We start from the raw sequence: 115343 nt of genomic DNA, 5'->3' as shown, positions 1-115343 counted from the left end.
TGCCAAAACAATAGATCCTAGATCTAATACAACGATAAGTTTGGGTGAAGGACAAACGACATACGAAACCATGGTAGGACAAGCCGGTATATATTATGTAAACTCTTTTGGAAAACATAATGTGGATTTGATGGCTTTGGGAGAAATGAGAGACTATAAATCAAACTCTTTTTCAGCTTATGTAAAAGGGTTGTCTATCGCAGAACTTCCAGAGATAAATTTTGGTAGCACACAGGATTCTCCATCTAGAGGAAAGAGCTCTGCATCGCGAAATGTAGGTTATGTTTTCCGTGCAAGATATGATTATGCCAGCAAATATTTAGCTGAAGTTACAGGACGGTATGATGGTTCATATTTATTTGCAGGTAGTGGTAAACGTTGGGGACTTTTCCCTTCGGGGTCAGTTGCATGGAGAATATCACAAGAAGATTTTATGAAAGATTTTTCTTTCATCGATGATCTTAAGATTCGTGCATCTGTTGGGTTATTAGGTTCTGCTACAATTAATGAATATGCTTTTTTAAATCTCTATAATTTGACTAACACAGGGGTGTTACTCAATGGTAGTCTAAATAATATTGTAGAACCGGGTGTAATAGCTAATCCTGATTTAACATGGGAAAAAACATTATCATATAATACAGGGTTTGACCTTTCTATGTGGGGAGGAAAATTCGGAGTTGAATTTGATCTGTTTTATAAATATAATTACGATATCTTAACATATATGGGTGGTAATTATTCCCCGTCTATGGGTGGATATTATCAGACATATGCCAATTATAACAAAATGGATACCAAAGGTTTTGAGATCTTGTTGTATCATCAAAATTCGATAACCCTTGCCGATAAGAAGTTTAGCTACAGAATATCCCCTAATGTTACTTTTGCAAGAAGTAGATGGTTGCGGGTAGCAGAGCAAGCAAATTCTCCCGAACATCAAAAGCTTACAGGACGTAAATACGGATCTATTTCAGGATGGGTCGCAGAAGGTTTGTATCGCTCAGAAGAAGAGATAGACAACTCTGCTTGGTATAGCTCACGTCCGAATGTAGGTGATATCAAATATAAAGATTTGAATGGTGATGGTAAAATTGATAGTCAGGATCGCGGATTTATTGGTCGTACCAATCGCCCTGAACTAACCTTTGGTGTTAACATAGGTGGAGACTGGAATGGATTCGATTTCAATGCTCAATTTACAGGAGGGGCGATGTTTGATGTTTCAATGACAGGTACATACTATAATGGTTACGACGATAATACAATATGGACTCAAACATTTAAGGAAGGTTCAAACTCTCCTTTATACCTTGTCGAGAATGCTTATAATATTGATAATCCGAATGGAACATTCCCTCGACTTACATTAGGTTCTCCGGGACATGGCGGTGATAATGGATTAGCTTCTACATTCTGGCTTCGTGATGGAAAATATATCCGTCTAAAATCGGCTCAGCTTGGCTATACTATTCCTAATAAAATAGTAAAGAAAGCAGGGTTAAGTAAGGTTCGTATATTTGCCGAAGGCTCAAATATATTTACTCTCAGCGGGCTGCCAAAAGGAATAGATCCGGAATCTCCAGGAGTTAATAATGGTTATTACCCACAACAGAAAACCTTTATGGGTGGGATTACTGTTTCGTTTTAAATACCTTAAATACCAGAATTATGAAATCAAAAATATTAAAAATTGCACTCTTTTGCGGAATATTGACATTCTGTGCGTGTGACGATTATTTGGATATGACTCCTACCGATTCGGTTTCGGATAAAACGATATGGAGTAGCGTACCAAATGCAGAAATGGCGATAAATAATTACTATAATTACATAAGTTATCTGAGCAACTTTGACTCCGGACAATCTACTGCCGGTATTACAGAAGGATTTACCGATATGTTGAAATATGGAGCAATGACATACAATGCTCACATGTATGTACCAAACGAATTGGCTTATGGAGGGACAGTATTGACTCCAACTTACGTTTCGGCTTATCTGGGAAATTGGGGCAAGATGTATGAATATGTACGTATTGTCAATCAAGGGCTATCCGATTTGAGAAAATGGGGTACAGGTATTGAAGATAGCGAGTTTAAGAGGTTGGAGGGAGAAATCAGATTTTTCCGTGCATGGTTGTATACAGACTTGTTAAAGCGCTACAAACAAGTTATCCTGTATAATGAAGATTTGACTCAGATAAAGAAAGATAAACCGTTAAGCCCTGAGAGCGAAGGGTGGGATATGGTGGAAGCTGATCTTCGATTTGCAGCTGCGAATCTACCGTTAGCAAATAAAAACACATCTAATAATACACGGTTAACAAGTGGTGCTGCTTATGGGCTTCTTTCAAGATCGATGTTATATGCTAAAAGGTGGGATGTTGTTGTGGAGGCTTATGAAGCTCTAGAAAAACAAAATATTTATGGACTAGTTGATGATTTTGCTGATGCTTTCGATCACGAAAAAGCCCTGAATGGAAAAGAAACTCTTTTGGTATATGCTTATGACAAAAATGGCGTATCACATTCTTTTGATAATTATTTTGCTCCCGGTGGAGACGAAAACAATAGCGTATCCGGAGGTATGGGAACGCCTACGCAGGAAATGGTAGAATCATTTGAATTGGCAACAGGAGGATTCCCGGATTGGTCTGCTTGGCATACTACATCAGGAACGGATCAAACACCGCCTTATGCTGATCTTGAACCTCGATTTCAAGCAACTGTATTATACAATGGCGCTTCGTGGAAAGGCAGAAAAATAGAGCCTTATGTAGGGGGAAAAGATGGATGGGCTGCATGGAAGGTTGATGCTGTTCCAGCGGGACGTACAACAACCGGATATTATTTGAGAAAACTGGTTGATGAGACACACGATTTCTCGGAACAATCTCAATCTACTCTTCCATGGGTGGCTATTCGTTACGCCGAGGTTATCCTTAATTATGCAGAAGCTTCTTATAATCTCAACAAAACAGCTGAGGCTAATAATGCGGTACGTCGTATACGTACTCGCGTTGGATTGCCATACTCAGATAAGGCCGGTAGTTCATTGTTTGATGCTATCCGTCAGGAAAGAAAAGTAGAGCTTGCTTATGAAGGTCAATATTACTGGGATATGAAACGTTGGAAGTTGGCTCATACTGCATTTACAGGAACGCGAGTTCATGGACTGAAAATAGAGAAAGATGATGCAGGTACTTTTGTGTATACGTATGTTGATTGCGATTTGCAGGATCGTCACTTCCCTCAGAAAATGTATCAAATACCTTTACCTGTAGACGAACTGAACTCAAACTCGGAGGTAGAACAATATGCTGAATGGAAATAACCTAATAACTAAAAAAACACAGATTATGAGAGTATATCTATATATATTTATAGCATTATTATCGCTATACTTTGCTGGCTGTCAAGATCCGGATACACTGACACCTACTGTAGAACGTAATGCTTTGACAAGTCTAAATGCAACCTTCACCGAAGGTAAATACATGGAAGGAAATGACAATGCAGGTACTTTTACCTTAAATATCACAGACCCTTCAGTTTCGGAATATGTGATAGAAGTGCCTTGGTATTATCCCGAAAATACAGATGAATTAACAGACATTACCCGCATGAGGCTACGTGCCGAATTAGGAAATAATTGTACTCTCTCTCCTGGTCTAGGGATTGTAGACCTAACGAAGGATAATTATTATACATTGACTTATCCCGACGGAAGTAAGCGTCAAATAAATATTAAAGGATCTATATATAAACTCAGAAAATGTGAAATCACTTATTTTGCAGTATCTGATGTAGCAAACGATATAGAAGTAACAGGCTCTATAAATAATGAGACAGGAGTTATTACATTGATATCTCCGGACGATTTGTCAAACGTGACTGTAGATATGAGTGTATCACCACATGCCACATTTAGTCCTTCTATAGAAGGCAAGACCTTCGATTTCAATTCTGCTAAAGAATTTACGGTTACTGCTCACGATGGGGTAACTAAGAAAACCTATACAGTGAAGAAGGAAGTACCGGATAAGATTAGTTATGGATTTGTAGAAGGTAGTCAAACAGATCTTTGGGCAATAAATCCTGTATCTGTTGGCTTAACATGGGGATCCGGCAATACAACTCTTGCAGCTATCAAAAATCACCTAATAGTTTCTGCAGGAGATGGTACGGCTCCGGTTTATCTGAATAGAATGACAGGTGTATTGCTTGGTAAAATAAATATGGGATCGGCAAAAGCTACAGGGTGTGTTACTAATGATGATAATAATAACCTGCTAATTGTAAACGAAGCAGCAGCAGGACAAGCTTTGAATATATACCGTACAAACTCAGTAACAGCAACCCCTACACTATTCCTTTCATGGACTAATACATCAGGGTTGCCTATATCGAGAGTTGTAGTCAGAGGAAATATAGACGGGAATGCAGTCGTACTTGCCACATGCGATGGAGTAAGTGGAGTGTCCTCATCTAGTCAGGTTGTTCGTTGGGATATTGCGGGCGGAGTAATAGGTGCTCCTCAAACTATAACATTCTCTAATGTTGGAGGATGGGGTGGAGGAACCAGCAACACGCGTGTAGTTCCTCTTTCGACCACTAAATCAGACGGATATTTCTTGTCTTACTATAGTGCAAACACTCTTTATCACGTTGATGGTAGCACTAATGCAGGAAGTTCTAAAATAGTTTATGGCGATGGTTCTAGCTGGGGATATAATCTCAACCGTTTAGATGTTAGGGTATTTAATAATGCTCGCTATCTGACTATGGGACTAATGTCTCACTTCCCTCAATGGGGTATGAATGCCGCTGTTTATTTGTATGATGTCACTAGTCTTAGCATACTTACCGGCGATGTGACCAATTCACCGGCATTGGTTTACAAGAAAAGTTTAGATTCCAATTCTGGATCAGATGGTATTTCGGCTAATGGTGATGTAATTCTGGTTCCTTCTACAAATGGCTTTTATATGCACTTGTACTATTGGGATAACAACACCAAAATGCTGGGTGCTACTAGTTTCAATTGTATAGATCAAAATTGATATTGAATATTTATCACCGATACTCTAATTTAAGTTGGAGTATCGGTATTTATAAAAAGAATATGAAAAAAGTATATTTTTATTTTTTCTGGTTTATTTTTTCTCTTACTGTATTCGTTTCATGTAGCAATGATGATCCTAAAATCCCCGATTGGGATTGGGGTGGAGGAGAAACAGACGGAGATGCTAAGCCTCGCTATATTTGGATCGATGCTGCTGCAAATTTTTCAGACTATGCAAATAGTAAAGAAAATATAGAACGCGACCTGACTCTGGCTAAGAATACAGGATTTACAGATATTGTAGTTGATGTCAGACCTACAATGGGTGATGTCTTATTTAAAAGTTCTGCAGTGCAAGAGGTAAAGAAGCTCGACTATTGGCCCGAAAGTGGTGGCTATGCTTTTTATGAAAGAACTGCAACATGGGACTATCTGCAAGCTTTTATAGACACAGGTCACAAGCTGGGGCTGAAAGTTCATGCTGCTATCAATACTTTTGTTGCAGGTAATAGCTATCTATATGGATTGGGAGAACAAGGTTTATTGTTTAGAGATGAGACAAAAAGAGATTGGGCTACAACTGTTAACATAGGTTCAGGGGTGAAAAATGTTATGGATGTTTCAGAAGATAAATACTCTACTAAGTTTTTGAATCCTGTAAATGAAGATGTGCAGGAATATATTTTGTCTATTCTTGGAGACCTTGCCAAATATGATGTAGATGGTATTTTTCTAGATCGTTGCCGTTTCGATGGAATGACAAGTGATTTCTCGGAGTATACCCATAAAAAATTTGAAGAATATATTGGTGAAAAAGTTACAAACTTTCCGGCGGATGTAATGGAGCCCGATATGTCGGAATATAATGCATTGCCATCTGCCTTACCTCCATATTTTAAAAGATGGCTCGAATTCAGGGTAAAAGTTATTCATGATTTTATAGTAAAGGCTCGTCAAAAAGTTAAAGGCGTAAATAATAATATTCAGTTTGGAGTGTATGTTGGGGCGTGGTATTCAAATTATTACGGAGTAGGGGTAAACTGGGCTAGTCCTAAATATAATACCTCAGCTTATTATCCTAAATGGGCTACAGCCAAATATATGGAATATGGTTATGCAGATCATCTTGACTTCTTATTACTTGGAGCATACGCTAGTGCAGATAAGATTACCGGAAGTACTGAATGGACGATCGAAGGTTTCTGCAAACTGGCTGGTGAAAAGTTAATGGGTGATGTGAAGTATGCCGGAGGTCCTGATGTCGGTAACTGGACTGTACCTGCCGGTACGGATGTGAAAGCTGCAGTGAAACAAACAGTGGGTGCTTCTATAAACAATGGCAATGGATATTTCTTATTTGATATTATACACATGAAAAAGTATAATTACTGGTCGGATGTAAAAGCCGGTATCGACTTATATCTTGCTAGCTTGGAGAATTCGAAGAAATGATACGATACATCAACAGATACATAATGATATTGGGCTTGGTACTGTGTGTAGGCACAGTACAGGCTCAATGTCGTTTGTTGCATGGAAAAGTATCTTGCAAGGGAAAAGGGCTTGCTAATGTAATTGTTACTGATGGCTCAATATGTATAAATACCAATGAACGTGGCGAATACTCTTTCCAGAGTGTAAATAAAGATGGTTTTGTTTACATTTCTATTCCTGCAGGATATGTTACAGATATTGAGAAGGGAACTATTCCTTTATTTTATAAAAAAATAGAGCAGGATCAAGATGTTTATAATTTTGAATTGATCAAAAATCCAAAAGAAGATAGTCGGCATACATTCTTTGTTCATGCCGATGTGCAAGTAACAGCTTTGTCTGATTTAGAAAAGTATAAGAGTATTGTAAACGATTGTAAACAATTGATGCGCGACTATAGCAGCCATGATACTTTTGGCGTCGATTGCGGTGATATAGTGGGTGACTCCCCTTTTCTTTTTCCGGAGTATATTAATACAATAAAAGAAATTGGATATCCTGTTTTCAGAGCTATAGGCAATCATGATATGGATTATTACGGACGTAGCCACGAAACGTCAGATCATACATTTAGCAACTATTTCGGACCTACACATTATTCTTTCAATAAAGGGAACGCTCATTATATAATAGTGAATAATAACTTCTATATAGGGCGTGATTACTTTTATATGGGATATATCGATGAAAAAACTTTTACATGGCTTGAGCAAGATCTGGCGAATGTACCTAAAGGTTCATTGGTCTTTCTTATAATGCATATTCCGGGACGCTTGAAGGATAAGCAAACACAATTTCAGTATAATTATGATCTTATTGCTGATCAGACCATTAATTTCGGGGCTTTATCTGAAATGATGAAACCGTATCAGGCTCATATAATATCAGGTCATATGCACTATAATCTGAATATAGAGCATTCCCCAAATCTTATAGAACATAATACAGCTGCAATTTGCGGTACATGGTGGCGAGGCGAAATATGCCTTGATGGTACCCCTCAAGGATATGCTGTTTATGAAGTAGATGGCAACGATGTGAAGTGGTATTATAAAGGCTCAGGGTATAAAAAAGAATATCAGTTCAGAGGGTATCCTGTAGGAACCTCCGCCGAATATCCTTTTGATATAATAGTAAATGTTTGGAATTATGATCCTACATGGAAGGTGGAATGGCTTGAGAATGGAAAAGTGATGGGTAGTTTGCAGAAGTATACAGGCTTTGATCCTGATGCAGAAATTCTATGTGCAGATAAGAAAAAAGTTGTTTATGACTGGATTTTACCAATCAAGAATGAGCATATGTTTAGGGCTAAACCTCAAAACCCGAAAGCAAAAATAGAAGTACGTGTTACAGACCGTTTCGGGCAAGTATATACAGATGTAATAAAATAATGTGAAATGGATAGGCGTAGATTTGTAAAGCTAGGGAGTATAGGTGCAGCTTTGTTTGCTATGAATAATTCTGTATTCGCACAAAGAAACAACTCTCAGCCTTCAATATATGGGCGTAATGTCAATATAAAACCAATAATGGGATCATGGTTCGAGTTTAAGCACCATCTCGACTCTGAAGGTATTTATTGGAATAATACCTTGGCCAAATTTACAGACGAGCAATGGAAAGCATTGGTCAGGGATATCAGCGAAACAGGTATGCAATATATGGTGCTGATGTCGGTGGCTGATAATGGAAAAACATTTTATCCGTCTAAACTGCAACCACAATATGATTATACTTCGGCTGATCCGCTCGAAGCTGTTTTGTCTGCCGCAGATGAATATGGCCTTAAATTCTTTATAAGCAACGATTATTGGTCAGACTTTAGAGATGTCAACAATATGATGACCAATAAAGAAATAGCTGTCCTGAGGGAAAAAGGAATGGAGGAAATAGCTGCTAAATATTCTCATCACAAAAGTTTTTATGGATGGTATTATCCGAATGAAACAGGAATCTTTAATACGATAGACGAAACTACGGTAAACTATGTGAATCGTTGTTCTGAAATAGCACATCGTCTGACACCTCAAGCCCGAACATTGATAGCTCCGTATGGAACAAAATCTATCAGGTATAATGACTTATATGTAAGACAACTCGAGAGACTCGATGTAGATATTATAGCCTATCAGGATGAGGTAGGAGTAAAAAAGACAAAAGCGGGAACAGCAGGAAAATACTTTGAAGAACTCTATTATATGCATAATAAAGCCGGACGCTCACGTTTATGGGCCGATTTGGAAGTCTTTGAATTCGAAAAAGATGTTTATGATAGTGCCCTTATTTCGTCTTCATTCGATCGTGTTATAACACAGTTGGAAGATATTTCACCATTTGTGGAAAATATATTAATCTATCAGTATGTTGGGCTCATGAGTAAGCCGGATTCTATAGCCGGAGCCGGACATAAAAGAGCTGAAAAGCTTTACGTGGATTATATGCGATGGTTTAACAAGCAGAGAGGACTGGTATGAAAAGAATATTTACATATATATGCTTTATTTCGATTTGTGTATGTAGTCATGCGCAGTGGACGATAGAGCAAGTAGAGAAAGGCAGTTCGTCTAAGAATGATATCAGGGCTATTTGTTTCGATCGGGTGGGTAATCTTTGGTTAGGTACTTCTTACGGAGTTTACAAACAAGAATCAGATTCATTCTCTTTACAGTCGCCTGAAGGTGTGTATGTAGAATCTTTACTTGTAGATCGTGACGGAACTAAGTTTGCAGGAGTTTGGGGTGGTGGAGTTTATCAGTCTTCACCGGAGAACAACGATTGGGTAAAAAACGATGAAGCTTCTATATCTATGTCCGCAAACAGTATTTTCGTTGACAGCAAAGGTCGAGTATGGATTGGTACATGGAATAAAGGGTTAGTATTGCTAGATGGCAGTGCATACAAAAACTACACAACTCATAATACGACAATAGGAGATAATACCATAACATGCTTTGCTGAAGATAAACAAAGTAGAATCTGGATTGGCTCATTGCAAGGCGTTTCTTTATTTGATAAAAATAAGGAGACTCTTTATAATATCAGCAACAGTGCATTGCCTTCAAATGATATATATGCATTGGCTACAGATACCGATAAAAGTATTTGGATCGCTACAGCCTGTGGGTTGGCAAACTATAATAATGGTAAATGGAAGATATATGGCACTGATAATTCTCCCCTTCTATCTAACACAATATTATCATTGGCTGTTGACTCGAAGGGTATTCTATGGGTTGGTACTAATAAAGGTATTACCGCTATTAAAGGAAATTGTTTCCGTTCATTTACCACTCAAAATAGTAATTTGATAGACAATCGTATTCAGACAATTGGAGTACATGCAGATAAACTATATGTAGGGACACAATTGGGGCTTGCGATATTAGATTTGAAATCTTTTTCTCTTTGATTAAATAACTAAATGATAATGAATTTTATTACAATAAAAACTATTCTTTTATTTTCCTTTTTTTCTCTTTTTTCTGTAATCGTTCGAACTCAGAGTAATGAATATCCTATTATTCCGGTTCCCGCTGAATTAGTACCTCAAAAAGGGAGCTTCACTCTGAATGACAAGACTCAGTTATATTTTCAAAATACGATGGATAGTTCCTTCGAAGAGGCTTTTTATCTGTTTCGTGAGCATCTGAAGCGATCGACAGGATTTGACCTTCCAAAAGCGAATACAAATTCGGGAAAGAATATAATTATATGTAAACTAAATACTAATTTGGAAAAGGATGAGGCCTATAAGTTATTAGTATCACGATCCAAAATTGAAATTGAAGCTAAAACTCCCATAGGGCTGTTTTATGCTTTGCAATCTATCAGACAGCTTCTTCCTACGGAGTTTGAGCAGACAACACTGTCAACTAGCACAAAGTGGAATATACCATGTTGTGTGATTGATGATGCTCCTACATTCGTTTATCGTGGATTGCATATGGATGTATGTCGTCATTTTGTATCTGTGGAGGAAGTGAAAAAATATATAGACCAGATAGCAATGCTTAAATTAAATACGTTTCATTGGCATCTGACCGACGATCAGGCATGGCGTATCGAGATTAAAAAATATCCTAAACTGACCACTGTAGGAGCTTATCGTAATCGCACATTACAAGGGCATAATAACGATTGTCCACGAGTGTGGGATAATACTCGTACGGGAGGTTTCTATACGCAGGAGGAAATAAAAGACGTGGTCGACTATGCCAGAAAGCGCTTTGTAACCATTATCCCCGAAATAGAAATGCCCGGTCATGCTACCGCAGCTGTTGCTTCTTATCCCGAGCTTTCATGTTCAGGAGGACCTTTCGACGTTGAAGGTAGATGGGGAGTATTCAATGATGTATTCTGTACTAAAGATGAGACTTTTTCTTTCCTCGAAGACGTACTGACTGAAGTTGCAGCACTATTTCCATCACCTTACATACATATAGGTGGCGACGAGTGCCCTAAAGTTCGTTGGAAAAGATGTCACGCATGTCAGCAACGGATGAAAGATGAAGGCTTGAAAGATGAGCACCAGTTGCAATCTTACTTTGTGAAAAGAATGGAAAAAGTAGTTCACAAATTAGGAAAGCGTATTATCGGTTGGGATGAAATACTCGAGGGAGGGATTGCTCCTGATGCTACAGTTATGTCGTGGAGAGGCATTGCAGGAGGTATATCCGCTGCAAAGCAGGGGCACGATGTCATAATGACTCCGTCCGAAGCAATGTATTTTGATTTCTATCAGTCCTCGCTACACACAGAGCCGTTGGCTATAGGAGGTTATTTACCTATCGAACGAGTATACGCATTCAATCCATATGTAAAAGAACTTGATACGAAAGATCTAAAACACATACTCGGTGTTCAGGCAAACACATGGACTGAGTATATGCCTGATGCTCAACATCGAGAAATGATGGTTTTCCCTCGAGTGGCTGCATTGGCAGAGGTAGGATGGACTTCGGAAAAAAATAAAGATTTTGATTCTTTTGCAATACGCCTCCCTAAGCTTATGAAGCGTTACGATATAATGGGCATAAACTACTCCAGAGCATTTTATAGTGTTGTGGGAACTGCAATTAATGACGGTGGATTGAAACTAAAACTATCAACCATTGCTCCTGAAACATCCATTCATTATACAACTGATGGTTCAGACCCAACACTTAGTAGCCCTATTTATAGGGAGCCTATCCCGGTAGGAGAAAAAGAGATGGTGGTAAAAGCCATTTCGGTAAAAAATAATAAGGTTATGTATATGCCATACGAACGTAGCTTTATTGCAAATAAAGCTGGTGGGCAAAAGGTGGTATTTGAAAATACAGATGGAGTAAGGTTTGAACAAAACGGATCAGGGAATCTCACCGACTGCACTATGGGTGGACGACCTGTAAGTCGACCCGATTGGTTTAGCTATGCAGGAACTGATGGTAGTATCACTATTGAATTTGAAAAACTGACATCGATAAGTAAAATTACATTTAGTTCAGCTAATCAAAATAATGTATTGGTTTACTCTCCAAAATCAATAAACTTTTTAGTGTCTGAAGATGGGACTACATTCTTCCCTGTAGGAGCTGTTTGGCATCAACAAATGGCAGCTGCAAAAGGAAAGGCGATTGTTTCATTTACACCTAAAAAAGTAAAAAAGATAAAATTGGAGATTGCTATGTATGGAATAATTCCGAATACAGAACCAAATTCGGGAGAAATGTCAGCCCTTTTTGTCGACGAAATCATTGTTGAATAAGAATACAGAAATCATGCGTAAAATTTATATACAAATAGCTTGCCTTGTATGTATACTTCAAACTGTACAATCAAAGGTTTGGTTGCCTTCGTATTATGGTGATCACATGGTATTACAACAGCAGACAGAGAATGTAATACATGGCAAGAGTGAATCGAACAAACAGATAACGCTCGTCACTTCTTGGAATCGAAAGAAATATATAACAAGAAGTGACTCTCAGGGATTATTCAGTTTTACGGTTGTTACACCTGTGGCCGGAGGCCCTTATTCTATGACTTTCTCAGATGGAGAGCCTTATGTAATAAATGATATTCTAATAGGTGAATTATGGTTTTGTTCAGGGCAGTCCAATATGGAAATGCCCGTAAAGGGATATAAGGGACAGCCTGTTTTTGGATCTCATCCTTATATCGTAAAGGCAAAAGAGTCTCGTCAGATGAGACTGTTCTCCGTAAAGAATGAATGGAGTAAGGAGCTAAAGGATGATGTAGGAGGAGAATGGATGTTGCATTCCTCTCAGAATGTGGGCAACTTTAGCGCAGCTGCATATTTTTTTGGAAATAAAATAGAAGAAGAGCTAAATGTACCTGTAGGATTGATAAACTGCTCGTGGAGCGCATCTAAAATTGAATCGTGGATTGATGGAGAGACTCTGTCACATATTGAGGGAGTTGATCTTTCGGTTCTGAAGGAAAACGATTTCGGTTATCCGAATGGCACTCCTACTTTACTTTTTAATGCAATGGTTCATCCTTTCAGTGGATTGGCTGTTAAAGGAATCCTTTGGTATCAAGGGGAGGCGAACAGTAACGCCCCTGAGCTCTATAAGAGGCTATTCCCTGCCTTTGTAAGCCAGTGGAGGAGATTTTTCAATAATAAAGACTTACCTGTTTATTATGTTCAGATTGCACCATGGCAGTCGGCGAATAAGGATGAACTGGATTGGGCTATCTTTCGCCAAGCACAACTCGAGTTGCTGAGCCAAATCCCGAATACAGGTATGGTGATTACAGCCGATTTGGGCGCAGACAAATTTATCCATCCGCCATATAAGATAGAAGTGGGAGAGCGTTTAGCTTACTGGGCTTTGGCAAAAACGTATAATAAACAAGGATTTACATACAGTGGCCCTATATATAAAAGTTATGAAAAGGAAGGTTCTTCCATTAAACTTACTTTCGACTTTGGGGATGACGGACTTAATCCTGAACAGGAAAATATTGTAGGATTTGAACTTGCTGGAACGGATGGTCATTTTATTGAAGCATGTGCTGAGATTATACCTGCAACAAATATGGTTAAAGTTTGGAGCGATAGAGTACAGAATCCTGTTGAGGTTCGCTATTGTTTCCGAAATTATAAACTTGGAACCTTAAAAAATAATGCAGGATTACCTGCTGCTCCATTCAGAATATTAATCAACAAGTAATATATTATGAGAAAATTATATTTAATACTGCTTTTAATTACAGGATTCGCTACGATTTCATGTAATATCAAAAAAGAAGAAAAACAAACCAAACCGCAGAAGAAACAAGCTTTGATGTGGTTTGATGGTACAGCTAATTTACCACGACTTAATAATAAAGACTCTATAAATTTCTATCTGAAAAAGATTAAAGATCTAGGTTTTACACACGCTGTGGTTGATATTCGTCCCATATCAGGAGATGTACTTTACGATAGTAAAATAGCACCTAAAATGAAAGAATGGAATGGTGTGAAAAGTGCTGATTTTGATTTTCTAAAATATTTTATAGAAAAGGCGCATTCGCTAGGGTTGGAGGTGCATGCTTCGTTGAATGTTTTTTCGGCTGGGAATAATTATGTTTCTCGCGGACAGGTGTATGATGGGCATCCTGAATGGGCATCTACTGTTTATACTCCTACCCAAGGAATAATATCTATAACTCAAGATAAAGGGAAGGACAAATATGCAGCTATGGTAAACCCTATAAATAAAGAATTTCAGCGCCATATCCTTGATGTTCTTAAAGAGGTAGTGACAATGTATCCTACAATTGATGGCCTTATTCTCGATCGTGTGCGCTACGATGGGATCAATGCTGATTTCTCTCAAGCATCAAAAGAAGAGTTTGAAAAATATATAGGAGAAAAAGTAGTTAGGTTTCCTCAGGATATCTTTGAATGGGCAAAAGGTTCAAACGGCGAGTATAACCGTATCGATGGCAAGCATTTTAAAAAATGGATCGAGTGGAGAACAAAGAATATCTATGATTTCATGAAGTTGGCTAGAGAAGAGGTGAAGCTGGCAAATAAGAATGTTTCGTTCGGAACATATACCGGAGCATGGTATCCGTCATATTATGAAGTTGGTGTTAATTTTGCAAGCAATACCTATGACCCTTCTGCCGATTATGATTGGGCTACGCCTGAGTATAAGAATTATGGCTACGCAGAGTTACTTGATTTATACACTACAGGGAATTATTATACGAGCATTACTATTGACGAAATAAAAGCAAATAACCCTCAGATCAAAAATGAGACAGATAGTCGTGTACATAGTGGTGAATGGTACTGTGTAGAAGGATCGAACCGAAACTTACGTGTGATCTTGGGTAAAAATAAATTTAGTGGAGGAATCTTAGCAGATCAATTTTATAGTAATCCTGCCGGACTTGCTCGCTCTATAGAAATGAACTTGAAAGAATCGGATGGAGTGATGATTTTTGATATCGTTCATATTATTCAAAAAAATATGTGGAAAGAAGTGGAAGAAGGGATGAGAAACGGGAACATGATTAAGTAATATACGTATATGAATAATAGATCCTTTGCTTTGGATGCATTACGAGGGTATGCTATACTTACTATGGTGCTCTCTGCTACTATTAGTTTTCATATTTTACCCGGGTGGATGTACCATGCTCAGACACCACCTCCGGATCATGCTTTTAATCCTACAGAACCGGGGTTAACTTGGGTTGATTTAGTTTTTCCGTTTTTTTTGTTTGCTATGGGAGCTGCTTTTCCCTTCTCCATAAAGAGAAAAATAGAGAAAGGAGAAACAAAAAAGAAAGCTATACTCGAAGGTTTTAAACGATATTTCCAGTTAGCATTTTTCGCTATTTTTATTTACCATCTTAGTCCGTGGGCTTTAAGTAGTCCTCAGGATTCCCGAGCATGGGGGCTAGCATTGCTTGCTTTTGCATTACTTTTTCCTATGTTTATGCGAATCCCTATCCAGATGCCCAAATGGGCTCACTCGACTGTAAAAATTGTAGCATTTGTTATTGCCTTTGTATTGATGTATACAGTTCATTATGCAGGGGATAGGGTATTTGATCCTCACTTTGCTGATATCATAATCCTTATCATGGCACATATGGCTGGGTTTGGGACTTTGATATATGTTTTCACGATGTATAATAAGACTGTACGAATAGCAGTTTTGTTCTTCATTATGGCAATACAGCTTGGTTCCGGGGTGGAAGGTAGTATAAATCATGCTATTTGGACTTTCACGCCGGCTGCTTGGCTTTTTAAGTTTGAATATCTAAAATATCTATTTATCATTATTCCGGGGAGCATAGCCGGAGAATATCTGCTTGAGAATATACAAACGAGAAAACAGGATGGAAACGTTAATTGCATAAAAGACAAAGCTACATCCTATTTATTATTGGTTATTGGACTCGCTCATATTCTGGTAAACCTGTGCTGTTTGTATAACCGTTGGTTAGCAATGAATATTGTTATTAACAGCTTGTTACTGTTTGCCGGGTATTTCGTTCTTAGAAAAAAAGATTCTGGATTCATTCGTTTATGGAAGAATCTTTTTATAGCGGGAGGCTTTATGATAATACTGGGATTATTCTTTGAAGCATACGAAGGAGGGATAAAGAAGGATCCAACTACATTCAGCTACTATTTTGTAAGTAGTGGGTTGGCTTTTATGGCATTGATGATCTTTAGCATTATCTGTGATTATTATAAATGCTATCGTAGTACGTCATTCTTGGTAATGATAGGACAAAATCCGATGATAGCCTATGTGGCTACAGGTCTATTTACAGGTCCTGTGTTAAACTTGTTAGGTATAATGCCTTTATTTTCTGTATTTTCAACTAGCCCTTGGCTTGGTTTTTTGCAAGGGGTTATACTTACATCTATTGCTATGTTTATAACAATGTTCTTTACTCGTATCAAATGGTTTTGGAGAACATGATTGAATTTCTTTTGATTATCTAAACTTTATATAAAGGATCTCATAAGCCAATGAGATCCTTTATTTTTTACAATACCAATGTTTCTTTGTATATTCGTCATATATTTAGAATAAAGGAAAATCCAGATTCCTTAAGCCCAATAAAAAATCTAACGGAAATAACATTTGAAACATATCTTTCTAACGGAGAACAATTCCGAGAAAAGTAAAGATCTAATAATATTTTATCATGAATAAAGTTTGTTTTATCCTCTTGTTTATCCTTGTCCTTATTTCTAGTCTAAAGAGTCAGCAGAACTACTTCCGGAATCCCGTTATTCGTGGAGATATGGCAGATCCCTCTGTGATAAGAATAGGTGCTACCTATTATGCAACTGCTACCTCTTCCGAATGGGCTCCGCACTATCCGCTATTTACTTCAAAAGACTTGGTTAACTGGACGCAGATCGGGCATATATTTGAGAAGCGACCCGAATGGACTTCCAACTCTTTTTGGGCTCCCGAATTGTTTTATCATAACGATAAGGTCTATTGCTATTATACGGCGCGACGAAAGTCCGATGGAATATCATACATAGGTGTTGCTACAGCAAATAGTCCTACAGATGAATTTACAGATCATGGTCTTTTGGTCGAATTTGGAAAAGAAGCGATCGATGCATTTATCTATGACGACAACGGGCAGCTATATATATCATGGAAGGCGTACGGGCTCGATAATAGACCGATAGAGATACTCGCTAGTAAATTGTCTGATGATGGCTTAAAATTGATTGGAGAGCCCTTCTCATTATTGAAGGATGATGAGCGGATCGGGATGGAAGGTCAATATCATTTCAAGAAAGGAGATTATTATTATATCGTTTACTCACCTCATAGTTGTTGCGGGCCGCAAAGTGATTATGATGTATATGTTGCCCGTTCAAAAAGTTTTAAAGGGCCTTATGAGAAGTATTCTGGCAATCCAATTCTGCATGGCGGTGGTGGAGATTATCTATCCTGCGGACATGGAACAGCAGTAGATACTCCCGATGGGCGTTTGTTTTATCTATTTCATGCCTACTTCAAAGGTGAAGGCTTTTTTGCCGGACGACAACCTGTATTACAAGAGATGTATATGGGAGACGATAGTTGGCCACATTTCCGCACTGGAACAGCCGGTAAATCAGAGCAAGCTATGCCATATCCCGGAACTGTGCAGATGGGAGTTGCTGATTTTGGAGATAGATTCGAAGGTAGTACATTAAAAATAGATTGGACTTGGAACTTTCCTTATTCAGATATAAAGACTGAATTTCGGAATGGAAAACTTCTGCTTAGTGGCACTCCAAAACAAGGGAATGATTGGGGAACAGCATTATGCTTACGTCCGCAAACGCCTTATTATACTTATGAAACATTGGTGAATAATAGCAATAAGAGTATAAAAGGGCTTACCATGTATGGAGATGATAAGAATCTCATAGTATGGAGTGTATCAGGTGGAAAGTTAGAGTTGAAGTCAATAAAAGATGGTCAGCAATCGTCGATCTATAATTCAATAATATCACAGAAGCTTGTCTATCTCAGAGCTCAGGTAGAGAAAGGTTGTTATATGACTTTCTTTTGGAGTAAGGATGGGAAAAACTGGACGAAGATAAATGAGACTCCTATTCAAGCCGATTATTTAACCCGATGGGATAGAGTTGCCCGTCCAGGAATAATACAAATAGGAGACACATCTCAGCCTGCTGAATTCTCTTCCTTTAAGATGACGAATATAAAATAATAAAGAAGCTGCCTTAAGAATTCAATTCCTAAGGCAGCTCCTTTTATATGATTATCAAATAGTTTGCTTGCCTACCTGAACACTTACCTTTTTACTCTTGTCTTTTCCCCAAAGCAATGTTAACTCGAAAGCAACGTTCGAATCAATCGTAACCGATGGTGTTTCATCAGACGAATTACGCTTATTAACTTTAAAGGAAACCAAGCCATCAGGGCCGTATGGATAGCGCTCTATCCCGTGTGCTTCGGTCTGAGTAATATCCCATGTGACAGAATGATTGGCGTAGTCGGAACGGATACCTAAGATATACTCTATAAATACCGCGATAGGGGGAAGACCTGTCCAACCCACAAAGTCTTTGCGAGCCATAAATCCCGGTTCGGCGGCTTCGGGTGCATAATACTCCCAGAATGTTCCTGTGTTCTTGTATACTTCAAAAACATTATTGTAATGGTTCTTGGCTATCTCCTTCGCTTGCTTTGTATATCCTTTCTTATCAAGTCCCGTGATGACCATATAGTTGGTTCCCGGCCAAACACCACCTTGCCAGTAGCGTCCTCTCGGGTTATATTTCGGATTGTCGGCCGAAAGAGATGGAACTCTGTGGGGACGGTTGAATGTTTTAGGATCGTCCAAATGCTTCACCATTCTATCCAGTTGCTTAGCATCCAATACATCGGTATGCAATGCCCAGAATGCAGGCATCCCCATCGTTGTACTCAGACTACCATCAGCATACTGATCGTACAAGAATCCCGTTTTTTCGTCCCAAAGATTGTCGTGTACATATTTGGTAAGCATTTTTATCTCGTCCTCAAATTCTTCGATCTCTTGCCAGCGTTCCAGATAGAAACCTATTTCGAGCAATACATTTGCCATCAATATTTGTTGCAGGCATGCATCCAGCCATACCATGTGTCCGTTACTATATATCATATTATACTGAGGCTGTACACGTGGCATGTTGTCCATACCTGTTCCCCAACCGCTCGACCAGTATGTTCCATTAGGCCATGTACGGTTTAGTTTCAGCCATTTGTAATATGCACATAGTGCCGGGAATATCTTTTCTAAGCGTTCGTTATCGCCATACTGCTTGTAGTATAACATCTCACTCCATGGCAACAGGTTAGGTCCGGTGCTTGTCGGGTCGTAACGCTCGAAGCAATCTGCTCCATCGGCTTTGATTTCGCGGCAAATGAATCCATCGGGATGCTGTTTGGCGTAGAAGTTATCCAATGTATGTTGGAATGGGAAAAAGCGGTATCCATAGCGTGCAAACATCATCATAAAAGATGAATCCCACATAAAGATATTTCCGTTATAAGCTGTATCCAGATAACTGGAAACAAAGCCCGAACCTTTTTGTGGCTGACGGATATTGCTGATCGCGATTTGCCATGCTTTCCAGTACATCTCTATTTCTTTCGCATGACCTTCCCAAATAGGACTGGGCAATATATTCTTAGCCTCCTCGAAGCTCTTAGGAATTACTTCCTCGGGTTTTGCTATACGGTATTCATTCTCTGTAACCAAAGCTTCCTTTACATACGTATTTTTGTATGGCAGGTTGTATTTTGGTGGCACCTCTTCATTTTCTTGAGAGAAGAGGTTGAATGTTACGATGCAGCTTAGAATAATTAAACTAACAAGTCTTTTCATCTTAGGGTATTATAATCGATTTTTATTGTTACTTTTTACAAATATACTGTTTTTATATAAGCCTTATAACCTGTATGATATAAATAAAAGGTGACAAAAGTGACACTTTTTGTTCTGTTTTTTATCTGTCACCTTTCTCTATTTTTTATCACGCTCAACGAAGAGAAGTATCATCTCCGGTAGGATAGAATAAGAAACATAAGACAGTGTCCTTATATAGATAAACTATTTTGCAATATACAACATATTATCAGGAATAATATCTTCTCTGATACTGCGGCTCGAAAGACCTACTTCGAGAAATTCTCCCATATAGTTTTCGAAATATAACAACTTCAATTCGTGATATCCGGCTTCGAGAGCAATCTTTCCTTCGGCACGTTTCAGGCTGTGAGAGCCATCGTTGTCTACAACGGTTTGGCCGTCAATCAATAACTTCGAACCATCGTCGGAGAAAGTATAAAATTGATAAACGCCCTTTTCGGGTATTTTGATATATGTTTTGAATACAAATGCCATAGAATCTTTAGCTGTAGCAGAGGCAATCGAAAAATTGTTCATCGTACCTTCTTTTACAAGTTTAGCAGAAGCGATCATATCTGTATGGGTCAGTTTAAAATCGGCTTCGTAATACTTGTACTCTACTCCTTGTTGTTTTACCTGAATGTTTTTTGCAGGCAAATACTCCGTTGCTTGTTCGTCGGCAGAAGACAGGCCTGAAGGATAATAATATTCAAACTCGATACCTTTTGGTGTGCGTATCCATGTGTCGAACTGGTTTTTACCTTCATACATTTTGATAATTCGTCCGCCTCTCTCTAATTTACCGTAAGCGTCTACTCCTGTTGTCCGTCCGAATGCGAGAGCTACTCCCTGATCGATACCTATATAGTCGTTATCGTGGTCGTGCCCTACAAACACACCCATTACGTCTTTCTTCTCTACCATCGAGCAAAACATTCCTGAATTTATTTCCGGAGAGGCAACCTCTTCTTCTTTATTGCCGATGGTCTTTTCTTTTCCAACGACGTTGTTATACTCCAGTATAGGAATATGGAAGAATGCAAGAGCAGGAAGCGGTGTTCCGCCGTTTTGTGCGGTATATTTATCACTGGTTTTTCTGTACCAGTCTATCTGATCGAAGTGTATCCAGTCGTAATGCCCGTACTTGTGTGCAGATGGTTTGTTGTGCGAGTCGATGCAATACAATACAGCTGCAGTCTTAGCTCCTTTTGATGCCTTAACTTCTAACGGATAGTTTCCCGATCCCGATAGCTCTGGCCCTTTTTCTCCGATAAAGTAAGGGTAGTTTGCGATAAGATCAAACACCTCATCACGGGTAAGCCCTGCTTCTTCATCGTGATTTCCCAAGGTGACAGCCCAGGGTGTTTTAGCCTCTTCAAATATTTTGCCAATAGATTTCCATCCTTCTTTGGCAGGCATATCGGTTACTACGTCACCCGTAAGGATAGCGATATCCGGCTTTTCGGTTGCCAAAACATGTTTGATCACATCAACAGTCTTGCTGCAATTAGGAGAGTTGTTGCTCCAATGCAGGTCTGTAAATTGGGCGATCTTGAAATAACCGTCCTTATTGAATTTCAGTTGTATGTTATTCTTTTGTGCGAATAACGTAATTGCGCAAAAGAGAGTTACGAGTATTAGTGTATATTTTCTCATGGCCTTTATCTGTATTCTCTCTGTCATACCGAGTGTAACGAAGTGTCTTGTTCCCTTTTATAAAACTGTTCAGCTTTGGGATGCTTCGTGCCTCAGCATGGCAGAGATGGTATAATTATTTTTTACAATCCTAATAATTTTTTCATCTTATGAAAAATCTGAGTATTCTTATACACTCCTATGAATTCGGATGAACCCGGTCCGTAAGAAAAAACAGGCAGCATAAGCGGAGTGTGGTCGTCGGTCATATAGCGTGCTGTGAGATGTCCGTTGGCAACATTTCCGTCCACCAATGTAAGACCTCCTGTTTCGTGGTCGCCTGTTACTACAACCAATGTTTCGCCATTACTATCTGCAAACTCAAGGGCTGCTTTCACCGCCAAGTCGAAGCTTAATGTTTCCATTACAGAACCCGGAAAAGAATTGGCATGTCCGGCATAATCTATTTTTGCACCCTCTACCATCAGGAAGAACCCTTTGTCATTTGTTGTCGATAGTTTCTTGATTGCCTGATTTGTGGCGTCGGCAAGCATTGTCAGTGTTTCTTCCGATGCTGCCAGATCCATTCTTTCGTCAATACAGATAACCTTCTTGTTATCAGTATTGATATCGTCAACAGATGTGCTGATTCTATACTGTTTTTTCAATTCGCTCAAAATATCCTTGCCATCGTTCCGACGTGTGAAAACAGACATACCGGCACCGTTCAGAAGGGTTAGTTTTCCATCGAGCAAATACGAAGTTATTTCGTCAGAGTTATCTCTTTCTACCGAGTGTCCGTAAAAAGCGGCAGGGGTAGCATCGGCAACATTACCCAGTGTTACAACCCCGCAGGCATATCCCGCAGCATACATTACATCTGCCATCGATGGGTATGCTACTCCATCTTCACTCATGCTGATATGGCGGTTGTTGTGGAGTTCGCCTGTCGCTAATGCGCTGCCTCCTGCGGCAGAATCAGTTGTATAGGAATCTTTGGCACTGGTGTTTTGCAATCCCACATATTTCATATTGAAGATTGTCAGTCCGTTTCCGTTTTTGTAATTGGCATTATTTACTGTAGCTCCTGCTTGTAATTGAGCAAGTCCTGTACCGTCACCAATAAGAAATATAATATTCTTGATAGGCTTGTTGCTTCCATCATTCTTGTAAGTAGGGGTATATACGTTGATACCTTTCGATAGTTGCAGAAGCTTGTTGTTAAAACCTTGAAATCCGACTGTTGTTCTATCCAGCCTTTTGGCACGTGCTACATCATCGGTTATATCTTCATTCTTCCCTATTTGGTAATTCTTATTGTCGAAATGCGAGAAATAATCAGCACACGCTTCAGGGCGGTCGGTATTAATGTAATCTATCCCTAGATTGTGGAATGTATTCCATGCGGTAACGCCATCGGGAGTTCCCCAAAAACGGATAGGCTTGCCCAATGCGTGTACTTCATTGATCACTTTTACGACTTTCTCCAACTCGGCTTTTTTAATAGATCCTTTACCGTTCCATACCGAATAGTCGGCAAAAGAAAGGCTTATCATTGCTATTCTTTTCAGCTGTTCGGGCGTATAGTCTGTTTTATATCCATCGAATGAAATAAATGATGGATATTTAGAATAATCTTTCTCGGCAGGACGATTCCCCGATATAACAACCTTTACGGCATAAGGGTTAACCGTAGCGTCGAAAACCTGAGGATAGGCTTTCAGTTTGGATACTAATATATCCAAAGTCGGATTTGCCGGAGTTTTCAGATCTACCAAAAGAATAAGCGTTTTATCTGAGTTTTTCCAAGGTCCCCCGCCATTTTGTTTAAATAGATTGACCAATGGGGTGATATATGCCTCGTCTATAGTCGGGGCATTGACTACGTCCTTCAGATCGTGTGCTACCTTCAATTCATTGGCTTTCCCTGTGGTGTAAATATCAGCTTCTATAGATGCTACTTGCTGCGCATAAGCCTGATAAAACGGAACTCTTTGCTCATAATCGTTATGAGAGTGAATGAGTATCCGTTGTTGTGCATTGATAGATATACTTATCAACCCTGTCAACAAGACTAATAAATATATTTTGTTTAAAATATGTCTCATGATTAAAAACCTTTTTTGATTGTTGTTGACTATACTTCGTTACACGCAGGATAGCACAAATTCTATAATTATTTTATTTCTATTTGAGCAACTACGACAGAATGGTCTGAAATAAATGTATCGTCCAATTTTTCAGGGAGTACACTGTGTTTAGCTACCTTGATGCCTTTGCTTACAAAAACATAATCGATAAACTCACGTCTTTCCATCGGTACTTTTCCAAATCCGTGGAATGTCCAGTCTGTACCGCTTTTCTCTACTGCAATATCTTTCGAATGGATAAGATGTTTAGGACTATTCACATCTGTAACGTGTTTGATTACATCCGATTCGGGTGTCGCATTAAAGTCTCCCGTCATAATGATAGGCAAACCGTTAGCAAGAGCGTTTGCTCTGCTTAGCAATAAAGTTACACCTTCCTGACGCGCTATTTTACCTACATGATCGAGGTGTGTATTGATAAAGAAAAGTTGTTTTTTGCTGCTTATATCCTCCAGTATAGCCCATGTAGCGATGCGCTCACAAGCTCCATCCCAACCTTTAGACCCCGCCACTTCGGGTGTTTCGCTCAGCCAGAAGTAACCGGATTTTATTTCCTTGAATCTATCCTTCTTATATAATATAGCACTGTATTCTCCCTGTTCGATACCGTCTTCACGACCTACTCCTATCGTATTATATTCGGGTAGGCGAGATTTTAAGTCGTTCAGCTGGTTTACAAGCACCTCTTGTGTTCCTACGATATCAGCATTCTGATTCTTTATCGTCTTTGCCGCAACATCTTTCCTGTACTGCCAGTTGTTCAGGCTGTCGTCAGGATTATCGTAACGAATGTTGAAGCTCATTACATTGAGGTCTACCGGCTTGCTATTACATGAAGTCAATAGTACGATTACAGCAAGAAAATAAAATAACTTTTTCATCTTATCAAGGTTTTTTATTTTATGAATAAATTAGATGCTGGTATATTCTCAAACTTCTCGGATGTTGGTTTTTTCCAACCCCAACTCAGGTGCTCTCCTTCGTAATCCTCAAAGTATTGGAGCTTGTATGTGTGGTGGCCTTTTTTCAGGGCAATTCGGCCGGTGGCAGATATGGCTGCATGCGAACCATCGTTGTCAACTATCTTTATACTATCAACATACAAGACACTACCGTCGTCGGAGGTAGTCATGAATTCATAGACGCCATCTTCTGGTACAAAGATAATACCTGTGAATATAAATGCAAAATGATCTGCTTGTTTTGCTCCGTTTATTGATGGTTCGACTATTATTCCTTTCTCTACGAGAGGCGCCTTCTGTATCTGGTCTACAGCACTGAAATATCCTTCGTAATAATGAAAGTTTGTACCATTCTCTTTGGCCAAGGCTGATACAGGGTTCTTGAATACAGCCTTTGTGGCTTGAATCGTAAATATACGGCTCGGGATAAATCCATCTTTATATGCACGAGCTTTGATCGTTGTAGTTGCCGCTATTGCTATTGGCTCGGAATAGAGTGCTGATTCTTCGGTTGGCTCTTTCCCGTCGAGGGTGTAATAAATTTTCACATCTTTTGTCGCCGAATGCAAATCAACAGTTGTATTGTCGATGAAGAGATCCAGATCTTTTGTTGTATATGGTATCGAAACAATCTTTCCTGTAGTCATCGAATGCGGATAGTCAGATTCTGCTATGCCTCTGGACTTGTTTGGGGTGGATGACAAGTTGAAATCGAGTACCCCTCCTTGCATTAGTTCTTGGTAGGTAATGTAATTAGCAGCTATCTCCTTTCCGTTGAGAGAAACCTTGTTGATATACACATTCTTTTCAGGGTGATTAGCCTTGATAGTCAATGTTTTTCCGTTCGCTAATTTAATTGTTGCTTTTTCAAACAGCGGAGTTGTCAACGAAAATTCATTCGAGCCCGGGCATACAGGGTAAATACCCATACTGCTAAGGATATACCAAGCAGACATCTGCCCGCAATCTTCGTTACCACTGATTCCCTCAGGAGTCGGCTGGTACATCTCGGATAGTATGCGGCGCGTCATAGCCTGGGTTTTCCACGGCTGACCGACATAATTGTATAGGTATGCCATATGATGGCTCGGTTCGTTGCCGTGCGCATATTGCCCTATGAGTCCTGTGATATCCGACATGTGTCCGTCAACTTTCGATTCCACAACAAAGAGGCTATCCAGCTGCGAGGTGAATTCATCTTTCCCCCCGAAGAGCTGTATAAGACCATTTACATCATGCGGTACAAAGAATCGGTATTGCCATGCAGTAGCTTCTGTATATGCACGTCCCGGTTCAAAAGGATTGAAAGGGCTGTCCCAATTTCCGTCCATACGTTTACCTCTAAAAAATTTGGTATGTCCGTCAAATACATTGATGTATGATAGTGCTCTTTCTGTATATACTTTATAATCATCATCTTTCCCTAACTCTTTTGCCATTTGTGCAATACACCAATCGTCGTATGCATATTCGAGAAGGCATGACACTGACTCTCGTTTTATGTTTGAAGGTATAAATCCGTATTTGATATAATAGTCAGAACCTTTTTTGTTTTTATCGGACGAAACCTTCATGGCTTCATAAGCCTTAGCAATATCAAAACCTCGTATTCCTTTCATGTAAGCATCGGCTATTACCGATACCGAGTGGTAGCCGATCATAGTCCCTGTTTCTCCGGCAGATAGCGGCCAGATAGGAAGCTCTCCCGAGGCATCATACATATCGAGGTAAGAGTTGATAATATTATTTACCAATGTAGTATCTGTTAGTGTAATGAGAGGATTCCATGCACGGAATGTATCCCAAATAGAAAATGTAGAATAATATTTCTCTCCCTCAGGCAATATACCAACCTTCATATCATGGCGGCGAAACTGTCCGTTTACGTCGCTCATTATATTGGGTACTACTTTTGAGTGATATATGGCGGTATAGAAGTTTTTCAAATCATGTTCGTTTCCGCCTTCTACAACGATTTCCGATAATGCTTCAGACCAAAGGTTGCGGGCTTGATTGTGTACTACATCAAAGTCGAAATCTTCGACATCGTGGCTCAGGTTTTTTCGTGCATTCTCTTCACTTACAACCGAGAAAGCAACCTTAGCTATAATGGGTGTACCATCCGAAGAACCAAATTTGAGAACGGCTTGCTGATTATTCGTTTTAGGTTTGGCGTCATTGTCCAGAATGGCACCATCGTTAACTAAGTCGAAAGACTGGATATCTTTTGAAAACTGAGCAACGAAGAACACATACTGATTGGTTACCCATCCTTGACTTCTTCTCATTCCCGACACTTCATTGTTTGCCGATTGCCTGATAACGAGCGAGTCGATAACTTCTTCGGCCAACACATGCGCCATGTCTATAATTATGGCTTGGTTTTTATCTTTTTCGAAGGTGTATCGGTGTACACCTGTATATGTTGTAGCTGTCAGTTCAGCTTTAATACCTTCTTCTTTAAATAGAACCGAATAATATCCGGGTGAGGCTTTTTCGTCTTGATGCGAAAAGGCAAGAGGCTCGAAAATATAACCTTTCGATACCGGTTTTATGTCTTTGGTGGTAGGATGGAAAAGCACGTCGCCCAGATCGGCACAGCCTGTTCCACTAAGGTGTGTGTGCGAAAATCCTAAAATAGAAGAATCGCTATAATGATAGCCCGAACATGCATCCCAGTCTCCTGTACGGGTGTCGGGGCTCAACTGTATTGCTCCATACGGAGTGGTAGCTCCGGGATATGTGTGTCCATGAAAACCTGTTCCGATAAATGGGTCTACATAGTCGATAGGGTTTTTAGGTAGATTTGTACAGCTATAAAGTAAAATTGCGACAAATAATGAGTGTATTAATTTCTTCATTAAAATAGATTTTTTAATATTCCGGAGAGATTAATCCCTCCGGAATATTGTAAATAAGGGTATTAATATCCTTTATTTTGTTTCAGATTTTTGCTTTTTGATATTTCATCAGCTGGAATGGCAAATACGTGGTTTTTGTTCGGATCATAAGAGCGAGCTTTCCATACTTGAATCACCGTTTTGGAGGTGATATCCTTTCCATCTGTAGTTGTTTGATAACCATGCAAAGGACTTGCATAGGTTTCTTTAGCATCTCCCCAGCGAACTAAATCTAAATGACGACTAGGCATGAACTCGAACGCTAGTTCGCAACGACGTTGATTTTTTAATTCTGTTTTGGTTGCTGTACTATTCTCTGGTATTCTGGCTCGTTTGCGAATTTGATTGAGAAGGGCTTTCGCTTCTGCATCACCTTCACCGTTTTTCCAAATAAGAGCTTCAGCCTTCATTAATAATACATCAGCATAGCGGATAAGTACCTGCCCTAATCTATTACTTTGATTATCTCCATTTGTACTTACATCTTTTCCAATACAGTCAGCAGCTTCAAATATGGACATAAATTTACGGAAGGTCATACCAGTAGGGCTTGATATATTTGCAGGATTAACAGCCCATGTAATTTTATGACCAATGAATGTGATTTCTTCACCTGGAGACAATATTGTAGATTCGCGACGGACATCATTTGGTTCAAAAGCATCATACAGCTCCTTAGTTGGTTGGAAGTATCCCCATGTATTGTAATACCCAAAACCTCCATTTTGGAAAGACATTCCATGGAATTTAGGCCCCTCTATCTCATTTCCCAATATAGAGAATAAATACTCTTTGCAAAAATTATTCTCTTTTGTAAACAATTTTGCAAAAGGATTAGCTGATCCGTCATCAAATAATTCACGCTTATCTTCCCCTGTTAGAGCCATTATTTTATTACAAAAATCGATTACAGTATCGTAGTATTTTGCATCATACTGGGCTGCATATAGTGCTGCGCGTGCTCCGAAAGCCCAAGCTGCAGCTTTGTGGGGACGCCCATAGTCATTAGAGCTTAATTGAGAGAAGAGAGGGAGCAGATCTCCTGCTTTATATAAGTCATCTATTATCATATCGTAGTTTTCGAGGACAGAAGCAGGACGAGGCTGATCTAAATTATCTAAAGGTGTGTTTTCTGTCATAATAGGAATTCCTCCATTAGTTCCATTGTCGCCATAGTACGGAGATAACCATAGGTAGGCAAATCCTCTATAAAAGTGAGCTTGACCTAGAGCATTACTTTTTAGAGCCTCTGATATATTCATTCCCGGCACATAACGGAATACATCGTTTGTCATAGCTATTAGTTGGTACATACGAGGCCATAATTGTTTTACATCACGGTCGTTGCCTGCTACCATTTCAAAATTTTTAATGGCGTCACCTCCCGAGCTATTACGGCCTGTTACCATGTTATCACTACAATTCTCAAACCACATTATTCCACGGCCCGCTGTACCTTCCCAATATGCATATCTACTGGCAAAAGCATTTATAGCCTGTTTTACATCGTCTTCAGTTTTCCAGAAATTACCAGTTGTTCCTGCTCCATATGGATCGGGTTGAAGAAAGTCGCTACAACTAGCAGTAATGAACATAACTGCTAAAATGATACTTATTCTGCTATATTTTAATATATTCATAATTGTAATTTTTTTTGAAAAATGCTATGTTAGAAATTTACATTTAACCCAAGTCTGAATGATCTGGCAACAGGATAGTTACCTCCATCAAGACCGAAATTGCCAACTTCAGGGTCAAAACCACTGTAGTTTGTAAAAGTTGCTAAATTATCTCCGCTTATATAGAACCGTACGCTACTTTTTGCTAAGCCTAGAGAGGTCATTGTTTTTACGGGTAATGTATATCCCAATGTTATATTTTTGAGGCGTAGGTATGATCCGCTTTCAAGGAAGAAATCAGATACTTTAGAATAGTTCCCGTTACTATCTCCGGCTATAGAAAGGCGAGGAATTCCTGAATTCGGATTATAATTCCATGAATTCAATACATCAGCTAACATATTGTTACCAACATCCCTTCCAGTCATTCCCATCTGTTTGAATCCATTAAAAATTTCCACATTGGATATTCCCTGAAACATAAAACTAAAGTCAAATCCTTTCATATTGAAACCACCACCGAATGAGTAAGTGATTTTAGGTAAATAACTCCCTAGATATTGTTTATCATTATCTGAAATGGTTCCATCATTATTGAAATCTATAAATTTGATATCTCCAGGAACTGCATTAGGTTGTATTTTTTTACCATCTTTTGTATAATTATCTATCTCTGCCTGATTTTGGAAAATACCATCTGTTTTTATTAGATAATAAGAATACCACGGTTCACCAACAGCAGAGCGTAGAGGTTGCATACTATTCATTGTTGTACTGTGTTGTAAGAAAGGTAGATCTCCAAGATCTTTTACTTCGCTTGTTACACTACTAAGATTTCCCCATATGTTAAAGTTTATATCATTTATTGTCTTTCTATATGTAGCAGCAAATTCCCAACCTTTATTTACAACCTTACCTACATTTCCGAAAGGGGCTGTTTCGACCCCAGCGACAGAAGGTACAGCCATATATTCAATCAGGTCTTTTGTCGTTTTGTGAAAGTAGTCAACAGTGATATCTAAAGATTTTTTCAACATTGTAAGATCTAATCCTATACCTGTTTGTTCGGTAGTCTCCCACTTCAGGTTTTTGTTGGATAAAGAACTTGAGTAAACTCCATAATAAACTTGATCAAGGTTTTCTCCGTATATAAGAGGATATTGAACATAAGATAGTGGTACGTCTGAAGAGTATCGAGGTACCAATTTAACGTTACCGACCTGTCCCCAGCTCCCTCTTATCTTTAGCAGATCAATATGTTGCTTTAATCCATGGAAGAACGGTTCGGATGAAATTTTCCATGATGCAGAAAATGCAGGAAATACTCCTGAGTTATTATCTTTATAGAGTTTTGATGTCGCATCGCGACGTATGCTCGCTGTTGCAAAGTACTTGTCGTCAAAAGAGTAGCCGACACGTCCAAACATGGATATCAAAGACTCATCCCATATTGTCTCTTCCGGTTTGTTTTTTGTCCAATTGTTTCCGCTAGGAAAAACCGTAGAATGTTCATCTTCTTTGTCAAAGTCTGTAACTACTGTTCTAGTCCATCTATCATTATCTTTACTCATTGTATACCCACCTAATAAACTGATGTTATGTTTGTCGTTGAATGATTGAGCGTAGGTTGCGGTAGTTTCCCATACCCAGTTTGTATGCCATGAGGTGGATATGCCGCGTGAATTATCGTCAATAATAAGTCCTATTTCAGGTACTCTTGAACTAAAATATTCATACCGATCGGATCTTAGGCCTGCTGTAAAGTCCGATTTGATAGTCAAACGACTAATTGGCTTTATCTCTATGCTAGTAGTTGAATATATTGTTGAAGATGGCCTATTCTGTCTAAGACGTTCAAGTGTTGCTACAGGATTTCTTATTTCTCCATATCCGGAGATACCTGTTGCGGCGGCCCACTTAGGAATAGTGCCTCCGTATAATGGTTTTCCATAACTGTCGTATACAAGTTCTCCATCTTCACTATATTCGTAGATCGTTGCCGAACTAGGGTAAAATACCGATCCTATAAGAACACCTTGATGGCTACTGGTATTTACATCTCCTTGTCCATTTGTATATTGGAATGTTGCACGTTGAGTAGCTTTCATCCATTTTGTTAACTGAAAATCCAAATTCATCTTTGCATTCAGACTTTCTTTATACGTATTTAGAAGAATACCTTCGTTACGATCGTATGAAACAGAAGTTAAAGCTTTAATAATATCAGTACCTCCTGTTATATTCAGATCATAGTGTTGTTGATATGCAGTTCGGAATACTTCATCAAGCCATTTTGTCCGAGTTACATTTCCATAGGGATATATTTGTGGATTAGCAACCGTGGGTAATACCGATGAGCTTCCTGGAGACTTGTCAGCAATGGCTTTAGCCCATACTTGATTATATTGTTCTGCAGAAAGTACATCTGGGATTTTAGATACGTTTTGAATACCTTGGTAAATATTCAAGCTAACTTTTGCTTTGCCGGCCTGCGCTTGTTTTGTTGTGATAATGATCACACCTCCAGATCCGACTGATGCACCATAGATAGCGGCAGAAGCAGCATCCTTTAATACAGTTACAGATTCTACATCTGCCATATTAAAAGGAGCATTCGGTACCCCATCTACAACATATAAGATTCCGTCACCACTGCTTGGATCTCCATCATTACCTCTCGATCCACGTCCACGGATAGAAATAGTTCCGGCTTTTAGAGGATCTCCTCCAGCCGATTGTATAGTAAGACCTGAAACTCTACCTTGCAAAAGTGTATTAAAGTCAGAAGGGCGACTTTTCATAGATTCATCAATCTGTATAGTTGAAACAGCCATTGATAAATCTTGCTTGCGTGCAGATCCATAACCTATAGCTACAACCTCAGATAGTTGATGTACATCCTCTTCTAATAATACGTCTATAGTGCTTCTATTACCTATAGCTATGCTCTGCTGTTTATACCCAAGGAATGAAAATATTAGAGTTGAATTCTCTTTTACGCTTAAAGTATATGCACCATCTATGTCTGTAATTGTACCGTTGGTGGTTCCTTTTTCCACAACAGAAACTCCAATCATTGGTTCGTTGGTTGTAGCATCTTTTATCGTACCTTTAATAGGTTGTGTAGATTGTCTACTATCTGTTGTGTTTTTTGTTCCGGCAACAGATAATATAATCTGATCATCTACTATGGTATAAGTGATGTTCGAATCTTCGAATAGTGAATTTAGTATTTCATTTACCGGTCTGTCTTTTACATTTATCGATACAATCTTATCTGTGTTGATAAGTTTGTCGTTATACATAAAGTGGTAAGAAGACGCTTTTTCTATTTCTTTTAGTACAGAGCGGATAGCTCCTGTTCTATTGATGGAAATGCTGTCTATCCGTTTCGATTGGACGGTGAAGGACATTAAAAATAGCCCTAAAAATAAGAGATATTTGCTTTTCCCTCCTAAAATAAATTTCATTAATGTCATGGTATATTTTTTTTAAGGTTAATGTTGAAAAATACGGGTTCAGATGGAGCAAAAAAATCCAGCCCCCTTAGAAGTAAGTGGTAATGTCTTTTCATAAATTTTCTTGTTTTAAAAAACATCATACAAATGAATATCCTTATTCTTAAGGAATCACTTCGACGATATTAAGTTTTAATTAAAAGGAATAACACATTTTGTTCATACTGGTTCGATTTTAGGTTTTAAATTTTAGATTTAAGTTTCTGAGTTAATATTATTTTTTGTCCTTGTCTTTTCCATTCCAGTTGAGGTGTACTCAATGATAGCATGTTCATTATCTGATATATTGATTCATCTTTGATCGTCGCCGTAAAGCGATATTCTTTCAGGCTCTCATCTTGTATCACAATATCTACGCCATAAACCCTATTCAACTTTTGTACGACTTCCTCGAGTGGCCTATTGTTGAATAATAAAATACCTTGTTCGTAAGCGTCATACTCGTTCGGTGTACTGTTTGATATTGTATATTTTCTATCTGTTTTGTTAAACACCAATCGGGTATCAGGCTTCATTGTTATCGGATGATTTAGCCTTGGCGAATTGAAGTCTACAATACCTCGTTCCAGATATACCTGTATTGTATTATCTGCATCATAATCTCTTACCGAGAACTTAGTCCCGTATGCTTTTACCCTTGTTCCGTCTGCTGTTTCTACATAGAAAGGATTCTTTGGGTTTGATTTCACCTCAAAAGTTCCTTCACCGTCTAAAATAACAAGTCGCTCTTCATCAGAAAACCGATCAGGATATTTGAGTGTTGACCCTGCATACAGGGATACTTTCGACCCGTCGGGTAGAGAGATATTTACTACTTTGGCATTTGTTGCAGCTACTTCGTTATAAACCACAGGGCCTGTCTTGTACTTATCTATCAGCAGGTATGTGAAGCCTAATATCAAAGGAATTGTGATGATTGCAGCCGAATTGGCTAGCCAGCGACGCCAGTTTATTGTTTTCTTTTCCGTCAAAGAGAACGGTATTTCAGGAATCTCTTTGTTTATAGCCAGTGCTTGCGAAGCCTTATACACAAGGTTCCATTGATGGAATATCTTACGAGCTTCGTCAGAAGACGACAAAAAAGACTCAAACTCTACTTTTTCTTCAGAGCTTAGTTCTTTGTTGTGAAACTTGAATATTAACTTTTCAAATTTTTCTTTATCCATAATAGAATTTAGTGGCTTCTATATATAAGACAGATAACTCATAGGTCACCCTATGAAAAAAATTAATTTTTGTTGAAGAAAAGGAAAAGGAGAACGTAAGGCAGGAAATCTTTTAATGATACCGATAATATAATCAGCGATTTATGCATGTATGCTTCTACTGTTTTTATCGAAATATTTTTTCTTTCGGCTATTTCTTTATAAGTAAGATGTTCAAATCGGCTCATTCTGAATACTTCCCTGTATTTTTCGGGAAGTTCATTTATTGCTTTTTCAATCAAATTTTCCAGTTCCTCAACAGAATATAAATCGTCAGAAGTGTAGGGGTCGTACGTATTCAATATATACTGCTCGTATGTCATTTGTGTTTTTTGCTTTTCTATCAAATTGAGGCAGTGATTTCGTGTTGCAGTAAGTAGGTAGGAACGGACAGAGGTATTGATAAATATATTTTTTCGGTCTCTCCACATTTTTAAGAACACATCGTGTATGCAATCTCTAACAGAGTCTTGGTCGGATATGTATCTGTTTGCAAATACGCATAATGGTGCATAAAAAAGATTATATAGCCTGTCGAAGGCATTGTGATCATCTTCTTTTATCAGATCAAACAATCTATCATATGTGTTTTCCCTCTCCATTCGAAAACTGATATATAACAAACATCCTGCAAATGTATGATATATTTTCAGGCTTAAATGTTAATTAAGAAAATAATATGTAAGATTTCCCTTATCTTTATACCTTCCTTATATTCAGAAAATACAAGATTAATCTTTAATCTGTAAATATAGACCTTGAAGTAAAATATTTTAAACATAAAATATTCACCATGAAAAAATTCATTATTTTATTTTCTTCATGTTTGTTATCGTTTAACTGTGGAGCTCAGCAACCAAAAGAACAATCTCTCTTATTGAAAACTCCTGTTCAAGAGCGTCCGGCAGGACAAATAGATGTACTCGAGTTGAGAACCGAACCCTTGCCTGTGGTGCGTGTAGCATTCATCGGTTTAGGCATGCGAGGCCCCGGAGCTGTGAACCGAATGACTTATATTCCGGGAGTGGAGGTTGTTGCATTGTGTGATGTAGAGCAAAAAAATACAGAGAAAGTAAATAAAATGCTACAAGAAAAAGGCCTTCCTAAGGCTCAGGAGTTTTATGGAGACACCTCTGTGTGGCGTAAGGTCACAGCCCTTCCCAATGTAGATCTTGTTTATGTGGCAACAGACTGGTTGTCGCATGCAAAAATAGGTATTCAGGCGATGAAAGACGGCAAGCATGTGGCAATTGAAGTTCCCGCTGCTGTAACAATGGATGAAATATGGGGATTGATCAACACCTCCGAGCAAACCAGAAAGCATTGTATGCAGTTAGAAAATTGCGTATATGATTTCTTCGAACTCACAACCCTAAATATGGTACAGCAAGGATTGTTGGGTGAGGTGATTCATGGCGAAGGTGCTTATATTCATGGATTACAACCATATTGGGATGAGTACTGGAACGACTGGCGCATGGACTTTAATAAAGCTCACCGAGGTGATGTGTATCCCACGCACGGACTTGGACCTGTATGTCAGGCAATGAATATACACCGTGGCGATAAACTGAACTATTTGGTTGCGATGGATACGAAGGCGATAGGCAATCCTGAGTTTTTGAAAAAGAATAGAAATGAAGAAGTAAAAGGCTTTCGCAATGGAGATCATACCACCACTATGATTGGAACAGAGAATGGGAAATCTATATTGATAGAGCATAATGTAACATCACCTCGTCCATACAATCGTATGTATCAGCTTACCGGGACAAAGGGATTTGCGAATAAATATCCGATAGAAGGATATGCATTAGACAGTGAAGAGCTTGACCCTGCATTGACCAAGAATCATGAAAACCTGACGGCTCACAGCTTCGTACCCGAAGATGTGCAAGTGGCATTGATGGAGAAATATAAACACCCTATAGCAAAAGATATAGAAGATCAGGCTAAGAAAGTCGGAGGACACGGAGGAATGGACTTCATAATGGACTATCGTCTCATATATTGTCTTCAAAGGGGGCTTCCGCTCGATATGGATGTGTATGACCTTGCCGAATGGTGCAGCCTGATACCATTAACGGAAATTTCGCTCGACAATAATTCAGCTCCTGTAGAGATTCCCGACTTCACACGTGGGGGGTGGAATAAAATAAAAGGATTGAAATTTGCTCAGTAATCCCCTTCTTAGGGCTTTATAAAAGGATAAAGGAAAAGGAGTTGTCGGTATTCATTTTAGTTGAAAGGGGTAGGGATAAACTTGAAAAAGAATTATTTTAGCAAAAGGGAGTGATCTCTCTATATTCTAAACTTAAATATACTTATGAAAAAAAATTACTTGATTATTTTAGCCGTATTCTGCACGGCTCTGTTTTCAATGACAGTATCAGCCCAGAAGTTATTTAATCTTAAATCTCCGAATGGTAAGCTGGAAGCTGTAATTAATGTAGGTAAAACAATCGATTATTCTGTTTTGCATAACGGCGATCTTATGCTCGACAAGTCTATAATTTCCATGTCACTCAGTGACGGAACTTTCTATGGAAAAGACGCAAAGTTGTCGGGATCATCTACAAAGACCGTAAATCAGACAATTAGTGCTCAGGTATATAAACGTAAGCAAATAAAAGATGATTATAATGAGCTTACGCTCAAATTTAAAGATCACAGTATTCTCTTTAGAGCATACGACGATGGTATTGCTTACCGTTTTGTGTCTGCGTCTAAGAAGCCTTTTGCGGTACAAGGCGAACAGGTTGAGTTTAATTTTCCTACAGACAGTAAAGCTTTTATCAATTATACCAATAAATATGAATCGGCGTCTTTTGAAGAGCAATTCTTTAATTCATTCGAACAACCGTATGTTCATAATCTTTTGTCTGAGTGGAATAAGAAAAGACTTGCCATAAGCCCTTTGGTAGTAGAGGGAGTAAAGGGTAAAAAGGTTTGCATTGTAGAAGCTGACCTTCTTAATTATCCGGGAATGTTCTTATATCCGGGAGATAAAGCCAATATTCTGAAAGGGATTTTTGCACCGTATCCGAAAGATGTAGAACAAGGGGGACACAACAATCTGCAGATGGTTGTAAAATCTCGTGAGAATTTCCTTGCAAAATTTGATGGTGCTACCAATTTCCCTTGGCGTGTGGTAATAGTTTCCGAAAAAGATTCAGATCTGGCAGATAGTGATATGGTGTACAAGCTGGCAACACCGTCTCAGGGTGACTACTCTTGGGTAAAGCCGGGTAAGGTAGCATGGGACTGGTGGAACGATTGGAACCTTTATAATGTAGATTTCAAGACAGGAGTGAACAATCAGACGTATAAATATTATATAGACTTCGCTTCTAAATATGGTATAGAATATGTGATTTTGGATGAGGGATGGGCTGTGAACCTGAAAGCCGATCTGTTTCAGGTTGTTCCCGAAATTAATTTGCCCGAACTTGTCGCTTATGCTAAATCGAAGAATGTAGGTCTTATCCTTTGGGCAGGGTTTCATGCTTTCGATCGTGATATGGAAGCTGTTTGCAAACATTATAGCGAGATGGGAATCAAAGGTTTTAAAGTAGACTTTATGGATAGGGACGATCAGGTTGTAGTTGATTTTCACCGTCGTGGTGCAGAAACCGCTGCTAAATATAAGATGATGTTAGACTATCACGGTACTTACAAGCCTACAGGTTTGCAACGAACATATCCTAATGTGATTAACTTCGAGGGCGTAAATGGATTGGAGCAAATGAAATGGGCAGAAAACCTCGATCAGGTTACCTATGATGTTACTATTCCGTTTATTCGTCAGGTAGCAGGGCCTATGGATTACACGCAAGGTGCTATGCGCAATGCTACAAAGGGGAATTACAGAAGCGTGAATAACGAAGCCATGAGCCAAGGTACACGTTGCCGCCAGCTTGCTGAATATGTTATTTTCGAATCTCCGTTGAATATGCTTTGCGACAGCCCGTCAAACTATATGGCAGAACAGGAGTGTACTGAGTTTATCGCTGCTGTGCCTACCGTTTGGGATAATACAGTTGCTTTGAATGGCGAAATTGCAAAATATGTAGCTATCGCCCGTCAAAAGGGAGATGCATGGTATGTGGGTGCATTGACAAACTGGGATGCTCGTACTATGGAACTGGATTTGTCATTCTTGGGCGAAGGCAACTTCAAAGGAGAAGTGTTTAAAGACGGTATAAACGCCGATCGTGTTGCTAAAGACTACAAAAAGGAAATAATAGATATTCCTGCCGATCGGAAGCTTCCAATATCAATGGCTCCGGGTGGAGGTTATGTTGTAAAAATAACAAAGAAATAAAAATAATTATTCTTCTATTATAAGATAAGAGGCTGTCTCAACTATTTTGTGAGACAGCCTCTTTTATAAAAAAAATAATCACGGCTTTATTTTATATATTGCTCAGCGCCTGATCCAGATCAGCGATGATATCGTCAATGTTTTCGATACCCACAGACAAGCGTAACAACCCCGGAATAGCACCTGCCAAAACTCTTTCTTCGTCCGAAAGTTGTTCGTGAGTTGTAGTTGCAGGATGGATGATCAGAGATTTAGCATCACCTACATTTGCTAAGTGGCTTATTAGTTGGAGTGAATTTATCACTTTGTCGGCATTATCTCCCGATCCTTTTACTTTGAAAGAAAGCACACCACCGGCTCCTTTTTTGAAGTATTTTTTAGCCAATGCGTGGTATGGGCTACTTTCTAGTCCCGGATAGTTTACATACTCTACTTTAGGATGTTTCTCCAACCATTTAGCAACAGCCAATGTGTTTTCCACATGACGTTCTACCCGAAGAGAAAGTGTTTCCAATCCTTGCAAGAGAAGGAATGAGTTGAACGGGCTGATGGTACTACCCCAGTCTCTAAGTCCTTCTACGCGGGCACGTATCGTAAATGCTATATTGCCGAATGGACCATTTGCTCCAAATACATCCCAGAATACGAGTCCGTGATAGCTGTCGGATGGCTCTGTAAATTCAGGGAACTTACCATTGCCCCAGTTAAACTTACCGCTATCTACAATCACCCCGCCAAGAGATGTTCCATGTCCACCTATCCATTTGGTAGCACTTTCTACTACAATGGTAGCCCCGTGTTCTATCGGGCGGAAGAGTGCACCTCCTGCACCGAACGTATTATCTACAATTAGAGGTATTTCGTATTTGTCGGCTACAGCAGCGATAGCTTCAAAATCAGGGATATTCAGATCGGGATTTCCGATTGTCTCCAGATAAAGAGCTTTTGTCCTGTCATCAATAAGCCTTTCGAACGAAGCCGGTTCGTCATCCGGTGTAAAGCGTGCTTCTACTCCCAAACGTTTGAACTGTGACTTGAACTGATTGTGTGTCCCACCATACAGATGTGAAGTAGTGACAAAGTTGTCTCCCTGTGACAGTATATTATTGAGTGCCAAAAATTGAGCGGAGTGTCCTGAAGCTGTTGCCAGTGCAGATGTTCCGCCTTCAAGAGCAGCTATACGTTTTTCAAATACATCTGTAGTCGGATTCATCAGACGAATGTATATATTCCCGAATTTACGAAGTCCAAACAAATCGGCTCCATGTTGTGCGTCATCAAAAGTGTATGACGTTGTTTGATAAATAGGTACAGCACGTGATCGTGTAACCGGATCTACCTCTTGTCCGGCATGTACTTGTAACGTTTCAAATTTATAGTTGCTCATATTTTTTTGTTTTTATAAAATGAGAGTAATTGATTTTAAAATCAATTACTCATAACTAAATAAAGATAACCTTTAAGATCGTATTATGTTGATTAAAGTGGATATTCTTCGAAAGCATACAATACTGTAGACAGATAACGCTCTCCTGTATCAGGAAGGATTACAACGATATTCTTTCCTTTGTTTTCAGGTTTTTTAGCTAACAATGTAGCGGCATACGCTGCTGCGCCCGAAGAGATACCTACCAATAGACCTTCTTCGCGAGCCAGTTCACGGCTTGTACGGATGGCATCGTCATTGCTTACCTGAATGATTTCATCTACAACAGAGTCATTGTATGTTTTTGGAACAAAGCCTGCTCCTATACCTTGTATTTTGTGCGGGCCGGGTTTACCTCCTGATAATACAGGTGAGTCTGTTGGCTCTACAGCCACTATTTGCACATTTGGATTGTATTTTTTCAAAACTTCACCTACACCGCTTACAGTTCCGCCTGTACCAACTCCCGCTACAAAGATGTCGACCTTACCATCGGTGTCACGCCAGACTTCTTCAGCAGTCGTTTTTTTATGTATTGCAGGGTTTGCAGGATTCGCAAATTGTTGAAGAAGAACTCCTTTCGGGTTTTGTCTTTGTAGTTCTTCGGCTTTTGCTATAGCACCTTTCATGCCATCGGGGCCCGGAGTAAGAACAATATTTGCACCAAGTGCTTTAAGTAGATTCCTACGCTCTATACTCATAGTTTCAGGCATTGTTAATGTAAGCTTATAGCCTTTTGCCGCAGCTACAAAAGCAAGCCCTATCCCTGTGTTTCCGCTGGTTGGTTCTATCAGTTCGCTGTCGGGGTGAAGTAGTCCCGATGCCTCTGCTTCTTCTATCATCGCATTAGCAATACGGTCTTTGACACTCGATGCCGGATTGAAATATTCTAATTTCGCAATTACATGAGCATCTACTCCATGTTTCTTATTATAATTCGATAGCTCCAATAGCGGAGTGTTTCCGATAAGATCAGTTAATTTTTTTGCAATTTTTCCCATAACCGTTGATTTGTTTGTTTAATTATTGATACAAAGGTACATACTTTGAGGTACATATAAAATCGCTAAAGTAAGGTATTTTGATACCATGTTTATGGTATATTTTGCTGAGATATTTGATAAAGTAAAAAACGTTAAGAAGAATGTTTGATAGAAATTATTAACGTATATTCGTAGTGCTTTAAGCAAATCTTGTGGAACTTTACAAATCTAAAAAGTAATACATTAATAAACGTTTGAAAGGAAACAATAAATTTGTATAAACGCTATGGAGATATCAGATCTATATAATATATATAAGAAATACCCGGAAATTTCAACTGATACACGTAATAGTCCTAAAGATTCAATATTTTTTGCATTAAAAGGTGCAAATTTTAACGGGAATGAATACGCTGAAAAAGCAATCGATCAGGGCTGTGCCTATGCTGTTGTTGATGAAGAGAGATACGCAACCAGACCGAATATAATATTAGTAAAAGACAGTCTGGAAACACTACAAGAATTAGCCCGCCATCACCGGAAACAATTTATAAAAAAGCCAATTATTGCTATCACCGGAACAAACGGAAAAACAACTACAAAAGAGTTGATTTATTCTGTTTTGTCTCAGGAGTATAATGTGCTGGCAACTCAGGGAAACCTGAATAATCATATCGGAGTTCCGCTAACCTTGCTGAGGATAAAAAAAGAACATGAGATTGTGATTGTGGAAATGGGAGCGAGCCATGTAGGTGAAATCCGCTTTCTTGCCGAGATGGCTTTACCAAACTATGGGCTGATTACCAATCTGGGACATGCACATATCGAGGGGTTTGGTTCGTTCGAAAATGTAGTGAAGGCCAAAGGTGAGTTGTATGAATTTATCCGCAGTACCAAAGATGGAAAGATATTTATAGACTACAGCAATTTGCTCTTACGCGAAATGTCGGAAGGGATAACGTCTATATATTACGGACTGGAGGAAGATTTATTTATTTCAGGAAAAGTAACATCTATCAGCCCTTTCCTTGCATTGGAATGGAAATTTGGAAATAAACGGAATAAGGTGCAAACAAATATGATAGGAGAGTACAATCTCTCTAATGCATTGGCTGCAATAACCATTGGTAAGTATCTCGGAGTAAAAGCTTCTTTGATATGTAAAGCTATAGAGGAGTATGTGCCTACGAATAACCGCTCGCAACTAAAAAAGACAGAGAAAAACATGCTTATAATAGATGCATACAATGCCAATCCGACAAGTATGCATGCCGCTCTCGAAAACTTTGACCATATGGATGTAAATCATAAGGTTCTTATCCTTGGAGATATGAAGGAGTTAGGACCTGATACAGATATGGAGCATCAGAAGATTGCAGATTATATAAGCGATCATAACTTTGACAGGGTTATGTTTATCGGAGATAATTTCAGCAGGGTAAAAACAAAGTATCCGAGATTTAAAAATCTTGACCACCTGAAAGAATATCTCGAAAAAGATCCGGTTGAAGATAGTTACATATTACTCAAAGGCTCGAGGGGAGTACAACTTGAGAAATGTATTGACATGCTATAAAAAGATAATATAATATAATAGAAAAAGATCCTCATTTGGGGATCTTTTTCTATTATATACTTGATTGATTTTTTGAACAGAATAGAGTTTGAGTATCTTAAATCAAATCCTTATAAGGATGAGGATAGTCACTACCCATTGTTTTCTTATATTCTACCACAAATGCCTGATAGCGGATGCGAGCCTCTTCATTTAGCTTTAATCTTTGTAAAGCTTTGGTCTGGAAAACTAAGGCCTCGTCGTTCAACGGGTCTATATTGAACAATGCCTCTGTTAGATTTATCGTTGTCTGGTAGGCCTCCGTGGTAAAGCTTTTTTCGATTTCTATCAATAATACAGGTTCCAGTTTATGTTCCATGTCTATCTTGAATGTATCAAAAAGAGCCTGATCTGAAGATCTTAGGAATTTACCACGTGTTAATATCTCTATTAATTCTTCTCTGTTTTCTTCTATACCGGTAGATATGATTTGAATGCATCTTACAAAGTCGCAATAACATTCGTCGGTTAATACTATTTTAAAATAGCCTTTGTCATATACAAATTCAATTCCATCCAATTCACCTAGTGCTTTCCTTAAGTGATTGATAGTAACTCCTCTTGAATTTTTTACTTTATCTTCGGGTTTGTCGGGCCATATGAGGTTGCTAAGCCGTTGGGAGGTGATACCGTCTTCGATACTATATTGCAGAACAAGAAAGAACATTTGCCTTAGCTTTGTACTGAACATATAGGTAATATCTTTATTGTTTCTATCGCGCACAGTAAACTCCCCGAATAGATAAATGGAATTAGGTTTATCAATTCGTTCTTTATCGTTGTTCAGCATTCTAAATGTTTGGCTGGTATTTCTGCTGTTCTTATTTTTCCGAACAAACCTCCGATATAGAAGATACCCTATAATAGAGATACATATACAAGTTAGGCCGATAATTATTAAAACAATAATACCTGATTCTTCTTTGGGATAATTTGTAAGATCGTCTGCTGTAATGGGTGGGAATGCTAACGAATAAACTTTAAGATCGGAAGATACATCATCGGCAAACTCCTGTACAATTGCATACAGGTTGTTTAGCTGATGGTCGTAATATAAATTGGCATTTGTTGTAATTTTATCCGAATATATAGGAATTGAGTCTCCTAGTATTTCATAACTTCCGTCTTTCAGTGAGAAGCGGTATAATTGTAGAAATGACTTCGAAAAATGTTCAGGGTAGCACAATGTATAAAAACAAGAATCATCAAGGATAACCATTCCCCGTACAGGCACTACATTGTTTTTATCCCATGGAATTTCCCAAAGCTTTGTAATATGTTTTGTATTTAAATCAACTTTATGCAGATCATAGAAATATTTTCGTCCTACCACCTGTTCGCCCGATTCATTGCCCATCCCTCCGAATACATATATGGAATTTGTTTTCTTCAGATATCCTACTGACGAAAAGTAACGAGGAAGTATTGTATCTCCGCTAAAGCCATCGAGTGTTGACCATTTTCTATCGTTTAGGTCGAAACAATAAAAGTTCTTACTATAGTACATATTGCCGAATCCTCCAAAGATGGTGTATTTATCCGTTGAAGGATCATAGTAAGCCCCGTGATGATGTAGTTGTCTGGGGAGTCGCTCTGTGCTTTCTGTTGTCCATTGATAGGTATCCAGATTCAGACTGGCAATCATGGGCTGTTCATCCGTTATATTGTGATACACCTCATATGCATATAGTCTATTGTTTTTCGTGTCTATGAAGTTTGTACCCAAAGCAAGGTTTACCGGACATTTTTCATCGAAGACTTTTGTTCTTGTTTCGCCCGATCTTACATTATATATAGATATCGCATCCCTGTTGAAATAATATATTTCTTTCTTTCTTACGTTGTAGTTTGCTCCGGCTACAGTTTCGGATTTGAATGAAGTCTTAAAGCTCCAGTGATAAGCATCATTTATCAGCCATTGTGGATTTAATACTTCTCCCAATGCCTTCCCTTTCGAATCGTGTACTATACTTCCCTCATTCTCTCTTAATGGAAATATATATTTCTCATTATTCCCAACCGAGAGTTCTTTGATTGCAAAAGAAGGAGTATCGATAATGTGGTCGCTTTTACCAAAGAGAATAATCGGATAGTATTTTTCCGGAAGCCCTGAGGCTACAGCTCTAAATACCCTGTCATTTACAGTTAATCTTATCGAATCACTCTTTAGATCAAATGATATTATCATTCTGAGCCAATGCTTATCAAGCTGTTCTTCTTTATTTAGTTCGGCTGTGATCAAGCTGCTTCGCCCTTCTTCATTGAATTTGAATACAAAACTACTGCCTTGTCCGTCATAAAATAAATTATAAATTTTATCGGATTTCTCATTTTTTATACGAAGAATGTATCCAATTTCTTTTGCAGGATAAAGAGCTATCTTAAAATCAATATTGAAATAGTTGGAAAATGCAACGGATGAATTTTTGAAAACATCGTAAGAGGTTCTTTTATCTATAGATTGTTCCCCTCCACAAAATTTTAGACCTTGAGATAAGGCTGTTTGTGAATAAAAACAACTAAGTATGAAAAATATATATAGATACAGTTTCATGGGATAGAAAATACAATTTTCAAGTTAATAAGATTGTTTCCGGGTGACCTCTATTGTAATACTCTGTTTTGTGATAAATGGAGAAGGGGTAGAGGTGTCTTATCAAGATATAAAGATATTAAAATCTTTTTAATAGAAAGAGATTCCCTTTTAATACCGTTTTAACTGGTTTTTTAAGATTTCTTATAATGTGCACATAATAAGGTAAAAAGCATAAGATTAATGTTTTTTTTTACTTAATAACCCAAATTTAACCCAATAATTAACCTTCGAGCGCCAATCTTTGGTAAAAATGATAGCGGGCAATACGTATGTCGAGCCATATCATGAAAGAAAAATAATTTAATAACCAAAATCTATTAATCAACCAACCAAAAATCAGCCTATGTACATTTATGTTTCTAATTAATGTTAACTCTTAACTTTTATAACATGATTTTAATGAAGAAAATTTTGCGAACATTTCTGTTCGTAGCTATGCTTGGCGGCATAGTATCTATAGCAACCTCATGTAATGATGATGAATCGGAACATGTCGATTACGGCACTGTTACGGGGATTGTATTAGATGAGATGGATGCTCCTATTAGTGGTGTTACTGTTACCATATCGGGTGTAGAGGAAACGGTGACAACAGGAAGTGACGGCAAATATACTGCCCAGAACGTATCTATTGATTCCCATTCGGTAAAATTCTCAAAGAAGGGATTTCAAACAATTAGTGTAACTATTACTGCCGGTAAATTCGATGCCAACAAAGTAGCATCTACAAGTGTGAAAATGGTAAATGCGGATTCTAAAATAGTAGGTACGCTTACCGATGCAAAAAATGGTGGTGCACCTCTTGCCGGAGTTGTTGTTAGCATAAGTGCTGATGTTTCTGCAACATCGGGGAGTGATGGTAAATTTGTTATCGAAGATTTGGTAAAAGGAACTTATACAGTAACATTTACCAAAACGGACTATGTAACAATAACCAAAACAGTAAACGAAAGTGATTTCGTTGATGGAGTGGCAACAGTAGACCTCAGAATGGGCGGTGTTGAATTACTGCGTGGTTTAACCGCTGAAGATTTGGCAACTGCCGATAAGTGGTATTACAATGAATACCGTGGCGGACGTAATGGTGATGCATATCCTCACTGGGATTGGTCTGGCGATTACATGTGTGCCCTTGACTTAAGAGGAGCTTGGGATGAGCAGAATGAGGGAACAACACTACAAATCCGTAATTCTGGTGATGAACGAAACAATCCGGCTAATCTTGATGTTTTTGACTCTTTTGTATACGGTAGTAAAAAAATAACAGAGGATAATAAAATTCTTTCTCTTAGAGTACGTACCCATGATGCTGATGAGGCTTCTCCAGCCTATTTTGGAGTACAGGTTATCGATCTTTCGGCAGCAGAGCCTACTAATGTGAAAATAGGAGATACAAAGACTCATGGCTCTGGTAATTATGCTGACTATGATTTCGATTTGAGTGCATATGTTGGAAAAGAAGTGATTGTGGCTGTTGGTATCTATAGACAAAAAACAGGTGATTATTGGAAACAATTAGTTCTTCGTGCTATCCGTTTTGCTGATAAAAAAGTAGAAAACTGGGATTGGTTACCGGGAACAGATGTCGTAGATGGATGGAAGCTTACTCAGGAAATGGTACGCTCTACGATGGTACATCCAAAGAAATCATTTAGTGGAATAAGTAAAGTAAGTGGTGGTAGAGATAACTATAAAGCTGCTTATCGTTCATGGCGCGAAAATTCTCATATAGCGTTTGAATGGGCTTTTGTTCCTCTTCATAAAGACCCTGAAGTATTCCCTTCCGAAGGTTACTTGATTAAGACCAGAGGTTCAGGTACTGCTGTTAATACCAAAGAGCCCGAAGCATACTTCTATTCTAAGTTTGCGATAGGAGCAGGTAATAATCACCTGACATTGAAGACTCGTACCTTTGGAAGTAACTATACATTCTTTAAGCTGACTGCAATCAAAGAAGACGGAACAGTTGTGCATGTCGCTCCAAAATCTAATACCGCTCAAGAAGCTTCCGCTGCCGCAGATGGCTGTTGGAAATTCAAACACGGTGCGGGTGGAGCCGGTGAACCTGAAGCTTATGCTTCATTTGTATACGATCTGTCACAGTTCAACGGCAACAATGTTGTATTGGTGTTCGGTGTATACAAGGGCGAAAGCAACGGTGACGAAAGCAAGCTGGTATTCTATAGTATCAATCTAAATTAATAAAAATGTTGTGGTCTTAGTGAATCCTCTGCATAAGGCAGTACTATAAAAAGTATTGTTTATGCAGAGAGTGCACTGAGATACAAGAAAAATAGAAAAAATGAAAAAAATAGTAACAACTATTCTTTGTTCTTTGTTGGTAATAACCGTTGCATGCAGCGATAATCCCGAAATAGACAATGGAGGAGGCAAAAAACCGGGAACTATTACTTCCGATAATCTTGCCGAGCAGAACATCCTTCGTGCTATGCAAATGGTAGATAGTGCAATGCTTTATCATTTCAAAGGCGAAGGAATGGCAATGTCGAGATTTTATAATCCTTATACTAAATCCAATGCGAATAGAGACGGCTCTGACGAAAAGGGTAGCGTATGGATGTACACCAGCTCTATCGAGGCTGTGAACGCAATATTAGATGGGTTGAAAGCTCACAAGGAGAAAGGCAAAGCCGAACTTTATGATAAGAATTTCAACCGCTATAGCGAATTGTTGAACAAGCTGTATACCAATGCCGCGTATTATAAAGGAACATTTAGTCTAACTTCATATACGCAGACTAAAGACTGGTCTGTATACGGCGTAGATAGAGGCAATGCCAAAGGAACGGCACTGGTAGAGGGTATACACAACGTATATGACGACCAGCAGTGGCTGATACGTGAATTACTGGAAGCATATAAGCTTACCGGAAATAATACTTATCTCACAGAAGCCGAGTATCTGACAGAATACGTGCTCGATGGTTGGGACTGTGTTCTCGACAGCAATGGTAAAGAATATGGTGGTATCCCTTGGGGTCCCGGTTATGTAACAAAACACTCGTGTAGCAACGGTCCTGTGGTTAGTCCGTTAGTTTGGCTGTCAGAGCTCTATAAAGGTAAGAATGATGAAATTACCTATAAGTATATTGCTACAGATAATAGCCGTAAATCAGCAACTGTGAAAAAGAGCGACTACTATCTGAAATTTGCTAAAGCAGTTTATGACTGGCAAAAAACAAACCTTTTGCGTGAAGATGGTGTATACCATGATATGATGGGTGGTTGCGACCCTAACTGTGATGTGGCATACGAAACCGTAAATGGGGTAAAATATCGCAAGCACACCAATCTGCGCGATCGTACAGGGACTCCTTATTCGTACAATTGCGGTTCGATGATTTCAGGCGCAGCCGATCTGTATCGTGCAACAGGGGAAAATGTATATCTGGAAGATGGAAAAAAACTATCGGATGCAAGTTTCAAATATTTTGCAAAACTTGGTCTTAATGTTCCGGGATACTATACCTACGATCTGATTGGTTTCAACAACTGGTTTAATGGCGTACTGATGCGTGGATATGTAGATGCATACCCATCTTACAAAAACGCATCGCAATATATCGATACCTTCCAGAAGAATTTGGATTACGGATACGATAACTTCTTCTATAGAGGATTACTTCCTGCAAATCTGCTGGTTGGTTGGAGTCGCGAAAATGTAAATAACAGACTCGAAGGGATGTTTACATTCGCTTTTGCTGCCGAATACGCAACCTTAGCACGATACGAATTGGAGAAAAATTAACTAACTTAAATTTATATTGTTATGATAAAAACACATCATGCCAGAAGGATGCAATTTTTGTGTTCCTGCATTTTAATGATGCTCTTTCTTGTCTTTGCGCCTTCGCTATGGGCTCAAAACAAGACCATATCGGGTATAGTTACAGATGAAAACAATGAGCCTGTAACCGGAGCGAGTGTAGCAATTAAGAATACGACTGTTGGTACAATCACAGATATAGATGGTAAATATACGATCGATGCCCCTGCAAACGCTACGTTGGTGTTTAAGTTCTTAGGATATGGAACGAAAGAAGAGAAGGTGAACGGACGTAGCCTCATCAATGTGGCAATGACCGTTGACGAAACCACTCTCGAAGATGTTGTAGTTGTCGGTTATGGCGTACAGAAAAAGGTTACTTTGACCGGAGCTGTGGCAGGCATCAAAGGGAACGAGATGTTGAAAACCAAGAACGAAAACCCTCAGAATATGCTTACCGGTAAAATTGCCGGGGTGCGTGTATGGCAAAAGAGTGCTGAGCCGGGTACATTCAATAACAACTTTGACATTCGCGGACTAGGTGCACCATTGGTAGTTATCGATGGTATTCCGAGTACTACAGAAGAATTTCAACGTTTAAATGCAAATGATATTGACGATATCTCTGTTCTGAAAGATGCTTCGGCGGCTATATATGGGGTTCGTTCGGCAAATGGAGTTGTATTGGTAACTACCAAAAAAGGATCGAAGGACGGAAAAACATCAGTTTCTTATAACGGTACATATACTTTCCAAAAACCATCGGGTATGCCGGTTCTTGCCGATCCTTACCAAACTATGACATTGTACAACGAAAGGTCGATGAACAATATCAATGGAGGAAGCATCATCTATAAGGAGGAGGATTTTGAAGCTTTTCGCAACGGTACTCGCCGCACAACGAATTGGACAGACTTATTATTCTCTAATTATGCACCGCAAACGCAACATGACCTAAGCATCACAGGCGGTAACGACAAAACTCAGTTCTATGTAGGTATGGGTTACTTCTATCAGGAAGGGTTCTTTAAGTCGGGCGACCTTAATTATAATAAATATAATCTTCGTGCTAACGTTACTACTAAGATTCTTGATGGGTTAACTTTTGATATTAATTTAAGCGGTGTTGCCGATGAGCGCAACAATCCATATACAGATGCTGTAAATATCATTCGTACTTATTGGAGACAAGGTGTTTTGAATCCGGCGTATGCTGACCCTGAAAACACAATGCTAAATTATCAAGGGTTGGAAATGCAGGAGAATGCCGTAGCACAAATGACTTCCGATATATCGGGATATAGAAAATATCAACAAAAATATTTTCAATCTTCGGCATCGCTTAATTACGATTTAGGTGTTGTAGCTCCCGTATTGAAAGGATTATCGGCAAAAGCGTTAGTGAGCTTCAATTACCGTATGGATAACAATAAGGCATATCGTAAAGAATACTATCAGTATGCATACAATGAGGTTACCGGTTCTTATGATCAGGCATTGTTCAATGCCAGTTCGCCAAGCCGTCTTCGCCGCGAATCATATAATAAGCAACAGATATTGAGCCAGCTATTATTGAACTACAACCGTACTTTCGGTGAACACACTTTTGGTGGAGTAGTTGGTATGGAAACACAAAAGCGTACCGGTGATAATTTCTATGCACAGCGTGAGCTTGCATTTTCTACAGATTATCTATTTGCGGGTGTTGACGAAAACCAGTTGGGCGGTATGAATATTGGCAACAATGACCTTTATGAAGAAGCTAATGCTGCAATGATCGGTAGGATAAATTATGCTTATGGCAGCCGCTATATTCTCGAAGCTCAATTTCGTTACGATGGATCTTCTAAATTTGCAAAAGGACACCAATGGGGATTCTTCCCTTCTGTATCGGCGGGATGGCGTATCTCTGAAGAGCCTTTCTTCAAGTCAGTTTCTGCCTTGTCATTTATAAATCAGTTGAAACTGCGTGCTAGCTACGGGGTGTTAGGAGATGACTTGTCTAGTAATTGGAATTATGAGTGGGCAAATGGATATAACTATCCTGCTACAAACTCTAACTCTGCTTCGGGATATTACAATCAGTATGCTCCGGGATTCATTATCGGAGATAAATATATTTCTGCTGCTTCTACCAAGCCGCTTCCTAATGTTGGCATCTCTTGGTACGAGTCTCGTACACTCGATGTTGGGGTAGACTTCGAAGGATGGAACGGATTGTTTGGTTTTGCCGCCGATTATTTTGATCGTCGTCGCGAAGGTATGTTTGCCCGTCGCAAAGGAGATTTGCCTACCGTAGTAGGTGCTGAGGCTCCAAATGAAAACCTGGATAGTGACCGTCATTTCGGTATAGACCTTGAACTATCGCACCGTAACAAGATAAATGATTTTTCATATCGTGTAAAAGCGATTAGTACAATTACCCGTCAAAAACACATGATCGCTTCCGAAAAAGGACCTTGGGGTAACTCGTACGACAGATGGCGTAACGACAACCTCACTAATCGTTATCAGGGAGTACAGTTCGGTTATACTTCTGCCGGACGTTATCAGAACTGGAAAGATATCTGGTCTTATCCAATTTATAAAGATCGTGGACTTTTACCGGGCGACTATAAATATGTAGACTGGAATGGTGATGGTGAAATAAGCGATTTGGATAAACACCCTTATGCGTATGACCAAACGCCGTGGTTGAATTACAGTTTCAACTTTGATTTCGAATACAAGAATTTCGACCTGAATATATTGTTGCAAGGATCAGCACTTGGTTCTATGAAATACCAAGAGCCATTGTACGCTATATGGGGTAGCAATGGTGGTGGTACACTTACTCAGTTCCTTGATCGTTGGCATCCGGTAGATCCATTTGCAGATCCTTACGATCCGGCAACACAATGGGTATCCGGTTATTATGGCTATACAGGACATTATCCTGATGCAGATTCTGAGTTCAACCGTGTAAGCACAGCTTACCTCCGTCTTAAAAGTATCGAATTGGGATATACATTGCCTAAGATAAAAGCATTGTCGTCTATGAGATTGCGCATGTTTGCCAATGCTTACAACCTATTTACTATAACAGGAGTGAAATTTGTTGACCCTGAGCATCCGGATGATGAATTGGGACGTTTGTATCCACTCAATAAAACGTACACCGTCGGTATGTCTCTTACGTTCTAAAAACTTGTATTAGTAACGAAATAATAAATTTGATAGATATGAAAAAAATATTAATACTGTCTTTGCTAAGCATGTTATTCTTTACTGCTTGCAACGATCTAGATATTCCGCCAAAAAATCTGATAACCGACGAAGATCTTCTTACCAATGAATCGGGTATGGATATTTACATGGCGACAATGTACAGTAACATGCCTTTCGAGGATTTTAAATATATGGGCGAATGGGGTGTAGAATTCAATTCATGGCTGGGATCTATGGGTATAGAAGGAACAGGAGAAGCCCTTAATCGTGACGGTATCTGTAAGACTTTCACAGGCGAACGCACAGCCTATTGGGGAAATGCATTCTCTTTGTTGCGCAAAGCAAATTATTTGCTCGAGACACTACCTAAATATAAGGATTCATTTCAGGAACAGACATACAATCATTATTTAGGAGAAGGATACTTTGTACGTGCCTTTGTGTTTTATGCTATGGCTCGTCGTTTTGGAGGAATTCCACTGGTAACAAAGGTGATTCAGTATCCGAATGATAAGGACGCACTCGAAGTACCACGTGCCAGCGAAGAGGAAACATGGGATCAGATTCTAGCAGACTTCGATCAGGCAGCTTCATTGTTGAGCCCGACTAGTCCAAAGTCCGGTTACGCTAACAAATATGTAGCTCTGTCTTTCAAATCGGAAGCAATGTTGTATGCAGGGAGTGTTGCTAAATACAACGAAACCGTAACAGGACGCCTTACCGGCTTTGGTCAGAAGACCGGTGTTCGTGTAATCGGCTTTGGTGAAGACACATGGCAAAGTGCATCCAAGAGATATTTCAAAGAAGCATATAAAGCCGCACGTGAAGTAATGCAGACCGGAGGCTATTCTCTCTATAAGAAAAAATGGTCGGCTACAGATCGTGAAGCACAATACCAGAATATGGTGGATATGTTTAGTGACCTTTCAAGCCCAGAAAATATTTATGTGAGAAAATATATGTATCCAACTCTAACTCACGGGTATGATGCTTATAGTGCACCATTCATATTCCGTGCGCCGTTGTCGTCTGGAACATGTCCTACTCTTGACTTCCTTGAGTTGTTTGACGGATTTGCTCGCTACGCTGATGGAACAGTTAAGGTAACAACAGGAACATCGAATACAAACGGTGATTATATATTGTATGACAAGCCAATGGACTTCTTCAAAAATGCAGAGCCAAGATTACGTGCTTATGTAATATTCCCGGGAGATATGTTTAAGGGCAAAGAAATTGAAATTCGTGCGGGAGTATACACAGGCTCAACACCGGTTAAGCCTTTGTTCAAGGATTATTCGTATGCTAATGCCGAAACGTATTACCAGCATTTGGATGTTTATACACAGAAACCTAAGACATTGTATCTGAGTCCAAAATCAGAAAATCCTGAAAAGGTAGAATTCAATGGGCAAACAATAACAGCTTCCGGAGCAAATGGTCCGTTCTACGATCAGGGAGAATCTGCAATGGCAGGGCTTTATGGACGTAAATGGCTAAATCCTGACCCTGCTTTTGTGGCAGCAGAAGGAAAATCGGAGCAACCATTTATCCTGATGCGTTATGCTGATGTATTGCTCAATGCCGCAGAGGCTGCTGTAGAATTGTCATTGGCAGGAGAGCCGTCTCCTGACGGATCAGACTTGTTGAAAGTAGCAACAGATGCAGTAAACGAGATTCGTGAACGCGCAGGAGCAACCAAGCTTACTTCTAACCTTACTTCATCTGTAGAAGGACGCAACACTGTGCGCAAAGAGAGACGTAAGGAACTTGCATTTGAGCATAAGACTAAATGGGACTTGAGACGCTGGCGTGTACAACATTACGATGGACGTGATGGCTTTTGGGGTGAAACACGGAATAAGGATGCTTACAGCAATAACTCTCGTTATCGTTTCCGTGGATTGTATCCGTTCCTTTCTACTCAAACAGGTAAATATTTCTTCGATGCCCATTTCCAAATGGTAGGTTTGAGAACATTCGAGTATAATCCGATCGATTATTATTTCGAAATCCCTAATGGAGAAGTTGCTAAGAGCTTAGTGATTGATCAACAGCCAAATAGATAATGAGCAATAATAAAACACAGAATATGAAAAAAATAGTATTTTATTCTTTAATATGCGTACTGCTATCTTTCAGTTCCTGCGATTTGTTCAAGATGGACAATTACGATGAGCCGGCCGAAACACTGGAAGGAGAAGTAGTAGACGTGGCTACCGGCGAGCGTGTGCTTACCGATCAAGGTAGCGAAGGTATCCGTGTGAGTTTAACAGAACTTAGTTGGGGCGATAATGTTTTACATAATCCTTATTTTTATTGTATGCCTGACGGATCGTTTAGAAATACAAAATTGTTTAAAGGAAATTATAATATCCGTATCGATGGACCTTTTATTCCTCTCATCCGCGAAGCCGATGGCATTCTTTTGGCAGACGATACCAAAACAATGGATATAAAGGGCAAAACTAAGGTTAAGTTTGAAGTTCAACCTTTTCTCAAAGTAGAATGGGTAGAAGAGCCTACTGTTACAAATGGTATAATTAAAGCCAAGGTTAAGGTTACGCGCGCTGTGTCTGAAGAAGACTTCCGTGCAAAAATAGAACCGATGGGAAGTTATAATAATAGCTTTTTGAATATGACTGATATTCAGTTGTTCGTCAGCTATTCGTCAACAGTAGGATACCGTGCCCGTGACGAGAGATGGTCGAACCAGATAGAATATACAGGTTCAGCTTTTAACTCTTTGTTTGGTCAAACGATTACGATCGAATCTAATCCCAAAAAGCCTATTCCTTCCGGAAGAACTGTATTTATTCGTGCTGCTGCACGTATCAATTACGATACACCGAAAGGAAGTGGAACACGCAGATGGAATTATAATGAGCCAATGGAGGTGATGATTCCATAATGTAGAGAAAGTAAATTAGATTTAAGGTTTAAAGTAATTGACCTGCCGGTTAGGCTTTAAACCTTAAATTTTTTATTTATTATCCTAAATCAGGTTACATTTGCAGATGTATAGCAACGAGGTTTGTAATATATAAAGAAAATGCCCTTTGATAAGCCTTTGCTCTCTATGCAAAAAGTTATCTTCTATGTAACTCGATACTGATCTTAAACAAATTAAATTAACTTGGCTATTACCTTATTATGAAAAAGAATGTATTAATCTTATGCCTTTTGGGGCTTGGCCTTCAGCTGGGGGCTCAAACCAAAGACAATGTTAAAACCACATTCCAGACTTCACGAGAGTGGAGACCAACAATAGATACCCGAGCCGATGCGGTGATGGTATATGGAGTAGGTGGAAACCCTTCTGATAAATCGAAAAGAATACCGTTTGAAGAACGTGTGCAATCGTGGCGCGACAGAGGTTATATTGCTCACTTCATGACAGGCATAGCTTGGGGCGAATACCAAGACTACTTTACAGGACAATGGGATGGCAAAATGCATCTGGACGAAGGTCAGGTGCAGCAAAATGGAGACACGATATGGCATGGACATATGGTTCCTTATATCGTTCCTACACAGAACTACCTGAAATATATAAAAGAAAGACATGTAAAGCGGGTGATCGATGCAGGCATCGATGCCATATTTATGGAAGAACCCGAATTCTGGGCTCGTGCAGGCTATAGTGAAGCCTTCAAACGAGAATGGAAAAGCTATTATGGTTTTGACTGGAGACCACAACACGAGTCTCCCGAAAACACATACTTAGCCAATAAACTAAAATATCAATTGTATTACAATGCACTTAAAGAAGTGTTTACATACGCTAAAGAATATGGTAAGAGTCGGGGAATAGATGTGAAGTGTTATGTGCCCACACACTCACTGGTTAATTATTCGCAATGGATGATAGTTAGCCCTGAAGCAAGTTTGGCGTCTCTTGATTGTGTAGACGGATATATAGCCCAAGTATGGACGGGTACGTCAAGAGAACCAAACTACTTTGATGGAAAAGTAAAAGAGAGAGTCTTCGAAACAGCGTTTCTCGAATATGGCTCGATGGAGTCGATGACTGCTCCCACAGGTAGAAAGATGTTCTTCCTCACCGATCCGATCGAAGACTGGCCGAGAGACTGGGCAGACTACAAAAAGAACTATCAGGCAACCTTTACGGCTCAATTGCTATACCCCAATATCGCAGATTATGAAATAATGCCTTGGCCCGAACGTATTTATGAAGGACTTTACAGAACAAGTGCGAATAGTGACAAAAAGGAAAGAATACCAAGACATTATTCTACACAAATGCAAATAATGGTAAACTCGCTGAACAGTATGCCTTTGTCAGATAATAAGGTGACAGGCTCGCGGGGTATAAGCGTGCTGATGGCAAACTCACTGATGTTCCAGCGATTTCCTACACACGCAGGGTATGAAGACCCTCAGTTGGCAAATTTCTACGGGCAAGCGTTGCCTTTCCTTAAACGTGGAGTACCTGTAAAAACAGCCCATATAGAAAACTTAGGCTATAAAGAAGCATTAGCCGATACGAAGGTATTGCTTATGTCTTATTCGAATATGAAGCCTTTGTCTCCCGAAGCTCATACATATATAGCTCAGTGGGTGAAGGCCGGAGGCGTGTTGGTTTATAGCGGGCTCGATAGCGATCCGTTTCAGACTGTACAGGAATGGTGGAATACAGGAGGCAATAAATACACTGCTCCGTCTAACCATCTGTTCGAGCAAATGAATATTGCCGTGTCGCCTAAAGAAGGTGAGTATAGTTATGGAAAAGGAACTGTTTATATTATCAGAACCGATCCGAAAGACTTTGTTCTAAAAGCCGATAACGATAAGCAATTGCTCGATGTAGTGAAAAGAATGTACGAACAAAAAGCAAATGCAGGGAAGCTGATCTTTAAAAACAATTTCTATCTCCAAAGAGGAGCGTATGATCTGGTTGCTGTGCTCGACGAAAGCGTGAGTAATGAGCCTTATATAATAAAAGGGAATTTCATTGACTTATTTGATCCGAAGCTACCTGTATACCAATCTAAGACCGTAAATCCGGGAGAACAAGCGTTCTTGCTGAATATAGACAGGGTGCCAAATAAGCAGCGTCCGCAGGTGCTTGCCGCTGCATGCCGTGTATATGAAGAAAAGGTAGGTAAGGGTTCTTATTCGTTTGTTGCAAAAAGTCCTATAAATACTACGAATGCATCTCGTGTTTTACTACCCCAAAAACCTGTGAGTGTATCGGTAAACGGCAAAGAAGAATTCTTGGCTAATGCATGGGATCAGCAGACGAAGACTTATTTATTAGAATTTGAGAATAATCCTGAGGGAGTATCTGTTAATATTAAATGGTAAATTATATACAAAACAAAAAGAAAATCGCATGAAGAGCATTGTGTTATATCTTCTTCCGCTGTTTGGCTTACTCGCATGTAAAAGCAGTGGTGTGAAAGATTATGAAGTGGTTAAAAATGAATTAAGAGCACCAGCGTACCCTTTGGTCACAATAGACCCATACACCAGTGCGTGGTCTATGACAGATAATCTGTACGATGGAGCTGTAAAGCACTGGACAGGAAAAGACTTTCCGCTTATAGGAGCTATAAAGGTGGATGGCGTTGCCTATCGTTTTATGGGTACTGAAGATGTAGAGTTGGATCCCCTTGTACCAACATCGGAGCAAGGCGAATGGTATGGAAGCTATACGACTACGCAGCCGGCAGCAAACTGGAAAGATAATAATTTCAACGATTCGTCTTGGAAAAAAGATAAAGGTGCATTCGGTACAAAAATAAATGAGCCTACAGCTAAAACAGATTGGACAACAGAAAATATTTGGGTCAGAAGACACATCGTTTTAGATGAGGATGTACAAGGAAAGCAAATCTATTTAGAGTTTTCGAACGATGATGATGCCGTTTTTTACATCAATGGTATTGAAGTACATAATACAGGTTCGACATGCAACAAAAATGCAATGATTAAATTGTCGGCAGATGTTGTGAATGCACTAAAGAAAGGGGATAACTTGATAGCTGCTCAGTGTAAGAACCCTGTGGGTAACGGACTGTTGGATTTTGGTTTGCTGGTACAGAAAGAGATGCATACAGCTCTCGAAAAAACTGCCGTGCAAAAATCTGTAGATGTGCAAGCCACGCAGACGCATTACACATTTGCTTGTGGTGAGGTTGATCTGAAATTGACTTTCTCTGCTCCTCTGTTTATGGATGATTTGAACCTACTGACTCGTCCTGTAAATTATATTACCTATCAGGTTGTGGCTAATGATGGAAAGGCTCATGATGTACAAATATACTTCGAAGCTTCTCCACGCTGGGCTCTTGACCAACCTTATCAGGAGTCGGTAAGCCAGAGCTTTGAAGACAATGGTTTGTTATTCCTTAAATCGGGAAGCAAGGAACAGAATATACTCGCTAAAAAAGGCGACGATCTGCGCATCGACTGGGGGTATTTCTATTTGGTCGCCGAAAAAAATAATGTATCGGTTAATATTGGAGAGAGTAATACTTTGAGAACTAATTTCGTCAACAACGTTCAGGACGGGCAAGCAACCACAGGAGAAAATGAAAAGTCGAAAATGTCTTTGACTCATAATCTCGGCTCTGTCGAAAGCTTTTCAGGAAAAGTAATGATTGGTTATGATGATATCTATTCGATACAATATTTTGGAGATAACCTTCGCCCTTATTGGAACCAGGACGGCAACCAGACTATTGCAGGACAATTTCATGCGGCAAATAAAGAATACAACAAACTGATAGAAAAATGCTATGCGTTTGATAAAGAGCTAATGGATAAAGCATCTCTGGCGGGAGGAAAGAAATATGCAGAACTTTGTGCTTTGGCATATCGTCAAGCTATTACAGCTCATAAATTGGTGAAAGCCCCGAATGGTGATTTACTATTCTTGTCGAAAGAAAACAATAGTAATGGCTCTATTGGTACAGTGGATGTAACATATCCGTCAGCACCGTTGTTCTTGTATTACAATCCTGAACTGGCTAAAGGTCTATTGAACCATATATTCTATTATAGCGAAAGCGGTAAATGGACAAAACCTTTCCCTGCTCATGATGTTGGTACTTATCCATTGGCTAACGGACAAACTTACGGGGGGGACATGCCGATAGAAGAAGGAGGTAATATGCTCGCTCTTACAGCTGCTATCGCTGCTATGGAAGGCAACGCCAAGTATGCGGAGAAACATTGGGATGTACTGACTACATGGACAGATTACCTTGTGGAATACGGTCTCGATCCTGAGAACCAGTTGTGTACAGACGACTTTGCCGGTCACTTTGCTCACAATGTGAATTTGTCTGTTAAGGCCATTATGGGTGTTGCTTCGTATGGCAAGCTTGCGGATATGCTCGGGAAAAAAGATGTTGCCGAAAAGTATACCGCTAAGGCTAAGGAAATGGCACAGGAATGGATGAAGATGGCTGATGATGGAGATCATTATCGCCTTACATTCGACAAGCCGGGAACATGGAGCCAGAAGTATAATCTGGTATGGAATAAGCTTCTAAAGATGAATATATTCCCTGACGAAGTGGCTCAGAAAGAAATCGCTTACTATTTAGGCAAACAAAACAAATACGGACTGCCTCTCGACAATCGTGAAACATATACCAAGACAGACTGGATAATATGGACTGCTACGCTTGCTGATGATAAAGCGACATTCGAGAAGTTTATAGATCCTTTGCATTTGTTTATGAACGAAACAGTAGACAGAATACCGATGTCCGACTGGGTATTTACAGATAAGCCAAACTACAGAGGATTTAAAGCCCGTTCGGTAGTCGGAGGCTATTATATCAAAATGCTGGAAGAAAAACTAAAAGGAAGTAAATAGGTTTTAGGCAACTATTTCATGGAAGGGGGTTCACAAATTATTTGTGAGCCTTCTTTTTTGTTGGAGTTCATTATTATCAAGTACCCTAAAAAATTATCTATATAAGAACAGAGGTTCAATAAAAAGGTGACAGAAATAAATGAGGTAAAAAGTGTCACTTTTGTCACCTTTTTAGGGTTAAGGTACTGTTATATAGAGTAATGTTGTTTTAGGGAATTGTCACCTTTTATTCCTCACTGATCTTAGAAATGTAATTATTAAATAAAGAGAAGTAAAGTATGGATACTAAATTATTTGTAATAACTTTTTTTCTATTCGGAATAAGGTCGTATTTTTGCACACTAACTAAAATTTAGTTACATAGTACATAAATAAAACTGATTCGATGAATTTTGTTGAAGAATTAAGATGGAGAGGTATGATCCATGAAATCATGCCGGGTACGGAAGAGCAACTGCAAAAAGAATTAACTTCGGGCTATGTGGGTATCGACCCTACAGCCGACTCATTGCACATCGGACACTTGGTGGGCGTAATGATTTTGAAGCATTTTCAACGTGCAGGACATCGCCCGATAGCTCTCATCGGAGGAGCTACAGGTATGATCGGTGACCCTTCTATGAAGTCAGCCGAACGTAACCTATTGGACGAAGCAACTCTCCGCCATAATCAGGAATCGTTGAAAAAGCAACTTGCTAAGTTTCTCGATTTCGAGTCTGACAAACCCAATGCAGCCTTATTGGTAAATAACTATGACTGGATGAAAGATTTCTCTTTCCTGAACTTTATCCGCGACATAGGAAAGCATATCACAGTGAACTATATGATGTCTAAAGATTCTGTTAAGAAACGTCTTAACGGAGAGTCTTCGGAAGGAATGTCTTTTACTGAGTTCTCATACCAGTTGATGCAAGGTTACGACTTTCTTCACTTATATCAGACACTGGGTTGTCGTATTCAGATGGGAGGTTCCGATCAGTGGGGAAATATCACCACAGGAACAGAGCTTATTCGCCGTAAAGCGGGAGGAGAGGCTTTTGCCCTTGTTTGTCCTCTGATAACTAAAGCCGATGGTACTAAATTCGGTAAGACAGAATCGGGCAATGTATGGCTCGACAGAAGATATACATCTCCTTATAAATTTTACCAGTTTTGGTTGAATGTAAGCGATGAAGACGCAGAGAAATATATCAAGATATTTACAGCACTCGATAAAGAAGAGATAGAAGGTTTGGTTGTTGAGCAAAAAGCAGCCCCTCATCTCAGAGCATTGCAAAAGCGTCTTGCTAAAGAAATAACTATAATGGTTCACTCTGAGGAGGATTACAATCAAGCAGTGGAAGCTTCAAACATACTATTTGGGAATGCTACTGCTGATGCTTTGAAGAAGCTGGACGAGGAAACTTTCCTTCAGGTGTTTGAAGGTGTTCCCACATTTGATATTTCGAAAGATGAGCTTGCAGGAGGAATCAAGGCTGTTGATCTGTTGACAGAGAAAGCTGCTGTTTTTCCTTCGAAGGGAGAAATGCGCAAGACTGTACAAGCGGGAGGTGTAATGATCAATAAAGAGAAGCTGGAAAACTTTGACGATGCTATTGATGTTTCATCTCTTATAGCCGGAAAATATATAATAGCACAAAAAGGGAAGAAAAATTACTTCCTGTTGATCGCAAAATAAAATAATTATTACTTTTGTACTCGCAAAAGTAATATTGTCTCATGGTGTAATGGTAGCACTGCAGATTCTGGATCTGCCTGTCTAGGTTCGAATCCTAGTGAGACAACAAAACTAAAGAGGCTGTCCTTTTTTCTGGGGGACAGCCTCTTCCTCTTTTTAGAATAGCCTCATTTTATTAATCGACCTAGTGTGTAAAAATTAAAACCTTATAAATCAGTGATTGGTTTGTAATGAGGAACTAAGCTCTTCATTATAACCCAACCTATAAGATAGGCAAAAGCACATATACAGAATATAATAAAGTATCCTGCCGGCTTTCCTTCAAATCCCATAAATGTAAGCTGTACTTCGTCTGAGTAAACAAATAGCTTTCCGGCAGACTTTTGTAAGATCATAGAACTTATTCCTCCGGCCATACCGCCTATCCCTGTGATGGATGCAATAGCTCCTTTCGGGAACATATCTCCTATGGTAGAGAAAATATTAGCCGACCACGATTGATGTGCTGCACAGCCTATACCAATGGTTATGACAGGTAGCCACGGCGAAATAGTACCCAGCGGTTGTGCAAATAATACAACCAGCGGGAAGAAAGCAAAGATAAGCATCGCTCTCATGCGTGCGGCGTATGGATTCATTCCTGTCCTGTTCATAATGATGGTTGGTAATTTTCCTCCCAAAACAGAAAGCATGGTGATTGCATATAGTGTAAATATCAATGCAATACCCAATCCTTCGGAGGTCTTTATGCCAAACTGTGTATTCAGATATGAAGGTGTCCAGAAGAGGAAGAACCACCAGACCCCGTCGGTCATGAATTTGCCTGCTGCAAAAGCCCATGTCTGCTTGTAAGAGAAGCATTTCCAGAAAGGTATCTTCTTCTCATCCTCCGCTTTTCCGGTATCTATAATGCCTTCTTCATTTCGGTCTTGTTCTATATATGTCAGCTCAGCTTCATTTACATGCTTGCTCTTTGCCGGTGCGTCATATATAAATATCCAAAACCCCATCCAAATAAAGCCTAATGCTCCGATTACGATAAAAGCCATTTCCCATCCCCAACACTTTGCCAGCAAAGGGATACTCAGTGGTGCGACTAATGCGCCAATAGATGCTCCGGCATTAAAGATGCTGGTTGCATAAGCCCGGTCTTTCTTCGGGAAGTATTCGGCCGTAACCTTGATTGCAGCCGGGAAGTTACCTGCCTCGCCCAAGGCCAGAATGCAGCGGGCAAGTAAGAAACAATACATGCTGAATGTGGCGATTACTACAGCAACATCACCTGTTGCCGCAGCCAATTCTGCTGCACTATGCAGACCGACATGTGCTTCGGTAACCAGTCCGCAGACAGCATGAAGGCATGCTCCTACCGACCATACTCCGATAGCCCAAAGGAATCCTTTTTTGCTGCCCATCCAGTCGATAAAGCGACCTGCAAACAGCATACAGACTGCATATATAAAAGAAAACATGGAAGTGATTGTTCCATAGTGGTTTTCATCCCAATGAAATTCAGGTTTTATAAATTCGTCCCAAGTAAGGGATAGTACTTGTCTGTCGAGATAGTTGATCGTAGTAGCAAAGAAAAGCATCAGGCAGATGGTCCACCTGTAATTTGTCATTTTTGTTTTTCCGGTATTCATAAGGTGTTTTTATATTGTTTTTGCTTTAGCTATTATCTCAAGAGCCATCTTACACATTTGCGTTATTCTACCCCAATCTTTTGCTGCGATAATCTCTTTCGGGAATAGGTTTGAGCCCATACCGACACAAGTAACACCGGCTTTAAACCATTTCGTCAGATTTTCTTCTGTGGGTTCTACTCCGCCTGTCACCATAATATTCGACCATGGCATCGGAGCTTTTAGGTTCTTCACAAAAGAAGGACCTCCCACATCACCTGCCGGAAATATTTTTACTACTTCTGCTCCCAACTCTTGAGCATAACCGACTTCAGATACCGATCCGCAACCGGGAATATACGCTACTTGCCTGCGGTTGCACACTTTGAATATGTCGGGATTTAATAATGGGCCTACCACAAAGTTGGCTCCAAGCTGTAAAAACAAAGATGCTGTACCGGTATCGACAACCGATCCGATACCCAATATCATTTCGGGGCATTCTTTAGCTGCCCACTTATTAAGCTCTCCGAATATTTCATGCGCAAAATCACCTCGATTGGTGAACTCGAATACTCTTACACCTCCTTCATAACAAGCTTTGAGTACCTGTTTGGAGGTTTCGAGGTCCCTATGATAAAAAACAGGAACCATTCCTGTCTCTGCCATTACCTGACAGGTTTTTATTCTTGAAAATCGTGCCATCTATAGTCGTTTTATTTTAGAATTAAAAGGTATTGTATCAAAGAGCATGAACGAGCAAGCAGGTATGTTTTACATATATATCAATAAAAACAATGGATCGAGTTATCATACCCGCTTGCTGTTCATATTTTAGTTGTTTACTATTTTTTATTTTTTCAATCTTTATCTTGAAACACGACCCGAGCCATCCCCTTTCATCAGGTTCTCTACTTCGGCTACTGTTACAAGGTTGTAATCCGCATATATCGTATGTTTCAGACATGATGCTGCAACCGCAAAATCGAGTGCCTTTTGATCGTCAGAAGGGTAGGTGATAAGTCCGTAGATAAGCCCACCCATAAAAGAGTCTCCTCCGCCCACACGATCAACGATGTGTGTGATGTCGTATCTTTTCGATTGATAAAGCTTATCGGAATATAAGCAACCTCCCCATGTATTATGGTTTGCATTAATGGATCCACGCAATGTGATAATCACTTTCTTAGCACGTGGAAAGCGTTTCTTCAACTGAGTGCATACCGACTCAAATTCTGCAGCATCCACATCTCCTGCGGTATGTGCTACGTCAAAACCTTCGGGCTTGATACCGAAAACCTTTTCAGCATCTTCCTCATTGCCTAAAATGATATCACAACCTTCAACCAAAGCCGGCATAATATCAGAGGCTGACTTGCCATATTTCCAGAGATTTTTTCTGTAGTTGAGGTCTGTAGAAACTGTAATACCTTTTTTGTTTGCTATTTTGATCGCTTCCAAGCATGCATCTGCCGCTCCTTGCGATAGAGCCGGTGTGATGCCTGTCCAGTGAAACCATTGGGCATCTTTAAATACTTCTTCCCAGTCTATCATTCCCGGTTTTATGTCTGCCATAGCAGAATTAGCCCTGTCGTAAATAACTTTCGAAGCACGGGCAACTGCGCCTGTCTCCAGATAATAAATGCCGACACGGTCACCTCCTCGTATAATATTCTGAACACCTACATTGTACTTTCTCAGATCAGAGATGCACCATTCTGCAATATCATTCTCAGGTAGGCGGGTTACATAGTCGGTAGGAATACCATAGTTAGATAGTGATACGGCTACGTTGGCCTCCCCCCCTCCAAATGTAGCGTTCAAGCTTGTTGACTGTATAAATCTTTGATATCCGGGAGCACTAAGGCGTAGCATGATTTCCCCGAATGTTACAACTTTCTTCATTGTTATGATTCTAATAATATTCTAGCGTTTAGTTATATTTAATTATCAATGGATGTTTTAACCCTTCCGAAAAGGTTTGGATATATCGCTCAAAGTCACTCAACATAGGGAATCCAAATTCAGACCAACCGTAACCTGTATAATATGTTACCGGAATGTTGGGTTGTTGGGCTGTAACTCCCAGAACATGGGTTTGTCTTTCTTTTTTGTTTGTTACAGGATTAATTATCTCATACGTGTCTATCTTGCTTTCTGTCATACCTTGAAGAAAAACAAGTCCTAGATATACGCCTGACGTTTTGGGTGTTGTTGGTTCGGCGTAAATAATATACTTCTTGTCTAAAGAGCTGATAATTGAATCTCCTTTTTCTCGTTTAACAAAGCCGGCAGCTACAGGCATTGTTTCTTTTATGGTGTATGCCTGAATAACTTTTGATAATTGAGAGCCTGCATCTAAAGATATTGTTCTGCTTTCGGCGACTGATTGTCCGTTTATATTCAAGTTATTATAAGTCAATTTGAATGTTGTGCGCAAAGGCCCATTATCAAGCAGTTCTTCTGATACGAAGTTTTCGTTCAGCCAAAGTTTGCTATCTACGTACGGAGACATAGCACCTGCTCCAAGGCTATATCCTGTCTTGTAATCATTGAGTCCCTCGCTCGGATCTTCTTGATAAGATATTGTTCCAGAGGTATCTTCTTTATACCATTTGTCTATGATAAGGTTATTGGTGCGTTTGTACCAGATATTTATACCATTTCCGGGACTATCTGTTTCAATACCGACAGGACCATACATACGGAACGCCACACGGTCATTTTCCCAAACGAAGCCATCTTTATGTCCCGAAAGAAGCCGTCCGAAGGTTTTTGGTGTAAAGTGCTGAACCTCCCCCGTTTCTATCATAAATGACTTTGACTCGTTTGCTTTTAGTTGTGGTTGAAAAATAATCTTACGGTCGTATGTCACTTGCGAAGGTATAATTTCACCTTCGGTCGTTTTAATGATATAAACCAGACTATCTGATACCACAATCCTATTCTTGATGCTATCAATGGGTATTTCTACCAATTCTGTCATCCGATCAAAATCCGTCGGGTTTTCGATCGTAATTATAACATCCTTCTCGGAACAGCCTAATAAGAATATCGTAGATAGTATTATGAGATATAATTTCTTCATTTCTATTGTTTTTTGAGTTTACAATATCTGTTTAAGGTTTAATATAACTTGTCAGTAGTGAAAGTGCCCATATCGCCATCAGTCCGATTTTATATTTTAAGATTGACCTTTAGAATTTAAAGAAATTTTTGGCATTGTAATATGATACATCCTCAACCAATTTGCCCAGAAACGGCAATTCAGAATAGGGGAGTAACCCTTGTTCAATATCTGTTCCGATGAGGTTGCATAGTATACGACGAAAATACTCGTGGCGAGGGTACGACAAAAAGCTTCGGGAGTCTGTTAACATGCCTACAAAGCGGCTCAGTAGTCCAAGATTTGATAGTGAGTTTATTTGAGCTTCCATCCCCGCTTTTTGGTCGAGGAACCACCAGCCAGATCCGAACTGTATTTTTCCTGCAACAGAACCATCCTGAAAGTTGCCAATCATGGTTGCAATCATATCATTATCGCGCGGGTTTAGGTTATATATGATTGTTTTAGTCAATTTGTTGTCAACGTCCAGTCTGTCAAGAAACTTTGACAATGCTTTAGCTACTGTGAAATCGCCCATGGAGTCGAATCCTGTATCTGCTCCTGCTTGCTTAAACAGGCGCGTATTATTGTTTCGGATGACACCGTAATGAAACTGCTGAGTCCAGCCTTTTTCCCAATCCATGATTGCGCCTTCTACGAGTATGGCAGATTTGAATTTGATGATCTCTTCCCGTGACAGCTCTTTGCCTCCATATACTTTGTTGAAAATAGCCTCTATTTCCCTCTGAGTATAGTCTTCGGCATAAAACTCTTCCATACCGTGATCGGAGAGTTTGCAGCCTACACCGGCAAAGAAGTCGTGGCGTTTGCGAAGAGCTGTAATTAAGTCAGTAAAGTTACTGATAGATATCCCCGAAACTTGAGATAGCTTCTCTACATAGGTACGAAATACATGAGGCACTTCTACTGCCATTACTTTATCGGGACGCCATGTGGGGAGTACTTTTATAGGGAAGCCTTCATTTTTTAAGGCTACATGATATTCTAATGAATCTACAGGATCATCTGTGGTGCATACAGCCTCAACGTTGTAATGCTTCATCAATCCCCGAGCTGAGAATTCGGGTGTGCGAAGTTTTGCCGTGCACTCATCATATATCTCTTTTGCTGTCTCAGGTTTTAATAACTTGGTAACCCCAAATGCGGTTTTTAATTCCAAATGCGTCCAGTGATATAGTGGGTTACGCATGGTGTAGGGTACGGTTTCTGCCCATTTCTCAAACTTTTCCCAATCGCTGGTGTCTTTTCCTGTACAAAATCTTTCGCTAATGCCATTTGTACGCATTGCACGCCATTTGTAGTGATCTCCACTCAACCAGATCTCTCCCAGATTGTCGAATTGATAATCTTCTGCAATCATTTTAGGATCGAGGTGACAATGGTAGTCTATAATAGGCAAGGATTTAGCATGCTCGTGATATAACTGCTGAGCTGTTTCATTTTGCAATACAAAATTGTCATCTAGAAAGTGTTTCATGAGCTTTATGGTTTTATTTTCTTGAATCAGGTTTGCCAGTTAACTTCATTTATTAATTGTGTGCGCACACACAAATTATTGCAAATATAACTATTAATGATAACTAATCAATATGTGTGCGCACACATATTTTATACTGTATAGGATAAATAGCAATATAATAGATTGTTATAAAGTTTTTGATGGCTGAAAAATGTTTTAAAACATTTATATCGCACTCCTCCGTAGAATATGGTGTACGTAAAATATTAGATGTTTATTCGAATAATTCAGGATACTTCTCTTTGGATATGCAATGAGTTTGATTTTTGATCTCTTCGTCTAAGATTGATCCCCATCCCAGTTTGTCAAATTCTTTTTCCAGAGCAAGGCATACTTCGAAGTCTTCTTCTGAGACTTTATATGTTTGTTCGTCTTTATTACCTGATACCGAAATTTCGAAACCGTTGTTCATTACCCACACATGCGCCTTGTATCCGTATATCTCTACGTATTGAGGCTGTTCCAAATCACAGAAGTGTGGTATTACTATTCTAAGTTTGTCCAGATCATGGATAGAATACGATTCTAACGGATCGAAAGCAATTGCTCCTTCCGGCAAGGCATTTAAGGCTACTCCTATCTGCGAAAGTTTAGCAATTAAGTCTTCTCTGTTGTCATATTGGAAGTAAACACAGAACGAATCACCCTCACAGTTGTGTCCTCCACGCGAACGCATGTAATGGAAAAACTGCAATTGGCGGCACCAGCGAATTATTTCTTCTTTTGTATTGTTCTGAAAAAGCCTTTCTTCCGATATCTTGTCTATATTCATCAATATGTCGTTAATTAGGTTCTAAGATATTATATTTTTTGTTATCAGGAAAGAATTCATAGTATCTGCTTTACATTCTTTAATTTCTCAAAAGAAGTTATTCTATGAAGCATTTGATTATTTTTGTCTCTATAAATAAGAAGTTAGAAGAGATAAATGCCTTTATTGAATTAAAATGCTCAGATGTTCCTCTCGTATATGATAGCAAGAGACTATACTTAATAATAAAATAGACTGATTTGAGAAAATTGGTCGGTTTTGGTATTGCTTACTAATGAGAAAGATACAGTCATAAAAGGATACTTAATTCTAATTAAATGCATTTTAATAAATATTTAATACAGAACTAACATTTATTCTTCTGCTTTTTTAAGTACTCCTCTTTTACTTTGACGAACGTTAACGACTAATCATATTTTTATAACCTTAAAAATCTCCTTTTAGTATGTTCTTATTAAACACCTCCTGACTGAGCCTTAAAATTGTAATGAAAATTGTTTAACCGTTTTTTTGAAAAACAATAAATAGATTATGAAAAAATATCAAGAAAAATCAATTCCGAAAGAAAGATTCAGGAACTTGCATACACGGTTTCTATTTCTTCTCTTATTTATTTTTATGTCGCTTTTGGCATATTCACAAACCCAGATAACAAAGGGTACTGTATATGATTCATCAAATGATCCGATCATAGGAGCATCCGTTACCATCAAAGGTACTACAAAAGCAACAATGACTGATGTTGACGGTAAGTTTAGTATCGAAACTTCCCGAAATGATGTACTAATTGTATCATATATAGGATTCAGTAAGAAAGAAGTACCTGTAAATAATCAGAATAATCTGTCTATAATACTAGAAGAAAATCGTCAAGTTTTAGATGAGGTTGTAGTGGTGGGTTACGGAACTCAAAAAAAGACTACCCTCACAGGTGCTGTTTCTGCAATAAATAATAAAGAAATAAGTACAACAAAAAATGAGAGCTTAGTGAACATGATGACCGGAAAGATTCCCGGGGTGAGGGTTGTTCAGAGAAGTTCCGAGCCCGGTAGCTTTAATAACCGGTTCGATATCCGAGGATTAGGAAACCCCTTGGTAGTAATAGATGGTGTGCCGCGTGACGACTTTGCTCGAATGGACCCGAACGAAATAGAGAGTATATCGGTGCTTAAAGATGCGTCTGCCGCTATTTATGGTGTACGTGCAGCTAACGGTGTAATCCTTATCACTACAAGAAAAGGAAACTCGGAAGGCAGTAAGTTTGATATAACATATTCGGCTAACTTCGGATTCCAGCAACCTATTGGTTTTCCTAACAGTACTGATGCAATTCAATATATGACATTGAAGAACGAGGCATCAAGAAGAAATTTCAACAATAACTATGTTAACCCTGTACCACTTCCGTATGGAGAGAGCGAATTTGAAGCTTTCAATAATGGTACTCGTGTTTCATCCGATTGGAGAGGTGCTGTTATGAGAGATATAACTCCTCAGTCTCAACACTCGTTGAATATGGCGGGATCTTCTAAAAATATATCATACTTCTTTAATCTTGGATATATGAAACAGGATGGTATAACCAAGACTAAATATCCGAATTATGATAAGTGGAATGTAAGAGCCAATGTTGATGCTAAGATTACAAGCTTTTTGAGAAGTGAATTCAGGGTAGCGGGTATGATGGACGAACGCAACGATATCAATGGCGGTTCTTGGAACCTGATTAAGAATACATGGTTGGCAAAATCGACAGAATCGATGTATGCCAATAACAATCCATTGTATCCTACAGCCGAAACGGACGAAAACCCGTTGTTATTGATGGACCCTAACAAGTCGGGATACTTTAATAATAAAGGACGTTCTTTTCAGTCATCTTTGGCATTGATCTTTGATGTACCCGGAGTGAAAGGTCTTTCGGCAAAAGCAATGTATAGCTACGACTATAAAGATAATGACTGGAAGAATTATGTGAGAACATACTCACTTTACAAGTATGATACAGGAAATGATACATATAATGAGTATGTGAAAAATACACCGTCTAAAGTTGCACGCGGATTTGGTAAAAATATTTCAAATTTGATGCAGTTGTCTTTGAATTATGACCGTACATTCTTCGAAAAACACAATGTGAAGGCGTTGTTCCTTTATGAAGAAAGTGGTAATGAAGGAGACAACTTCAATGCACAACGTAATCTTTCCTTAGAGGTTTTACACCTGTTTGCGGGTGATGCAGACGGTCAGATTGCAGGTATGGATGCAGGAGGACTTTATGATCAGCAGCGAAAAAGTTTTGTAGGTCGTATTAACTATGATTATGCGTCAAAATATTTACTCGAATTCAGCTTCAGACGTGACGGTTCATCCAAATTTAGTTCAAATGGTCGTTGGGGATGGTTCCCATCTGCATCTGCCGGTTGGAGAATTTCGGAAGAAAAGTTTGTGAAGGAGTTTGAGCCACTATCTTTTATTAATAATCTGAAGATCAGATCCAGCTATGGTGAAATGGGTGATGACGGAGCATTAAATTATCAATTCCTTACCGGATATGATTATCCTTCGGGAGGTGCTGTATTTGGAGGTGAGTTTATTAATGGTATCGGATTCCGTGGTATAGCCAATACATACCTTACATGGTACACCTCTAAGACATTTAATATTGGAGTAGATATCGACCTATGGGATGGTTTACTTGGTTTCCAATATGACTATTTTATCAGAAAAAGAGAAGGGCTGTTTACAGACCGTTTACTTTCACTACCGGGAACTTATGGAGCTAAACTTCCTCAGGAGAACCTGAATAGTGATAAAACAATGGGATATGAGGTTGTTTTGACTCACAGAAATAAAGTTAGTGATTTTGTTTATAATGTTTCTGCGAACATGTCGCTTACTCGTACCAAAAACGACTATTTCGAGCAAGGACGTGCAGGTAACTCATACGAACATTGGAAAGGTAATTACAATAATCGTTACAAAAATATCTGGTGGGGACAAACCTATGGCGGACAATTTACCTCTTACGACCAGATCCTTAATTATGACGTCAATGCAGGCGGAGGAAATCATGCTACATTGCCGGGAGATTATTACTATAAAGATCTGAATGGAGACGGTGTTATTGATGGTTGGGACGAAACTCCTATTGCCACAAGAGAATTGCCTTATATAAATTATGGTATTACTCTGGCTGCTGAATATAAAGGGATAGACATAAATATGCTATTTCAGGGAACAGCTAAGTCGTGGACAAGATATTACGAAATGTTAAATGTGCCATTAGCGTTTGATAAGAACACCTTAGATTTCTTTATGGATCGTTGGCATCCGACAGATCCTAATGCCGATGTTTATGATCCGAATACAGAATGGACTTCTGGATTCTTCCCGATGACAGGTAACGGGTCGGCATGGGGCGAAGGTACAAGAGCAGTTCAGAATGCGGCATATTTGCGTCTGAAGTCTATAGAGCTTGGCTATACATTGCCTAAAAAACTGACAACAAAGGTTGGGGTAAGCAATGCCCGCATCTATGTAAATGCTTATAACCTGTTTACTCTTACAGGGTTGAAATATATCGATCCGGAGCATCCGGGCGGAGGAGCAGATGCTAATGATAAACCCGAAAATGACTTATATGGCTATATGTATCCATTAACTCGTACATATAATGTCGGCTTTAGTCTTACTTTTTAAAGATATACTATTATGAAAAAATTAAAATATTTATTATTGGCTTTGGTTGTTGGAGGATTCTTTGCTTGTAACGATCTCGAAGTTGATCCCCCTAATATATTGACTGATAAAGATATCTTCAACTCAGAATCGGGTGTAACAGCCTACTTGACACGTTTGTATAGTGAGTTGCCCATTGAGGACTTCAAATATAACAGAACAGAAGGCTTTAATAAGTTTACAGCTTTCTGGGGATTAGGAGCAAATACAGGAGAATGGCTTCAGGCAAATGATTTCAGACAGTGGGATATAAACGGGAATGGCTTTGGTTACTGGCCTTATTCAGATATTCGTAATGCAAATTATTTTCTTAAATACTTGGGAGAATATGCTTCAAAGTATACCGAAGAGCAAGTGAATGCGTGGTTGGCTGAGGCTCGTTTTTGTCGGGCATATTATTACTTTGGAATGGTAAAACGCTATGGTGGAGTACCTATCGTAAAAGAATTGCAATCATATCCTGAACAAACCATTGAGGAACTGAGAGTTCCGAGAGATAAGGAAGAAGCTGTCTATGATTTTATTAGCGAAGACTTGCAATGGGCTGTCGATCACTTACCCGAGAGAAGCGTATCCGGCAGAGCCAATAAATATGTTGCTGCTGCATTGAAATCCAGAGCTATGTTGTTTGCCGGTTCTATCGCTAAATATGGAAAGGATTACTTTGTAGGAACTCCTGCTCACGATGCCGGATTGGTTGGTATACCTGAAGGTAGAGCTACAGATTATTTTAAGCAGAGTTACGATGCCGCTAAGTTGCTTGAAGGTCATTATGATCTGTATCAAAAAAATCCTGATCTGGTGCAAAACTATGTAGATGTATTCTTGGATACGAATAGCCCCGAAAACGTGTTTATAAAAGACTTCGTTTATATGGACAATGTAGAGGGATCACGTCACAGCTGGGATGCATTTGCTTCGCCACGGTCTAGTTCGAGTAGCTATGCGGGTGCTCTTTGCCCTACATTAGATGTTGTTGAAATGCTTGGAGAAGTAAAGGTAAACGACACGCAAGGCAATCCTATAAAATTCAATGCAAGAGAAGACCTGTTGACTACATTAGCTCCACGTCAGAGAGCAATAGCCCTCTTCCCGGGAGAAGTTTTCAGAGGGAAAGTGGTTGATGTCCAGGCCGGACTCTATGAGAATTATAGCCTTACAGCAGAGCCGATAAGAACCAATGATATTTATGCAAAATATAAAGCGACCAATGGTAAAGAATACAACATTATAGGGTATGATGGTATTGGTACAGCTGCATCGCCATCCAGTCCTACTGGCTTGCACATGAGGAAGTACAACAATTATAAAGTAAGTGTTGCTGAAGCAAATCTTTGGAAGTCTACTCAAGCATGGATTGATATTCGATATGCAGAGGTACTCCTTAATAGGGCAGAAGCTGCATTTGAATTGGGAACAGGCGAAATGAAAGCAGATGCTTTGGCTCAGATCAACAAGATAAGAAGCAGGGGTGGCGACAACTCGTTAAACCTTTCTGAATTGACAATAGATAAAATCAGAACAGAGCGTCAATGTGAATTAGCCTTCGAAAACCAGACTTGGTGGGATTTGCGTCGTTGGAGAATAGGTGAACAAATAAGAGAGAAACGCTACCATGCCCTTTATCCATATTATATCATCAATGAGAATAAATGGATATTTAAGAAGGCGGAAGAGCCTCATCGTACAGGGTACACATTCAATATAATACAATATTACGAACCTATACCTGGTGGTGAAATAGGTAAGAACCCGAATCTATTACCGAATAATCCACTATATTAAAAATCAGGAGTTATGAAAAAGATATTTAAATATTTATTCTTCATCACAATCGCATTCACTGTTACATCTTGTATGACAGATATTGATGATTTTGATTCACCGAAAGAAACGCTCAAAGGGACTGTTTATGACAAATTTACGGGAAAACCGATGATGACCGAAACAGGGCATATGCGTATCAAGCTCGAAGAATTGAGCTGGAGTGATACTCCAACCCCTCAATACTTTGGGAATAAGCAGGATGGAACATATTTCAATTCCATGATTTTCAAAGGACACTACAGAGTTACTTTAGAAAATGGCCCTTTTGTTCCCATCGATCCGGTAGAAATAGATATCAAAGGTACAGTAACTCAAGATTTCACTGTTGAACCATATTTACATCTCGAAATAACAGACATCATTCAGAACGGAACTTCTGCTACTGTCAAGTTCAAGATTTCGAGCGAGGTGGATATGTATCAGGTTACCGATGCGAAGGTTTTTGTAAACAATACATCCTTTGTGGGTAATGGTGCATACATAAGCGATTACGGCCGAAACGAACTAGACCTGAAAGGTATGACTAATGCTACGATCTATGCAACCGAGCATTCTATGACTATCGACGGGCTTAAGTCGGGGCGCAAATTCTACCTCAGAGCCGGAGCACGTGTTGCAGATCCTATCGTAAAGGGATATAATTATTCTGAGATTAAAGAAATAACAATACCATAATGATTATAAGAGGCTGTCATGAGAAGTTCAAAAATCACTTCTCTGACAGCCTTAAAAAAATAGAAAAAGTTATAGATGGGAGTCGATGTATATAATAATGTAGATTTAGGTAAAAAAGGTTGAAGTAACAACGGTACAGAAGTATACAAAATATATTTTCTCTGTATCGTTGTTTTAATCAAATAAATAGACCGAAACCGAACAAGCTCTGATACTCTCTGTTTATAAAACTATTTAACAAATAATTCAACATTATAAAGCATGATATTTTTTAGAAAACGTTATGGTAAACTGCTGTTTATCATGTGGCTTGTACTTGTTAGTCATATCCCATTATGTGCACAGCAAGAGCAATTATTCAGAGACGAAAGAGCTCCTATGCACGATCGTATCATAGACTTATTGTCAAAACTAACGATAGAAGAAAAAATAAGCCTTCTTACCGCCACTTCGCCCGGTATTCCGCGTTTAGAAATTCCTAAATACTATCATGGGAATGAGGCTCTTCATGGAGTGGTACGCCCTGGACGGTTCACCGTATTTCCGCAAGCTATAGGACTTGCCAGCATGTGGAATCCAGAGTTGAATTATCAGATAGCAACAGCCATTTCTGACGAAGCACGTGCGAGATGGAATCAACTGGAGCAAGGTAGGCTTCAAAAAGAACGCTTTACAGACCTTCTTACATTTTGGTCTCCTACCGTGAATATGGCTCGTGACCCACGTTGGGGGCGTACTCCCGAAACCTATGGTGAAGATCCTTATTTGTCGGGCGTTTTAGGTACTGCATTTGTAAAAGGTTTGCAGGGAGACGATCCCACTTATCTGAAAATAGTAGCTACTCCAAAACATTTTGCTGCAAATAACGAAGAACATAATCGTTTTACGGCGAATCCTCAGATATCGGAAAGGCAATTGAGGGAATATTATCTTCCTGCCTTCGAAATGTGTGTAAGAGAAGGGAAATCAGCGTCCATCATGTCGGCTTACAATGCCATTAATGATGTTCCGTGTACGGCAAATCCTTGGTTGTTGACCAAAGTTTTAAGGAACGATTGGGGATTTAACGGATATGTTGTTTCAGACTGTGGAGGTCCAAGTCTTCTGGTTTCGGCGATGAAATATGTAAAGACAAAAGAAGCCGCAGCCACACTTTCAATCAAAGCCGGACTTGATCTCGAGTGTGGCGATGATGTATATATGCAACCTCTTTTGAATGCATACAATCAGTATATGGTTTCGCAAGCTGACATCGATTCTGCTGCATACAGAGTGCTGCGGGCACGTATGAAATTAGGATTATTTGATGACCCTGACCATAACCCGTACAGCAAAATATTGCCTTCGGTTATAGGTTCAGAAAAACACAAAGAACTGGCTCTCGAATCGGCACGTCAGAGTATTGTCTTGTTGAAAAACAAAGACAAGACATTACCCTTAAACCCTAAAAAGATAAAATCAATAGCAGTTGTAGGTATAAATGCCGGTAACAGTGAGTTCGGAGATTATAGTGGTATTCCCGCCAATGCCCCCATCTCTATATTGCAAGGAATAAAAGATCAGGTAGGGAAGGATGTGAAAATCGTATATGCACCATGGAAATCTGCTGCCGATGGAAAAGAAATGATATCTGCGTCTTATTTTCCACAAGGATTGAAATCGGAATATTTTACAAATATGGAACTATTGGGTACACCGAAGGTGCGTACCGAGGAATGGGTAAACTTTGAGCCTGCTAATCAGGCTCCCGATCCCTTTATTCCGCCATTTCCATTATCTATCCGTTGGACAGGGAAACTCAAACCCACCGTGTCGGGAAATTATACGTTGTACTATACTGCCGATGATGGTTCTCGTCTTTTTATCAATGGCGAAAAACTCATAGATGCTTGGCAAGAAAGGAGTATTACTACAGACTCGATTACTTACTATTTTGAAGCAGGGAAGGAGTATGATCTTAGAGCCGAATATTTTAATAATCGGGATAATTCTGTTGCTAAGCTTTACTGGAAAATACCAACTATAGGAACACAGCAGCGACTTGATATGTATGGCGAAGCGGGTAAAGCAGTTCGCGAGTGCGAGCAGGTAGTTGCTGTATTAGGTATCAATAAAACGATAGAAAGGGAAGGACAAGACCGATACGATATACACTTGCCTGCTGATCAGATGGAATTTATACAGGAAATCTATAAAGTGAATCCAAATATTACGGTTGTATTGGTTGCGGGAAGTTCTCTTGCAATCAACTGGATGGAAGACAAAATTCCGGCGATTGTTAATGCTTGGTATCCCGGCGAACAGGGAGGAAAGGCTGTAGCCGAGGTATTATTTGGTCGTTATAATCCCGCCGGAAGACTACCTCTTACATACTATAGCAGCTTGAATGAAGTTCCTGCTTTTGATGATTATGATGTAACCAAAGGACGGGGCTATCAGTACTTCAAAGGGAAACCCTTATATCCTTTCGGATATGGTCTAAGTTATACATCTTTCGTATATAAGAATCTTAGACTGACCGAAAATAACGAATTCGTAAATCTGGTTTTCGACCTGAAGAATACCGGTAAGATGGATGGTGATGAAGTTTCGCAGGTATATGTAAAGTTACCCGAAACAGGAGTAATAATGCCTATTAAAGAATTGAAAGGTTTTAAAAGAAGCTTTATAAAGAAAGGAGAAACAAAGAGAATTGAAATTGAAATCAAAAAAGAACAGTTGAGATATTGGAATGAAGAGTTGGGAAAATTTGTAGTTCCTGAAGGAGTATATGAATTTATGGTTGGAGCGTCTTCTTCCGATATCAGGTTATCTGAAAAGTATAATCTAATGCCAGCGAAATAGATTTCAGTAGCTTCTTTTCATCTTCAGAAAGCACTGATTTCTTAGAAAAACTGTTGAAGAGCTTATTGTCGTAAACAATTAAAGTGGTCGGCTCGAAACGTAACCGTTAGAGCCGTCTACACGCTCTTTATATGCCTATATAATCTAATTTTTTATCAAAAACATTATCAATCATGGAAAATTCTTCACATTACAGAGTGTTTACAAGACAATCTCTTGTTTGGATTATACTCTTTATTCTTGGAGTGTATAGTCCATTGTACGGACAATCGTGGAAGGCCTCGGGGTCGGATCAGTATCCTAAATTAGAAACCTTTGTTTCCGCCTTATCGGCTACCGATAGGGGTATTGTGGGCGACGGAGTCACCGATAATACAGCTGTGATACAAACAGCTTTAAACGACATAGCAACATGGGGTGGAGGTGCTCTTTATCTGCCCGATGGCAAATATGTAATCAATGGCGGACTGATAATTCCTAAAGGAGTTATTCTCCGTGGCGATTGGAAAAAGCCTGTGAAAGGAGAGCCGATAGGTGGTACGATCCTTATGGGATTTGCCGGTAGGGGCGATGTGAATAGCTCGCCTTTGCTCACTCTCGAATCTGCATCGGCTGTTATGGATATCGCTATTTGGTATCCCGAACAGAACCCCGATAATATAGTTGCATATCCCCCATCTATTTTGTTCGGAAAACCCGGCTATTGGGGTAATGACTTTGCGAATGCAAAGAACGTGACATTTGTAAATTCATATATCGGGCTCATGTATTCGAGAACAAATACAGGCGGCTGCCCTATTGTAAATGGAATGTATGGAACACCGCTTTCGGTAGGTGTAGAAATAGATAATATAGGTGATGTAGGGCGAATTGAGAATATCGATTTCTCACCAAGTTATTGGGCCTCATCAGGGTTGACAGGCTCTCCTGCTGCCGGAAGCGCTTTTGCAAACTGGATATACGAGCATGGGACAGGAATCGTAATGCGTAGGAACGACTGGTCGTATACTACGTATGTTCATGTAGAAAAATACAATAAAGGAATACTATTGGGCTATTCGATGTCGGCAGGCAGCGAAGGTTTTACTCCAAACGGACATTATTATGATTTGACGTTTAAGGATTGTAAAACAGCTGTCTATGCAGAAGCTGTGAATGATGTAGGTCTCTTGTGTTCTAACCTGAAAATACAAAATTGTGAAACCGGATTTTCTTTCAGACCGAATACAGGCGGAGTATTTCAGATACAAGCTTCTCAGATTGAAGCTACCTCCGAGGCTATTTCAGTGGATAAATCATCGGGGACAAAAATTTTGTTGAATCAGTCGTTAGTAAGCAAAGGTGCAATCAACATCGGCGGAGGTTCGCTTGTTGCCAATAATAATGATTTCAACAATGATAAGCCGCAGATAACTATTGGTATTGCTGCAAGGTCTATTTTAAATGGAAATCGTTTCTCGAAAGAGGTTGATATCAAGAATAAATCTATTCTCGAAAATGTAATAGACCATACGCCTGTTTCTATGGCACAAGTACCAAGCTTTGAAAAAATACAGGATCAGAGCAGAAAGCCATCGAGAGAAGTGCTTTACAATGCTGCGGCTGCACCATACAATGCTATAGGAAACGGGACAACTGATAATACGAATGCCATACAAACAGCCTTGAATCAGGCCGGAACTGATGGCGGAGGGATTGTTTTTCTTCCTCCGGGTAAGTATAAAGTCTTGGGACACCTGACAATTCCTTCGGGGGTAGAACTAAGAGGGGCGTCTGATATTCCTTCTTCTCCACTTGGCAAAGGTAGTATTATAGAAGTTTATGCAGACAAAGGCAATCCGAACGGAACTCCATTTATTAAGTTGTCTTCAAATAGCGGTATTCGTGCACTGGCGTTTAATTATCCCGAACAGGATGCACGTTTACTACCTAATATGCCATCATATCCTTATTGTATCCAGGCTACAGGAGCTAATACGTATGTTATAAATATAGGGGTAAGGGCTACAGATAAATTTCTCGATTTGTTTACTTACAAATGCGATAATCATTTTGTAGACTATGTCATGGGACATGTCTTTACATCCGGTGTAAAGGTCGGTGGCAACTCCAAAGACGGGATTGTACAAAATGTACATGTGAATGTAAACGCTTATGCCTACGGTGGCGAATCGAAATGGGGAAGCTGGCCAAATTCTCCTAATCCGAGTAGTGAAGGAAATCTCATCGACGCTTCTTACGTGCATGGAACAAATCATCTTCAGTTTTTAGAGGTGGGTTCGTGTGAAAACTTACGCTTATATAACGACTTTATCTTTGGAGGGCATAATGGCTTTATACTGAATGACAATGCCAAAGGTTCATCTTTAGGATTGGGTATAGACGGTAGTATAAGTGCATTCAAGGTAGTTGGAAGCGGAATCGAGTCTTTTGATCTTATCAATACCCAGATCGTTGCTTTTGGTAGCGATAGCCGATATATTGAAACAAGCCCGAACTTTACAGGGAAGGTTACTTTCTTTAATTCAGACTATTGGGGAAATCCAACAAAAGGACTTGCATTGTCGGGAGGAAAGGTAGAAATGCAAACGGCACATTTCCATCATCCCGGACAAACAGGATTGGCTTCATTAGCTTCCGGCTCAGAGTTGAGCCTTCAGGCTTCATCTGTTATGCCTGTCAACAACCTTTTGATAGGTGGAGGAGAAGCGGGATTGTCAGTCGTTTCGTCGATAACAAACTCTTCGGGAATTAATACTGCCAATGTGAAACTTTGGAAAAATAACCTTGCCCATTCTCCAAAGCTGTCAGGCGAAAATGTTTACGATCGTACAGGCTGGTCGGCTTCTGCATCGAATAATACAAATGGCGCAAGAAACGCATTGGATGGCAATCCTGCTACCCGATGGGATACTGAAGCGGTTCAAGCTCCCGGGCAATGGTTCTTGGTAGATATGAACGAAGAAAAAGATATTGATGCTATTATTCTTGATTATTCAGCCAGTTCGGGAGATTTTCCTGTAGGTTATGAGATTCTCGTGTCAAGCGATGGGGCTTCGTGGAATAGCGTAGCTACAGGAAAAGGAAATAGCAACATGTTGTTTGTTATCTTAGACCAAACAGTAAAAGGACGATATATAAAAATAAACCAAACAGGATCGAAAGACTTGTACTGGTCAATCCACGAATTTTATGTTTATAAGTCTGAAGAAGTAGCCGAGGAAGTTCCTCTGGATATGACAGGATGGATTGCTTCTGCATCGAATAATACGAATGCGGCTCAGAATGCAATAGATTATAATGATGAAACTCGATGGGATACAGAAGCTCTCCAAGCTCCGGGACAGTGGTTTATGGTAGATATGAGAAAAGAACAGGAGTTTGATAAATTGGTGTTGGACTGTACCAAAAGCCCGAATGATTTTCCTGTTTCTTACGAAGTATATGTCTCTAATGACGGTACAACATGGGGAAGCCCTATACATACAGGTAATGGCAGCCCGAATAGCTTTATCATAAAGTTTGAGTCGCAGAAGTACAGATATATCCGCATTGTTCAGACAGGAACTAATCCGGGTGGTTACTGGTCGATACATGAATTTAGGGTATATAACACAAATGCAACGACTCCGATCTCCAACTCTCACAACTATGAGCATTACATCATGTACGGACAAAGCTTGTCTACAGGGCATGAATCGGATAAGCTGTCTACCGATAACCTTGATGGAAACTATATGATAGGAAGCCAAGTCTGGATAAATTATGGAAATCAGGCACTAAACACATTGAGCCCTTTAGTAGCTACCGAATATGGTACAGCTTTGGGTGAGAGTCCGTTGCACGGAGCTGTCAATCATTTACGTAAGCAAGTTCCGTTAATACATGATACTACGGGTAAAGAAAATCGTATTTTGGCAACATCGAGTGGAACAAGTGGAAAGAATATAGAAGAGCTTTCGAAAGAATACCAAGGCTCGGAAGTATTATATAATAATTATATCACAGCTCTGGAAAAAGCAAAAACGATTGTTGACAGAACCAACAGTACTATTTCTTGTCCGGCTATCATATTCATGCAAGGAGAATTCAATTATTACAACGAGTATGGTGCAGGACTTGATGGACACGAGGGAACTGCATCGGGAGATAAAGCGACATATAAGAATTTGCTTATGACGCTAAAAAATAATATGCAAGCAGATGCTAAAGCACAGTACCAGCAGGCTGACAATCCGGTCTTCTATACCTATCAGGCAGGAGCTCAATATACAAAAGGTAGAAGCTTAGAAATAGGAATGGCACAACTGGAAGCTGCGAATGCAAATAGTGATATTATTTGTGTTGGACCCATTTATCCCATGACAGACGTTGGAGGGCACTTGGATGCAAATGGTTACCGTTGGTACGGCGAAATGATAGGGAAGGTGATATATAAAACGAAGGTTTTAGGTGAAACTTTTACACCACTGCAACCAATAGAAATCTCTCGTGTTGAAGGAAATCAAAAGCAAGTACGTATAAAATACATTGCTCCGAAGCTGCCATTGGTACTTGATAACAAAACCTTATTAGAAATGCCTAATTATGGATTTAACATTTATCTGAACGATGTAGAGCAAAGCATTCAGAACGTAGTGATAGACGGATCGGAACAGGATTGTGTTCTTATTACTTGTGCCAATAATCTGGATGGAGCTATCGAGGTTACTTATGCGGGTGTAGATGCTACATTGTCAGGGCGAAACTTGCGAGGACATGGAAATCTGCGCGATAGCGATGACTATCAGGCATTCTTCAATTACGAACATAAAACATGGAACAATTCTCCTACTACAAGTGGAGAACCAATGGATGCTTCAGGGAATGTTATTGATGGAAAACATTATCCATTATATAATTTTAGTGTTGCTTTCTACTACAAGTTAGATGCAGACAAGGATAAATATATTGTTCCTAATCTGAGCGATATGTATTCAGATACCGACATAAGCTCGCTGAAGGTAAATGGTGATGATTGGAATATTGAGAATACTTATGTTTTAGATTGTGGTTCTTCAGCGGATAAGATCGATGTGGCCGTTATTCCTGCTATCGGAGCCACAGTAAGTGGAGGCAAGTCTTTCTCTATGGATGTGAAAAAGCCGGGTTTGTATGAGAAGGTTATCACAGTAACTGCCGCAGATGGTATAGCAAGCAAAAGCTATACGCTGAAAGTAGAAGTGCCAATTCCTTTCAATAGTATAGTAGTACAGAAGTGGAACAATATCTTAGCTGTTAATAATAATGCGGCTACAAATGGAGGTTACGTTTTCAAAGATTACCAATGGTTTAGAAATGGAGAAAAGATTGGAACCAACAAACAATATTATTCTGCCGGAGGTAAAGAAACCGACATTCTCGATAAAGCTGCTTTGTATTCTGTAAGGATGACGACAGCAGACGGGAAAAGCTTTTCTACCTGCCAGGGAAGTGCACTCCTTAAGAGTTCGTCAACAAAGGTATATCCTAATCCGGTAAATGCTTTAGAAGTAATCAGTTTGGAAACAGATTTGGATGAGGATATGTTGAAAGGGGCAAAACTACAAGTATACACTATTGCGGGAAGTTTAGAAAAATCAATTCCTGTGGTAGGTAAAGTAACACAGTTTACACTATCCAAAGCAGGAACATTTATAGTAAAACTTCGAACAAAGAGTGGCTTTGAAGAAGAGTTTAAGATAATAGCAAAATAAGTATAATATATGAAAATCAAGAAAATTACAATTCTGTTGGCTATGGCATTACTTACCAGTTTTGCCATACGCTCGCAGGATAACAAACATGAAGTGTTTTTCTCTGCAACTGGAGGAATATCTTCATTGAAATATAAAATAAATGAAGGAGATAATAAGCTGGCGTTTGGTTCTTCTGTTGGGGTGGGTTACAATTACTTTCTCTCAGAAAACTGGGCGTTGAATACCGGGCTCGAATTATCTTTTATGAACTCGAAAGGACTTATGGATAATATCTCTGATGAGTATAATGCTATAGATGCTAATAACGATGAATTTCGATTTGCATATTCCATTCATTCGGTTGAAGAGAAGCAGAATGCTATATTCCTGAATATACCTCTTATGGTTCAATTCCAACAATCTGTATCGAAAGGTTTTTATGCTGCCGTTGGAGGGAAAATAGGAATACCGGTCAGTGGAAAATATACAACTACTCTTTCCAATTTGTCTACTACTGCTTATTATGCCGACATTGATCTTCTTATCGATAAAGATAATGAAGTAAATGGTATAGGTCATTTTGCAGGGGCAGAGAAGAAAGCTGATTTGGATATGAAGCTGTCTTTTATGTTATCTGCCGAGGTTGGAAATAAATGGAGGCTTACCGATAAGCTAGCTCTTTACTCGGGTGTATACTGTGATTACGGACTTAACGATGTGCGGAAAAACAAAGAAAAGGGTTCTTTGTTGGGGTATAATAAGCAACATCCATCCGATTTCGAAGTAAATAGTATAACTGCATCAAAGTATCTTAAAGCAGAGGGTACAAAAGCGCTTACCGAAAAAATGTATCCAATATCTATTGGGGTGAAATTAAAGTTAGCATTTGCTTATTAATGTTCATAAATGTAAAAGAGGCTGCCTGAGAAGTAATTTTCAGGCAGCCTTTTCTTTATAGTATTTCTATCCTTACACTAATTACTGCTGATAATCTGAGCCAGAGATACTTGATATTTTTCGCCTAACAGCGTTGCATACTCTTTGCAAAAACTGTTATATGTACTTTTAGCGAGACTTTTTTTACCTTGTTTGTAATACACCCTGCATTTCGCAAAAAGAGCTTCCTCATTGAGTGTGTCAAATAAGAAAATCAGGTTGGATGCCTTAAGAATAGCGTTGGCTTTTCCTGAATTAATTTCACGCAGAAGTATGCCCAATAAGAAGTCGATTGCAAAATCTGAATATGTGGCTTTATAAGAGTCCAGCCATTCTTCTTGAGTGAAAGGTAAGAGCTGTCCATAACCTAATAGTTCCAATAGCTTGGACTCGGAATCTGTATCTTCCATTATTGCCTTTTGAGGTAGCCTCATGTATTTAAGTACCTCAAGATAATCGCAAATAGAGTTGTCTTCAATGGCTATCTTCCAGAAGCTATTGTTGTTTTGTACTTGCACATTCCCAATCTTTTCTAGCACCTGATTGAGTCGGTTCATGGATACATTTCTGTTGTTTCTTGCCGATTTTTCATCTTTGTCGGGCCATATCAGGCTATCTATCACTTTACTGTTTATGCCGGGACCATTTTCACTATTTAAGATTATAGCAAGTACCAGACTTTTTAGTGTTGGAGTGAAGAGATCTGTAATGTCTTTACCCTCAGAGTCTTTTACGTTGAAAAAACCGAGTAGGGAAATAGCCTGACGAGAACGATCGTAATATATTTCATCGTTATTTATCAGGGATTCATCTTCTGTAAGATCATCCGTTAATGAGAAAGCGGAATGAATAGATTTCTCTTTCTTCTTTCTCTTTCTTCTATAAATGGTGTATCCTGCGACTAAGCATATCACAGCGAAAGCTGCTGCAATATATATTGTTTTAGACTCATTTGACTCGGAGGTTTTAGCCGATTGCAATATTTGGCCAGATGCTATAGGCGGATATGCTATGCTATACAGATCGATTTCCGAATTGCCTCTTTTGTAATCTTTACAGAATAGAGCGTACAGTTTGTTTTCTTTTTCGGGCTTCATCAGAGTCGAAAAATTGTAATCAGCATTCAATTCCAAAGAGTCTATATAGGCCAATTCTTCAATTACAGGTTTTTTTCTGGCCACCTTTAGCAATATTTGTTTTCCAAGAGCTTTTGATATAACCAAAAATGAATCCTCTTCCTTGTTATAGATCATATTTCCACATGGCAGAAAATGATTAGAATTATTATATTCCCAGCATAGAGATACTTTCATTGTTTTCAGGTCGATAGCATAAAGGTCGGCGGTAATGATAGAAGTCAATTCCTGTTTTCCGCTTTGGTTTCCTTCTCCTCCATAAATGTACAATGTATCGCCAACGATTGCCGATGCCGACGAATAGCGAGGGGAAATTACATTTAGTTGTTGGGTATTCCATTCATTGGTGGCGGGATTGATCACGGTCAAATCGTTTTTATATCGATAGAACCCATAGCCGCCGAATGTAATTATTGAGGAATTTGAATTCCACAAAGCGGACGTGTGATGCCAATACGACGGCTCTAAAGCAGGTGCACGGTTGCTGCTCCATGTTTTATTTTCGAAAGAAAAAACAGATATAAACTTTTCCTCCAGATTATACGAAATCAGTTCATTCTTTTTAGGGTTAAAAACAACATGGTTCGTATTTATATTGGCAGGCCTTCCAGATTTTACATATATAGTATCTTGCTGGTTGGTGATTACATTGTAAGAAATAATCTGTTTATTGTCAGGAATAAAATATATAATACCTCTTCCTGCATCGAATGCATACTGTATATATGTTTTATTATTTGTAGATAATGAAAAATGCTTGGTCCAGTTGGCGTAAGAGTCTATTATCCAGTCGGGGCTCATTACTGTGGCTTGGGCTTGTTTCAGATCATCATAGCATTCGGTCTTATTGTGCTGCTTTAGAATCCAATGCCTGAATAATTTATCTCCATGCGATAGCTTAATATCCTTTATGATCATCGGCGGAACTTCTTCTGTTGAAAAACCTGTAAGGTTTGACTTCCCGAAACAGATAATGGCTTCCTTCCAATCTCCTTTCTTTAATGTCAAAGTTTTGGAAAAATCTTTATACTTTATTTTTAGTGATTGATCTTTGTTTGATATCGTTATTGCTACGTGAAACCATTCGTTTAGTTTGAGATCTGTTAGTATGGGGATAATTTCATCATTAATTACCATGATTGGAAAATTTCCACTATTGCCCGAACTAAATCCGAGAGTTACTGAGGATTTCGATTCGCTGATTATTTTTACAGTAGAGCCATATAATATAGATGTATTCTCATATTTCAAATCAAACTCCAGAGTCAATTCGTCTTTGATGTCGATATAGTTTCCGTTTTCCAAAAGCAATCCTGTCCGGTCTGCTGCTAATACCTCGTACGATTTAAATCTTAATCCGTACTCAGAATTATCTGATATGCAGGGTTGGACAATATTGAATAACAGGAGAAATAGGGCGAGTGTGTATTTCATGGAAGCTTTTATTTAAAAAGGTCTTTGTGTGAACAATACAACCAATAAGTAATATACAAAATTAATGATTTTTTTCATGATAAGTTATGAGAACTTTATAATAAGTGATTTTAAAAATAAAGGAATATGGGAGTTTTTATAGCTTTTATCTTTAAAGAGCATTTTAACTGAATTTTAATTCTTAATTAATAGGCGTGTTTATGTAAATTTAAGTATCTCTCTTTTTTTTTGTAGTAAAGTAAAAAATATCATGAAATATGCCTTCATCTCTTGTCTCGATTGGGAAGATGTATTCGCCTAACGAATTGTAGTAGCTAAGTGATATCGCAAAGAAAGACGAAACAATTAATTAAATAAAATACCAAATGAATTTTAAAGGAATTTTTTTTGTGCTTGCCGCAATAATATTGACGCTCCCCTCGGGTAGAATATTAGCGCAAGCGCGAAAGCATGCGCCAACAGCTGCATATCCCAGTTACAAAGGAATGATCATGGCTGGGTACCAAGGGTGGTTTAGGGCTCCAGCGGATGGAGTTATGTATCCCGACGAAAAACAAGTACGCATAGATATGTGGCCCGATATGCGAGAATACGAAAAAACATATCCTACGGGGCTTAAACTAGCCGATGGGTCTACTGCACGCTTTTTCAGTTCTACAGATAAGAGTACAGTTGATCTGCATTTCAAATGGATGCAGGAGTATGGAGTTGATGGTGTTTTTATGCAACGCTTCTTCAGTGCTGCTCAGGCTAAAGCACGGCAAGGCGGTCAAACGGCAGTTATCAAGAATGCATTTGAAGCAGCGTCTAAGTATCAACGTGCTATCGCTATCATGTACGATCTTTCGGGACTCAGCAAGTCGGGAGAAGACTGCTCAAGCCTCATAGAAGACTGGAAATACTTGGTTGACTCTATAAAGGTGACAAACCAGAAAGGAAATAAAACATACTTGTTTTTTAATGGTAAGCCGCTTGTTGCGATATGGGGTATCGGATTTCCCGACAGGCCTTATAATACTCGTGATATCGGTATTGATCGTTTTATCGATTTTCTCAAAAATGATCCTGAATATGGAGGTTGTAGTGTAATGCTTGGAGTTCCTACCTTCTGGCGCGAACTCAATGCAGACTGCCTTCCCGATCCTTACTTGCATACAATTATACGCAAGGCAGATATTGTTCTTCCGTGGACTGTCCAGCGTTTTTCTCCTCTATTGCACAATGATATGGATCGCTATCGTGACTTAATAATCGGAGATATAGAGTGGTGCAGGCAAAACAAAATAGATTATGTGCCTTGTGTTACACCCGGTTTTAGCTGGCATAATCTCAGTAGGTTCGAGTTCCCTGATGATATTAAACCCTCCGGGTCGATACCGCGTCAGAGCGGGCGTTTTTACTGGCAACAGATATCTACGGCTATCAATGCAGGGGCTAGTATGCTTTATGTAGCTATGTTTGATGAGGTAAACGAAGGTACAGCTATATTCAAATGTAGCGACAATCCTCCGGTAAGTGATATAGCCAAGTTTGTAGGTATGGACGGTATGCCATCCGACCACTATTTGTGGCTTACAGGAGAAGCAACAAAAATGATGCGTAAAGAAAAACCATTGAGTATCAAAATGCCGAAAAGAGAATAATTAATATTCTTGAATAATACTTTATAGCGTATTATTATATTGATTTTATACGAAAAATAACTGAGATAATTTTATAAATTTAAAAGGTTAATGCTTCTGCAACCTGAATAAATGCCAAACAAAATAAAAATGAGAAAGTATTTTATACTAACTGTTCTGATTGCCCTTTCCATTAGTATGTATGCAACGGAAAGAATAAAATATCCTTACCCGTTCAACCCTATGCAAGGGTTGGTAAATGATGTGGAAAAGCCATACAGACAAGAGTTATGCCTGAACGGTAAATGGGACTTTATGCCGATATACGGAGCGAAAGCGTCAGATTTTAAGAAGCCTGTGACTTTCAAAAAAGAAAACGTTGCTATAAAGATACCGTCACCATGGAATGTAAATCATTTTACAGACGGACAGGGGGGAGACTTTACTGCTTATCCAAGTTATCCCAAAGAGTGGGAAAAAGCCGAGATAGGATGGATGCGGAAGAATGTGTCTGTACCCTCAGATTGGAGTGGTAAACAGGTTATTCTTCATTTTGAAGCTGTGATGGGAAAAACCGAGGTGTATGTAAATGGTCAGAAAGTGGCTGAAAACTTTGAATTATTCCTACCCTTCGAAGCGGATATAACATCTTTCATAAAGCCCGGACAAGAAAATGAAATACTTGTGGGTGTAGCCAAAGGCAGCTTGTTTGATAATCATGGAAAATATGGGCGTAGAACCTACGTAGGAGGGTCTATGTGGGGTATCGAAATGGCAGGGATATGGCAAGACGTATATATGTTTGCCTATAATCAGGTGTATGTAGAAGACTTGTTTATTCAGCCCGATGTACAGAATAAAAAATTAAGAATAGAACTCGATATTAAAAACGCATCCTCGCAGAAGCGAACTCTAAACTTGGATGCTGAGGTAAAAAAATGGTACAATCTGGCTGGACGTACAATTAATGAAAGTCCCGAACAGAAAGGAGAGGTCGCTTCTCTCGCTTCATTGACTTTTCCTACAGAAAAAAAGATTGTATTACAACCCAACTCAACTACAAAAGTTACAATCGAAAAGGCTGTAAACGGAGAACTCGAATATTGGACACCCGAAACACCAAATCTTTACGGATTGATCGTAAATCTGACCGAAAACAATAAAACAATAGATAAGAAGTATAACCGTTTTGGTTGGCGTCAATTTACAATTTCAGGAGACCGATTGTTGCTGAATGGCAGACAGATATCCTTAAGGGGCGACTCATGGCACTTTATGGGAGTACCTCAGATGACACGCCGCTACCCTTCGGCATGGTTTAGTATGCTTAAAGATGTGAATGCAAATGCAGTTCGTTTACATGCTCAGCCTTTCCCTCGTTTTTATCTGGATGTTGCCGACGAAATGGGTATCTGCATACTGGATGAAACGGGTATCTGGTCGAGCGACGGAGGACCGAAGATCGATAGCGACGATTATTGGGAGAGTTGTGTAGAGCATATTCGCCGTCTTATAAAAAGAGATAAGAACCATGCATCCGTATTCGGCTGGAGTGTTTGCAACGAAACAGTTCCTGTAGCGGTACATGTATTTAAAGCACCGGAAGAGCTCATTCAAAAACAATTAGATGAGATAAACCGATGGGTAAAGGTGACAGTCGAACTAGACCCTACTCGACCTTGGATATCGGGCGATGGAGAAACCGACCGACCAACCGATCTGCCTACTGTTATCGGTCATTACGGTGGTATGGGCGGTATGCGGAAATGGGCATCGGAAGGAAAACCGTGGGGGATAGGAGAGCAGAGTATGGCATATTACGGAACTCCTAAACAATCGTCAGAGTATAACGGTAATAGATCTTACGAGAGTATGCTCGGTAGGATGGAGGGTGTAGCAATAGAAAGCTATGAACTTATAAAAACTCAACGTGAGTTGAATGCTTCGTATAGCAGTATATTCAATCTGGCATGGTATGGATTGCAACCTCTTGAGCTGGGAATGAAAGACACAACACGACCTCCTGTTGCAGATGATGGTATCTTCTTCGACTTCCAAGAAGGCGGATATGGAATGCAGCCGGAGCGCTTAGGCCCATATACTACTACTCTCAATCCGGGATATGATATGTCGTTGCCCCTTTATAGAGAATGGCCTTTGCTAGATGCTGTGCGCAAGGCTAATGCAACGCCGATGCTACCGTATAGCGGAAAGATAGAAGATAAAAAAGAAATAGAAAAAGTAGTTCCAGCTGTCGATGCTATTGTGTTATATGCCTCGACGGACTCGAAACTAAAGGAAAATCTTGAAAATTTAGGATTGAAAATCCTCACTGATGCAAAGATCACAAATAAAACTTTGGTAATAATAGACGGAAATAATCCTCCGACAAACACCAAAGAACAACAGTTAAAAGTACAGAAGGCGATTGAAGCCGGAGCAAAAATTCTCGTAATGGGAGTAAATCCACAATCAAGAGATTTCATCAATGCTATTCTTCCTTATTCTGTATCGTTGGAAGACAGAAAAGCTACTTCATTTCTGAAAGAGGGAACACCTGTTTTGTTGCAAGGATTAAATCATGCTGATTTTTATTTCTCAGAACTTATTCCACGAGGCAAAACGGCAATGCATTATGGTATGTCAGGAGATTTTGTAATGAAATCGGATGTATTATTGAGAGCATGCAATACCGATTGGCAACGTTGGAATTATCAGGCTGAGACATCGAAGACCGCAAATGTCTTCCGTAGCGAGCGAGAATCTAAAGGAGCCGATGTGGTAATAGCCTCTCTCAAACAAGGGAATGCTGAAATAATTCTTTCTACACTCGACCTTTCAGAAATAGCCTTAGAGACTCAGTCTTTGCTTACCAAAATGCTATTGAATCTGGGAGCTGCTATTTCCAATGATAATATAAAAAGCATGCAGGCATTAGATACTAAGGCGCAGTTACAAAAGTCACTAGTTGTATCCTTAAGTAAAGATGCTCATTCGGTAGAAGATTTATTGTCAACCGATTTTCTGAAGGGTGAGGCGAATATTATTCCTCAACTTAATACAATATCCGACAATCAATCGTGGGCAGTAGCAATTGCCGAGAATGGATTGTTTTCATTGGCAAAGCCCGAAAGAGACAGAACGGCTGTGGCTTATATGAGTTTTTGGATATATAGCCCACGCTCATTGAGTAATCTGCTGGCTGAGCCTGATATGCCGAGTTTGGATATGTTTTTAGATTTTGAAGGTGGATTTGCGGTTTACTTGAACAAGAATAAAGTATTTTCAAAAGAAAGCGTTGGGCAGGCAGAGACTAAGGTTCCTAATATAATGCTGGATAAAGGATGGAATCATATGGTTATAAAATTGGTGAATCCGAGGAATAATTCCCAGATAAAAACGAACATCCGTTTCAACTCGGCAGATAAAAACTTTATGAAGCAGATATTATCGTCTGTAGTAAGATAACGTGAAATAAAGAAAGAATAAGACATGAAAATAAAATTGATATTACTATCCTTTTTCATATTGACTTGTATAGTCTCTTGTGGACAGAAACAAAATAGCACTTCGAAAGAGAATGATAAGAATTATAAGTACGATTCGTATAATGGTTTGGTAATGGCTGGTTATCAGGGGTGGTTCAATACCCCTGATGATGGTACTAACAGGGGTTGGTATCATTACAAAGGGAAAAAAGGATTCTGTCCCGGATCGAGCTCAGTAGACTATTGGCCTGATGTATCGGAATATGAGAAGAAGTATAAGACAGAGTTTGTTTTTCCCGATGGAAGCCCTGCATATACCTTTAGTTCGTATGACGAGTCTACTGTTGATACTCATTTTCGATGGATGAAAGAATATGGACTCGATGGTGTATTTATGCAACGGTTTGTGAATGAAATAAAGAATCCGAGCGGCAAGAATCATTTCAACAAAGTGCTGACCTCGGCAATGAAGGCAGCGCAGAAATATCAACGGGCTATATGTGTGATGTATGACCTGAGTGGCATGCGCTCGGGTGATGAAAAAGTTTTGCTGGACGATTTTGACGAGTTGGTAAAAGCTTATGACATCAAAGACCAAAAGAAAAATCAGTCTTATCTCCATCACAATGGAAAACCATTGGTGGTGATATGGGGCGTAGGATTTAATGATAATAGAGCATACGGATTATCTGATATAGAAATCATGGTGGATAAACTTAAAGAAAGCGGATTTAGTATTATGCTGGGAGTCCCTACATACTGGCGTACTCTTACTTCAGATACTATGGAAGATCCGAAGCTCCATGAGTTGATAAGAAAAAGTGATATAATTATGCCTTGGTTTGTAGGGCGTTACAATGAGGCTTCATATTCTCCTTTTGCCAAGCTTATATCTGAAGACATAGCTTGGTGTAAAGAAAATAAAGTAGATTATGTACCACTAGCCTTCCCCGGCTTCTCTTGGAAAAATCTGAAAGGTGATAATACCTCGCAGATACCTCGTAATAGAGGTTCATTCTTGTGGAAACAAATGAGTGAGTCGATAAAAGCAGGTGCAAAGTCTCTCTATATAGCAATGTTTGATGAAATTGATGAGGGAACAGCTATCTTCAAATGTGCAACACAAGTTCCTGTTGGCATATCGGGAAGTACCTTTGTTCCTATCGAAGAAGGATTGCAGAGTGATCATTATTTATGGTTGGTAGGAGAAGCAGGTAAAATGCTTCGCAAAGAAAGAGATTTGACAACCTCTCTGCCTCAAAGAAAATAAATATCTTTTGGTAGATCATTAGAGAATGAGTTCCTCCTAAGTTTTACCCATTTGATTTCAGATAGCGGCTTATAGAATGCTTATAGCCGCTATTGTTGTATAACAACCGAATACAAAAGCATAGAAACATTTTGTGAGGATGGCTAAAAATGACTATATTTAACATCTTTAAGTCAAATGCCAGTGTAAATTATTTAATTGTTAATTTTATATCATAAAAATTCATGAAATTAAATTTGATCTTAGCATTCCTTTTGGTTGCTGTTATGGCAACATCTCAAACAAGAGATTGGGAGAATCCCGAAGTTTTTGCTATCAATAAAGAAAAACCCAGAGCCACGTTCTTGCCCTATCCCGATGCAAAGCTTGCAGCTCAAGATGACTATTCGGCATCACCTTACTTTATGTCGTTAGATGGTACTTGGAAGTTTCATTGGGTGGCTAAGCCATCCGAAGCTCCTGCTGATTTTTATAAAGAAAACTATGATGTAAGCAAATGGACAGATATGCCTGTGCCGGGAAATTGGGAGTTTAACGGATTTGGTATTCCTATTTACACCAATGTAATTTACCCATTCCCAACAAATCCCCCTTATGTAAATGATAACGATAATCCTGTAGGTTCGTATAAGCATCAATTTGATCTCCCTCAGACATGGGACGGACGCAAAGTGTTCATTCACTTTGAAGGAGGAACTACCGCTATGTATCTATGGATAAATGGCCAGAAGGTAGGGTATACCGAGAATGCAAAGAGCCCGGCTGAATTTGATATTACTCCTTATGTGCGAAAAGGGAAAAATACTTTGGCTTGTCAGGTTTATAAATATAGTGATGGGTCGTACATTGAAGATCAGGATATGTGGCGATTGGGAGGTATCAACCGCAGTGTTTATCTCTATAGCACAGCAGAGACACGTATATCAGACTTTTTTGCACATCCTGACTTGGATGCTACTTACAAGAATGGGTTGTTTAGTCTTGATGTGGAATTGAAAAATTATGCTACCCAGAATAAAAACCAAACAGTAGAAGTTGCTTTGCTCGATGGTACAGGAAAAAGTGTATTTAGTAAATCTCAAAAAGTAACGGTTCCTTCTAATGGTTTGAAAGAAACAACTTTTAGCGGTACAGTGTCTAATCCGTTAAAATGGACAGCCGAAACGCCTAACTTATATACTTTGCTGATCTCTCTCAAAGATGAGAAAAACAATATTGTAGAGGTTACATCTAGCAAAATAGGTTTCCGTAAAATAGAAATCAAAAATGCCCAAGTCCTTATTAATGGCAAAAAGGTGTACTTTAAAGGAGTCAATCTGCACGAATATAATTATAAGACAGGGCAGGTTGTAAACCGCGAGGTGATGATGCGCAATATACAGTTGATGAAAGAATTGAATATTAATGCCGTGCGTACATCTCACTATCCTCAGCCTACATTGTGGTATAAGCTGTGCGACCAATACGGAATCTATCTGGTAGATGAGGCAAATCAAGAGTCGCATGGATTGGGATATGGTCCGAGCAATGTATCTAACCTTCCTGAATGGAATGCCACTCATATGGACAGAATAAAGAACGTGGTGGAAAGAGATAAAAATCATGCGTCGGTTATTTTCTGGTCGTTAGGGAATGAGTCCGGCAATGGTAAAGCATTTTTCGATACTTATGATTGGGCAAAAGCAAGAGATAAGAGCCGCCCTGTGCAATACGAACAAGCACATCAAAGAGATAGGAATACTGATATATTCTGCCCGATGTATCCATCATGGGAATCTATGAAGCGTGATGCTGCCAGAGATTTGGAGAAACCTTATATTATGTGTGAATATGCACATGCGATGGGAAATAGTATGGGTAATATCCAAGAATACTGGGACGTTATGCGTAGCAGCAAGAATATGCAAGGAGGTTTTATTTGGGAATGGTACAATCATGGTTTCCCTGCAAAAGATGATCAAGGCAGATTCTTTTGGGCGTATGGCGGCGACCTAGGTGGATATAACCTTGTTAATGATGGAAATTTCTGTATGGATGGTATGATTAGCCCCGATCAGAATTATTTGCCACATACTCACATTGTAAAAAAAGTGTATCAGAATATACTATTCAAAGTGAAAGACTTGAATAATGGTATCATAACAGTGATAAATGATTATAAATTCACTGATCTTACAAATGATAACTACTCTTACGAATGGGTGTTGTTGAAGAATGGCAACGTGGAATCGAAAGGAACATTTGACGTATCCGTCCCTGCCGACTCTCAGAAAGATGTGAAACTAAATATACCGCAAATAAAGGCTGAGCCGGGAGTAGAGCATTTCTTGCAAGTTTACGCTTACAATAAGAAAGAAACAGCCTTCCTAAAGGCCGGATTTGAAGTCGCAAAAGAAGAATTTGCATACGATACAAACAACTATTTTACTGAAAAAGGAAAGTCAGGCTCATTAAATATTTCTAAAGAGCAGGATCAGATAATCGTAACATCTGGCACTCTGAAATATCAGTTTGCGACAAAAGACACTCGTCGTGGACTTACCCGGTTTGAGAGCGACGGAAGACCTGTAATGCGTGAATTGCCTCGTCTCAACTTCTGGAGGGGGCCTACCGATAATGACTTTGGAGCAAACGATCAGATTAATCTTCGCTTGTGGGAAGTGGCAGGAGATAATACGCGTTACAGTTATTTGGGCAGTGAAGAGAAAGACGGAAATATTGCTATAAAATATGAATGTAAACTGTCTGCCATAGAAGCAAAAGTAGATCTGACGTATACCGTGAATAAGGATGGAAGCCTGAATATAAAGGCTGATTATAAGGCATTGTCAGATAATTTGCCGGATATGATGCGATTTGGAATGATAATGACTTTGCCTAGAGAATACAATGACTTTGCATGGTATGGACGTGGTCCTCATGAAAATTATATAGATCGCAAACATGATACATTCATGGGAGTTTGGAAAGGAAAAGTAGAAGATCAGGCATTTAGTTATTATCGTCCACAAGAAACAGGAAATAAAACTGATGTGCGTTGGTTGACTCTCACAAATGACCAGAATAAAGGTGTTCGTGTTGAAGGAGGGCAACCTTTGTCTGTAAGTGCAACTAATTATAAGCCGGAAGATCTGGATCCAGGTAGAACCAAAAAACAACAGCATTGGTCGGATGTATTGCCTCGAAATGAAGTCGTGCTTTGTGTTGATTTGTTTCAACGCGGGGTAGCCGGCTTAGATTCGTGGGGTGCAAGACCTTTAAGCAAGTATAGTTTTACTGATAAAGAATATAGTTACAACTTTACGATAAGCCTTCAGAAGTAACTTATAAAAAAGATAATACTCATGAAATGCTTGTGTTTTTATTTAACACAAGCATTTCTTTTTTATTTAAAAGGAGTACAATCTCTACTGTCTACCGAATGAAAGGCTTTTAACCACAGTATACTCTCTATCCAAAAAGTTTAAGTTATACATCATCTTATTTATTTAAAATTATGTTGTTATTTTTGTACAAGTTCGTAGAAGTAGTAATATAGACAAATATGTAACACAAGATATCACATGAAAAAGAGTTATGCTAGTTATTTATTATGTATCCTATTGCTTTGTTTATATTCCTCTTTTGCAAAAGCAAATAATCCATATATTGTAAACTTTGATAGAAACACATACGGTGCAGCAAACAAAAACTGGTCTATAGATCAGGATGAAAGAGGGTGTACCTATTTTGGAAATGATATCGGGTTGCTGCAATTTAATGGCGTAGAGTGGAAGCTTTTTCAGATGGCCAACAGGTCTGTGGTAAGGAGTGTGGCAGTACTCGATCATCAAACGATATTTACCGGCGGTTATGAAGAATTTGGCCTTTGGAAAAGAGATATTTCCGGGCAATTGAAATATACATCATTAAAATCTTTGGTCGATCAGAAATCGATGCAGGAGAATGATTTCTGGAAGATATGGTTTAATGATAATAAGGTGTACTTTCAATCTTTTAATTCTATTTTCATATATGATTATAAAACTGTTAAGCAAATAAAGATAAATAAGAATATTCTTTTTTTGCTGAAAGTACGTGGACAATTTTGGGTACAAGAAATGCAAGGCGAATTGTTCCGATTGATAGACGATAAACTTACCAAAATAAATGATGGAGCGTTTTTCACAGGGAAAGATGTCAGAACGATTTTACCTTACAAAAAAGATCAATATTTAATCTGTACTGCAACTAACGGTCTTTATGTCTATGATGGGGTGAAAATCTCCCCTTGGAATACTCCCATTTCATCAGCGTTGAAGCTAAATGAACTTAATTGTGGATTACTCACTTCACGAGGGACATATTTTTTTGGTTCTATCCTTAACGGTATATATGAGGTTGACGAAAACGGCAATATATTAAATCATTTTTCTACAGCCACAGAGCTTAACAACAATACGGTATTATCGTTGCGCGAAGACAAAAACGGAAATTTCTGGGCCGGATTAGATAGAGGTATAGCATATATACAGTATCTCGACAATATGAGTTATTATACTGACCCGAATGGAAATATAGGGGCTGTATATGACGCTTTCTATTGGAAAAATAAACTCTATATAGGAACTAATCAGGGGCTGTTTTATATGCCTGAGGGTAAACTGCAATCAGTAAACTCTCTAGAAAACCTTAGATTGGTAAACGGAACGCAAGGACAAGTATGGAGCTTGCGTGTTATAGACAATAAGCTGATATGTTGCCACAATCGTGGAGCGATGATTATCGAGGATGATAAGTCATATCCTTACCTGCCTTTTATAATGTCTGGCATCTATGACATAAAAGAATATACGGTAAATAAAGCTGAAATATTAGCTGTATCAACTTACAATCACTTGAAGATAGTTCATAAAGGAACAAATAAGGTCTATGATATAGACGAGAGCCGAGGACCTGTCTTCAAGAGTGAACTCGATCATCTGGGAAATATATGGGTTCAACATCCATACAAAGGGACTTACAGATACCTATTCAATGAGGATGTGATGGGTGTAAAGAGCTGGAGTTATTATGGAGATAATACACAAGAAAATCTTCCTCACAAATTATCGATGTTTAAAGTGGGAGGGCGTATAATCTTGTTCGGGGATAATAATTTTCTGACGTATGACGAAATAGATAATACGATCAAGCCAAACGAGAAGCTGAACAACTGCTTTAAGTCTATTAATAAAATAAAGAAGATTATTCATATCAAAGATAATTCTTTTTGGGCTATAACGGATAAGAGCCTTTTCAAATTCAGTTACGATGGGAGTGAAGCCAAAATTGAAGAAAGATACAATATCGGTGTTCACAAACTATCCTTAGTAGAAGGATACGAGAATATTTCTATCTTGAATGATTCAATAAACTTTATTTGTTTAGATAATGGCTTCCTACTCTATAATGACAAAATTCCTGCAAAGAAATATAAGTCCGTTCAGGACAGGCCATATCTGGAAACCTTAGAGATAAAATCAACGAAAGGAAAGTTCGATTTTAGAGATCCGGCAACATTGTCTGAGGTGCCTTACGAATATAATTCGGTTACTTTTAGTTTTATATCCGATCAGGTATTAAGCCGGAATCTTTTATTCCAGTACAAGCTGGTAGGAATAGATAATGAATGGTCGAAACCTCAGAAGATAGATAAAGTAACCTATGACCGTTTATCTGCCGGAAAATATACGTTCATGCTTCGTACTACAGACAATATTGGCTACACATCCGAGATTACTACGTCTCAGTTTGTTGTATTGTCTCCTTGGTATTTATCTTTGTGGGCTTACCTGATCTATATTTTACTTATTATGTTTGTTGCATATATTGTATGGGTTATCATCCTAAAGAGATATAAGAATAAACACCTGCAAAAAATAAGACAGAGAGAAGCCGAAAGACTACAAACCATAAATCAGGAATTGCAAAGTGAAATAGAGAAAAAAGATGCCGAAATATTTGATCAGACTTCATTTACTATCCAAAAGAATGAGATTATACTGTCTATAAAAGAAGTGATTGATGAGTTTTGTCTTTCAAGTGATAATAAAACTTTGAAGCTTTTATATCAGAAGGTATTGCCTATCTTAAACAATAATTTGGAGGATGATAATGACTGGAAAATCTTACTAATAAAATTTGAACAGAAACACACTAATTTCTTCAAGAAATTGAAGATTCTATATCCCGAACTCACCCCGAACGACCTTAAGCTTTGCGCATGTTTGAAGCTAAATCTCGAGACAAAAGACATTGCCTCTCTTATGAATTTATCGACCAGATCGGTCGAAAACAATCGTTATAGACTAAGAAAGAAACTTAACCTCAGGTCTACACAGAATCTAAATGATTTTATTTTAAATCTCGATTGATTTAAAATAATTATCTGTAATACATATGTTTATGTCTGTTAGAGTGGGAAGTGTGCATTGTTAATATACGTTAAATAGAGTGCGTGCGTATTTGATGTGAACCCTCCTTTTACATGATCTTGTCTGTGTGCTTTAATTTTGGCATAAATCTAAATATCATGGAAAGAGTCACCTCACTCTATAGCCGGTTGGCTATTGTAAACATTACTCCTGCCTTATTATTTAGATTAATTGGTTAACAGTTAATTAAAGTAATTTGAACTATGAAAAAATCCAAAAAAGACTTTATTTCAGGGAATCTGAATTCACTGATTTTGCGGTATTTATTATTCCTGTTTTGTTTCCTATTAACCACAGGAAATATTTATGCTCAAACGAAAACTATTTCAGGAATTATAAAGGACGAAGCCAATGAACCGCTGATTGGCGTTACTGTACAAATAAAGGGAACAAACAATGGTACTATTACCGATATCGATGGTAGATATACTATTGCAGCTGCTACAGGCAATGTTTTAGTATTTACGTATGTGGGAATGCAAACACAAGAAGTAACTGTTGGCTCACAAGCAAGTATCGATGTAGTTATGAAAAACGACAGCCGGATGCTTGCCGAAACAGTCGTGATCGGTTATGGTAGTGCAAAAGCAAAAGACTTGACATCTCCTATTGCGACTATCAAAGGGGATGATGTCAACAGGCATCTTACAGCATCGCCGATGCAAGCAATGCAGGGTAAAGTACCCGGACTACAGGTAATCAACACCGGTCAACCGGGAAGTTCGCCTAAAGTACGTATCCGTGGTGTCGGAAACTATGATGATTCTAAAACCGGACCCTTGTATGTTGTAGATGGTATGTTCTTCGATAATATCGACTTCTTGAATAACAGTGATATCGAAAACATGAGTGTACTCAAAGATGCTTCTTCTGCTGCTATTTATGGAGTACGTGCAGCGAATGGAGTTATCATTGTGACAACTAAAAAAGGCTTGACAGACAGAAAACCTCAGGTTACTTATGATGGTTATTTTGGTTTGCAAAAAGCTTCTAACCTAGTAAAGATGGCTAACTCTCAGCAATATGCGACAGTGATGAAAGAAATCGGTAATACAAATACTATCGATCAGTCTATCGCTAAGTTTGGTGGTGCTAATGGTATTCCCGCTGTAAATACCGATTGGTATGACGAAATATTGAGAGTAGCACCTATGCATAGCCATGCTATAAATGTTAACGGAGGTGGAGAAAAAACAACGTATTCAATCGGTATTAGTTATTTGAACCAGAAAGGTATCTTGGATAGCGACAATGGTTATGAGAGATTAAATATGCGTTCTAAAGTAGATATAGGTATCACCAACTGGTTGAAAGTTGGAGGTAGCTTTATTGTTGTGAACAGTGATCAAAAGCTTGCAAATAACAGTGCTTTTGGTAATGCGTATACATCACCTTCTATATATCCGGCTTATGATGCGAATAATAGCATTGCATCGCCTACCAAATATGGATCGGCACAAGATGTAGGGCTAACAAACTACTTCTGGAATCCGGTGGCTATTGCTGATTATTACAACAACAAAGTGGGGGTGACAGAAGTTCTTCCGGCACTTTACATGGAGTTGTCTTTCTTAGAAAATAAGTTGACATTCAGAACTTCTTACAATCAGGATTTGTCTTTCCAACGCAATCGTTTATTCTTGCCGATATATACCGTTTCGGCCAGTCAACAAAATAAGAAAACACAGTTGACTAAATCTCAGAAATATACAAACAATTGGTTGATAGATAATATCCTGACATATAGAGACACTTTTGCTGAGAAACACAATGTGACTCTGATGGCAGGTAATTCTATAAGAAAAGAGAGATGGGAAAGACTCCGCTTGCAAGGCGAAGGTATTCCTGATGGAAGAGAACAGTACTGGTACTTACACAACGGTTCTATTATCGAACAAGGAGCTGATGTCGATACTTGGTACGATAATGCAGAGGAGATTAGAGGAGCTTCGTTTTTCGGTCGTTTGATGTATGACTATGCAGGCAAATATTTATTATCTGCTACAATCCGTGCCGATGGCAGCTCAAAGTATCAAGAGACGTGGGGGTATTTCCCTTCTGTAGGTCTTGGATGGGTACTTTCGGAAGAAAACTTTATGAAGAATCAGAAAGTATTTGACTTCCTGAAATTAAGAGGAAGCTGGGGGATGCTGGGTAACGATAAGATACAACGAAATGATGGATTTGCTTCCATTACTCAAGAAACAGGATATTTCAACGGACAACTTATGCCTGGTACATCCAGCCTTTCGTTTTTCTCTTCTCTGAAATGGGAACAAGTAGAAGAATTGGATTTTGGTTTGGACTTTACTATCCTGAATAACCGTTTATCGGGAGAACTTGATTATTACAAACGTATAACAAAAGATGCCGTGTTCTTGAAAAGCCTTCAGGCAGGAGCCGGATCATTATTAATGAATAACGGTGAGATCCAAAACTCGGGTGTAGAAGTATCTCTAAACTGGGATGATAAGATCGGGCGTGATTTTACTTATAATGTTGGTGTAAATATGTCGACTTTGAAAAATAAGGTCACTCACCTTGATGGTTTGGATCGCATAATTACATCCGGGGACTATGGACGTATCAGACAGATTGGTCAGACAGTAGACTCTTACTATGGATATGTAATGGAAGGTATTTATCAGAATCAGGCAGAAATTGATAATGATAAAACTTTAACAGATATTGCCAGCAAACCGGTTCCGGGAGATATTAAGTTTAAAGACATAGATGGCGACGGAAAACTGACAGACCAAGACAGAACATTGCTCGGTTCTCCACTGCCTAAGTTCTTCTTGGGTGGTAATCTCGGGTTCACCTACAAGGCTTTTGACTTTAGTACTGCATTCCAAGGACAGTTTGGTCATAAGATCCTGAATCAGAAACGGTTCTTAAGACAAAAACAAACTGATATAAATTTCGACGAAGATATCGTTAAAAACCGTTGGACAGGTGAAGGCTCTACAAACAAATATGTATCAGGCGCAGCTTTGGGACATACATGGACATATAGCCGCTTCAACTCATTCTTTGTTGAAAGTGCCAATACATTTACGATTCAGAATATACAGTTGGGATATACTTTCCAGAATATTTTCCCTCAGAGTGGAAACAAATCTAGCTTAAGAGTAAGTTTTACGGCAGAAAGACCATTCAACTTCTTCTCCTATAATGGATTTACTACAGACGTGGCTGATGGAATAGATAACGATGTTTATCCTTTAACCTCAACTTACAGTATTGGTTTCAGATTGGTATATTAATTAAAGAAATAAGAAATTATAGTTATGAAATTTTATATATACATTATATCAGCATTATTGTTATTAAGCAGTTGTAGCGACTGGCTAAATAAGGAACCCGAAAATGTATTAGATGTCGAGGGGCTTGATTATACTCTGACCGAAAATATGAACCAGCCGCTAATCGGTATCTATGCACGTATGCGTGGAGGAAGTGGACTTAGTTTCTGGGGAAGACTTGGCCTACTGAGCGTAAGAGGTGATGATATAAATAAAGGTTCTTCACCTTCCGATCAGGGAGAGTTAAACTATGCAAAGTCATTCGAATACAATCAGCTTGGTGGATATTGGGCATTAAACTCATCATGGACAGGATTATACAATTTGGTGTTGAGTTGTAACTCTGCTTTGGTAGACCTGAATAGATATAACGAGTATACAACAACTGAGGCGGATAAAAAACTGAATACTCAATATCAGGCAGAGGTACGTTTTATCAGAGCTTTTGCTTATTTTCAGATAACCAGATTCTGGGGCGATGCATTGCTTGTTACCGATAACAAAGAAGTATTAGGTACACTTAATGTTACCCCTCGGGCTGATATCTACAAGTTTATTAATGATGAGATGGATTTCTGTGAAGCCAATCTTCCGGCTTTACGTCCTAACGAAATGCCTCTGAAAGGTCAGGTTACTAAATATACAGCTCTGGCACTGAGGGCAAAAGCAAACTCTGATATCAACAATTGGGATGCTGTACTATCTGCAACAAATGAGATTATCAACAGTAACAAGTTTGAGCTCTATCCCGATTTTTATGATTATTTCAAAAAGCCGGGATGCTTATCAAACGAAAATCTATTCGAACTACAATACGGTTTGGTTGGTAGCACAGCAATAGAGTCTGATGCGTGGTTTGCATTCCAAGGTCCAAGAAATGGATTTGTAGGAACAAATATTGAAGGGGGCTGGGGCTTCATGGTTCCTAGTGCTTCTTTAGAAAAACTATTCCAAGACAGGGGTGAGACCGTACGTAAAGAAACTACTTTCTTGTATGCGGGATCTACAACCAAGGAAGGGGATGTGCTAAAACCAAGTACAGCAGCAGACGGAAACGATAGAGTATTTAATGGAAAAGTGTATCTGCCTAGCACTCAGCTTCCGGAAGGAAGAACAGGGTATGGATTTGGTAATAACATCCGTGTGATGAGATATGCAGACATCCTTCTATTGAATGCCGAAGCAAAAGTTCGTAAAAATGAAAATGGGGATGCTCCTTTCAACTTGGTGAGAACCAGAGCAAAAATGCCAACATTGACTAATGTTACATTGGATCAGATTTTGGAAGAAAGACGAGTTGAATTAGCGTGCGAATGGGGCGAACGATTCTTCGATCTTGTTCGTACAGGTAAGGCTGCCGGAACACTTCCTGGATTTACCGAAGGTAAGTCCGAATTTTATCCGATACCTCAAGCTCAAAAAGATTTGAATCCAAATCTTAAATAAGAAACTATCAGGAGAGGATACTCAGTACTTGAAAAGGTGCTGGGTATTCGTCTCTTCTTGTACTGAATATATTGTAATGTGTAAGTTTTTATTATCAACGTAAATGCCATATCATGAAATTAAGAATTATTTTCTGTCTGTTAGTTATAAGATGTTTATCTGCTCCCGCGCAAGAACCGGAATACGATCACATTTTTTTTGACAATGGTTTGATGACAGGGCGTTACTATTACAGTAGAGCCGATTATACATCTCCTAGCTATATCCAGAATATAGAAAATAAACTACCTGTATCCGAAAAGGAATACTTTACAGCAAAAAACTCACTGCTATTAAACTATGTGTCTGCACCTAATGGAAGCTGGTCGGCGTCGATTCTTTATCATGATTGGCGGGGAAAAGACTTTGTGAAAGAGGGTAAATCTCTGGACTTTAAATTATTTGTCAAATCGGGAACAGAAGCAGAAGAATTACCTCTTATTGCCATAGGTGCTATTAACAAGAAAGAAACAACTACATCGTCCTTTATCAACTTTAACGACTATATATCTCAATTCAAACAAGAGGAATGGGTATCAGTATCCATCCCTCTATCTGAATTTAAAAATTTAAGCTACACAAATACAAAAGAAATAAAAGAAGTTCTTTTCAAACAAAATTCACAAGACGGAAAAGAGCATACTTTATATATAGATCAGGTAGAATTAAGTCCTATCCAAAAACCTGTTTCAAACGTGATAGTCCCGGCGATAAAGGCAAAGGCCTATGAGCGTCATGTAGACTTGTGGTGGGATAAATCAGGGTTGGAAAATATAAAATATATCAAAATATATCGCTCCGAAGATGGGAGAGAGTTCAAGCAGGTAGGCATACAATATCCTTATACAGGTCGTTATGCAGATTTCACAAACGAACCGAATAAGACATTCAGCTACCGCATTGCTTGTGTAAATTATGACTACTCCGAATCACAACCATCTAATATCGTAGAATCAACAACCCGATATATGACTGACGAGCAACTCTTGGATATGGTGCAGGAAGCCTCGTTCAGATATTATTGGGATGGCGCAGAACCAAATTCAGGGCTAGCCCTCGAAAATATTCCGGGACGTAGAAATATGATTGCAACAGGAGCTTCTGGTTTTGGGATGATGGCAATTGTAACCGGTGTAGAGAGAGGATATATCACTCGCGAAGAAGCCATACAACGGTTCAAAAAAATAGTCGCATTTCTCGACAAAGCCGAAACTTTTCATGGAGGCTATGCTCATTTTATAGATGGAACAACAGGTAAAGTGGAACCATTTTTCGGAATGCGTGACAATGGAGCCGATATGGTAGAAACATCCTTTTTGTTTCAAGGGCTATTAACAGCCCGTCAATACTTTGACAAGAACAGTGATGATGAGAAATACATCCGAAATACAATCACCAAACTATGGAAAAATATAGAATGGGATTGGTTCAAAAAGACAAAAGACAGTAAATATTTGTATTGGCACTGGTCTCCGGATCAGGAATGGGTGATAAACCACAATCTTATCGGCTGGAACGAGACAATGATAACTTATTTGCTGGCAATAGCCTCACCAACCCACGGTGTAGGCAAAGACATGTATTATTCGGGATGGGCTAGTCAGGAAAAGCTGGCGCAGGATTATCGTGCCGACTGGGGACAAACACGTGATGGGGCAATGTACTCGAACGGAAATACATATTTCGGAGTAAAGCTCGATGTGGGGGTGTCTAATGGTGGGCCATTGTTTTTCATACACTATTCATACTTGGGGCTTGATCCGCACAAGATAAAAGATAAATATGTTTCTGAAAATTACTTCGAGAACTTTCGGAATATAGCTCTTATAAACTACCGTTACTGTGTAGAGAATCCTAAAAAGAATATCGGATATGGAGCAGATAATTGGGGACTTACGGCGAGTGACGGACCTTGGGGTTATCGTGCTGCCGAGCCGGTAGATCATCAGGATGTGGGAACGATGGCACCGACAGGGGCTTTGGCTTCATTCCCTTATCTGCCAGAGCAATCGATGGCGGCATTGAAGAATTATTATCGTAACTATGGTTCTTTCTTGTGGGGTGAATATGGTTTCCGTGATGCGTTCAATCTGAATGAGAATTGGTGTGCTAACATTTATATGGGGCTTAATCAGGCTCCGGTAACGGTGATGATAGAGAATTACCGTACAGGACTTATTTGGAATTTGTTTATGAAAGATCCCGATGTTCAGCGAATGGTAAAAGAAGTGTTTATTAAATAAATTGAAGATGAGATTGAATTGGATTACATCTTTTGCTTTGCTCTGTCTGCTTATATTTACAGGCTGTGGTAAAGACAAAGATAAGAGGGATGCTGAGGTGGATAAATTTGTTGATGACTTGCTTAGCCGAATGACTCTGGAAGAAAAAATCGGGCAAACGGTTTTATATACCAGTGGTTATGATGTTATAACAGGCCCTACAGTTGACCCAAACTACAAAGAATACCTCAAGAAAGGAATGGTTGGGGGTATCTTTAATGCTGTGGGTGCGGACTATACACGTAGTCTGCAAAAAATAGCTATCGAAGAAACCCGTTTAGGTATTCCTCTCATCTTTGGTTACGATGTGATCCATGGACAGCGAACTATCTTTCCTATTCCCCTTGCCGAATCATGCAGTTGGGATCTCGAAGCGATGGAACGTTCTGCTAGAATTGCCGCTTCCGAGGCTACAGCCGAAGGTATAAACTGGATATACGCTCCGATGGTCGATATCTCTCGTGATCCTCGTTGGGGGCGTGTAGCCGAAGGAGCGGGTGAGGATGTTTACTTAGGCTCATTAATCGCTGCTGCACGTGTAAAAGGATTTCAAGGAGACAACCTATCGGCTGTAAATACTGTAGTTGCCTGTGTGAAGCATTATGCTGCTTATGGGGCGACTATGGCAGGGAGAGATTACAATACGGTGGATATGTCTCTCAATGAACTGTGGAATACATATCTTCCTCCATTCAAGGCTGCGCTCGATGCCGGATGTGGTACGATAATGACTTCATTCAATGATTTGAATGGAATACCAGCTACAGGTAATAGATACTTGCTGAAGGACATTCTTCGTGATAAATGGAATTTCAATGGATTTGTAGTTACAGACTATACCTCTATCAATGAAATGATACCGCACGGATATGCTAAAGATGAGAAGCATTCTGCTGAAATAGCGATGAATGCCGGTGTAGATATGGACATGCAGGGAGGTGTGTATATGAATCATCTGAAAACTCTTATAGATGAAGGAAAAGTTTCGGAGAAAGATGTAACCGAGGCGGCTCGGGCAATTCTGAAAATAAAATATAAGTTAGGACTGTTTGACGATCCGTATCGATATTGTGATGCCAACAGAGAGAAAACAGATATTCTCACACCTGCAAATAAAGAGGCTGCCCGGGACATGGCACGCAAATCGATGGTTCTCTTAAAGAATGACAAGCAGATTTTACCATTGAAAGAAAATAAGAGAATAGCACTGATTGGCCCTTTGGCGAAAGATAAGTATGAAATATTGGGTTGTTGGTCTGCAATGGGAAATCGTGATATGATTCCCGTAAGTGTGTATGATGGTTTGGTTGAAGCCATCGGTAAAGACAAAATCTCTTATGCCAAAGGCTGCGATATACAGAGTGATGATACGAAAGGATTTGCTGAAGCTGTTAGAGTAGCTTCCGCTTCTGATGTTGTAGTGATGGTGATGGGCGAGTTTCATAATATGTCGGGAGAAAATAATTCCCGTACAAACTTATCACTTCCCGGTGTTCAAGCGGATTTGCTCAAAGCGATAAAAAAGACCGGAAAGCCTGTAGTTCTTGTATTGATGAATGGACGACCGTTGACTATAAACTGGGAAAAGGATAATCTGGATGCAATCTTAGAGGCTTGGTTTCCTGGTACAATGGGAGGCGCAGCTATTGCTGATGTGCTGACAGGGAAATACAATCCGTCAGGAAAACTAACAATGACATTCCCTCAAAATGTAGGACAAATACCTTTATTCTATAATCATAAAAATACGGGTCGTCCTTATGATCCCAATGTTCCTCAGTTTGCGTATGGATCTCGTTATTGGGACGTTTCTAACGAACCTCTTTATCCATTTGGATATGGACTGAGCTATACAACATTTACCTATTCAGACTTAACGTTATCGTCAAAAGAGATAACAAAAGACAGTCCGCTTAAAGTAAGTGTGAAACTTACCAACTCGGGCGAATATGACGGAGAGGAAGTTGTACAGCTTTACACGCGTGATCTGGTAGGAAGTGTTACGCGCCCTGTGAAAGAACTGAAAGGATTCAAAAAAGTATTCTTGAAAGCCGGCGAGTCGAAAGTAATAGACTTTACCTTGTCGGTGAATGATTTGAGATTCTATAACTCACAGCTTGAATATGTCTACGAGCCGGGGGACTTCCATCTTTTTGTAGGCGGAAGTTCGGATACAAAATTAAAAACAGAATTTACATTAAAATAGCAATATGAAGAAACTTATTACAACTGTTTTGCTTGGGTGTACCCTGATCGCTAATGCACAGCAGAACCAAAACACAAAGATGGATCGCTTTATAGATGATCTGATGAGCAAAATGACTATTGAAGAGAAAATAGGTCAGCTCAACTTGCCCGGTTCGGGAGATATTGTTACAGGACAGGCAAAGAATAGCGATATTGCAGGCAAGATTAAAAAAGGGCTTGTTGGAGGCCTTTTCAATATAAAAGGTGTTGAAAAAATAAAAGATGTGCAACGGGTTGCCGTCGAAGAAAGCCGTTTAGGGATTCCTCTTATTTTTGGGATGGATGTTATTCACGGATATGAAACGGTATTTCCAATTCCATTGGGACTGTCTTGTTCTTGGGACATGGATGCTGTTGAAAAATCAGCACGTATAGCAGCGATCGAGGCCAGTGCCGATGGTATTTGCTGGACATTCAGCCCGATGGTGGATATATCGAGAGACCCTCGCTGGGGACGTGTGTCGGAAGGCAATGGTGAAGACCCTTATTTGGGTGGTCAAATTGCTAAAGCCATGGTAAGAGGTTATCAGGGTGTAGGAGACAAAACGTTTACGACTAACAATCAGATTATGTCGTGTGTAAAGCATTATGCTCTGTATGGAGCGGGAGAAGCCGGACGTGACTATAATACGGTAGACATGAGTCGCCAACGCATGTATAATGAATATTTCTATCCATATCAGGCAGCAGTAGATGCGGGAGTAGGTAGCGTAATGGCATCATTCAACGAAGTAGACGGAGTTCCGGCTACAGGCAACAAATGGCTGATGACAGACGTGTTGCGCAAACAATGGGGATTCAATGGGTTTGTGGTAACAGACTTTACAGGGATCAACGAAATGGTAGATCATGGTATCGGCGATTTGCAAACCGTATCGGCTCGTGCACTTCGTGCAGGTATCGACATGGATATGGTTGGTGAAGGTTTTCTTACAACTTTGAAGAAGTCGTTAGATGAAGGGAAGATAACCGAAGCAGATATAAATAGGGCATGTCGTCTTATCCTTGAAGCAAAATATAAGTTAGGATTATTTACCGACCCTTATAAATATTGCGATGTGAGCAGGGTAAAGAAAGAAATATATACACCCGAACATCGTGCTCTTGCCCGTAAGATAGCAGCAGAAAGCTTTGTTTTGCTCAAAAATGACAATGTGTTGCCTTTGAGTAAAAAGGGCACGATTGCTGTTGTTGGGCCATTAGGAAATACCCGTGAAAATATGCCCGGGACATGGAGTGTAGCGGCAGATTTCAATAAAGCGACAACAGTAGTTGACGGACTAAAAGCGGTGGTTGGCAACAAAGCGAATGTAGTATATGCAAAGGGTAGTAATTTAACTACCGACCCCGCACTGGAGCAGAGAGCAACTCTTTTTGGAAGGGACTTGCAGCGTGATGGACGTACAGAAGAAGAATTAAGAAATGAAGCATTACAAATTGCAAAGAACGCGGATGTAATTATAGCTGCATTGGGCGAATCGTCAGAATATAGCGGCGAGTCGAGCAGTCGTTCCGAAATTGGTATTCCTGATATTCAACAACGCTTGTTAAAGGAATTATTGAAAACAGGAAAACCTGTCATTTTAGTATTGTTTACAGGTCGTCCGTTGACTCTTACATGGGAAAATGAAAATGTTCCTGCAATACTCAACGTGTGGTTTGGCGGAACCGAAGCGGCTTATGCAATTGGAGATGTTCTGTTTGGAGATGTAAATCCGAGTGGAAGGCTTACTACCACATTTCCTCAGAATGTAGGACAAATACCATTATATTACAATCATAAAAATACAGGTCGCCCATTAGCCGACGGTAAATGGTTCGAAAAATTTCGCAGCAATTATCTTGACGTATCAAACGATCCTTTGTATCCGTTCGGGTTTGGACTTAGCTACAGTAAATTCGACTATAGTGATGTGAAACTTAGTTCGACACAGATGGATGCAAATGGGGAATTAACGGCGAGTGTGACAGTAACGAATAAGAGTAAAGTAGACGGAGCGGAAGTAGTGCAACTCTATATTCGCGATGTTGTCGGAAGTGTAACCCGTCCGGTAAAAGAACTGAAAGGTTTTGAGAAAGTTTTCATCAAAGCGGGAGAATCTAAGACTGTCAACTTTAAGATAACACCCGAAATGTTGAAGTTCTATGACTATGATCTTAACTTTGTTTTCGAACCCGGAGACTTTGATGTGATGATCGGGGGCAATAGCCGTGATGTGAAAAATGCCAGATTTACGTTGAAATAATGAATCTTATGAAAATAATACAGGCTATTTTTGTCTCCGGACTTGCTCTCTGTCTATTAAACTGTGCTAATAATAAAGATAAAAGTGTAGCAGAGGAAGCTTCTGCAATATCTGATGAAGCATTAATAGATACGGTACAGCGGAAGACATTCCAGTATTTCTGGGATGGGGCAGAGCCTATGAGCGGTATGGCTCGTGAACGTTTGCATGTAGATGGAGACTATGGTAAATATGACAAAAATACCGTGACATCAGGTGGTAGTGGTTTTGGGATAATGGCTATTATCTCCGGCATAGAGCGAGGATATATCGCCAGAGCGCAAGGCTTAGAGAGATTTAATGAAATAGTTGATTTTCTCGAAAAAGCAGATTCTTTTCATGGTGTATTTCCTCACTGGTGGAATGGAGAAACAGGAAAAGTGGTAGGGTTCAGTGATAAAGACAATGGTGGAGATTTGGTGGAAACATCATTCCTTTTTCAAGGTCTTCTTGCTGTGCACCAATATTATATAAACGGAACAGATGAAGAAAAAGCTCTTGCAGCACGTATCGATAAACTTTGGAAGGCTGTAGACTGGAATTGGCATCGCAATGGTACAAACCAATTGTACTGGCATTGGAGTCCTGAGCATTCTTGGGAAATGAATTTTTCTATACATGGTTATAATGAATGTCTTATAACATTTATTCTTGCCGCTTCATCTCCTACTCATGGTGTTCCTGCAAGTGTGTATGAGCAAGGATGGGGAGAGAATGGAAAGATTATCGGCCCGCATGAGGTAGAAGGTTACAAGTTGAATATGCGTTATCAAGGTACAGAGGTAGGGCCTTTGTTCTGGGCACATTATTCTTTCTTAGGCTTAGACCCAAGGGGACTAAAGGATAAGTATGCAGATTATTTTGAAGAAATGAAAAATTATACGCTGATAAATAGGGCGTATTGTATCCGAAACCCGAAAGGATATAAAGGTTATGGTGATGACTGTTGGGGGCTGACTGCCAGCTATTCGGTAAAAGGATATGCGGCTCATGAGCCAACCGAAAGAGGAGATCTTGGCGTGATAACGCCTACTGCCGCACTATCTTCTATTGTTTACACTCCCGAAGAATCAATGAAGGTGATGAGGAAACTGTATAGTATGAGAGATAAATTGATGGGATCTTACGGTTTTTATGATGCCTTTAGTGAAACTGACAACTGGTATCCTCAGAAGTATTTGGCAATAGATCAGGGCACAACTGTGGTGATGCTGGAAAATTACCGAACAGGATTATTGTGGAATCTGTTTATGAGTCATCCGGATGTTCAAAACGGACTGAAGAAATTGGGATATGAATCCCCTCATTTGAAGTAATGTGTTATTTTAAGACATGAAAAGATTAAGTATATTATTGTTATTTATTACAGCGACTTTTTGGCTGTCGGCGCAGCAAAAAACATATTGTAATCCTATCAATATTGATTATGGATATGGCCCTATTCCCAACTTTCTGACATGGGGTAAGCATCGTGCTACGGCAGATCCTGCAATTGTCAATTATAAAGGAGATTACTATCTGTTTTCTACCAATCAAACAGGGTATTGGTGGAGTAGCGATATGTCTGACTGGCATTTTGTATCACGTCATTTTCTTACACAAGAGGCTATTGACAATACGCCAAACAAGTGGGACGATCTTTGTGCCCCAGCAGCATGGGTACAAGGCGACTCGCTCTGTGTGTTCGGTTCCACTTATTCTCGCCTTTTTCCTATTTGGGTGAGTACCAACCCCAAGGGTAATGAGTGGAGTAAAGCCGTAGAACGATTCGATATTGGAGGCTGGGATCCGGCTTTCTTTGTTGACGATGACGAGCGTCTTTATATGTATAATGGGAGTAGTAATGTATATCCATTGTATGGCATAGAACTCAATCGCAGTAATTTTCAACCCATAGGAACACGCAAGGAACTCTTGCTGCTTGATGATGAGCGCATCGGTTGGCATCGGTTTGGAGAACATATGGATAATACTTTCCTAAAGCCGTTTATGGAAGGTGCATGGATGACAAAGCATAATGGAAAATATTACCTGCAATGGGGTGGTCCGGGTACTGAATTTAGTCACTATGGAGACGGTGTAGCAGTCAGTGACAGTCCTCTAGGCTACTTTGAGCATGTATCTCTCCCGCTAAGTATGAAGGCCGGAGGTTTTATAAGAGGTGCGGGACATGGAGCTACATTTCAGGACAATTGGAAGAACTACTGGCATACCTCGACAATGGTGATCAATGTGAAAAATAATTTTGAGCGTCGCATCGGTATCTGGCCTGCCGGATTCGATAAAGATGATGTCATGTATTGTAATACTGCATTTGGAGATTATCCTCACTATTTGCCAAATGGTGAAGCAGATCATTTGCAGAGCCGATTTACCGGTTGGATGCTGTTGAACTATAATAAGCCGGTGCAAGTATCATCTACCCTTGGGGCTTTTTATGCAAATAACATAGTGGACGAAAACGTCAAAACATATTGGAGTGCTCAGACAGCGAACAAAGGAGAATGGCTGATTTCCGATCTGGGGCAAATTTCTACTGTACACGCCATACAGATCAATTATGCCGATCAGGATGTAGAGCTTATGGGCAAGCAAACAGTAACATATCACCAGTATATAGTTTATTATTCTTTGGATGGGAAGAAGTGGAGCGTGCTGATTGATAAAAGTAAAAATCAGAAAGATGTGCCTCACGATTATGTGGAGTTGACAAAGCCTGTTGAGGCTCGTTATCTGAAACTTGAAAATATACATATGCCGACCGGCAAATTTGCAATATCAGGATTCAGAGCTTTTGGATTAGGAAAAGGTGATAAGCCTAATGCTGTGGAAGACTTCATTGTTTTACGTTCAGATATGACAGACAAACGTAACGGGTGGCTGAAGTGGAAACCTGTAGATGGAGCTTATGCTTATAATATATACATCGGGCAAGAGCCAGATAAACTCTATAACTGTGTAATGGTATATAATGTAAATGAATACTATTATCCGGGTATGGATAAAACAAAGCCTTATTATTTTGCGATAGAGGCTATCAATGAGAACGGCACATCTGAGTGGACTAGGGCTCAGGCTTTATAAAGGATTTTTTGGTAGTTTTAGTTGTAACTAAAAAACACTCGTAGTGATTTATGCGCTACGAGTGTTTTGTTTTTAGATCAAATCAATTGTTATTTACTTTGTTATTTGTGTAAAGAACTAAGAAAAACTAGGAATAGATAATAAAAAGAAAAGATTGTAATAACGATCTTGAAAAATAAATCTTTACTTCGTAAGGTAATATTCTAAAAGAAGAAAAGATGGAAATATTATCTAAAATATTAATAGGTCTTGTAGCTCTTGAACATATCTATATTCTTTGGATCGAGATGTTTGCATGGACAACAAAAGGTCGTACAACTTTCAAAAGTATTCCTGATGAATTGTTCGAGAAAACAAAAGGATTGGCTGCTAATCAAGGGTTATACAATGGTTTTCTTGCCGCCGGACTTATCTGGTCACTGCTAATTGGAGATTCTGATTGGAGTCATAATATAGCATTGTTCTTTCTTAGTTGTGTTGCTATTGCAGGCATTTATGGTGCTGTCACTGCTCAAAAATCGATCTTTTTCAAGCAGGCACTACCAGCTCTGATTGCAATTATTGTTTTATTATTGAAATGATTCTGGACTATGCATGAACAACTGATAAAGGATATTTCAATTAGGTATAAAATACAATCACAAGACATAGAACTGTGTAAAACACTTTTTCAGCCTGTATTGATGCCAAAGAACAGAATTTTGGAAGAAGAAGGAAAAATTCCTCAGCATTTATATTATATCATATCGGGATTTATGCGCCTGTTTTATTATAGCGATAATGGAGATGAAGTTACTACGCATCTCAATTGTCCTCACGGTTTCTTCACTGCCTTTTCAGATTTTATAAACCAAACAAAAGCTTCGGTAAATGTAGAAACTGTTACCGAATGCGAACTACTTCGTATAACTAAACCGGATTATGATAAATTGGTCAGTATAAGTACGTTTTGGAAAGATTATGGAATGCAGGTTTTGCAGGAGTCGGTAATCTATAATGAAGAGCGGTCTAAAGATTTGGCAACATTATCAGCCGAACAACGCTATCTTAAACT

General features: G+C 39.2%; 62 protein-coding genes and 1 tRNA gene (2 of these 63 only partly in view). 44 read left to right on the top strand and 19 right to left on the bottom strand.

Annotated features, from left to right (window positions below; all coding sequences use genetic code 11):
* From PKC55_RS06790 to PKC55_RS06735, 12 genes are all read left to right on the top strand, one after another.
* Positions 1 to 1651, top strand: partial view of a SusC/RagA family TonB-linked outer membrane protein gene (locus PKC55_RS06790; RefSeq protein WP_283686584.1) — the 3' portion only. It extends 1532 nt beyond the left edge of the window; 1651 of the gene's 3183 nt are visible here — the last part of the coding sequence; its start codon lies beyond the left edge, outside the window; the stop codon is at positions 1649 to 1651.
* Positions 1652 to 1671: 20 nt separating this feature from the next.
* Entirely contained in the window at positions 1672 to 3336 is a 1665-nt protein-coding gene (locus PKC55_RS06785; RefSeq protein ID WP_283686585.1) for a RagB/SusD family nutrient uptake outer membrane protein, read from the top strand.
* 25 nt (positions 3337 to 3361) lie between these two features.
* The gene (locus PKC55_RS06780) at positions 3362 to 5065 is read left to right on the top strand and encodes a DUF5018 family protein (protein ID WP_291124247.1); all 1704 of its coding nucleotides are present in this window, start codon (positions 3362 to 3364) and stop codon (positions 5063 to 5065) included.
* 62 nt (positions 5066 to 5127) lie between these two features.
* A complete protein-coding gene (locus PKC55_RS06775; RefSeq protein WP_291124249.1) occupies positions 5128 to 6519 on the top strand; it encodes an alpha amylase family protein in 1392 nt (463 codons plus the stop codon).
* Positions 6516 to 7955, top strand: coding sequence for a calcineurin-like phosphoesterase C-terminal domain-containing protein (locus PKC55_RS06770; RefSeq protein WP_283686588.1), 1440 nt, complete (start codon positions 6516 to 6518; stop codon positions 7953 to 7955). Before PKC55_RS06775 ends, PKC55_RS06770 begins: the two co-directional genes overlap by 4 nt.
* A 6-nt stretch (positions 7956 to 7961) precedes the next feature.
* Positions 7962 to 9038 carry a DUF4434 domain-containing protein gene (locus PKC55_RS06765; protein ID WP_291124252.1) on the top strand — a complete coding sequence of 359 codons (1077 nt, stop codon included), beginning with the start codon at positions 7962 to 7964 and terminating at the stop codon, positions 9036 to 9038.
* The gene (locus PKC55_RS06760; RefSeq protein WP_291124253.1) at positions 9035 to 9973 is read left to right on the top strand and encodes a ligand-binding sensor domain-containing protein; all 939 of its coding nucleotides are present in this window, start codon (positions 9035 to 9037) and stop codon (positions 9971 to 9973) included. Before PKC55_RS06765 ends, PKC55_RS06760 begins: the two co-directional genes overlap by 4 nt.
* An 18-nt stretch (positions 9974 to 9991) precedes the next feature.
* Positions 9992 to 12310 (top strand): beta-N-acetylhexosaminidase, encoded by a 2319-nt coding sequence (locus PKC55_RS06755; protein WP_291124254.1) that lies wholly within the window; start codon positions 9992 to 9994, stop codon positions 12308 to 12310.
* Positions 12311 to 12323: 13 nt separating this feature from the next.
* Positions 12324 to 13742 (top strand): sialate O-acetylesterase, encoded by a 1419-nt coding sequence (locus PKC55_RS06750; protein ID WP_291124256.1) that lies wholly within the window; start codon positions 12324 to 12326, stop codon positions 13740 to 13742.
* A gap of 6 nt (positions 13743 to 13748) precedes the next feature.
* Entirely contained in the window at positions 13749 to 15086 is a 1338-nt protein-coding gene (locus PKC55_RS06745; protein WP_291124258.1) for an alpha amylase family protein, read from the top strand.
* 9 nt (positions 15087 to 15095) lie between these two features.
* A complete protein-coding gene (locus PKC55_RS06740) occupies positions 15096 to 16505 on the top strand; it encodes a DUF5009 domain-containing protein (protein ID WP_291124260.1) in 1410 nt (469 codons plus the stop codon).
* Between the two features lie 229 nt (positions 16506 to 16734).
* Positions 16735 to 18273: a family 43 glycosylhydrolase gene (locus PKC55_RS06735; RefSeq protein ID WP_291124263.1), complete on the top strand. Its 1539-nt coding sequence runs from the start codon at positions 16735 to 16737 to the stop codon at positions 18271 to 18273.
* A 54-nt stretch (positions 18274 to 18327) separates the two neighbouring features.
* On the opposite strand, the gene PKC55_RS06730 is transcribed toward PKC55_RS06735, so the two are convergent.
* From PKC55_RS06730 to PKC55_RS06690, 9 genes are all read right to left on the bottom strand, one after another.
* Positions 18328 to 19935 carry an MGH1-like glycoside hydrolase domain-containing protein gene (locus PKC55_RS06730; RefSeq protein WP_291124265.1) on the bottom strand — a complete coding sequence of 536 codons (1608 nt, stop codon included), beginning with the start codon at positions 19933 to 19935 and terminating at the stop codon, positions 18328 to 18330.
* Positions 19936 to 20160: 225 nt separating this feature from the next.
* Complete coding sequence (locus PKC55_RS06725; protein WP_291124267.1) at positions 20161 to 21615, bottom strand: PA14 domain-containing metallophosphoesterase; 1455 nt, start codon at positions 21613 to 21615, stop codon at positions 20161 to 20163.
* A gap of 122 nt (positions 21616 to 21737) precedes the next feature.
* Entirely contained in the window at positions 21738 to 23702 is a 1965-nt protein-coding gene (locus tag PKC55_RS06720) for an alkaline phosphatase (RefSeq protein ID WP_291124269.1), read from the bottom strand.
* A 68-nt stretch (positions 23703 to 23770) separates the two neighbouring features.
* On the bottom strand, positions 23771 to 24625 hold the full coding sequence (locus tag PKC55_RS06715) for an endonuclease/exonuclease/phosphatase family protein (protein WP_291124271.1): 855 nt from the start codon (positions 24623 to 24625) through the stop codon (positions 23771 to 23773).
* 14 nt (positions 24626 to 24639) lie between these two features.
* Positions 24640 to 27567 carry a GH92 family glycosyl hydrolase gene (locus PKC55_RS06710; protein WP_324372385.1) on the bottom strand — a complete coding sequence of 976 codons (2928 nt, stop codon included), beginning with the start codon at positions 27565 to 27567 and terminating at the stop codon, positions 24640 to 24642.
* 62 nt (positions 27568 to 27629) lie between these two features.
* Positions 27630 to 29246, bottom strand: coding sequence for a RagB/SusD family nutrient uptake outer membrane protein (locus tag PKC55_RS06705; RefSeq protein WP_283686604.1), 1617 nt, complete (start codon positions 29244 to 29246; stop codon positions 27630 to 27632).
* Positions 29247 to 29275: 29 nt separating this feature from the next.
* A complete protein-coding gene (locus PKC55_RS06700; protein WP_291124278.1) occupies positions 29276 to 32695 on the bottom strand; it encodes a TonB-dependent receptor in 3420 nt (1139 codons plus the stop codon).
* Between the two features lie 230 nt (positions 32696 to 32925).
* Positions 32926 to 33909 (bottom strand): FecR family protein, encoded by a 984-nt coding sequence (locus tag PKC55_RS06695; protein WP_291124280.1) that lies wholly within the window; start codon positions 33907 to 33909, stop codon positions 32926 to 32928.
* A gap of 62 nt (positions 33910 to 33971) precedes the next feature.
* Complete coding sequence (locus tag PKC55_RS06690; protein ID WP_135104489.1) at positions 33972 to 34550, bottom strand: RNA polymerase sigma-70 factor; 579 nt, start codon at positions 34548 to 34550, stop codon at positions 33972 to 33974.
* Between the two features lie 191 nt (positions 34551 to 34741).
* On the opposite strand from PKC55_RS06690, the gene PKC55_RS06685 reads away from it, so the two are divergent.
* The gene (locus PKC55_RS06685) at positions 34742 to 36130 is read left to right on the top strand and encodes a Gfo/Idh/MocA family protein (RefSeq protein WP_291124282.1); all 1389 of its coding nucleotides are present in this window, start codon (positions 34742 to 34744) and stop codon (positions 36128 to 36130) included.
* A 144-nt stretch (positions 36131 to 36274) separates the two neighbouring features.
* Positions 36275 to 38272, top strand: coding sequence for a retaining alpha-galactosidase (locus PKC55_RS06680; protein WP_291124284.1), 1998 nt, complete (start codon positions 36275 to 36277; stop codon positions 38270 to 38272).
* A 91-nt stretch (positions 38273 to 38363) separates the two neighbouring features.
* Here the strand turns inward: PKC55_RS06680 and PKC55_RS06675 are convergent, their stop codons facing one another.
* Both PKC55_RS06675 and cysK read right to left on the bottom strand, forming a co-directional pair.
* Entirely contained in the window at positions 38364 to 39659 is a 1296-nt protein-coding gene (locus PKC55_RS06675; protein ID WP_135104492.1) for an O-acetylhomoserine aminocarboxypropyltransferase/cysteine synthase family protein, read from the bottom strand.
* A gap of 92 nt (positions 39660 to 39751) precedes the next feature.
* Positions 39752 to 40699, bottom strand: coding sequence for a cysteine synthase A (gene cysK / locus PKC55_RS06670; RefSeq protein ID WP_291124286.1), 948 nt, complete (start codon positions 40697 to 40699; stop codon positions 39752 to 39754).
* A 268-nt stretch (positions 40700 to 40967) separates the two neighbouring features.
* Here cysK and PKC55_RS06665 point away from each other — a divergent pair, with 268 nt between their 5' ends.
* The gene (locus PKC55_RS06665) at positions 40968 to 42257 is read left to right on the top strand and encodes a UDP-N-acetylmuramoyl-tripeptide--D-alanyl-D-alanine ligase (protein WP_135104494.1); all 1290 of its coding nucleotides are present in this window, start codon (positions 40968 to 40970) and stop codon (positions 42255 to 42257) included.
* A 97-nt stretch (positions 42258 to 42354) separates the two neighbouring features.
* Here the strand turns inward: PKC55_RS06665 and PKC55_RS06660 are convergent, their stop codons facing one another.
* Positions 42355 to 44850 carry a Kelch repeat-containing protein gene (locus tag PKC55_RS06660; RefSeq protein WP_324372379.1) on the bottom strand — a complete coding sequence of 832 codons (2496 nt, stop codon included), beginning with the start codon at positions 44848 to 44850 and terminating at the stop codon, positions 42355 to 42357.
* 441 nt (positions 44851 to 45291) lie between these two features.
* Here PKC55_RS06660 and PKC55_RS06655 point away from each other — a divergent pair, with 441 nt between their 5' ends.
* The 9 genes from PKC55_RS06655 to PKC55_RS06615 all read left to right on the top strand — a co-directional run bounded on the left by PKC55_RS06655 (position 45292) and on the right by PKC55_RS06615 (position 61522).
* Entirely contained in the window at positions 45292 to 47094 is a 1803-nt protein-coding gene (locus PKC55_RS06655) for a carboxypeptidase-like regulatory domain-containing protein (protein ID WP_291129758.1), read from the top strand.
* A gap of 100 nt (positions 47095 to 47194) precedes the next feature.
* A complete protein-coding gene (locus tag PKC55_RS06650) occupies positions 47195 to 48661 on the top strand; it encodes a glycoside hydrolase family 76 protein (RefSeq protein WP_291129762.1) in 1467 nt (488 codons plus the stop codon).
* Between the two features lie 21 nt (positions 48662 to 48682).
* Positions 48683 to 51862 carry a SusC/RagA family TonB-linked outer membrane protein gene (locus PKC55_RS06645; RefSeq protein WP_291129766.1) on the top strand — a complete coding sequence of 1060 codons (3180 nt, stop codon included), beginning with the start codon at positions 48683 to 48685 and terminating at the stop codon, positions 51860 to 51862.
* 38 nt (positions 51863 to 51900) lie between these two features.
* Complete coding sequence (locus tag PKC55_RS06640) at positions 51901 to 53955, top strand: RagB/SusD family nutrient uptake outer membrane protein (RefSeq protein ID WP_291129770.1); 2055 nt, start codon at positions 51901 to 51903, stop codon at positions 53953 to 53955.
* A 23-nt stretch (positions 53956 to 53978) separates the two neighbouring features.
* A complete protein-coding gene (locus tag PKC55_RS06635; RefSeq protein ID WP_283686618.1) occupies positions 53979 to 54797 on the top strand; it encodes a DUF3823 domain-containing protein in 819 nt (272 codons plus the stop codon).
* A 242-nt stretch (positions 54798 to 55039) separates the two neighbouring features.
* Positions 55040 to 57214 (top strand): hypothetical protein, encoded by a 2175-nt coding sequence (locus PKC55_RS06630; RefSeq protein WP_324372375.1) that lies wholly within the window; start codon positions 55040 to 55042, stop codon positions 57212 to 57214.
* A 28-nt stretch (positions 57215 to 57242) separates the two neighbouring features.
* Entirely contained in the window at positions 57243 to 59738 is a 2496-nt protein-coding gene (locus PKC55_RS06625) for a glutaminase domain-containing protein (protein ID WP_291029737.1), read from the top strand.
* 385 nt (positions 59739 to 60123) lie between these two features.
* A complete protein-coding gene (gene tyrS, locus PKC55_RS06620) occupies positions 60124 to 61416 on the top strand; it encodes a tyrosine--tRNA ligase (protein WP_291129774.1) in 1293 nt (430 codons plus the stop codon).
* Positions 61417 to 61451: 35 nt separating this feature from the next.
* A tRNA-Gln gene (locus PKC55_RS06615) sits at positions 61452 to 61522 on the top strand.
* Positions 61523 to 61622: 100 nt separating this feature from the next.
* Here the strand turns inward: PKC55_RS06615 and PKC55_RS06610 are convergent.
* The 6 genes from PKC55_RS06610 to PKC55_RS06585 form a co-directional block, all read right to left on the bottom strand.
* Entirely contained in the window at positions 61623 to 63059 is a 1437-nt protein-coding gene (locus PKC55_RS06610; protein ID WP_135104503.1) for an MFS transporter, read from the bottom strand.
* Between the two features lie 9 nt (positions 63060 to 63068).
* Positions 63069 to 63743, bottom strand: coding sequence for a bifunctional 4-hydroxy-2-oxoglutarate aldolase/2-dehydro-3-deoxy-phosphogluconate aldolase (locus PKC55_RS06605; protein ID WP_291123913.1), 675 nt, complete (start codon positions 63741 to 63743; stop codon positions 63069 to 63071).
* A 162-nt stretch (positions 63744 to 63905) separates the two neighbouring features.
* The gene (locus PKC55_RS06600; RefSeq protein WP_291123915.1) at positions 63906 to 64943 is read right to left on the bottom strand and encodes a sugar kinase; all 1038 of its coding nucleotides are present in this window, start codon (positions 64941 to 64943) and stop codon (positions 63906 to 63908) included.
* A gap of 28 nt (positions 64944 to 64971) precedes the next feature.
* Positions 64972 to 66126 carry a DUF4861 family protein gene (locus PKC55_RS06595; protein WP_291123917.1) on the bottom strand — a complete coding sequence of 385 codons (1155 nt, stop codon included), beginning with the start codon at positions 66124 to 66126 and terminating at the stop codon, positions 64972 to 64974.
* Positions 66127 to 66235: 109 nt separating this feature from the next.
* A complete protein-coding gene (gene uxaC, locus PKC55_RS06590) occupies positions 66236 to 67642 on the bottom strand; it encodes a glucuronate isomerase (protein ID WP_291123919.1) in 1407 nt (468 codons plus the stop codon).
* 256 nt (positions 67643 to 67898) lie between these two features.
* Positions 67899 to 68456 carry a hypothetical protein gene (locus PKC55_RS06585; RefSeq protein WP_291123921.1) on the bottom strand — a complete coding sequence of 186 codons (558 nt, stop codon included), beginning with the start codon at positions 68454 to 68456 and terminating at the stop codon, positions 67899 to 67901.
* Positions 68457 to 68987: 531 nt separating this feature from the next.
* Here PKC55_RS06585 and PKC55_RS06580 point away from each other — a divergent pair.
* The 6 genes from PKC55_RS06580 to PKC55_RS06555 all read left to right on the top strand — a co-directional run bounded on the left by PKC55_RS06580 (position 68988) and on the right by PKC55_RS06555 (position 84157).
* Positions 68988 to 72158, top strand: a complete 3171-nt coding sequence (locus tag PKC55_RS06580; RefSeq protein ID WP_291123923.1) for a SusC/RagA family TonB-linked outer membrane protein — start codon at positions 68988 to 68990, stop codon at positions 72156 to 72158.
* A 12-nt stretch (positions 72159 to 72170) separates the two neighbouring features.
* Positions 72171 to 73982, top strand: coding sequence for a RagB/SusD family nutrient uptake outer membrane protein (locus PKC55_RS06575; RefSeq protein WP_291123925.1), 1812 nt, complete (start codon positions 72171 to 72173; stop codon positions 73980 to 73982).
* Positions 73983 to 73994: 12 nt separating this feature from the next.
* Positions 73995 to 74699 (top strand): DUF3823 domain-containing protein, encoded by a 705-nt coding sequence (locus PKC55_RS06570; protein ID WP_135104511.1) that lies wholly within the window; start codon positions 73995 to 73997, stop codon positions 74697 to 74699.
* A gap of 303 nt (positions 74700 to 75002) precedes the next feature.
* Complete coding sequence (locus tag PKC55_RS06565; RefSeq protein WP_291123941.1) at positions 75003 to 77543, top strand: glycoside hydrolase family 3 protein; 2541 nt, start codon at positions 75003 to 75005, stop codon at positions 77541 to 77543.
* Between the two features lie 173 nt (positions 77544 to 77716).
* The gene (locus tag PKC55_RS06560; protein ID WP_291123927.1) at positions 77717 to 83278 is read left to right on the top strand and encodes a discoidin domain-containing protein; all 5562 of its coding nucleotides are present in this window, start codon (positions 77717 to 77719) and stop codon (positions 83276 to 83278) included.
* Between the two features lie 9 nt (positions 83279 to 83287).
* Positions 83288 to 84157 carry an outer membrane beta-barrel protein gene (locus PKC55_RS06555; RefSeq protein ID WP_283686633.1) on the top strand — a complete coding sequence of 290 codons (870 nt, stop codon included), beginning with the start codon at positions 83288 to 83290 and terminating at the stop codon, positions 84155 to 84157.
* A 77-nt stretch (positions 84158 to 84234) separates the two neighbouring features.
* Here the strand turns inward: PKC55_RS06555 and PKC55_RS06550 are convergent, their stop codons facing one another.
* Positions 84235 to 86766, bottom strand: a complete 2532-nt coding sequence (locus PKC55_RS06550; protein WP_324372367.1) for a Kelch repeat-containing protein — start codon at positions 86764 to 86766, stop codon at positions 84235 to 84237.
* A 365-nt stretch (positions 86767 to 87131) separates the two neighbouring features.
* Here PKC55_RS06550 and PKC55_RS06545 point away from each other — a divergent pair, with 365 nt between their 5' ends.
* The 14 genes from PKC55_RS06545 to PKC55_RS06480 all read left to right on the top strand — a co-directional run.
* Positions 87132 to 88409, top strand: a complete 1278-nt coding sequence (locus PKC55_RS06545) for a glycoside hydrolase family 99 protein (RefSeq protein WP_324372365.1) — start codon at positions 87132 to 87134, stop codon at positions 88407 to 88409.
* Between the two features lie 129 nt (positions 88410 to 88538).
* On the top strand, positions 88539 to 91856 hold the full coding sequence (locus tag PKC55_RS06540; RefSeq protein ID WP_291123935.1) for a glycoside hydrolase family 2 protein: 3318 nt from the start codon (positions 88539 to 88541) through the stop codon (positions 91854 to 91856).
* Positions 91857 to 91880: 24 nt separating this feature from the next.
* Entirely contained in the window at positions 91881 to 93146 is a 1266-nt protein-coding gene (locus PKC55_RS06535; RefSeq protein WP_324372362.1) for a glycoside hydrolase family 99 protein, read from the top strand.
* 224 nt (positions 93147 to 93370) lie between these two features.
* The gene (gene lacZ / locus PKC55_RS06530) at positions 93371 to 96469 is read left to right on the top strand and encodes a beta-galactosidase, LacZ type (protein ID WP_291123937.1); all 3099 of its coding nucleotides are present in this window, start codon (positions 93371 to 93373) and stop codon (positions 96467 to 96469) included.
* Between the two features lie 240 nt (positions 96470 to 96709).
* The gene (locus PKC55_RS06525) at positions 96710 to 99541 is read left to right on the top strand and encodes a triple tyrosine motif-containing protein (protein WP_324372359.1); all 2832 of its coding nucleotides are present in this window, start codon (positions 96710 to 96712) and stop codon (positions 99539 to 99541) included.
* 263 nt (positions 99542 to 99804) lie between these two features.
* Positions 99805 to 102867 carry a SusC/RagA family TonB-linked outer membrane protein gene (locus PKC55_RS06520; protein WP_324372356.1) on the top strand — a complete coding sequence of 1021 codons (3063 nt, stop codon included), beginning with the start codon at positions 99805 to 99807 and terminating at the stop codon, positions 102865 to 102867.
* Between the two features lie 24 nt (positions 102868 to 102891).
* On the top strand, positions 102892 to 104352 hold the full coding sequence (locus PKC55_RS06515) for a RagB/SusD family nutrient uptake outer membrane protein (RefSeq protein WP_135104521.1): 1461 nt from the start codon (positions 102892 to 102894) through the stop codon (positions 104350 to 104352).
* Positions 104353 to 104465: 113 nt separating this feature from the next.
* A complete protein-coding gene (locus tag PKC55_RS06510; RefSeq protein ID WP_291125620.1) occupies positions 104466 to 106634 on the top strand; it encodes a glucoamylase family protein in 2169 nt (722 codons plus the stop codon).
* Between the two features lie 7 nt (positions 106635 to 106641).
* Positions 106642 to 108879, top strand: coding sequence for a glycoside hydrolase family 3 N-terminal domain-containing protein (locus tag PKC55_RS06505; protein WP_324372353.1), 2238 nt, complete (start codon positions 106642 to 106644; stop codon positions 108877 to 108879).
* Between the two features lie 4 nt (positions 108880 to 108883).
* The gene (bglX, locus tag PKC55_RS06500; protein ID WP_291128767.1) at positions 108884 to 111166 is read left to right on the top strand and encodes a beta-glucosidase BglX; all 2283 of its coding nucleotides are present in this window, start codon (positions 108884 to 108886) and stop codon (positions 111164 to 111166) included.
* An 8-nt stretch (positions 111167 to 111174) separates the two neighbouring features.
* Entirely contained in the window at positions 111175 to 112521 is a 1347-nt protein-coding gene (locus PKC55_RS06495; RefSeq protein WP_524536937.1) for a glucoamylase family protein, read from the top strand.
* A 16-nt stretch (positions 112522 to 112537) separates the two neighbouring features.
* Positions 112538 to 114289 (top strand): family 43 glycosylhydrolase, encoded by a 1752-nt coding sequence (locus PKC55_RS06490; protein ID WP_291127779.1) that lies wholly within the window; start codon positions 112538 to 112540, stop codon positions 114287 to 114289.
* Positions 114290 to 114507: 218 nt separating this feature from the next.
* Positions 114508 to 114870 carry a DUF1304 domain-containing protein gene (locus PKC55_RS06485; protein WP_291127782.1) on the top strand — a complete coding sequence of 121 codons (363 nt, stop codon included), beginning with the start codon at positions 114508 to 114510 and terminating at the stop codon, positions 114868 to 114870.
* Between the two features lie 102 nt (positions 114871 to 114972).
* Positions 114973 to 115343, top strand: the 5' portion of a protein-coding gene (locus PKC55_RS06480; RefSeq protein ID WP_291127785.1) for a Crp/Fnr family transcriptional regulator. It continues 112 nt past the right edge of the window; 371 of the gene's 483 nt are visible here — the first part of the coding sequence; its start codon is at positions 114973 to 114975; its stop codon lies off the right edge, out of view.

The organism is Dysgonomonas sp. (genome assembly GCF_035323175.1).
Classification (GTDB): Bacteria; Bacteroidota; Bacteroidia; order Bacteroidales; family Dysgonomonadaceae; genus Dysgonomonas.
The sequence above is the reverse complement of the archived record's forward strand: the minus strand, read 5'-3'. Positions and strand labels throughout refer to the sequence as shown.

Excerpts from the sequence above, each read along its gene's own strand:
- PKC55_RS06715 (WP_291124271.1), bottom strand. The coding sequence starts at position 24,625 with ATGAAAAAGTTATTTTATTTTCTTGCTGTAATCGTACTATTGACTTCA.
- PKC55_RS06710 (WP_324372385.1), bottom strand. The coding sequence starts at position 27,567 with ATGAAGAAATTAATACACTCATTATTTGTCGCAATTTTACTTTATAGC.
- PKC55_RS06610 (WP_135104503.1), bottom strand. The coding sequence starts at position 63,059 with ATGAATACCGGAAAAACAAAAATGACAAATTACAGGTGGACCATCTGC.
- PKC55_RS06785 (WP_283686585.1), top strand. The coding sequence starts at position 1,672 with ATGAAATCAAAAATATTAAAAATTGCACTCTTTTGCGGAATATTGACA.
- bglX (WP_291128767.1), top strand. The coding sequence starts at position 108,884 with ATGAAGAAACTTATTACAACTGTTTTGCTTGGGTGTACCCTGATCGCT.
- PKC55_RS06740 (WP_291124260.1), top strand. The coding sequence starts at position 15,096 with ATGAATAATAGATCCTTTGCTTTGGATGCATTACGAGGGTATGCTATA.
- PKC55_RS06555 (WP_283686633.1), top strand. The coding sequence starts at position 83,288 with ATGAAAATCAAGAAAATTACAATTCTGTTGGCTATGGCATTACTTACC.
- tyrS (WP_291129774.1), top strand. The coding sequence starts at position 60,124 with ATGAATTTTGTTGAAGAATTAAGATGGAGAGGTATGATCCATGAAATC.
- PKC55_RS06765 (WP_291124252.1), top strand. The coding sequence starts at position 7,962 with ATGGATAGGCGTAGATTTGTAAAGCTAGGGAGTATAGGTGCAGCTTTG.
- PKC55_RS06755 (WP_291124254.1), top strand. The coding sequence starts at position 9,992 with ATGAATTTTATTACAATAAAAACTATTCTTTTATTTTCCTTTTTTTCT.
- PKC55_RS06575 (WP_291123925.1), top strand. The coding sequence starts at position 72,171 with ATGAAAAAATTAAAATATTTATTATTGGCTTTGGTTGTTGGAGGATTC.
- PKC55_RS06580 (WP_291123923.1), top strand. The coding sequence starts at position 68,988 with ATGAAAAAATATCAAGAAAAATCAATTCCGAAAGAAAGATTCAGGAAC.
- PKC55_RS06700 (WP_291124278.1), bottom strand. The coding sequence starts at position 32,695 with ATGAAATTTATTTTAGGAGGGAAAAGCAAATATCTCTTATTTTTAGGG.
- PKC55_RS06690 (WP_135104489.1), bottom strand. The coding sequence starts at position 34,550 with ATGGAGAGGGAAAACACATATGATAGATTGTTTGATCTGATAAAAGAA.
- PKC55_RS06550 (WP_324372367.1), bottom strand. The coding sequence starts at position 86,766 with ATGAAATACACACTCGCCCTATTTCTCCTGTTATTCAATATTGTCCAA.
- PKC55_RS06485 (WP_291127782.1), top strand. The coding sequence starts at position 114,508 with ATGGAAATATTATCTAAAATATTAATAGGTCTTGTAGCTCTTGAACAT.
- cysK (WP_291124286.1), bottom strand. The coding sequence starts at position 40,699 with ATGGGAAAAATTGCAAAAAAATTAACTGATCTTATCGGAAACACTCCG.
- PKC55_RS06675 (WP_135104492.1), bottom strand. The coding sequence starts at position 39,659 with ATGAGCAACTATAAATTTGAAACGTTACAAGTACATGCCGGACAAGAG.
- PKC55_RS06540 (WP_291123935.1), top strand. The coding sequence starts at position 88,539 with ATGAGAAAGTATTTTATACTAACTGTTCTGATTGCCCTTTCCATTAGT.
- PKC55_RS06595 (WP_291123917.1), bottom strand. The coding sequence starts at position 66,126 with ATGAAGAAATTATATCTCATAATACTATCTACGATATTCTTATTAGGC.
- PKC55_RS06650 (WP_291129762.1), top strand. The coding sequence starts at position 47,195 with ATGAAAAAAATAGTAACAACTATTCTTTGTTCTTTGTTGGTAATAACC.
- PKC55_RS06505 (WP_324372353.1), top strand. The coding sequence starts at position 106,642 with ATGAGATTGAATTGGATTACATCTTTTGCTTTGCTCTGTCTGCTTATA.
- PKC55_RS06600 (WP_291123915.1), bottom strand. The coding sequence starts at position 64,943 with ATGAAGAAAGTTGTAACATTCGGGGAAATCATGCTACGCCTTAGTGCT.
- PKC55_RS06510 (WP_291125620.1), top strand. The coding sequence starts at position 104,466 with ATGAAATTAAGAATTATTTTCTGTCTGTTAGTTATAAGATGTTTATCT.
- PKC55_RS06515 (WP_135104521.1), top strand. The coding sequence starts at position 102,892 with ATGAAATTTTATATATACATTATATCAGCATTATTGTTATTAAGCAGT.
- PKC55_RS06560 (WP_291123927.1), top strand. The coding sequence starts at position 77,717 with ATGGAAAATTCTTCACATTACAGAGTGTTTACAAGACAATCTCTTGTT.
- PKC55_RS06780 (WP_291124247.1), top strand. The coding sequence starts at position 3,362 with ATGAGAGTATATCTATATATATTTATAGCATTATTATCGCTATACTTT.
- PKC55_RS06490 (WP_291127779.1), top strand. The coding sequence starts at position 112,538 with ATGAAAAGATTAAGTATATTATTGTTATTTATTACAGCGACTTTTTGG.
- PKC55_RS06535 (WP_324372362.1), top strand. The coding sequence starts at position 91,881 with ATGAAAATAAAATTGATATTACTATCCTTTTTCATATTGACTTGTATA.
- PKC55_RS06640 (WP_291129770.1), top strand. The coding sequence starts at position 51,901 with ATGAAAAAAATATTAATACTGTCTTTGCTAAGCATGTTATTCTTTACT.
- PKC55_RS06730 (WP_291124265.1), bottom strand. The coding sequence starts at position 19,935 with ATGAAAAGACTTGTTAGTTTAATTATTCTAAGCTGCATCGTAACATTC.
- PKC55_RS06495 (WP_524536937.1), top strand. The coding sequence starts at position 111,175 with ATGAAAATAATACAGGCTATTTTTGTCTCCGGACTTGCTCTCTGTCTA.
- PKC55_RS06525 (WP_324372359.1), top strand. The coding sequence starts at position 96,710 with ATGAAAAAGAGTTATGCTAGTTATTTATTATGTATCCTATTGCTTTGT.
- uxaC (WP_291123919.1), bottom strand. The coding sequence starts at position 67,642 with ATGAAACACTTTCTAGATGACAATTTTGTATTGCAAAATGAAACAGCT.
- PKC55_RS06720 (WP_291124269.1), bottom strand. The coding sequence starts at position 23,702 with ATGAGACATATTTTAAACAAAATATATTTATTAGTCTTGTTGACAGGG.
- PKC55_RS06585 (WP_291123921.1), bottom strand. The coding sequence starts at position 68,456 with ATGAATATAGACAAGATATCGGAAGAAAGGCTTTTTCAGAACAATACA.
- PKC55_RS06630 (WP_324372375.1), top strand. The coding sequence starts at position 55,040 with ATGAAAAAGAATGTATTAATCTTATGCCTTTTGGGGCTTGGCCTTCAG.
- PKC55_RS06695 (WP_291124280.1), bottom strand. The coding sequence starts at position 33,909 with ATGGATAAAGAAAAATTTGAAAAGTTAATATTCAAGTTTCACAACAAA.
- PKC55_RS06520 (WP_324372356.1), top strand. The coding sequence starts at position 99,805 with ATGAAAAAATCCAAAAAAGACTTTATTTCAGGGAATCTGAATTCACTG.
- PKC55_RS06565 (WP_291123941.1), top strand. The coding sequence starts at position 75,003 with ATGTGGCTTGTACTTGTTAGTCATATCCCATTATGTGCACAGCAAGAG.
- PKC55_RS06645 (WP_291129766.1), top strand. The coding sequence starts at position 48,683 with ATGATAAAAACACATCATGCCAGAAGGATGCAATTTTTGTGTTCCTGC.
- PKC55_RS06665 (WP_135104494.1), top strand. The coding sequence starts at position 40,968 with ATGGAGATATCAGATCTATATAATATATATAAGAAATACCCGGAAATT.
- PKC55_RS06745 (WP_291124258.1), top strand. The coding sequence starts at position 13,749 with ATGAGAAAATTATATTTAATACTGCTTTTAATTACAGGATTCGCTACG.
- PKC55_RS06775 (WP_291124249.1), top strand. The coding sequence starts at position 5,128 with ATGAAAAAAGTATATTTTTATTTTTTCTGGTTTATTTTTTCTCTTACT.
- PKC55_RS06735 (WP_291124263.1), top strand. The coding sequence starts at position 16,735 with ATGAATAAAGTTTGTTTTATCCTCTTGTTTATCCTTGTCCTTATTTCT.
- PKC55_RS06655 (WP_291129758.1), top strand. The coding sequence starts at position 45,292 with ATGAAGAAAATTTTGCGAACATTTCTGTTCGTAGCTATGCTTGGCGGC.
- PKC55_RS06605 (WP_291123913.1), bottom strand. The coding sequence starts at position 63,743 with ATGGCACGATTTTCAAGAATAAAAACCTGTCAGGTAATGGCAGAGACA.
- PKC55_RS06545 (WP_324372365.1), top strand. The coding sequence starts at position 87,132 with ATGAATTTTAAAGGAATTTTTTTTGTGCTTGCCGCAATAATATTGACG.
- PKC55_RS06770 (WP_283686588.1), top strand. The coding sequence starts at position 6,516 with ATGATACGATACATCAACAGATACATAATGATATTGGGCTTGGTACTG.
- PKC55_RS06635 (WP_283686618.1), top strand. The coding sequence starts at position 53,979 with ATGAAAAAAATAGTATTTTATTCTTTAATATGCGTACTGCTATCTTTC.
- PKC55_RS06750 (WP_291124256.1), top strand. The coding sequence starts at position 12,324 with ATGCGTAAAATTTATATACAAATAGCTTGCCTTGTATGTATACTTCAA.
- PKC55_RS06760 (WP_291124253.1), top strand. The coding sequence starts at position 9,035 with ATGAAAAGAATATTTACATATATATGCTTTATTTCGATTTGTGTATGT.
- PKC55_RS06685 (WP_291124282.1), top strand. The coding sequence starts at position 34,742 with ATGAAAAAATTCATTATTTTATTTTCTTCATGTTTGTTATCGTTTAAC.
- PKC55_RS06660 (WP_324372379.1), bottom strand. The coding sequence starts at position 44,850 with ATGAAACTGTATCTATATATATTTTTCATACTTAGTTGTTTTTATTCA.
- PKC55_RS06570 (WP_135104511.1), top strand. The coding sequence starts at position 73,995 with ATGAAAAAGATATTTAAATATTTATTCTTCATCACAATCGCATTCACT.
- PKC55_RS06725 (WP_291124267.1), bottom strand. The coding sequence starts at position 21,615 with ATGAGAAAATATACACTAATACTCGTAACTCTCTTTTGCGCAATTACG.
- PKC55_RS06625 (WP_291029737.1), top strand. The coding sequence starts at position 57,243 with ATGAAGAGCATTGTGTTATATCTTCTTCCGCTGTTTGGCTTACTCGCA.
- lacZ (WP_291123937.1), top strand. The coding sequence starts at position 93,371 with ATGAAATTAAATTTGATCTTAGCATTCCTTTTGGTTGCTGTTATGGCA.
- PKC55_RS06705 (WP_283686604.1), bottom strand. The coding sequence starts at position 29,246 with ATGAATATATTAAAATATAGCAGAATAAGTATCATTTTAGCAGTTATG.
- PKC55_RS06680 (WP_291124284.1), top strand. The coding sequence starts at position 36,275 with ATGAAAAAAAATTACTTGATTATTTTAGCCGTATTCTGCACGGCTCTG.